Genomic DNA, 115,343 nt, shown 5'->3' on the forward strand with positions numbered 1-115,343 from the left:
AGCTGGCAATTTGTTTTTTACAATAAGCTTTGATGTCATCTTCTATTTGCATATGATCTTTAGCCACAAGCAGCGCTGCAACTGCTTCTCCCCAATATTCATCCTCTATCCCGACAACCACTGCGTCTTTTACCATTGGACTTGCTTTCAGCACTTCTTCTACTTCCTCAGGGTATACGTTCAATCCACCGGTAACGATCATATTTTTCTTGCGGCCGGCAAGGTGCAAAAACCCATCTTCCTCTTGCTGTACTAAATCTCCTGAAGAAATAAATGCTTCAGGATCTGAAGAAACCCGTGGATAATAACCAGCAAACACCATCGGACTTCGCACAAACAATTCTCCAATATTTCCGGGTTCCACATCTTCTCCATTTTCATTTCGGACCGACACTTCTACGTTAGAAAAAGGATATCCTAGCGCATTTTTACTTCTAAAGCGGTCTTTATGGTGCAAAATGCTGACAAAACTGAGCTCTGATGCTCCGTAAAATTCAATCCATTCAGCTTTTGTCCATGTTTTTTCTAAAACTGTCTTTTTGTGCTGCGCCATTTTCGCGCCAGATGCAATACAAGTTCTAAGCGTCTCTGTTTTTGTTTCTCCTTGCTCTAAACGCTGAGCGATTGCTTCAAACATCGTCGGCACTCCGTACATGACAGAAATATGCCCCGCGTTTATTCTTTCGATAACGGCTTCGGCCTGAAAGCTTTCCTCAAGAAAGCATACAGCTCCGCGATGCAGGGCATGAAGAGCAGCAAATAAAAACAGCGAATGAACAAGCGGCCCTGGCACTAAAATATGATCAGACGCTTGTAATTTTAGCTCTTTATCCCCTTCTTGAAAACTTTCTGTCCAGGAACGATGAGTTCTCATGAAACCTTTTGGCAGACCGGTGGTTCCTGAAGTAAATCCCATGTAAAATAACGTGCCGCCCGTCACTTCCGGTAAAACAATGTCATTTGTATTGCTATTTTTAAGCCATTGTTCATACGTTGTAAAGGGAGCTTCCTCTCCTCTGCACACAATCACTTGGATCGACGCAGGAATTTCGTCTTTTATATGTGTAAATTGTTTTTCGATAAAAAGAATCTCTGGCTTCGTCTCTTTTATGATGGCAGCAAGCTCTTTATCCGACCATTTCGGATCAAACGTCACCGCAAGCCAGCCTGCTTTCGCTGCACCTAAAAACACTTCTACAAATTCTATGCTGTTTGAAAGCAGCACAGCGGCTTTAGGCGGTGTATCTTTTTGTTCTTTTACAGGAGTCTGCCGCAGCGCTTTTGCTGCTCGATTTGTTTTTTCATGAAGCTCTCCATACGTTACAGTTCTTTGTGGTGTAAAGACAGCTGTTTTTCCAGGGTTTGATTCTGCGTTGTTCACAAACGAAGCGGCAATCGACATGTTTCGTTCCTTCCTCTCTTAGCCAGCTTTTTTCGCTGATTGTTCCCCTCGATTGTTTCCTTTTAATAAAGAAGGATGGCTTTTGGCAATTTTTACAGCAATGACGGCGGAAATGATCGCTTTTACTGTATCTCCTGGGACAAATCCTAAAGATGAAACAGCAGCGGCCCATAAAGAAATATTCGTAACAAAAGCAAGATAAATAATTCCAAAAACGTGAATGACGAGGATACCGCCGACGATATTAATGATGATCGCTTTCGCTAAATTTAAGGCCGGCTGAGCTTTTTGCATCATAAACCCAATGAGAAATGCTGCAAGCGGCCAAGAAAGAATGTAGCCTCCACTCGGACCAAACAATACTCCAAGACCGCCGCGTCCGCCGGCAAGAATCGGCATACCTGCAGCGATTAATGCCAAAAAGAGAAGTAAGCTCCCTCCCCCAAGCCTTGCGCCAAGTAAGGAACCGGCAAGCATCACACCGAGTGTCTGTGCTGTGATTGGTACGGGTGTAAACGGAAGCGGGATCGGCGGCATTAATCCGAGCACCCCGACTACTGCTGCAAACATAGCCACATACATCATATTTCTTGTTTTCATTCTCAACGTCCTCCTAATATAAGTATATGGAGAATGTAAAACAAGAAGGCTTATATGTCAACTTAAATTTTAAACAAGTTTACATATCATTAACATTATCAGTTGACTTCTTCTCGATTTAGACGAGATACTTATAGTAAAGTATACGTGCTCGATCCTTTTTTGGAAAGGGGCAGCGCATGAAAGATGAAGTAATGGTCATACGCATGACACCTCACATTGGCGGAGATTGATGCGGAGGAATTACTGATGACGGGTTCATCAGCATGCACGATACATTTAAAGACGTTCGTAAGGAAATGGAAGAGATCGGGATCGTTTACCGTGATATTCGCAAAATATACGGGGACGAAATAGAAATCATTTACCTTGACCCGAGAAACACATTTTCTATTCTCGTTTATTTTCTACGCCACTGGAAAGCAGGGTCTATCTGCTTCTTTGAATTATGCAAAGTAATCTGTTTTGGCATACGCCGTTCTTCGTTTTTTTATAATGGCCACTGGCTGAATCCTGACAAAACATGGGAAAAAGATGAGCTGCTGCATAAGCTTGAAGAGATGCGGCAGTGAATTCTTTCTTACCTCTCCCATTCATTTAAGCTTTTTGGCTTCTTTATGGAATGCCTTGACGTAAGTCCCGGAGTCGGAAACCTTAGTCTTTCTTATACTCTTCCTTTCACCCGCCAAAAATAGTGCCCCAGCTGTAACATCTCGCCGGGGCACTTTATCATACCAATTCTTTGACTTTGCTTTGCCGCTCGAACCCTTTCTGTCTGAATGCTTTTCTCTTTTTCTTTGACCATTTATTATACTCTTTCAGAAAAGCTTCATAGTCTCCGAGCACGTCTTCCATTTCTCCGTAAGCTTTCTTCTCGCCAAATTCAAGCCACATGATTTTATTGCAAAACTCTTTCATTTGCGCAATTGAATGACTGACGAAAAACATGGTTTTGCCGCGTTCTTTAAATTCTTTCATCTTTTCGAGGCTTTTTTTCGCAAAAGCTTTATCCCCAACGGACAAGGCCTCATCGACAATTAAAATATCGGGGTCAATGCTGACGTTGATCGCAAAGCCAAGCCGTGATTTCATCCCTTTCGAATAAGACTTCACCGGCTGGTCAATAAATTTATCAAGTTCGGCAAAATCGATAATGTCCTGCTCCATGTTCTTGATTTCTTTTCTATTAAAGCCAAGCATCAAGCATTTTAGTTCAATGTTTTCTCTGCCGGTTAATTTGTTGTTTAAACCGGCGGACACATCAATAATAGCTGTTTCACCGTTAATACTGATTTCGCCGCTCGTTTCCGGAACAATACCTGAAATGATATTGGACAGGGTAGATTTCCCTGAGCCGTTCACCCCGACTAACCCGATGATATCGCCTTTTTCTGCTTCAAAAGAAACATCTCTCAACGCGTAAAATTCTTCTCCAAAACTTTTCGGAAGCAAAAGGTCTTTTAAGCGTTCGGATTGGGTGTTATATAGTTTAAACTTTTTCGTCACATTTTTAGCAACGATCGCTTTTGTCATCTTTATCACATCCGTCTACATTTTCTATATGCTGCTGTAAACGTCCTTTGCAGTCTTTTATAAAAAATCAATAAAATGACGGCGAAAACGCATATGCAGCATCGAACCTATGACAAAAAGAACGACTACAATGCTCCAGAAATACAGCGTATATTGCCAGTGCTCAATAAAATACCATGATTCTCCAAAAAAGGCAGCTCGGTATCCTTCTACTAAATAATAGAGCGGATTAAGCTGCATTAACGATTGAATGTTGTCCGGAAGCACTTCTGTTACCCATAAAAACGGTGTTAAATAAAGCAAAACACGAATCGTCGATTGAATAAACATTTGCGCATCGCGGATAACCGTAGTTACGGTGGAAAAAATCAGTACCACGGCAATAATTAAAATCAGCATGCTGAAAATAAAATAAGGAAACTGTAAATAATACATATTCACCGGATATCCTGAAAACTGCATAAAAATAATAATTATTAATAATAAGACAAAATGCGGATAAAGCTTTGATACGACAACATAAGCAGGGATCACGCTAGTAGGAAAACTCATCTTCGATACCATTCGGATCTTCGTATAGATCGCTTTGGATCCTTGTGTGACAGCAGGCTGAACAAAAAACCAGATGGTAATACCGGCCATCATCCAGCTGAGAAAAGGAACGCCGTCCACTCCTTCATTATCTCGAATACCATACCCAAACACGAACCAATAAATCGCTATAAAAAAGGCCGGTGTAATTAACTCCCAAAGCGGGCCTAGATAATTATTGTTATTTTTTATCTTAATTTCATATAGAGCGAGACGGTTAATAAGATACATGCTCTGCCATAACTCTTTTAAAATCGTACCAACAGATTTCATCGTCATACCTTCTTTTTATATCCTTCACTGCTTATCAAATACGTGCGCGATGACACGATTAGAAGCTTCTCCGTCTTCTAGTGAATGAAACGTACTTTCGAACCATTCCACATGCGGTTTAAATCTGGTTCGTATCGAGTCTGCCTGTTTTACTTCTTCGATGATTTCCTCTGTTGTCGTAACAAGCGGGCCGGGTGCTTCGTTTTCAAAGTCAAAATAAAAGCCTCTCAGCTGGTCGCGGTAGCTTTCAATATCATATACATAAAAGATCATCGGCCTTTTTAAGACACCAAAATCAAACATAACGGAAGAATAGTCCGTAATTAACACATCACCAATAATATAGAGATCGCGGATGTCTGGATAATTAGAGCCGTCGAATGCAAATTCTTCATAGTCTTTCAAATTGAGTTTATCAGAAACTAAATAATGCAGTCTTAATACAATCACATATTCATCACCGAGTTCTTCGCGCATACGATCAAGATCCATCTGTACCGCAAACTTATACTTTCCGATGAAATGATACTCATTATCCCGCCACGTTGGTGCATATAAAATCACTTTTTTATCGTCGGGAATTCCGAGCCTTTCTTTTATTTTTTCCTCATCTTCCTTTGTATAATGAAACAAATAGTCATTTCTAGGATAGCCTGTTTCTAGCAGGTCCTGTTCAAAATGAAAGGCTCTTCTAAAAATCTCAGAAGAGTACGTATTCGGAGAAACGAGATAGTTCCATCTACTAGCTTCTGCCACGAAATTCCGCTTATACATTTCCGTTGTTGTCCCCGGCATGAGCACTTCTTCCATGTCTAACGCCAATTTTTTCAAAGGCGTGCCATGCCAGGTCTGCAAATACACCGTGTCATGCGGCTTTGCGATCCACTTTGGAAGCCTGCTGTTGAACACCCAATATTTCGCCCGCATCATAACGATAAACCACTTTAATGAAAAACGGCTGATCGTGCGAACTCCATGCTCATCAAAGCGTGATTTAAAACGATGGTCAATACTCCAATAATAAATAAAGTTTCTGTCTTGTTCTATAAGTGTTTCATAAATCGCTCTAGGGTTACAGCTGTATTGTTTGCCTAAAAAGCTTTCAAATACGATAATGTTTTTCTTCTTAGGCAGACGTCCGACAAGAAGCGAAACCCCGCGGTAAAAACGGCGTACCTTTTTTGATTTTTTAATTTTGTTCCATCGCTTTGTAAATTTCTTTTTGAATTTTTTCTTAAATTTCTTAAATCGTTTTTTCATTTGATTCAATACCCTTCTGATTCAAAAAGTAATATGGTTACACTGCTCGATCTATTATAAACGTTTTACCATGTGGAGACAAAAAAGAAAAAGAGAGAAAAAATCCTCTCTCTTTCTAATAAGCATTTGCAAGAAGCAGTTCTTTTTTGATTTTTGTAGTAGAAATATTAGCGGTTCTTGGTAAATAAATGACTTCACAATAAGGCTTAAGGTAGTCGAATTTCCCTTTCCAATCATCTCCCATCACAAGAGCATCTACTTTATGATCAAGGATGTCTTCTACCTTCTGCTCCCATTTTTCTTCGGGAATAACTTCATCCACATAACGGACTGCTTCTAAGATCATTTTTCTCTGTTCATATGAATAATATGCTTTCTTATTTTTCAATGCGTTAAATTCATCTGTAGAAATAGCTACAATGAGATAATCTCCTAAGGCCTTTGCGCGTTTTAGTATATTAATATGGCCCCAGTGCAGTAAATCAAATGTTCCATAAGTGATAACTTTCTTCATTTTAAGCCCTCCTAGCTACATTAGAAACTAGAAAATCAAATTCTATGAGATTCTTTACATCTTGTTTACTTTCACTTAATAAATATAATAAAAAAAACATCTTTATTTAGTTGACTTTCAGAATTATATCACACCCATCAACTATTCACTATAAACTATTGATGAAATATCTGCTTATTTATATAAAAAAGTATGTGAAAATCTCAATTATCAAAGAAATTTTTTCCATTTAAACATTCTATGTGCGATTATATCAGGCTTTTAGATTGGCGGCAGTAAAAAGAGGCATCATTGTCATCAAATGGACAAGGATGCCTCTTTGCTTTCCAGTCCGGTTTGTTACGTTTTATTCGTAAACAGCTGTCCTTTATAACCGTCTTGAGCCGTCCCTTCCGTTCTTGCCATTTTTCCTTCTTCAGCAAGCTTTTCCAGCGAGGCTAGGACGTCTTCTAGTGGTTTTTCATTGTCAAACAGCTCTTCATTTATCTCAGCCGGTGAAAATACTTTGCCATCTCTTTGGTCCACATCTACGTTCTGGATAAAATTATAGATTTCTTTGTCCACTCCTATCATCCTTTCCTGCATGGATTGTTAGCAGATATCTATCTTTAACCATATTAATATATTGTTAAACTTTTGTTTATATTAAGTTTTCAATCATCAAATTTTCAAATAAGAAAACATAAGTTGGGCACTCCTAATAAACGGGGTGAATCACATATGCGGAAGAAATATATTCTTTGGACTTTTGGGGTAATTTTTATTATCTTTCTATTTGGAGGCGTTACTGCTTTTTTCACAGGTCATTATCGGTTTGCTTATACTCCCTCTTTCGATAAAGTGCTTAATAATGAAGAAATTTATAAAAACGGCAGGCCGGAAGAATCGTATAACGTCTGGGGAGAAAGCATTTCAGACAAAGAAGCAGACACGCTTCGTGCATCTGTCGAAGGGAAAAAGAAACTATTACCTGGAGAAGGTGCTGTGAAGGTGGACACCGATCTTCTTGATCTCGGACGTGAGGTTTTTTATGAAGAGACATTTGGAAATGAAGTGTTTCTTACAGATGTAATGGGAATACTGGACGGTCCTATATCGCTCTGGAATATGTCGAAAGCGGCACTTGCTTTAAGAGGAAAAGGAACAAACAACTTGCAGGTAGAATTAAGTGAAACAGTGAAGGTGGGAGATCAAACATTTAAAAAAGGAGAAAAAATAGACACAGGGCTTGCTGTGCCAAAAGGATCTATCATGCCGCTTGGTATGCCTGTGACGCTTGACCGCGGGAAACTGAAAGCAGGAGTGACCTGTGCAGCCTGTCATGCCCAAGTTGAAACCACAACCGGGAAAGTGGTAGAAGGAGCGACAAATACAAACTTTAATGTCGGTCTTTTAATGGCGATGGCAAGCAATTCCGCAGCTTATTTTACGCACACAGAGAAAAAAAACCTCGAAGCCTACATAACAGCTTCTAGTCGTTCTATTGAAAATTCAGATGGAAAAACGGAATCGTTACCCGATCCCGATCAGCTTGAAAAAGATGTAGAAAAAACGTTGATGAGCTGGCCACCCGGCTTTTTTGACGCAACGATTGACCAAGAAGCCAATCCTACACAAGTCGGTGATTCTTTTACTTTTGGCGATCATCCGTACAGTTGGAGCGGAATGGGAATGGCTGGTGCTTTTAATGGCTTAACTACCCTTAGCAATAATGTACATGCGCAAGGAGCAGACTCCCTTGCTCAATCTTCTATCAGTAAAGGCATGTTTGATATCGATAAGGAAGTCTATATTGGGACGATTCTTCAGCGCGCCGCAAACAAAAACTTTCGTTACCGTCCTGATTCAGATGAGAAACCAAGTGAATTTTTAGAAAAAGCAGCACCGCATCCTAACACCCCAGGAGTTAATGATCTAGTGAAACTCCCGACTTTCCCAAATGTGACGCTTGCTGCTCCGGATGGCTTAGTCGTTTCAAGTCCAGGTTACCGGGTCAATGAACAAAATAATGCTGTTGCAGCGTACCAAAATACGCTTGTTCCGCCAAAGCCAAACAGAGACCAAGACACGAAAACGATCGAACAAGGAAGAAAAGTATTTGAAAAGGCTGGCTGCATAAAATGCCATGCGGGACGTTATAAAACGAATAACAAAATCATACCCGCCAAAGAAGCAGGAACGAATCCTTCTCGAGCCAAAGCATTAGCTGGAACACAAAAGGTTTGGGACGAGGCGGCGATTTATTCACCAGACACCCCTGTTCCCGTTCCAAATGCAGCGAAGAAATTAAACATACCATCTAACAATTTTTCAAAAAAAGATGTAGAATTAGCCTTTGCTCATAATGATTCGGATGGCGGTTACAAGGTAAAAGGCCTGGCCGGAGTATACTGGCAGGCCCCCTATCTACATGATGGCGGGGTGGCTGTTGGACCAGACAAAAACACGGATCTTGGCATCCCTGGTACATTTCATAATGGTAAAAGACCAGACCCCTATAACAGCATGCAGGCTTTAGTCGATGAGTCACTTCGTAAGCAGGTAGTGGATGCAAATCATTCTTCGAGCGAGTTAAGAAAATTAAATATTGAGGGAAGCGGTCATGCGTTTTGGGCAGATGAAAAGCGCGGATTTTCAAAAGATGAACAGAATGCGCTAATCGAATATGTGCTGCAAATAGACGGAGAAGAGGAATGAGCTCCTCTTCTTTTTTACGGCTCTTTAGACGAATGTAAATGGCTGCATACGGCTGGTAAATTCCGAGATTCGGATAGTATTTTGGAATTTCAAATATAATTGTAAAAATATGGATGTAAAATTCAAAAAAAATAAACGTATGCATGACGTCCGCGGACTTTTAAGTGCCTTCCAAAACTCTATGAAAGACGTCGCTGATGTTTGTGCTGTAATTTGATAAAAAGCACTTTAAAATATAGGGCATCATTCCGTTATTCTTTGCAAAAATGAAAGAAATTCGCAGCGAATAACGGAACCCAGGTTATAATTTAAGTCTGCAAAAATTAGGACACCCTGTTTATTTTCCATGTGATTCATAGGATCTGTTCCTAAAAAAATGAATCGCATTAGCGGCAATTCCAATCCCGCCTGTTACAGCAAAGAGAGCAGGAATAAGCCATGTGTAGGAGTCAAAGGATTCTGTAAGCAGACGATACGCTCCCCAGCCGCATAAAAGAAAAGATCCAAAGAAACCTAAGGCAGGTTTTGTTTTACGGTGTGCCATAATGGCCCCCTTACAACTGGCAATTAAGCATCCAGCCAATTCCGTATCTATCAATTAAGTTGGCATGAAGTGCTCCCCAAAACGTTTCTTGCAGCTCCACCCCTACTTCTGCCCCTTCTTGAATGGATTCATATACTTTTTTTATTTCCTCTTTTTCTTCAAACTCTAGTAATACGTAAACATTGTTTCCCTGGGTTATCTTTCCATAATCTTGGAAGACATCTGAGAAATGAATGATTTGATCGCTCATATGAAGTTCTGCGTGCATGTACTTTCCACCATGCTCTTCCAATGCCTGTACGTTTTTTATTTCACCGCCTAGAACCTCTTCGTAAAATTCCATTGCTTCTTTGCAATTTTCTACCATTATGTAAGGGTGAATACTTTTCATAAATAAGCACCCCTCTCTTTACCCCTCTTAGTATTCTATAAAAGACAGTTCTGTCCTGCTTTTAAAATAATTATTCAACCTTCTTCGTGTTTTCTTTTATGAATAATAAAGGCAGTGAAGAAGGTTGAGAAGCCGTTTCCTTTAGCAAACAGCTCCAAGGAACTCACAAACACTTCGTGGTGTACTTTTTACTTATACATAAAATTTATATATTTGGTAAAAAATACATTAAAAATGCTATTTAAACTAATAGAAAATTGAGGAATTCCTCGTGAACAACTTTCATCCAACTTATAAGGCACGACGAATGAAGGCTCATGTCAGTGCAATTGGCACGACACAGATGCATTTAAGAAATCCATATATCATTGCCTGGTGGTCAGCGGCGTTTCCTGGTTTTGGCCATCTTCTTTTAGCTAAATATCTGAGAGGCTATTCCCTTTTTATCTGGGAGATTCTCATTAATAATATGGCTCACTTAAATCATGCTATTGTATTTTCCTTTACTGGGAATATAGAGATGGCAAAGGAAGTACTCGATCCAAGATGGATACTTTTGTATATTCCAGTCTATCTTTTTGGAATATGGGATAGCTACCGCACTACTGTGGATATGAATAAAGTATTCATACTGGCCGAGCGTGAAAATGCTGACTTTAGTTCATTTACCATAGGTGCCTTGGGAATTAATTATTTAGACAAGCGAAGACCGCTGATGGCCGTAATATGGTCCCTATTCACTCCAGGTCTAGGGCAGCTTTACATCCACCGTGTACTCACCGCCTTTTTTATTTTGTCTTTTGTGATTGTTTTTGTATACTCATCTAAAATTCTTATTGCTGTCCATTACCTTTTTATAGGAGAAATCGGACAAGCGACACAAGTGCTGGATCCACAGTGGTTTTTATTTATCCCTTCGTATATAGGTTTTGGCGTTTATGACTCCTATGTAAATACAGTCGAAAACAATAAATTATTTGAAAGTGAACAAAGAAAATTTTTAAAGAACAATTATCAACAATATCGTGTCAAATTTCCCTGAAAAGCATGAGGTGACAATCCATGCAAGTTTTTTCAACCTTCGAGCATTCATCGTATCTGGAATTAGCCATCACATCTTTAGAGCAAGTTGGAGTGAAAAAAGAGAAAATTCTTGCTGTACCGCTCATTAACCGAGTGGAAGAAAGAAGATTGTTTGATACGCTTCACCGTGCAGATGGGATCAGTTTATTTGATAAAGGGGCAGCGATAGGAACGGGCTTCTCTGTAATTGGCGCAAGTGTAGGCTTCGCATTGGAGTGGGGGCCAATTTATTGGGGGTTAATCGGTGCTGCAAGTGGATTTATCATTGGATTTGTCATTGATTACATCCTCTTTAAAGTAGTACATAAAAGAAAACGGGAAGTAAAAGGAAAAAAATCAGAAGTCGTTTTAGTTATTGAATGTCCTAATGAACTGGTAGAAAAAGTCGAAGAATTACTATGGGAGCACTTGGCATTAGGTGTTGCCAAAGTAGATGGATGACGTTTTTTAAAGGAGGTTGTTTCATGAATAAAAATAATAAGAGAGATGAGCTGTTTTTAGGAGGCCTGCTTGTTTTAGGGCTTGGAATACTGCCTTTTATTTTTAGAAAACCTCCTATAAAAGATTGGCTGCTGGTATATTTGTGGAATGCGGTGACCAATATCATCATTGATCATTGTATCGTTTCTGCCGACATAGTAAGGTATCCTATACGGCTATTACCTAAAACATTCAAGTCAAATGTTCTGTTTGATTTTTTATTATACCCAGCTATGACAATTGCTTATAATCAAAAAACCAAAGACGACAAATTCATCACTAGTCTATTTAAATTGCTTATATACATTGTTCCGATGACTATTATTGAAGAACTCGCAGAGAAAAAAACAAAATTAATAACATTCAAAAAGGGATGGAAATGGTACCATTCTTTCTTCTCGCTTTATATTAAATCATTATTAGACAGGCTATGGATTAAGTGGGTAAGAAGAACAGAAGAAAAACAATAAAAAAGTAGATAAAAGCAAGAGACTCAGCTTTTATCTACCTTTTTACTTTTAGGAAAAATACTACATCCTTCTATTTAATGAAACCTTCTTTCCCGTAAAGGCTGAAAGTTATTTTCCACAAGCCTTTTAAAGCGGTCATCTAGATGCGTTTTTATTTTTTCTCTTTTGTTTTCTGGAATCATGCCAAATTCTACATATTTGTCTACGAGCTCTTTTTTCTTTTCAATAATATCTTTGTGCAATGTAGAAAGCTCCTCTTTTTGTTCCTCCGTCAGGTCAACATTTTTCAGCTCGGCATGAATCCCATACGCCTCTGCCTGCCCGGAGTAACTGAATAACGTTCCGGCAGCAAGCATGATAACGAGAAAATTCGTCCACTTTCTTTTACCCAACAACACTCACTCCTTTTTAAAACATATCTTTACTTTGTCTCACCGATCATTTTTTATGCCGAATTTTGTTTTCATTTTGTTTATTCCATATGAGAAATGTAAAAGGTAAACCATAGCTAGTTAATTTTTTAGGAGGTATAACGATGGAAGACAAACTGATTCCTGTTACTTCGGTCACGAATGGGTTAGGTCAGACAGTGGCCGACCATCTGTTCTATTATACAAACCAGGTGGTAAACCTTTGCTTTTATGAGCTTCCAGGCCGGGAAAATGAATGGGTTTTAATCGATGCAGGTATGCCCAAATCTGCTGATATTATTAAAGAAACAGCTGATGAGCTTTTCGGAAAAAACCATACTCCGCAAGCTATTATTTTGACACACGGCCACTTTGATCATGTGGGAGCAGTGGAAGAATTAGCCGAAGCATGGAAAATTCCTGTTTATGCTCATGAACAGGAAATGCCTTTTCTTACAGGCGTAAAGAATTATCCAGAACCTGATACTAGTGTTGAGGGAGGTCTTGTTGCTAAATTATCACGTATGTTTCCCAATGAAGGGATTGATCTAGGAGACAACGTACAAGTACTGCCCGCCGATGGCACTGTACCTGAAATGGAGGGGTGGCGCTGGGTTCACACGCCGGGTCATACACCTGGGCATATTTCATTATTTCACGAAGAAGACCGCACACTTATTGTTGGCGATGCATTTGTGACCGTCAAACAAGAATATCTGTATAAAGTAATGATGCAAGAAAAAGAAATCAGCGGCCCGCCCCGCTATCTTACCACTGATTGGAAAGCAGCCCGTTCTTCTGTTGAACAATTAAAAAACCTTAACCCAGAAGCTGCTGTCACAGGTCATGGTCTTCCTATGGAAGGCAAAGAATTAAAACATGCGCTAGAAACCTTAGCCAGCAACTTTGACGACATTGCTGTACCAGATCACGGAAAATTTGTATAAGACGTAAGAGCAGGCTTTTGTTACCGCTGTTAACAGAAGCCTGCTTTTTCCAAAAATTTTTTTATATTAATGTTCATTATTTTGAATTATGATACTATAAATTGGTATAGATTTTTTTAGAAAAGGAAGAGGTAAGTGGAAAGCGGTAACTTCACATTAAATGAGTTGTACAAGTCGGCAAATGACATGTGTTTAAAGCATTGGGGAGTGGAGTACAGCGATCAGATTGAGCTTGTACATACCAACTGGAGTGTACAAAATGCCGTGTTTATTTATGACCGCGGCACCGGAGAACGTATTATTCGAATGAGCACCAAGCGTAATGCCATACGTTCTAAAGAAGGTGTATTACAATCTCTATTACATGAGCTCGTCCATTGGCGCCTGCATTTACAGGGATTGCCGTGCCGGGACGAAGACCCTGAATTTATAGAAGAGTGCATAAACGTCGGTGCAAATATAAGCCTTGCTAAAAAAGCACAGCTGGCGTTTGAACAATTTATGCTTGAACGAAAAACGACATAGGAATAGCACAAAGATTCAGCCTTTGCTTCGTATCTTTTTCCCTGCTTTTGCAAAAAGTAAACGTAAGGGGGGAAGAAATATGGCGCAAGATGTGCTATGTGAAGTAAATAACTGTCATTATTGGGCAGATGGAAACCTTTGTTCTGCCGATAGAATTTATGTAGTAAGCCATAGTGGTGAACAAGCTTCTACAGAGCATGAAACCGACTGTAAAACATTTGTAAAAAAGGATCAGCATTAAAGGTTAGAGGCCGCTTCCCTGGCGGCCTCTTCTTTATACTTTAGGAATGTTTAACTTTGTGAAAGGATCAAAGTATAACAAAACTACGACTTCCAACGTATAGGACGTACTAATGCCGCCGTTTCCACAGGACGTACTTCCACAGGATGTGGTGACTTCTACGTTGCACACTCGTCGCCAAAAACGCCACGTCCTGTGGCATTGGCGACATTAGCACATTCTATGCGTCGACGTGTGCGTTTTTAGTAGAAGTTCCTTTAACTTAGGCGGTTTCCTTTACATGGCGGCAAGCCGAGTTTTTCTAATAGCTCTAAGGATAAAGCGCTTATCCGTTTTTCATTTAAATAACGAATAGTAAACAGTACAAGATGCCGGTACTCTATATTACAGCATTTTCCTTTAAAATGCCCAATTTATAATGGCACTAACTACCACTACTAATCCAATAATCATTAAAATCGTTCTAATCATTTGTATCATCCTCTCTCTCTGCATTTGTTGTTACCTTTCCCCATTTGCTTTTTTTAAAACTAAGCTAAATGTTTATTACAGAGAGAGTGTGTGATCGTTAGGACCGATGTACTGTCTTTTGAGCTGACAACAGTTCAGCCACCTCTTTTACTGCATCTTCCGCCCAATTTTCAAGCGTGTCCACGGTTGTGGCTGCGATTGGATGTGGAATGACAGCAAAGGAATAATCAGGTAAACCATGGGCTATTGCCATCGCTTTTCCTGAGCTGATAAAAGGTTCAGTTACGATGACTGCTGCAGGTACTTGTTTTTTCTCCATCACGATTCCATCGAGCAAACTGCCCGAGCTGCAGGAACCTCAATCACCGATCCCAGAAATAACTAAATCACACTGCTTTTTTAGCTGATCTGCTTCCCTATCGGGGATCGCATGAGAAAACGATGACTTTTTTACTGTTATTATTTCTTTTAACTGAAAACGTTCTTTTAGATGTCTGCCAATATATTGTAAAACGGTGTCTGCATTTCTTTTGCCGTTATCAATTAAGCCTAACGTCTTGTTTTCCAGTGACAAAGGCCTCGGAGCTGTTTGTGCTTGTTCTGGTACTGGGCTCTTTGTTGGATTATAGACGGTAATGCTCATCAAATCACTCCTTTTGTTTTTCGATCAAAGCAAGGTATATCATTTGAGCCAATCACCGATTGACTAGCATCAGCATTGTCAGGTGAAACCTGTTTCAGTCAGAATTGATTTTGTGACAGCACGCGAAATATTAGCGCCGAACCAGCCTGGAATACAAGCTGAAAAGCGTCCGGCTTCCCCTCCCGCTGTCAGCAAAAGAATGCTTTCTGGAGAAGGCACGGCATGTACCATTGTTTTTTCATCTTGTTTTTCCATTGGTGCTTCTATATAACCACCTTTTTTCAAATCACTTAGCGGCCGTTTCGCATGTTCATAGAGAAAACGGCGCACAGATGCTTTATTCCATCCTTGTTTGTTTAGATCTCTGTAATGCTCTGGGCAAATCACCACTCCCATTTCGGTTTCTCCGCCCATATTAAAAGTGCCAAGACCGCTCATTCGGTCTGCTAGGGTAAGTAAAATATTTTCTGGCTGCAAGGAAGCATGATTGTTCATTTGATTTGGTCCTTCTGCAGCAAACACGGTTACGGTACTATCTTCTTTGGCAAACCCCTTTTCAACATGCAAAGGTTCCCACTCTGTATCTTCGTTTTCTGCTATGCAGTACGTAAATTTACCTGGGTGCCCTAAAGTGGCCCGGTCAAATTCTTTAGATCCTCCAGCGTTTATCATAAGTAATCGAACCGCTCGGCCTATGGTCGCGTTTGCACGATTTCCTGGTCCGAAAAGATTTTCTCCTGCATTAACCGCAAGCGTTTTAGAAATAGGTCCATTCACAATGATTAATATAGCAGCGCCAGCTGTACTCGCCGTTGGTCCGTGAAGTCCGAAGTCCGGATCACTCATTGCTGAAACAGCAGTCACCACTACCGGAAAATAATCGGGTAAGCATCCCGCCATCACTGCATTGATCGCTGCTGCTTCTGCCGTAAACACGCGTCCGCGTTCAGGAATAGAACCAATGACGGTGTCTTTTTTCATGCCGACAAAATCTAACATCGCTTGAATTCTTTCTTCTGTTGGAGGTACGACTGGTAATCCATCTGTCCAGCCTTTTCGGTAATATAATTCCATTGCAGCCGATTCATTTTCAACTGTAATAGCTTCTGCGTTAATCGATGCCACTTATTCACTCCCTTTCCTGTTATAATGATAAGTTATCATAACAATCAGAATTTTTGAACTGTAAAGGGTTTCTTATTTAACAAGTGTTTTTGGATTATGGCTGTACAGCTGGTTCACTAATTTCCCTGCTTCCGCTGGAAACTCAGCCATAACAGCCTTCCTTTAGAAAATTTAAACTAAAGTACAAAAAAGAGCCTCCCCTGCTAAGGGAAAGCTCATGCTCATTATTCATAAATGCTGTCTGCGTTTTTATAGCGAAGCTGCTCAGCATGATTTTCAACCATTGCCGTACCCGGATGCGGCGTTTCTTCATTAATTTCCCTTACATTAGGCTGCTCGATTTCTGGTTGTCGTTTTATGCGCTCTGGTTGTTCTCTTTTATCAGCCATAGCTTCTCCCTCCTTGCGTTTACTTTTTCCTCTCTTCGTGTCGTTATGAGCGTTATTTTTAGACTCCATAGGTTTTTAATGCAAAATAGTGGGAAAAAAAGTAGTATAAAGAACCAAGGAAGCTGACGAGTAAAGAGGGGAAGGATCCTACATGAAAATCAATCGAATTTTTTCTTTTGGCCGAACGCTGAAAAAGGAAATGATAGATGACAGAGCAACAGGACTAGCAGCAGAACAGGCATTTTATTATATGCTTGCCCTTTTTCCGATGATGATCTTATTTTTATCTATTCTTCCTTATTTGTCTATGGACGGCCAAAGAGTAATGATGGTTGTAGAAACAGCTCTGCCTCGCGACACCACCCGCATGATTGAAGAAAATGTATTAAGTGTGGTCAGCGATTCCAACAGCGGGCTGCTTACTTTCGGGATCATTGGTACGATTTGGTCCGCATCTACAGGAATGAATGCTTTCATCAGAGCTATGAATGAAGCGTTCAACGTAGAAAACCAAAGATCTTTTCTTAACGGAAGATTATTGTCTATTTTATTAACGATCGGTATGATAGTAACCTTTCTTATTATTTTTGCTCTTTTTATTTTTGGTGAAGTAATTTTAAACACCGTTTCTAATTATGTTTTCATGCCAGATGAAACCGAGTCGCTTTTAAAAGTGGTACGCTGGATCCTTACAGTTCTTGTTATGATTACAATTCTGTGCTGTCTTTACTATTTTGCCCCTAATAAAAAAATTACGTTTAAGCATGTACTTCCAGGAGCCATTACAGCAACGATTATATGGCAGGTCGTATCTCTTGGTTTCTCTTTTTATGTAAATAACTTTGGAAATTACTCCGATATGTACGGCAGTCTTGGCGGCGTTATCGTCCTTATGCTTTGGCTCTTTTTGACTGGTCTGGCTCTTGTTATCGGCGGAGAACTAAACGCGATTCTGCATAAAAACCGTTCAGCCGGTTAACTGGTTGATTCGTTTCTCCACCTTTTCCCGCCAGGACTCCGCTAATGCATCGACAGCTGCTATTTTTTGAAGGGCTTCGAGATCTTTTGCGTTGTGAAAATACGTATGAAGAGAATAAGCGACAGTAACCTTGTCAAGATGCTGTTCTACGAGCTGGATGGTATCTGTTTTTCTTATCGTTCCTTCTTTTAATACACGGCATAAAAAGCCTGTATAGCCCGTTTCCACTACTCTTGATAAAAGATTTGGTATATTATTCCGCCTGCTGATCGTGTCACATGGAATGCGCCCCTGTGTAACCTGGATGATGGCATCTCCAATTTTATAGGTATCCCCAATGCATACTTTTTCTTCTGTCATGTTACGAGCTGTTATGTTTTCCCCAAATGCGGCATCAGCAAGCTTTGTGTTACATTCACTTTCCCAGTGCAAATAGTGGTCATACGGATAGATACAAATCACCCGGTCGGTGCCGCCGTGATTTTTTTTATCCGCCACCTCATCATTTTCCAAACCGTCTTCCGCTGCATATATTTCTTCTACGCTTTGTTTTTGAATGCCTGTTTTCATGACTTTGCCGTTTTGGTACATCATAAGCTGTGGACGCCCTGCAGCCAAATGCTGTATGAAATATGAAGATGACATTTTCTTCCTCCTCCTTTTTTAATCTTTTAAAATAATCATACCATTCCGATGTTTAAAAATAAAAAAAGACGGGTAAAAAAACAAGAGTTTATTTTAAAGGGGGATTTTATGTCGGATCCAATTGCGCTTACAAAAATCACAATTGAACAAGACAAACCGCCCCACAGACTGGCGTACATAGACGGTTTTGAAGAACCGTTTCATTACGGGGTTCATGGCGGGGTGAAAGAATTTTACGGAGTTGAACCAGAAACCGAATACCCTTCGACTTTGGACCACATCGTCGCTTCAGCAGGCGGCTGACTTACCGGAACATTATCAGGCGCGCTGTATGCGCGTCAAATCCCGCCTTACCCGGACAAAATCAAAACAACCGTGCAAGGTACCATTGAAGCTCCGGAAGGCGTCCTGAAAATTACGAAAATCCAGTGCCATTATGACCTTAAGATTCCTAAAGGCAAACGAGAAGCAGCCGAACGGGTGTTAAACGTATTTGAAACAAAATGCCCGGTAGCACAGACATTAAAAGGCTGTGTGGAATTTGAACATTCTTGGACGATTGAAGAATATGAAGAGTAATAAAGAATCGGCCGGCTCCTTTTTTGAGCCGGCCGTTTTGTTTGAAATTTGTAACGGACAAACGTTTTTAAATTTTTAATCACTCGCTTTGGTCTTTCAGCATGATCTGGTTTTTCTTTTTCACCAGCGTGCTCCGGTTTTTGCCAATGCCTTTTCTAGGATGTTCACTGTCTTCTTCGTCGTCTTCCTCGTCTGTCTTGTCAAACCGATAAGCAAACACATCCATACCGTTCTCTGTTTCACGGAGGTAGTCAATTTCATCTGTTTCATAAGCTGAAGATTCTGCTTCTGATGGGCTTACAAATATGACATCTCCGTTTGTTTCAATATCAGACAGCTTCCAGTTATCTGTCGGTTCTGGAGAAATTGGACCGTCTTGTTCCATAATATAATCGATAATGATGTGCCTGTTTTCATCGGTTGAAGCAAGTATCGTTTCCTGTTCGGCGTCAGCCAAATGGCCTCCTCCTCCGCCGGCACGGTAGTTATTGGTAACTACCAGGAATTCCTGTTCTTCTGTCACATCTGCACCGTTATACGTCAAATCTTTGAAATAAATCGACTTTATCGGGGTATCGCTTAACAATAAAATTTTCCCTAAAAACCTACTATTTTATTGAATTTTCTTAAAAACAAACACAGCAAGCAGGACTTTTTTTTAGGACTTTTTATTTTTCTTCCTCCTTTCCCTTTTTTTCCATCCATATAGAGAGAAAATCTAAAAGAAGAAGGAGAAGAAGGAAATGAAAAGATCAACCGTTCACTATGAAGCTGCCAAAAAGCACGTTTCTTTTACTACAATTGAAGAAATGAATAACCACGTTATAGAACATATCAAATCCGTTAAGATGAATCACACAGAAAAATACATTCTTACGATTCTAGCCCAACATTCTTTAAAATACCCAGGAGTAAGCTGGATTAAAGTGAAAAACATAGCCGCCCACGTAAAAAAAAGCGAACGCATGACTAATTATGCACTATCCTCTCTTGAAAAGAAAAATGTTATTAAACGCATTCCTGTAATGAGAGACAAAACAGGCGGCAACAGCAGCAATTTGATTGTTATTTTGCAGGCTGCAATGTCAGGCCGTTCTGATTTCAGACCGTCTTTTTCAGAGCGTTCCGCTTCAGAAAATTCTGATATTCCAATGGTTTTAGAACTAGATTTGGATAAGGAATCTTTTTCTTTTAAAAAAAGATTTAAACAAGATAATAAAATATATAAAAGCGAAGACCATTTATATAAATTGTTTCAACACATATGGAAAGATAAACAAGTGTGCTACGGATCTGCTTACATGAACAAAGTGGTGGAAGCATTAATTAAAGAATATGAAAAAATCGAATTTGCGAAACGACAGCTTGAGAAAAGACGACAGTCTAAACGCGTTCAAGTTCCGGATTATGACTGGCTGAATAAAATCGATTATACCAATTTTGAAGAACGCACCTCTTGGCTTGGTTAATCATCTTCTTGTTCCATTCGCTTTCGTACCTTTTCTTTTGGATCCCAGCAGTTGAATTGGTATTTAGGATGGGTTTCATAGCCAAGCCTGATACAGTGGTAAGTTACTTTTTCACCTTTCGTTTTTCTTACTTCGTACCATTTACAGGTTGCACAGCAATGATATCTATTCATCGTCCTCCCCCCTTTTTTTAAGTATGACGGCTAAACATACCGCTTTTAAATAAAATTTTTAGTTGCACTTTAAAACTAATCGCATTTTGTCGAGGGCATATTAATGAATAGTGATGAATTAACTCAAGCCATAAAGAAATTTTAAGAAATGATAGACACGTTCCTGACGATAAACATTCTGTTCATGAATTCAAAATGTTCCTGAAGTATTTTTTAAGAATTGAAACAAAAGATAATCCGCTCCCTGCTTTAGAAACAATGTCGATTTTAAAATTTTACGCCAACAAGGGAAAACAGATGTTATGCTAGAAGTACTCACTAATGCTCCCATTTCTTTAGAAGTAGCAAAAAGCAAGCTGGAGCAATACATAAACCCTAAATGAATGAGTGCTAGTTACGGAGAGGTGATAGAACGTAAGTATCAATAAAGTCCGCCATGTTCTTTATACTTTAGGAATGTTTAACTTTGAAAAAGGATCTTTGGGATTGACAGTAGCCAAGTTTTTCTAATATGGTTTCTCTTATTTTAGGAGACGAGAATGCAGTAAAGCTCGGCACAGCCGGTAAACTATAGCCAGACGAGCAGCAGGAAAACAGGCTGAAAAACTTCTGCGGAAACTATTAAATAAGTTACTCCTTTCTCAACTGAAACGATCAGCTGCTCCTGTTTCAAAACCAGCTTTCATAACCGCTTCACGGATTTTTGGAACAATTTTGTCGTTAAATACTCCTGGAATAATATAGTCTTCGTTCAGTTCTTCTTCATCAATGATAGAAGCTATCGCGGTGGCTGCTGCAAGTTTCATTTCATCGTTAATATCAGTTGCTCTGGCATCAAGAGCTCCTCGAAAAATTCCTGGGAAACATAATACGTTATTTACTTGATTAGGAAAATCCGACCTTCCGGTGGCCATTATTTTCACATAGGGTTTTGCTAATTCAGGTGAAATTTCAGGGTTAGGGTTTGCGAGTGCAAAAACGATCGGTTGATCTGCCATTTTTTTGATATCTTCCACGTGAAGAATATCTGGAGCAGAAACGCCAATAAATACATCTGCATCTTTTATAACCGTAGAAAGCGGCCCTTTTTCATCATTAGGATTGGTATTTTTTGCACACCAATCCCACAATTTATTGTTGTATTTTTTCTCACGAGTTAATGCCCCGTCTTTGTCTATTCCAATAACATTTTCAGTTCCCGCCGTCAACAGCATTTTTGTAATTGAGATTCCCGCTACCCCTAAACCACAAACGATAACCTTGCACTCTGTTAATTCTTTTTTTGTCACTTTTAACGCATTTAAAAGTCCAGCCAAGGCAACAATGGCCGTACCGTGCTGGTCATCATGAAATACGGGAATATCCAGCTCTTCCTTAAGCCTTTCTTCTACTTCAAAACATTGAGGCGAAGCAATATCTTCTAAATTAATTCCTCCAAATGAAGGACTAATTGCTTTAATGGTTTGAATGATTTCTTCTGAGTCTTGGGATTGCAAACAGATTGGGTACGCATTTACGTTGGCAAATTGTTTAAACAACATGGACTTTCCTTCCATCACCGGCATCGCTGCTTCAGGTTTGATTTTGCCTAATCCTAAGACCGCGGTAGCATTTGAAATAATAGCAACGGTATCATTCTTCACCGTTAAATTATATGCAAGGGCAGGGTCTTTTTCTATAGCTATACAGACTCTTGCCACTTCAGGCGTATAAACGTGAGAAAGTTCTTCCCTATTATCGATGGACTTTTTGGCAGTAACTTCAATTTTACCTCCTAAATGGATTAAAAAGGTTCGATCGGAAACGTGCCGAATATGAACTCCCGATAAAGTTTTTATCGATTGAACGATATTGTCTTGATCTTTTTTATGATGAACATGAACACTAATGTCTCGCACTGTCGTTTCCGGACTTTCTTTAATTACATCAATAGCCACCATGTCTCCGCCAGATTCACTAATAGCAGTCGCGATGCGGCCAAAAGAAATGGTTTTCTTATGTATTTCTAAACGCAAAATCAGCGTCATATTAGATTTAACCACCCGAATCAGCCCCTTATGTCGAAGATTACTTATAGTATTCCTTACATTACAGGCAAATATTTGTGGGTATATTACATACATATCAAAAGGCTAAATGCGGGACTTTATTAATATGCAGCCTGATTATAGGAGGTTATATGATGACGCAAAATGATAAAGTAGAAGCAGATATTACGACACATAATAAAAACCCGTTGGAGATTGTAAAAGAACTGTTGAAGAGCTCAGTCGAAGACCTTGGATTTAATGAAAACATTTATCATTTGTTAAAGAAACCGATTAGAGTACTTGAAGTTTCTTTACCTGTTCGTATGGATGATGGGAATATTCGAAATTTTACGGGGTATCGTTCCCAGCACCTTGATATACTCGGCCCTACCAAAGGCGGCATTCGTTTTCACCCAAACGTTCATATTGATGAGGTAAAGGCCTTGTCTATTTGGATGTCATTAAAATCAGCTATTTTGGACCTTCCGCTTGGGGGCGGGAAAGGCGGGGTCATTGTGAACCCATCTGAACTTTCTGAAAGAGAGCTTGAGGAATTAAGCCGTACGTACATTCGAAAAATAACTCCCATTATCGGTCCTCAAAAAGACATTCCAGCACCAGATGTTAATACAAGTCCAACCGTGATGGGCTGGATGGTTGATGAGTATGATCAATTAAGAGGCTACAACATACCAGGGATGCTAACAGGAAAACCCATTATTATTGGCGGGTCGCAAGGAAGACTAGCAGCTACGGGGAGAGGCGTCGTATTAACAATAAGAGAAGCAGCCAAAGTTCTCAAAATGGATTTAAGTGCTTCCACCGCGGCCCTGCAAGGTTTTGGGAATGTCGGCAGTATGACAGCAAAATTTTTATATAAATTAGGCGTAAAAGTGGTTGCTGTAACAAATGCAAAAGGGGGCGTTTATGACAAAAATGGTTTAGACATCCCAGAATTATTATCTTTTGTAAAAGACGGGAGAAGTGTTAGTGAATATACAAAAGCTGATCCGTTAACCAATGAAGATTTATTTGGATTACCGGTTGACATATTTATCCCAGCTGCGATCGAAAATCAAATCACAAAAAATACAGCCCCCGCTATACAAGCAAAAATTGTAGCAGAAGCTGCAAACGGGCCAACTACACCGGCAGGAGATCAAATTCTTGAAGAAAAAAATATATTTGTTATTCCTGATATTTTATGTAACGCTGGCGGGGTAACGGTTTCTTATTTCGAATGGGTTCAAAATGAAATGAATTATTATTGGAAAGAAGAAGAAGTAAACAAAAAGCTGGAAGAACGAATGGTTTTTGGGTTTGAAAATGTATTAAAAATGAGAGAGGAAAAAAATATCCGAATGAGAAATGCTGCCTATATGGTTGGTATTAATCACATTGTCAAAGCATTAAGAGCAAGAAGCTGGATTAAAGAATCAGACTTATAATAAAGAAAAGCGCGGACCTTGAAAGAAAAAGTTTCGCCTATGGCAAAGGAACTTCTGCCTTTAGCAAAGTTGAACTTTTTAAAGTACAAAAAGAAAGCTAATTCTCAGCAAACGCAACTGGAATATGCTCGTTTTACACGGCGGCTTGCGAGCAAACCCTTCACTGCCCTATTTTCCGCAGGAGTCTTTCATATTCCAGTTGCTATATAACCATCACACTTTATACTACCTTTTTGAGACAGACCTTTTTATGTAATATTCATTCATCTCACTTCACTGCTAACGGAAATAAAGTACAATTCTCCTTCCTGATTCACTCCGACAACTGAATTAGAAGCGCCAACCTCCACCGTAAACTCAAATAAGCTTTTCAGTCCTAATTTAAGCGTATTATGACATACACGGCCTTTTGCTACAAGTTCTCTTAATTTTTCTTTTAAATCTATCTCTAGTTCCAATGCAAACATGGCCGCATCGTTTAATCTTACATTCTCTAATTGTAATTAGGATAAAATTAATGATGTACAAACGTAGTCCTCCATTGAAAAATGGCCGCTGGCACCGGAACATATAATGTATACTCTTTCTGTCGATTCACGGTTAAGATAGTCTGCAACAGCATTTACATTTCTTAGATTAGCCAGTATTACCTTCTGTGCATTTTTCGCTTTTTTGATCGCACGGGTTCCATTGGCAGATAAAAAGATAATATCTTTGTCCTTTACTCGATCTGGCATGTAGTCATCTAACAAATGAGAGCAGTCAAATTCGTCTACCGTCTTTCCACCTTGTTCTCCTCCCGTAAGAGTAGATGAAGGATCCAACTGCGATTTCAAATGATGAGCTTCTTCAATACTTTCTACTGGCAGCACACGGCGTGCCCCGCGTTCCATAATCGTGACAAGCGTTGTCGTTGCCAGCAGCACGTCAATCACAACTACTGTTGCTCCTTTTAATCGTTCTGGCTCTATTTCTTCTTTTGTCAACCATAAACTGCATCTTTCCATATCGGCCTCCTTCACTTACTTCTTCGGTCCAGTAAGTAATTTTAAATGATTCATCCTTTTATTAATTCTGTATCTAAATCATTTTTCCTCAATCGATCATCAAAGGACCTGCCCCATAAGTCAGTAAGCGCAACTGGCATATACCCGCTTTTTCACTGAAATCATTTTTTTGGTTGGCGAGTATTTTTTGTTTTTTGGATAGTATTCGGCGGTTTCGGCGAGTATTCGCCAGTAATCGGCGAGTAAATCGACATATTCAGCTAGTATTTGAAATTATTTCCTGTAATCGAACACACCACCTCTGCGTGTAGTTCACAGGTATTAAGCCAGCTTTCCTTACTTTTTTGAGTATCAAGGTTTAGTAGGAATCACTGCAGTGGATTAGAAAAAGACATCCCATTTTTATCTGGATGTCTTCAGGTAAAATTTTTTTGTAGTTGGCAAAGTATTTTCTGGTTTTTGGCTAATATTTAGCGGTTTTTTGGCTAGTATTCGTCCGCAATCGGCAAGTAAATCGACATATTCGGTGAGTATTTGAAATTATTTCCTGTAATCGAACACGCCATCTCTGCCCATAGTTCACTCAACCAATATTAAGCAGCCCTCCTTGAGATCGATATTCATACATTTTCGAGTACCAACTCTGTTTTTCTGCTAACGAACTAATTTTTTGTGCTTGGCGAGTATTTTCTGGTTTTTGGCTAGTATTCGGTGGTTTTCGGTGAGTATTCGCCAGCAAACGGCCAGTAAATCTTCCTAATCAGCTAGTATTTGAAATTATTTCCAGCAATCAGACGCACCATCTCTTCCCGAAGCTCATTCAACCAATAATACGCGGTTTCTACACTCATCCATTTCGTTTTATACCGATAAATTTTATTTCAGTCATATCTTCTATCGCGTATTTAACGCCTTCTTTTCCCATTCCGCTTTGTTTTACACCGCCGTAGGGATGATTATCTTGACGATAAGTGGATATTTCATTAATCCATACTCCGCCCGTTTCTAATTGATCAGCTAAACGCATTGCCCGGTCGATGTCTTTTGTAAAAACACCGGCTTGCAATCCGTATATGGAATCGTTGGCAAATGCAATCACTTCCTCTTCATTATCAAAAGGAATGACGGATACTATCGGGGCGAACACTTCCTCACCGATAATTTTCATATTTTTATCCACGTTTGTCATAATCGTCGGGGTCAGTACCGTCCCATCTCGTATCCCTCCGGTTTCAATGATTGCTCCTTTTTCGACCGCGTCATCAATCCAGCGTTTCGCACGTTTGGACTCTTCTTCATTAATCATCGGCCCAATATCTGTTTCTTCCCTCTTCGGATCTCCAATTTTTAATGCTTTTGTTTGTTTAACATACTCTTTAAGGAAGGTGTCATAGACATTTTTTTGCACATACACTCTTTGTGCTGATATACAGACCTGTCCGGAAAAAGCAAAAGCTCCTTTTACGAGGGCTGTTACCGTTTGATTAATATCAGCATCATCAAATATGATATTTGGTGAATTGGAACCTAATTCTAACGTTACTTTTTTAAATCCGGCATTTTCACGGATACTTCTTCCTACCGGAAGGCTCCCCGTAAATGAAATTTTATGCACTTTATCGTGTGCCACAAGCGGACTTCCAACTTCTTCGCCTGTTCCTATTAGTAAGTTTAAAACACCTTTTGGCAGGCCTGCTTCTTGAAATAAATGAACCAGCTTATACGCTGTTATTGGTGTTTTTTCAGCAGGTTTAAACACGATCGTATTTCCTGCTGCTATAGCCGGAGCGATTTTATGCAGAGACAAGTTTAATGGAAAGTTAAAAGGTGTGATCGCTCCGACTACCCCTAAAGGCTTTCGTTTTACTATTCCGATTCTATTTTCCCCGCCTACAGCAGCATCCATGGGAATAACTTCGCCCATTATATGCTTGGCCAGTTCAGAGGAAAAACGCAAAACCTGGACGGACCGTTTAATTTCAGCACGGCTGAACGTAATTGGTTTACCTGCTTCTAACATGATTGTTTCAGCAAAATTTTCCGCTTGTTTTTCCAGCAGGTCAGCTGCTTTTCTTAAAATATCTGAGCGTTCATGAGCCGGCATCAATTTCATGGTGGAGTGGAACGTTTCAAAGCTATTACTTACAGCTTCTTCTAAATCTTTTTTTTCTGCTAAAGCTAAATCCGCTACTTTTTCTTGATTGTACGGGTTCAGTACAGGAAGCATCTCCCGATTTTCTTCCTTTCGTTCGATCCCATCTATAATAGAACCAATCCGCATGCTTTCCCTCCTATATTTAACAAATAATATCTCCTAATTTCTTCGTTAATTTCATATTTTCGCTATAATCAACTGGACAATCAATCAACACGGGTTTCTTCATTGCTATAGCTTTTTCTAACGTTGGCTTTACATCTTCTGCTTTGTTCACTTGCAGGGCCTCAAAACCATAAGAAGAGGCGAGCTGGATAAAATCTGGATTTCCGAATTTAATATAGGCAGAACGATTAAAATTTCTCATTTGATGCCATTCAATTAATCCGTATCCTTCGTCTCTCCATAATAAAACGATAATAGGAAGGTTTAATCGTTTTGCGGTTTCTAATTCGGCACTTGTCATTTGAAAAGCACCATCGCCGCAAACAGCCACAACTGTACGATTGGGGTGAACCATTTTCGCTGCAATTGCACCAGGAACAGCTATTCCCATCGATGCCAGACCGTTTGAAATCAGACATGTATTGGGCTGATACGTATGGTACATTCTAGCCATCCACATTTTATGAGCACCCACATCGGAAATCACGATGTCTTCTTCTTTTAATACTGAACGTAAATCTGAGATGATTTTTTGCGGTTTTACTGGAAAATGATTATCTTCTTTGAATTCTTCTAATTCATCCAGTGCTTCTTTACGGACATCACTTACCCAGCGGTTATCTCTTTCTGTAGGTGACAAAAATTGATTCAGCTTTTTTAGATTTTCGTTGATATCACCAATGACGTTTAATGTGACAGGATAATGTGCATCCGTTTCTGCTTCTTCTGCGTCGATGTGTAAAATAGAAACGGCTCCTTCGGGGTTCCAATTTCTTGGCGGATATTCAGCCATATCAAACCCAATCGCCACAATCAAATCCGCTTCACTAAAGCCGCAGGTAATGTAGTCTTTACCACCTATACCTGCGGTTAATAAACTTAACTCATCTTCAAATGACAGCGCGCCTTTTCCCATAAAAGAATGAACCACAGGTATGTTTGTTTTTTTCACAAGTGTGCGTAAGCTCTCCGCTGCATCGCTCCGGGTTATTCCATTTCCCGCCAAAATAAGGGGATGCTGCGATTTGTTGATAATAGAAGCAGCTTTTTCGATTACTTGCTCCCCTGCTGTGGAGATAGAATGATCGATAATTTCTAGCGGCTCTGCTTCAAATTCCATCCCTGCAATATCTTCTGGAACATCGATATGAGCAGCACCCGTTTTTTCCTGAGTAGCTACTTGAAATGCTTTACGTACAACTTCAGGTACAATGTCTGCTTTTTTTATTTGAGCGCTCCATTTTGTTACAGGGTCATAAATCGACACTAAATCATAATACTGATGGGAAATTTTATGCTGCCGGTAAAGACCCGCTTGACCGGTTATAGCAATAATCGGATTTAAGTCCATATTGCTGTTTGCTACACCGGTTAAAAGATTGGTAGCGCCTGGACCTAATGTTGCTAAACAAACACCAGGCTTCCCCGTTAATCTGCCATACGTTCCAGCCATAAAAGCTGCTCCGGTTTCGTGTCTTGTTACGATAAATTCAATGTTTGAATCCAGAAGAGCATCCATAATATCTATGTTTTCTTCTCCCGGCACTCCAAACATGTATTCTACGCCTTCATTTTCTAAACATTTAATAAGCAATTCTGCAACTTTCAATGTAATCACCCTTTTCCGTTTAAGGTCCTGTTCGCTATGTATTTTCTGTATAAATTTCATTTTTTACACTCTATTTTAGAAAATAGCCCTTTTGCACAAATTTTCCTGTGATAACAAAGGGCTTGCCTGTTCTTTTTCTCATATCTTTACAAATATAATAGAGCCAAAAAAATCGCACCCAGTCGTAATTGTGGGTACGATCTTTTTTTAATATCCTCTTTTTCTCCGTGTTAATAACCGTTTTCCATAACGAAACAAGTATCCAATGACCGCTGTTTTAATAAATTTTTTTATCATCTTTTTGTTCCTCTCCCTCATCGGTTTGTCTATTTTTTCATATGACTGTAGATTTCGGTTTGGATTTCTTTGTTCTTCTTATAATCTTTTTCTCTTTCTTTTTCCACTTCAATTTTTTTCTCAAGACTTCGTTTATATTCTTCTTGCGTCACTCCATGAGCTTTATGCATACTTTTTTCTAGATTTTCAGTTGTTTCATGTTCATAGTTTGATTTGGATTCGTCTGTCATGCTGTGAAGCCTCCTTCTTTGTTTATTACTATTCCTGATTTTTTCTTACTTTAAACGTAACAGATTTGCTTCTGAATACATGCAGACTTCTGTAGAATATGTAAGCAGGCAAGAAAGGAGACTCCTAAAGTACAAGATACATGTATTCAAGCAGCTATAAATGGAAGCGAGTTTCCTCTTACGCGGGACCAATTGTTTGAGATACTTCATGCCTCAATGGAACATGATGTCCCATAAGGAAAGCTGCCCGGTGTCGGACAGCTTTCTTTTTAATTTTCCGGTACGCCGAGTGCTATTTTCGCGTAACGGGACATCTTGCTTTTATCCCAAGGTGGGTTCCACACAATTTCTACATCGACTTCATTAATTTCTCCAAATTCTTGAAGATCTTTTAGTGCTGATTTTATATCATTTACAATCGTTCCAGCTAACGGGCATCCCATCGCCGTTAATGTCATGGTGATAAATACATTGTTTTTTTCATCAAAGTCTACACCGTACACCAGCCCTAAATTTACAATGTCTACTCCGAGTTCAGGATCTATTACCTTTTCTAGCTCAGCATATATACGATCAATAAGCTCTTGTTTTTCCTCAGACATTCCGATCACCTCCTGCTGTGTCTTTCTTTTCACTGTATCAAATATTCTCATGTTTCAAAATTCATTTGCATTTTTCTATTCTTATCTCTATGCCAAAAGCTTGTCCTTGTAGTATACTATTTCTTGTTATGTGACATGCATTTTGTTTGCTATTTATACCCGGTTCCCTATAAAGTAAAACATGGCTGGAACAAAAATGCAGGCGCTGGAGTATAAAGAACATTTCCAGTAAAAAATTAATGTTCATCAATACATGATGTTAAACATTCGGGAGGGAAACTCATTGACGTGGTCGATCATCGTTCTACTAGGTGCTTTACTGCTCGTCGTTGGATATAAAAGATGGATACCGGTCCCTGGTATAAAATGTGCTCCGCTTCCGGATAAGCCGCTCCCATCTGACATGATAATCCTTGATATCCGCGATTATCAGGAAGCGGACCGCTACCCTGTTAAAGAAGCGTATACTTTGCCGTATCCTTATTTAAAAAGGCACATTAACACCATTCATGCTGATACTGTTTTCCTTGTTGCTCCAGATAAAGTGTCAAAAAACCTGAGCATACGACTTCTGCAAAAACATGGTATGACCGTTCAAAACTTTGCCGTTGTCCATGGAAACCAACACTCCTCCCAGCCAATAAAAGCCCACTGCAGTTAAATTAGCTTCGCACCCTGTATATAAGGTAAGCCGTTTCTGGATTTTTGAGGAACGGCTTTTTACTTTATTAAAATGCAAAAATATTTACATTCTAATTCCCAGTTTTCCTTCGTATACATAGTACGACAAGCCGGAATAAGACCGGTCATTTTTCGGAAGACTGGAGGGCTATCATGAATCAACTCATAAAACACTTTCCGATGTTATTAACCAATTATATGCAGATAGAACCATTCAGCGAGCGGATAAAAATTTATGCTTTACCAAAAGAAGAAAAAATGCCTCTTTTCCTTGATTCATTAAAAAGAGTTGCAAGAACCCAGCATTGTGATAAACTCATTTTTTATGTGACACAAGAAGATAGAACAAGGGAGTCTTTAAAACGATTTCAATTAGAAGGAGCTATTAAAGGGTTTTTCCAAGGCAAAGATGCTTTTATTTATTCTTTATTTTTACATCCTTCCCGCAATCATACTGTGGATCCTCAAAAGGAAAAGTGGGTAATAGAGCAGGCTGCCGCGGTGACAAAAAAAGCAGGCAGATCGATTCTGCCCGCCACGTATACAATGCGCCGTCCTACCGAAAAAGATGCCGATGAGATGTCCCGGTTATATCGCTCTGTGTTTAAAACGTATCCAACCCCAATGCATGACCCAGGCTTTATCCGAGGAGTTATGAAAAACGAAGTATACTTTACTATTATTGAGCATAAAGGCCGGATTATTAGTGCCTGTTCTGCTGATGTACTGCCATCGTTTCAGTCGGCAGAAATGAGTGATTGCGCCACGATGGAAGAACACCGAAACAAAGGGCTGCTTTCTTATCAATTTTCTTTTTTAATTCGTCTCATGCAGCAAAAAAAGATATGGACCCTGTTTTCTTATTCTCGTTCCCTATCACTTGGCATGAACGTAGTAAACGTCTATCACGGCTTTACCTATGGAGGCCGGATGATCCGGAATAGCAACATTTCCGGTCAACTTGAGTCGATGAATATTTGGTACAGACAGCTTCGTACCACTTAACTTTTACAACCATTGAAATTCTTGGCCCCAGCTATTTTTAGCAAGACGTTCTATCTCCTCTAAATTATTCGAATCAACGGCAAACGAATCACCTTGTTCATAAGGATTGTAATGAAAAGCATACAAACGCGAAACAAATTCATGAAATGGAAGAGAAGATTCTCCTTCTATTTCACCGTGTCCTTGTACAGCAGGCTCAATGCCCTGCCCCCAATTTTGGGAACTATCATTATTAGGGTTATAAAAATACACGCGGTAATTACCTTCGGAGTCTTTGGCAATCCGTTGAATCGTTATCGCGTGGAATCCTAAAAAGTTTCCATAAACGGTTGTAATAGCAATCCCTACCGGATTGGGATAAATCATTTCGTGGCCTTCATTGTACTCTGGGTGATGAGTTGCATAAAATAAACGGACAAACCCTTGATAATCAACAATGTTTTGGGTGTTATGCTGAAACACTTTACTGAACCCTTTTGGAATCCAGTCACCGTAAAACGCTGGATTTACCCATTTATGAGGGTCGTCTCCTCTAAATTGTACGCGTCTTACCATTTCTGCATAAATTCGATCTAAATGCGGCACCAGAACAAGGGAAACTGGATCTAGCTCTTCATGCAGCTCTGGAGCAAGTCCTCCTGGTAAATCTTTTGAATGGATAGGCAGCCCTTCAAAACTAACATCGATATCTCCATCTCTGGCTGCTCTTGGTATTAGTTCGAGCAGGTAACCCGGTGCATGAATAGACCACAGACTTAGAGCTCTTGCGCTTTGACAGGTAGGATTTAACCCTTGGCCTATTCCAAGCGGTTGACCGAGTACACTCATAACCCCTGCTGTCAATATATCATTGGCGGTCAGCCCTTCCTTTTTGCTATGCGTCACATCCATAAGCGTATTACGGACATCCTGGTTAATGTCAAGTTCAATTAAACGTCTTAAACCAGGCTTTACAGGGGTTTGGGATAAGACTCCTCTTTCTAAAAGGCGCGACAGTCCATATATCGATTGCCTTGTAGGTATGTGAACCGCAACTTTTATTAATTGCTGCACCATCTCATAATGTTCTTCTAGGTGAGCATAACCGTTATCACTCAGTCCTAAAGCAAATTTCATCATTTCTTTTTTATCATTTCGATTCAAATGCCTTATTAAAACAACATGATAAGGAGAAACAAGTCCGGTATCATGCAAGGAACTGCCAAAAGCTTTCGCTTCTTCTTCTAAATCTTCCTCACTTATTTCTTTTAGCTGCTGTCTGTACTCTCCATAGTCCTCAAATTCTCTACTCAAAGGAGTGAGAGTCGAAATAGCATAATGAAAGCGTTCGATCTCCTTTCTGTCTTGTTCATCAACATCTTCATGCATTAATTGTTCCGCTTTTCGAATCATGACACGAATCCGATTGGTCATAATCGGACGCTGCACGGTTAGCCGTTTAATCTCCGAAATAAGCGTGCTCGAAATCGATTGAAGTGTTAATTCATCAACAACCAATTCGAAAAGACGCTGCGCCCTCTCTGTTTCTTTGCCTTGTTCATCACCGTCTTCGTCTACTTCTTCCGGAAAAATAAAATCTAAATTATTAGCCATCACTTCATTTAAATATTCATGCGCCTCTTCTGCTGTCACGTTTTCGTGAGTATACGTTTCCTTTGCAAGTGCGACCATACGGAGCTCGCTTAGAAGCGCCACAATGGATTCGACACCATCCACCCGTAAGGAGCCGTTTACCAAGGCCGGCTGTAATTTAGATGGGTTTTCCCACGGTCCCCCCTCAAACACACCAGCTTCTTCAAACTTGGGGGCATATTCATATAATTCTCTGATTCCTTCCCGCGTTTCTGCCAATTTTTTGGCCACTTGAAACACATGATTTTGATACATTTCTTTTGCATACGGAGCAGCCTGTTGTAAATTGTTAAAAGCAGTTTCAAATGTGTTGATTTCTCCGCCAGTATTCATTTGTACAGCCATTTTCTTATCCCACCTTTACTTTTTAAAATGTCGTTTTACATGAAGAAATCATATTCTGCGTAATCTTGCAGTGGTTGTTTGACGTGATCGCAATCGTCATGATGGAAGAAAACTACTCCATGAGGATTTCCAAACCCTTCTGACTCTTCTACTTTTCGTTGAACGGGGGTAAACATGGTGTGACGGTCAAATCCCGGGTGCTCTTCTAATTCTTGCGGCACGTGCAATTTCTCAATTTTCTCCACTCGCGGGTAAACCATTAAACTGCCTGCATGCCCTTTGAATTTGTGTTCCTTCGGGAAAAACTTATTCAGTTCATCATCGGTAGTATTTGGATCCGACACAAGAATATGGGCTTGATATGGATTGAAATTATACGTTTTTTGGATTAAATCAAAGATGTTGCCCCCTGGTATACGGTGTGCTACTTCAATAAAACTAATGGATCCATTTTCGTCTATAAAAAATTCTGGATGGATGAGACCATTTTTGATATCAAACGCTTTTATCAGAGCTTGAACGGCACCGCGAATTTTCTTTCGCTGCTTTTCTATTGGAGGAGAAGGCGGGGCCATCATCGAATAACCGAATACGATATATTCCGTGATATTCAAAAATCGGATTTTTCCGTTATGAATAAATACTTCACAAGACACCTCGACACCATCCAGATGACTTTCTAATAGACATGGAAATGTCTCCTCTTCAAGCTGGTCAGCGTCTTGTTCAGAACGAATGACACGATGTCCGACGTCACCTGCCTTATTAAATGCTTTTACGTGTATAGGATCTAATTCTTCTGCTTCTTTCAATAGCGCCTCATTTACTCGTCTTAAAAATTGTTTTACTTCCTCTTTTGTCCGTGCTTCTTCAAATACTCCTACTTTTAAGCCTCCCATTAGCGCCCGCCGTTTCATTTTTGCTTTATCACGGAACAATAAGCTGTGTTTGAAGATTTTCGGGTCATCTTGCAAACGAGCATTAATAGCGGCTGCCCATTCGACTGTATCTTCAAATAATGGAACAGCAAGCTTTACATTTTCATTTTCTAACGCATGAAACAGCTCTTCACAGTGATCACAAACTTCTTCCATTGACACACGTTTTTTATAATCTTCAAAGTCCCACGAAATATAAGGAAGATCATATTTTTTAGCGTAATCTTCCATCCCCGGCGGCCCTACGATCACAAATGGCCGTTTCATCTGGTCAATCGCCTCGATTGAAGGCAGACTCCAGCCAATTAATGCCGTTTTATAGTCAATATCCCGCTTTGTTTTGGTCATAATTTCCGCATCCCCTTTTCTTGCTATTAGTTTGACTGATTACACAATGATATTTTGACCTGTCTAGCAGCAGATTATGACTCCATTTCAAAAGAAAAAAAACTGAACTGTTATGAACAGTTCAGGCCTTTTTTATTTGGCAGGAAATTTAAAAGCTTGCCTATTCAAATGTCTATTTCCAGAATTTTTCTTCCTTTTCTTCGTTTTTATTGTTTGTATCCATTTAATGTGCTTGTCCCTTTCATGGTTACCACATTTTCTTCAGAGGCCGAGTCGAAGGTTTTGATATCTACTAAGCCATTCATCGTCCCTTTGTTTGTTTCAAACGTTAGATGTTCTTTACGGCTGTCTCGTAGACCTTTCATTAGAAAAACTCGACTTGCCGCCATGTAAAGGAAACCGCCTAAAAACGCCACGTCCTGTGGCAACGGCGGCATTAGTATGTCCTGTACGTTGGAAGACGTAGTTTTTCTTATACTTTGTTCCTTTAACAAAGTTAAACTTTCCTAAAGTATAAAAAAGCGCTGGTTTTCGACTCCATATATTTTTACTTCCCAATTTTCAGGATCATCATTTTTCACCTTAATTTCACCGGTATCAAATTGAATCTCTTCGTTTTGTTCATTAAATAGTTGGTCTACTTTCATTTTAGCACGCCTCCTATCTATTCTCTGTTGTCCTGTGTGCTTGTTCTTTTCCCTGGTGTTATGTCTCTTAAACGTGGAAGAGAAACGTTTTTATAATCATTGCTCACCCATATATTTGCAGCGTATTATGTACGATTGTCTTTTCGATGATATGTTTGTTTCTATTTTTTTCTTTGGCTAAAAAAGACACTATATTTGAAAGAAACAAAGGTGTTGTTTGTTTTTCTTTAAAAGGTCCATCAAATGGCCATGGCCCATCTGTTTCTATTAATAATTGTTCGTTTGGAATCATGGAAGCTAAAATTTGATCTCTATGGCGGTAGCAAACTTCTGGGGTAAGAGAAATGTAATAACCGGAGGCGGTTATCTGCCGGACAACTTCCGGCTGTGCTTTCAGCCAGTGAAAATGAGCGGACAGATTCGGGGTTTCTTGCTGCAAAAGCTGATATACGATTTCTGCCTTATCATGAACCGCATGCAATGCAGCCGGAAGCATGTAATCTTTTGCTGTATGCAAACATCTTTTTAAAAAATCAATATGTTGTTCAAGCGAAGTCGGAAGCTGCTCGAGTTCATAATGCGGCAGACCAATCTCTCCTATGCATGCTATTTTATCTCGCTCCTGGCATACAAGACGCTGCCATTCTTGAAAATCGGCTTCTTTGGGCAGACCTTTCTCTGGATGAAAACCAACACCAGCCAAAATGAAGTCTGAAAATTTCTCTTTTAGCTCCAGTGTTTTGTACGAAGAAGCAAGATTATTGGAAACAGCGACGACTTTTTGGATACCGGCTTCTTTCCATTTTTCTATGCTGGATTCGATGTTTTCGTATTGTTCTAAATGGATATGAGCATCTATCATGAAATACTCCTTTTTATACCCATCATAATGCAAGGAAGACAAGTTGGGAAGAGGATTTTAAGAGGAAATGTGGGTTCATTTTAAACCTAATGAATTTTTTATGCGGTATATATCTTTTTTATTTGTTCAGGTTCATCTTTTAATACGTCGTGGCTTGCTTCAAGGTTCTCTAATCAATCTTTTATGTCGCTGAATTCTTTGGCATTCTGTATTTTCATGCCGTCTATTTCTGCTTTTAATTCTTCCTGACCCGTTTTTAAGGCTGAAAGCATCTGCCCATGTTCTCGAAGGATGGTTCCATGATCTCTTAAAGTCTCCTGAATGTTGTGAAGTGCCCCTAAAATCTGCTTTTCCATTTCCATTATTTTCTCCTCCTTTCTCGACGAATGTAAAGCTATTATACCACGGGCATTCTTATTTTAGAAAACCTTAGCTTACCGCCAGATCCTGATGGCGGAAGCCTTAGTTTTTCTTATACTTTGATCCTTTAACAAAGTTAAATGTTCCTAAAGTGTAAAAAGAAATCTGACAGCGGCTGATGGAAAATGTCTACTGTTGTTAAAGAACATTCGTTCCCATATAATAGAACTATATAGAGTCTTTTTAATGGAGCGATGATGATGGAGCGGATCGTCTTTTTAGTGGATATGCAATCGTTTTATGCTAGTTTTGAAAAGGTCTGCCGCACCGATCTTGAAAATAAACCCGTTGTGGTGGCAGGAGACCCAAAAATCCGAAGCGGTGTCATCCTGGCTGCCTGCCCGACCGCTAAACAATGGGGAGTAAAAACCGCTGAAGCTCTTTGGGAAGCAGAAAATAAATGCCCGGATCTCGTTGTCATTAAACCGCGTATGCAGGCCTATTTAAATGCATCGGTTGAAATTGCCTCCGTGCTTGAAATGTTCAGCGATGAAGTCGAACCGTACAGTGTTGATGAAATTTTTGTGGAAATGACCTATTCTCTTGAACCGTTCGGGGGCAATCCCGTGAAAGCAGCAGCGCGTATGAAACGGCAGATTAAACGAATGCTCGGCGTAAACGCCCGTGTTGGCATTGGTCCGACAAAAGTACTTGCCAAGATGGCTTGTGACCATTTCGCAAAAAAAACACCAGAAGGCATTTTCACATTATCTCAAGATAATTTACAGCAGAAACTGTGGCCGCGTTCGATTGGGGATTTATTTGGTGTAGGAAAACGGATGGAGTACCACCTTCGCAATATGGGCATTCGCACGATCGGCCAGCTTGCCCGCTTTCCGCTCGAACAGATGAAAAAGCGCTGGGGCATAAATGGAGAGCTGCTTTGGCGGACGGCGTATGGATGGGACCCCTCTCCGGTAACAGTCGACACCCATATCCGCCGCAAAGGAATCGGTCATCATATGACGCTCCCCCGCGATTATTATACATGGGACGAAGTGAAAGTCGTTTTGAGGGAACTAAGTGAAGAAGTGGCGCGCCGTGCTAGGCAGAACGGCTACATGGGCACCACTGTGTCAGCCGGAGCGGGAGGCCATGATTTTGACTTCCCGGCTGGCTTTCATCGGCAGAAAAAACTGGAGGATTACACCAATGACGGAAGAGTGATCTATGATGCGGCTGCTGAGCTTTTTCATGAGCATTGGGACAAATACCCCTTACGAAGCGTAGGTATTACGCTCGACCAGCTCGCAGATGATACTTTTCGCCAGCTCAACCTGTTTCACCCCCTTCAAGACCGCGAAACTTTGAATCAAACAGTAGATAAATTAAAAGAACGTTTCGGCAGCGGCACACTCCTTTATGCTTCTTCTCTTACCGATGCAGGCCAGGCTCAGCTGCGCGCACAAAAAATCGGCGGCCATTATAAATAGTGCTTGCCCCCAGTGGTGGAAAAAACTTGGCTTCTCGCCAAATGTCCGGCGGAAGCCATTGTATTCATTACGTGAACTTTTAATCTAATTCAAACGTCTAAAAAGATTTCAAAATTTTATTTATTTTAGTATAATGAAATGAGAACATAGTCTTTTCAGATTTAACGGGAGGGGATTTTTTGAACAGAGAAGATTTAATTGCTCCAGAAAAGTACAATGTAACAAATGAATTGGAAGCGTTTACAAATGATGAGAACCGGATTGCAGTACGCTGGTTAAGTGAAGACGGCAAGAGACTGGAAGTGTCTTACGCTGAGTTAATCCGGCGAACCAATCAATACGCTAACGCACTGGCTGCAGCCGGATTTGAAAAAGGCGATCGGATTCTTATTATTCTGCCGCGCCTTCCAGAAGCCTATATGACCTACCTCGCTTGTCTAAAAGCAGGCATTGCAGCCATACCCAGTTCAGAAATGCTCCGGGCAAAAGACTTAAGTTACCGGATCAACCATTCTGGAGCAAAAGGTGTCATCGCTTATCACAACGCTACAGCGGAGACCGACAAAATAGAAGAAAGCACACCTTCTTTGCAAAAGAAATTTGTTATCGGCGGAAACCAAAGCGGCTGGGAGCCATTTGAAGAAACTGTTATGCTTCAAAGCGACCAATGCAGCGGTGAAAATACTTCCTGCGATGATATTGCTTTTCTTTCTTATACATCAGGAACGACCGGAAATCCAAAAGGGGTGGTACATACCCACGGCTGGGCTTATGCTCACGTGCGGACAGCTGCGAAAGAATGGCTCGGTGTAAGAGAAAATGATATCGTCTGGGCGACAGCAGCACCTGGCTGGCAAAAATGGATATGGAGTCCGTTTTTATCGACAATCACCCTTGGAGCTACGGCCTTTGTTTACCACGGCAAATTCGATCCGCATACGTATCTCGGCCTGCTTGAAAAAGAAAAAATACAAGTGCTCTGCTGTACTCCGACAGAATACCGGCTGATGTCAAAAGTCGATAACTTGTCTGCTTATGAGTTACCAGAACTGCGCAGCACTGTTTCTGCTGGGGAGCCGCTTAACCGTCCTGTCATAGAAGCTTTTAAAGAAGCCTTTAATGTCGATGTCCGTGACGGCTATGGCCAAACAGAAAATACGCTGCTAGTCGGTACTCTGCTCGATATGACTATAAAGCCAGGCTCAATGGGTAAACCGACGCCAGGAAATACAGTGGAAGTAGTTAATGATGAAGGACAGCCGGCAGCACCGGGAGAAGTCGGTGACATTGCTCTTCACAAAGATAGTCCGGCTCTTTTTAAAGAATACTATAAAGATCCGGAACGAACAGCCGCTGCATTTCGAGGAGACTGGTATTTGACCGGTGACCAGGCGTCTAAAGATGAGGATGGCTACCTTTGGTTCGAAGGACGCAGTGATGACATTATTATCAGTTCCGGTTATACGATTGGTCCATTTGAAGTCGAGGATGCACTCACCAAACATGATACTGTGAAAGAATGTGCCGTTGTAGCTTGTCCAGATGAAGTTCGCGGAAGTATTGTAAAAGCGTATATCGTTTTAAAAGATCCAGATAACGTTAAAAATGAGCAATCGTTAATACAAGAGCTGCAGGATCATACAAAAGCGCTCACGGCTCCTTATAAATACCCGCGCAGTATTGAATTTATCGAGGTGCTCCCAAAGACAACTTCCGGAAAAATCCGCCGCGTCGAACTTCGTCAAAAGGAATTACAACGGTGATAAAATATCTGAGTGCTAACCTCACATACGTAAAGGGAAACAAAATCTAGCTATTTCATTTTCAAATAAGGAGCTTAGGATCCTAATTCCAAGCTCCTTTTACTGTGGGGATATAGTTGTCCAGCAATGACTTAATTCCATATATCCATATATTTTTTCTTGTATTTCTTCATCAACCGTTTCAATCAACTCCATGACTGTTTGTTACATTTCTTCACCCTCTAGAAGTCATATGTTTTGAATGAATCATTCAGCACTCTTTTTCCAGGATCACTTTTAGCTAAATCAGCCAGGCCATTAACGCTCTTGTTTATCCTTTTAGAGTTTTCAAATTCCTTTTTCATCTCCCAATTCACTTTTTTACCACCTCCGTACACAATGAATGCGGCATAGGTTCTTTTGAGACCTCTCAGAAAGATTGCTGCAATTTCTTCTATTCCAGTAACGTCCTTCAACAGACCAATAAATAGCTGGCTGGAGAACATACCCATGTATGGCTGTTCATTCTCGTATAAATTACTCACGCACCTCAGTTACGGAATTTGGAGATAAGCCTCTCCCATATCCCTTTAGGTTTATGTACCGCTTCTTCTAAACGTTTATTAAAATCATTTTGTGAACGCCATTCTATTTGCTGTTCGTCCCGCATATTTTGTATTTCTTTTAGCAAGAATTCACTTTTTTGTTTTTCTTGCTTCAACAAGGTTTCGTAATGCTTATTTTGTTGTTCCGTTATTTTATCCATTTTAGCTTGAGCTTTTTGAGCTGCATTTCCAACGCCAGAGCTTATAACATGATGATCTTGCTGGAGCTTAGAAACTGTTGTTTTAAGCTGGGACATATCGTTTTTCAGTTGAACATTCATTTCCCGTGTGGCTGCTAGTTCATTGGCTAAGACCTTTAATAAATCTTTAACTTGATTGGGATCCTGAGAGGACATATCATATGTATCAGATATCGCAAGGTCTGTTTCATTGAATCCTTCTAATCTTTTTTTCTGTTGATAGGCAAGGTCTTTAGCTGTTATATCTATGGGCTTTTCCGTATCACGTATGACAATAATAGCTTCGATGTCGGATCGAACAAAGATACGCCTATCACCGTCTTTAAAAAACTCATATCCATTCCGCTCTAAGGCTTGACCGTATTTTCGAACAGTTGTTGTTGCAATTCCTACTTCTTCTGCAACTTCCTTTGTGGAGAAAGCTCGTTCATTTGGTTGTATATCGTATCTCATACCGAACCCCCTTTTCTGTCAAATATGAAGGTTCTTGTATGAATTTTCAAGGTAAATTCGCCCAGTGATACGAAACATAAAAAAGAGCCAAACAGCCCATTGCGTAAGGAATTCAATTAAGTATAACGCTTGTTTTTGAGGCTCAATTCCCATTTCTGCAAACGAAGGATTTTGGCTCTATATATTAGAAAAACTTGACTTGCCTCCAAGTCAAATGGCGGAAGTCTTAGTTTTGCTCCAAAGTTAAACATTCCTAAAGTACAAGCAAAGTCACAGTTCATCACTTTTGGCTTAAGTATTCATTTTTTGGATCCAATGAATAAACGTATCCATTGATTGACCAAGCGCTTTTCTTGTTTTTTCATCTGTAAGGTTTCCGGCTTTGTCTAGTTTGTTTTGAATGCCGCCAATATACAGCTCGGGCTGCTGCAGCACAAGCGCTCCAGCCGCTGTTAAGGTTTGCTTCACTTGTGCTTGAGCAAAAGCCGTACCTAGCGGAGAAGGAGAAGCACCTAAAACGAAGGCTGGCTTATTGTCCAGCACATTTTGGTTTGTTACACTCGCTGCCCAGTCAAGAGCATTTTTTAATACACCTGGAACCCCGTGGCTGTATTCAGGCGTCACAATCACCAATCCATCTGCTTTTTCGACTGCTTCTTTAAAATTCATGACTGTTTCGGGATCACCGTTCACTTCAAGATCTCCGTTAAATAGCGGTATATGTTTCAAATCATATATCGAAAAATCGACTGCATCCGGACGTTGTTCAGCCATGTGCCTTAATATTATTTTATTAAAAGAATCTTTTCGCAAGCTGCCAGCTATCCCTATCATTTTCAATTGCTGCATTTTGTTATCACCTCGTTTTTATTAATTGCTGCTCATTCTCTAAATACCCCTGACCTTTTTTATCCAAACAAAAAAGAAACACAAGCACTGTCAGTTGCGTTGGGGACGATCTTGTTTATGTTATTGTGCCTAATGCAAAAAGAGATAACCTTTCCATATCTCCACTTTTGGACTTTAAAAAAGTTTTTCTTTGTTTGGCAAGCCAAGTTTTGAGATTTTTTTGTTCACATCGTTATTAGTCTGATATACTGAAAATATCTTCCATATTATCAGAATACTACTAATATTAGTGCTATTCCTCCCCGATTCTTAAAAAATAAAAGGGGATGTAATAGAAAAAACAAACATAGGAGGGATTTTTATTGAATGTAAATGAGATTTTAGACATGATAAGCGGTTTTGTATGGGGGCCTCCTTTTCTTATTTTATTAGTTGGTACTGGGGTCTATTTAACATTTCGCTTAACTTTTTTACAGTTTAAAACGCTGCCTTATGCTTTAAAACTGGTTTTCACTAAAAATCAAGATAAGAAGTCTGAAGGAGATATTTCCCACTTTCAATCACTAATGACAGCGCTCGCGGCCACAGTCGGAACTGGTAACATTGCCGGGGTTGCCACCGCCGTTGTAGTCGGTGGACCTGGGGCTGTATTTTGGATGTGGATTTCAGCAATATTTGGGATGGCGACCAAATATGCCGAAGCGATTCTCGCTGTTAAGTATCGTACTAAAGATGAACGCGGCGAGATGGCGGGCGGTCCAATGTACTACATTGAAAGAGGACTTGGCTGGAAATGGCTGGCCGTATTATTTGCCATTTTTGCGGCTGTTGCTTCTTTTGGTATTGGTAACACGGTACAATCCAATTCTGTGGCAGATGTGCTACAGGAAAACTGGAGTTTCCCGTATTGGGCAACTGGTATCATACTTATGATTTTAACCGGAATTGTTATTATTGGCGGAATCAAATCCATCGGACGAGTCGTAGCATTCATCGTCCCGATTATGGCCGTTTTCTATGTTATAGGAGGCCTTATTCTTATTCTTTTTAATTTCGATCTTGTTCCATCTGCTGTGAGCTTAATTTTCACCGATGCCTTTACTGGGCAGGCCGTAGCTGGCGGTGCTATTGGTGCTGTCATTCAAATGGGTGTGGCTCGCGGTGTATTTTCAAACGAAGCAGGGCTTGGTTCGGCTCCGATTGCTGCAGCGTCCGCCCGTACCGATTATCCAGGCCGGCAAGCATTAGTATCGATGACCCAGGTGTTTATCGATACGATTATTATCTGTTCCATCACTGGGATAGCGCTTGTGATGGGAGAACTTTATTTGGACGCAAATTCTGATGTAGACGGGGCTGCCTTGACATCGGCAACCTTTGAAATGTTTTTAGGGCCTGTTGGTGCCTTTATCGTTTCGATCGGCCTTGTTTTCTTTGCCTACTCTACCATGCTTGGCTGGTCTTACTACGGAGAGCGCTGTATTTATTATTTGACGAAGAAACCTTCTTCTATTATGGTTTATCGGATAATCTTTGTTGCTGCAATTTTCTTTGGCGCCATATTAGAGCTTGATACGGTATGGGCAGTAGCTGACATAATGAACGGCTTGATGGCTGCACCAAACCTAATTGGACTGCTCGGCCTATCCGGCATTGTTGCTGCTGAAACCGCGTTTTTCTTACAGAAAAAAAGAGAAGAAGAACGCAAATTATAACACAGGCTTTGCTCATGGGCTGCCCCAAACGAGGGGCAGCTCTTTTTTCATGTAGCAGCGGATACTTGTACCGTTATATCCCTAATTATCCGTTTATTTTAACAACCTTTGTCCGTAACCCTTCATAACTTTTTCGGAGGTCTTCTGAACGAGTTTAAGAAGAACAAGAGCGGGATATAACAGACACTAGATAAGAAACAGCAAAAGGAGGATGCGCACGTGAAAACATTTCTATTTTCCATCATAGTAAGTTTTGCCCTTTTCCTTGGAGCTTGCGGCACAGTGGAAGAGGAGCAAACAGCAGAAGAGAACGACAACGGAGCAGATGTTACCGAGGAAGAGCCCGAAACAGAAGATAATCATGAAGAAGAAGATACAGAAAAAGATGCAGAAAAAGATGAAGAAAGCAAGGAAGAAGAAGGCTCAGAAACGGATTTAGCAAGTGGTATAGAAGAAGTTCAATCAAACCTTGATAGTTTAAATAAAACAGTAGAAAACGCTTCTGATAATCTAGAAAACATTCACGCTGAAGGAGAAGAGTTAGAGGAAAACTGGGATGTTATTGAAGATCAAGTAGGTGAAAAATACCCAGATGATTATACTAATATCGAAAAAAGTCTTTATCCGTTAATAGATGAAGCAAAAGGAGAAGAGCCGGGTACAGACACTATCCAAGAACTGATAAAAGAAACACAAGACAAATTAGAAGAATTTCTTACTAAAGTAGAAAAAGAATAATCTAAAATCTCTGTAAGGATCAGCCTTTTTTCCTTACAGAGATTTTTCTGTTTGTTTGAACGGTGTAGAAAGACTCGGCTTGCCGCCATGTAAAGGAAACCGCCTAGTTAAAGGAACTTCTACTAAAAACGCACACGTCGACGCATAGGATGTGCTAATGTCGTGGTGTTTTTGGCGACGAGTGTGCAACGTAGAAGTCACCACATCCAGTGGAAGTACGTCCTGTACGTTGGAAGACATCGTTTTTCTTATACTTTGATCCTTTAACAAAATTAAACATTCCTAAAGTACAAAGAAACTCTAATCCCTTAAAAGTTCACCAGAGCTTTTACAAGCTAACTAAATGATCGGGTTTTTCTCCTCGCAGCCCTTGAAGAATGTGATTGGCTGTCATTTCAGCCATTTTCCATCTAGTATTCTCACTGGCGCTGCCAATATGCGGAAGAGCTGTCACATTTGGAAGCGACAACAATCGATGATCGGCTGAAATCGGTTCGTTTTCAAATACGTCAAGCCCTGCTCCGCGAATATCACCATTTTTTAATGCTTCAAACAATGCCTCTTCATCCACTGTACCGCCGCGGGAGGAATTAATGAAAATTGCCGTATTTTTCATTTTTTGAAAAGCTTCCCGGTTCATCATATGGTGTGTCTCGTTGGTATATGGCGTCATCACACAGACAAAATCAGATGTTTCTAGCAATTCATCCAATTCTACGTAACGTGCGCCGATTTCTTTTTCTGTTTCTGGTTTTCTAGAACGATTATGATAAACGATATCCATGTCAAAACCAGTTCCTCGCTTTGCTACAGCTTCTCCTATTCTGCCCATTCCGATAATTCCAAGCCTGGCTTGGTGAATATCTTGTCCAGTTAAAAAGAAAGGAGCCCACGCCCCCCATTCATTGTTTTTAATCACTTCTATTCCTTCTGGAATCCTTCTCGCTGCTGCCATTAAGAGAGCAAATGTCAGGTCGGCAGTCGTTTCCGATAACACTCCTGGAGTATGAGCTATTTGGATGTTTCTTGCAGCAGCAGCTTCTACGTCAATATTATTAAACCCTACGGCCATAGTGGCTATAATTTTTAAGTTTTCTGCTTGATTTATATTTTCTTTATTAACTGGATCTGAAATCGTGCAAAACAGAGCATCAGCTGTTTGCAACTCTTTTTCTAGTACTTCTTCTGGAACTGGTTCTTCTTCTTTTTCCCACATCCCAACATCGCATTCTGCTTCTAATTTTTCAACGATAGATGCTGGCATTTTTCGTGTCATGTACACATAGGGTTTTGTCATGCTTATTCCCTCTCTTTCTAAGCGGTTTCCACTCCATTATAGCATAGCAAACATACCATCCCTGTAATGGAATGCCATGCATCACATTTATATTTTAAATTTATTTACTTCTTCTTGAAGTTCTTGTGCCATACGACTTAATTCCTCAGATGAGCTTGACACCTCTTCCATAGCGGCAAGCTGCTCCTCAGCACCTGCAGCAACATTTCGGGCATTTCCTGCAGTAGATTCGGCTACATGGTTCATATCTTCCACGGCATGAAACACTTTCGCTGAGTTAGCTGACATTTGACTGGACACTCCGGAGACGTTCTCTATATGCTGGGCGATTTCTTGAACCGACATAAGAATAGTTTCAAAAGCGCTTCCGGCTCGTTCAATAACGGTCACCCCTTCTTTTGCTTCTGACTGTCCTCGGCTCATTTTTTCTACGGCTTTTTCCGTTTCTTCTTGAATCGTCTCAATTAAACCAGTGATCTTATCTGCTGACTGTTTTGATTCTTCGGCAAGTTTTCGTACTTCATCAGCAACCACCGCAAATCCTTTACCGTGTTCTCCTGCTCGGGCTGCTTCAATAGCTGCATTCAAAGCGAGCAGATTTGTTTGTTCCGAAATATTTGTGATGGTTTCGATGATAGAACCAATTTCTGTAGACCGGTCTCCAAGCTGTTTAACAATTTCTGCTGTTTCCTGTACTTCTGAATTAATGACACCCATTTGCTCTGACGAACGCTTAATCTCATTGTTTCCGCTTTCAGCAGCTTCTTCTGTTTCCTTTGACTTTTTTGTAACCTCATTTATAGACCCTGAAACTTTTTCGATGTCTCCTGAAAGCTGCTCCATAGCCTTCATGCTTTGTTTGGAGTTAGACATTGCTGTTTCTGAAGAATTCGCTACTTCTTGAATCGTACTTGAAATTTCATTCGTGGAAGCAGACGTTTCTTCTGAACTTGCTGACAACTGTTCAGACGTAGATGCGACCTGCTCTGCCGCTTCTCGGGTAGATCCTATCAGACTTCTTAAGTTATCTGCCATGTGATTAAAATTAGCGGAGAGCTGACCAATTTCATCCTTGGATTTTACTTTAATGTGATCTGCTGTTAAATCTCCATTCGATAAATGATTTGCTTTCTCAGAAACTTCTTTAATCGGACGAGACATTCTGTTTGCGATTACAACAGCAACCACTACTCCTAATAACGTGACACCAACTCCTATAATAACACTGAGCGAAGATATAAAACCTGCTTGATTATTCAGCGCGGCTGCATTGTTATCGACACTTGCCTGCTCTTCTTCGATCAATTCTTGCAGGTCATTTTTGATATAAGTGCCAAGCGGAGTTAATTGCGTACTCATGATAGACTCGGCAGCTTTCATTTTACCCTCATCATAACTTTGAAAAGCATCTTCTTCGGTACGCTGTTCAAAAACTTGGCTCCTTTGTAAAATATTATCTAATCTTTCATCATTAACCATGTTCTGCAATTGTTCCTCAATTGCTCTAGCTTCCTCTGAGTACTCATCAAAACTTTCCCGGTATTCCAATTTTCCAGTTAAAATGTAAGACAAGGCTAAAGAATTTCGCTCCGTAAGGTTATAAGCCAGCTCCTTATAAGCGGAAATTTTAGAAAAGTCCTCTTCTACCACTTGATTAATTTGATTATTGGTATCGTTTACAAAATAAAAAACAATACCGGTAAATACTAGCAAGAGTGCCAGTATAATTGAAAAACCTCCAATTAATTTTGCACGAATAGACTTCATGAACACCAACCTTCCTATTTTGTTAATTAAAAGGGACTTTAGAACTATATTTTCATCATGATATTACGTTTTCATTTACTTATATCGGCATTTTATTAAAAATGTTAAGAAAAATGTTTTAAAAAACTTGGCTAATCGCCAAGTTACTATGTCTAAAGACTCAGTTCCCCTTATACTTTGTTCCTTTAACAACCTTAAACTTTCTTAAAGAAAAAAATTAAGTCTTTTTACTCAAGCTCATCATTGGGGTTTTCTTTTTGTCATTTTTTTTCTACTCTATAAAGAGGGAATTCGACATTCCTCCCGAAAACGTTACTTGGGCATTAATTTAGAAACAGCTAAAACAAAACCAGGAGGCATTCAACATGGACTACAGAATTGAAAAAGATACGCTTGGAGAAATGAAAGTACCGGCAGATAAACATTGGGCAGCTCAAACCCAGCGAAGCCTGGAAAACTTCAAAATAGGTAAAGAAGTTATGCCAATTGAAGTTGTTCATGCGTTTGCGATTCTAAAAAGGTCAGCAGCTCTTGCTAACAAACGTCTTGGCAAAATTGAAGCAGAAAAAGCTGATGCGATTGCAGCAGCAGCAGATGAAGTATTAAGCGGCAATTTAGATGAGCATTTTCCTCTTGTTGTCTGGCAGACAGGAAGCGGTACGCAGTCCAACATGAATATGAATGAAGTTTTAGCTCGCCGGGCAACCGAAATTTTAAAAGAAAAAGGAGAAGACCTCACCATTCACCCAAATGATGATGTCAACCGCTCCCAAAGCTCAAACGATACGTTCCCTACCGCTATGCATATTGCAGCCGTCGAAAAAGTAGAAAATGATGTGCTGCCGGCTATTGACATACTTAAAAACACGTTAAAAGAAAAGCAAGAAGCATTTGATGATGTCATTAAAATCGGGCGTACTCACCTTCAAGATGCGACACCTCTCACGCTCGGACAAGAGATCAGCGGATGGCACCGCATGCTTGAAAAAAGCAGTGACATAATTAAACAAAGCATTGATCATGTCAAAGACCTGGCCATTGGCGGAACTGCTGTTGGTACTGGTATTAATGCTCATCCTAAATTTGGTGAATACGTAGCAGAAGAAATCAGCACCGTAACGGAAAAAACGTTCCGTTCTGCGCCGAACAAATTTCACTCTTTAACAAGCCATGATGAGATTAATTATGCTCATGGTGCTCTAAAAGGACTGGCTGCTGACTTGATGAAGATTGCCAATGACGTACGCTGGCTTTCAAGCGGTCCTCGCTCCGGACTTAGTGAAATTACGATTCCTGCTAATGAGCCAGGCAGCTCCATCATGCCGGGAAAAGTCAACCCTACTCAGTCAGAAGCTTTGACGATGGTTGCTTCTCAAGTCATGGGAAATGATGCAACCATTGGTTTTGCAGCCAGCCAGGGGAATTTTGAATTAAACGTGTTCAAGCCAGTAATTATTTATAACTTCCTGCAGTCTTCTTATTTACTGGCTGATGCGATGATTTCCTTTAACGATAAGTGCGCTGTCGGCATTGAGCCAAATCATGAAAAAATTGAAGAGCATTTGCGCAATTCATTAATGCTCGTAACTGCTCTTAACCCTCATATTGGATATGAAAATGCAGCAAAGATCGCCAAAACGGCTCATGAAAAAGGCCAAACCCTAAAAGAAGCAGCGCTTGAAAGCGGATTGTTAACCGAGGAACAATTTGAAGAAGTTGTGGATCCATCTAAAATGGTTTCCCCCAAAGAATAAACAAATAGCTTAACCGCCGATGTACTTACATTTCTTATTATAAACAAAAGCTGACCGGGCTTTCTCTTCCCGTGTCAGCTTTTTTTATACTAAAGGTAAGTTTATATTTGTTAAAGGAGCAAAGTATACCAACGTACAGGACGTACTAATGCCGCCGTTGCCACAGGATGTGGTGACTCCTACGCTGCACACTCGTCGCCAAAAACGCCACGTCCTGTGGCATTGGCGACATTAGCACATCATATCTGACGACGTGTGCGTTTTTAGCAGAAGTTCCTTTAACTTAGGCGGTTTCCTTTACACGGCGGCAAGCCGAGTGTTTCTCGAAAGGTAAGAAAGTATAAAAAGTTTGGCGTTTTCCATGTCTAGCTTCAGCGCCCAGCCGCTCGAGGTTCAATAACCTCCAGTCATAAAAGTCAAAAAACGACTTTTTTGCCTGAAGAACATTGACTTGTCGCGGGCTCCCAGGATGGGAGTCAGTTCGGCGTTGTCACAGGACGTACTTCCACAGGACGTGTGCGTTTTTAGTAGAAGTTCCTTAGCCTTAGTCGAACTTCCTTTTTTCAGGGCGCTTCCCGCTTTTCTTATATTAAGAAGATGCGCTAAGCTTCATCGTATGTATAGCGCACCACATATTTATTCGTTTTTAACTTACGGATTTCTACAAATGGACCAATTTCATAGCCATTATGCCAGTTTTCCTCCAGCTTTGCTTTCAAGCATCCAGCCTGAAATTTGGAGCGAAATGTTTGTTTCCAATAGATCCAGCGTGGTTTATATGCCATCACACTATCTCCTACTCCTTTTTATTTGTTTCCTTACTATTTTATCCCATTTCTATAAAAAAATCACGGCTTGTGCGTATTTTTTATAAGAAGAACTCGACTTATCACCGAGTAAGTGAAACCTCCTAAGTTAAAGGAACTTCTGCTACAGTCGCGAACATCCTGTTCCGGACATAGACGTCACATTGCGGTTTGTGGGAACAGCGGGCGGCATTAGTACATCCTGTACGTTGAATCCCGTCGTTTACTTATACTGTCCATAACACATGTAAAAAGAGGCCTCGTTTCCGATTCAGTAATGGGAGAGAAAATGTAACATGTTTTGTTGAAACAAGCGATATGGAAAAAAATGGTTGTTTACATTCTTGATGATAGGCATTTTCATCAATTCTTAATTCTCAGGCTAGTCTCTTATTTGATTGGCTTACTGAAGTATTCTGCTCAATAGTTGAAGAAGCGACAGTTGTTCAGCTATTGCTCCCCGTTACTTTAAGTACATTTCTTCACAAACAAATAACATCATAGCCATTTTATCTCTAGCCATGATGTTTGGTTTATATCTTTAAAATTCCTAGCATTATGAATTTTTATACCAACTTTCTAACTTTACAATTCTCCCACTATTTACATAATTAAATTAATCAAAAATCTGATTTGATGGACATGGAAGCCCCCCTCTATTTAACTGTCCGATTGTAGAATAGTGTGATACTATTTAACCAGGCTTTTTGCTGTTAAATAAGAAAAGTACTCATCCTTTAATCTACTTGATGAGTACTTATCCATTTTTTGATAGATTTTACAATATTCACCTCGTGTGTTCCAAGATTGAATTTATTGTAACATGACTTTTTTAACTTTTTTAGCCCTACCTATTGACTGATATTGCTTAACACTATTCAAAGGATCGTTTATCTTCGTTAGACTAATTTTGTATAAAAACTTTAGAAGCTTAAGGTAATAAATGATTGCTCTTTAAAACTGAATCTAAATGGTCAACTAATATTCTGCTTTCCTAACTTCGCCTGCTTACAAATTTCTAGGTGATCCAATTTATTTCCTTCCCTCCAGATTCTGGCACAATAAATAAGGACGCTTTCTATTATGAACTGCACTCCAATTGTTAGACACTAACAACTGGAGGTGCAGTTCAATTACGGAAAAGCGCCTATTGTTGAAGATCGGTTATTAGACAAGCTTTATTGCAGAAAAGATGGAATAACGAGAAAATTCCAATTGACCAGTACAAGATGCTTATTTATTTCTGTTGATCATAGATCTTGTTAATTCTATAAATGCAGCAACTGCTGGAGAAACATCATTAAGGTTCGGCAGGGCCAATCCTATCGTTCGAAAGGACTCCTCCTTTAACTCAATCGAGTTCAGATTATTATTTCCGTGCATCACTATTTCTGGAACGATGCTTATACCTAGGTTTTTTTGTACCATAGCGATAATCGTTTGATTATCTGCAATTTCACAATAAACGTTAGGCTTAAGATTAGCTTTTTTAAAAAGTTCCTTTATCAATTCATCACATCCCGCTTTTGGCATGATAATGGGATGAGATGCTATTTCCTGAATACTTATCTTTTTTTTGTTTGTAAAGGGATGAGCACTGGGCAAAATAACATGAAGATGATCGTCAAATAATGGAATAAAATCCAGGTTCTCGGCATCATTATTAGTCAGAAAACTAACATCAATGATATTGGATGATACCATTTGTTTGAGTTCATTGTATCCACCCTCGTAAAATTCAACTTGTATTTTAGGATACTCAGACTGAAATTTTTCTAAAATGGAAGGTAATAAGTATGCCGCGACACTTGGAAATGTACCAATTCTAATTACACCAACTTCCAAACCATTTAATAGGCCCGCCTCTTGTTTCATTTTTTCTGAAAGATTCAGTGTTTGTCTTATAAATTCAATGATTCTCTCCCCTTCCGAAGTTAGCGAAACTCCTGATCGCCCCCTCTTCAAAAGTGTAAGTTCAAGCTCAGATTCTAGCCCCCTGACCGCATGGCTGATAGCTGATTGGGTTAATCCAAGCTTTTCTCCAGCTTTCGTAAAGCTTCCCGAATCGATAACCGTCTTAAAAATCTCATATTGAAGTAATGTCATTAAAACCAACCCCAAACATTAATTTAATTCATACTTATTATTATAAACATTCATTTGATTAATGTAAAACGGTAACATATGATGAGAGAGAAAGGAGGTAATTACATGAAACGAAATGGATTTATTCTCTTTTTAGTCATTCTAACTCTTACAGGATATTTTACTATCACCGCAGGCAGTAAAATGGAGTTAGAAAATAACAATAATAAAACACCGATTCATGTAAGTCCTTTAGCCCCATAAAAAAACACAAATTGAGGAGGATATATATGAAAACATTAAAGTATTCATTAGTCGATGTATTCACTACAAAACCTTTTGGAGGAAATCAATTAGCTGTGTTTGAGGAAGGTGCAAACCTAACCCCTGATCTCATGCAGCAGATTGCCAGAGAATTAAATTTATCTGAAACGGTATTTATCCAACCGCCGAGTGATCCTACAAAAGAAAAAAGTTTAAGAATATTCACTCCACAAGTTGAACTACCGATGGCTGGCCACCCGACAATCGGCGCTGCATATATAATGGCTGAGAAAGGCATGATTGAAACTAAAACAGGTAAAAGTGAGTGGGTATTTGAAGAAGGTGTTGGTGATGTTCCTGTAACAGTGCATAAAGATCATGATCTTATATCAAAAGTAGAGATGGAACAACCATTACCCGTTTTTGGAGATCGATATAGAGAAACGGAGATTGTAGCAAAACTGTTGTCTCTATCCATTAATGACATAGATCCTATCTTGCCGATTCAAACTGTTTCATCAGGCGTACCTTTTTTGTATGTCCCCATACGATCTCTAGCCTCGATGAAAAAGATTAACTTTCGCACTGATGTATGGGAGAAGCATTTTAGTGTTAATCAACATACGAAACATATATTTGCATTTACAACAGAAACAGAAGAACCAACTTCTACCGTTCATAGCAGAATGTTCGCACCTGCAATGGGGATATCAGAAGATCCTGCAACTGGAGCAGCAAGCGGTCCCTTAGGAGCTTATTTAGTAAAGCATGGGGTGATCCCTCCTTCTGATAACGAGACTTATATAATTAGAAATGAACAAGGAATTGAAATGGGCAGACCTAGTTATATAGATATAACCCTAATGAAAGAAGGAAGTGAAATTAAGGAGGTGAAAATCGGCGGGAAATCTATAATCATCGGTTCTGGACAGATTTTCTTATAGTTCACACTATAGAAGTAATCAAATTCAGCAGTATCTCGTGGCAAGACGCATTAACCTTGGGTTATATATACCTTAAGAACAAAAAAATCATAACAACTAACATAAAAAAGGGTAGCGCCAATATTCTAAATATGTTGGGACTACCCGCTTTTATCTTTTATTTCATTAACAAACTCAATTAAAAATCATTTCTATTAAGAGGATTTCTTTAAATCTTTATTCCATTAAATGGCCCTTTCGTATTATAAGGTCAGCCATTTCATTTATATTTTCTGGTTGACCTATTTTTTATAGGTTTTATTCTGTAGGTAGCCGGGGTAGGACGTTCGCGCCCGTGGGACATTGATCCCGTCCGTAATACTGTCCACCCCCTACTTGTAGAAACATGTTTGAGGCTGGTTGGGACGAAGAAAAAGATTCAAGTGATCTTGGGATTAACTTTTATTTTTAAATGGAAACAGCCTCCCCAGATACTCGATGACCTTCAACTACTCATTTCGTTCTTTAATAAAACGAATAAACGAATCATGATTTGCTGTTTTCATTTGAATAATTAAAAACGCTGTATAAGGCAGCCCTAATTTCATTTCATCGATTATTAGGGAGTAGGCTTTAATTACACCACTTTCCTCAAGTTTTTTAATACGATTCCCTACTGCTTGCCCTGTCATATGAATTTGTGCTCCTAAGTCTTTCCATTGAATACGTGAGTTTTTTCTGTTAGCAACCGGAGGATCTGAAAATCAATGTTATCAAGTTCCATAATAAAACCCTATCACCGTGAAATTATTTATATAAAAGTGTTTCATCAAGCTATCGATAAAAATCAAGATATTATTTACCATTTTATTATAATAAAATTTCTTAATGAGGTGAAAAGAATGAGCACAGCTTTAATCATTGTAGATATTCAAAATGACTATTTTCCAAACGGAAAGATGGAATTAAGCAATCCTGTAAAAGCAGCCGATAATGCAGGTGAAATTCTCGAATGGTTTAGACAGAATAACGAAGATAATATTTTTCATGTCCAGCATATTTCGAATGATGAAGGGATAGGCTTCTTTCTTCCAAATACTGAGGGAGTAAAAATAAATCAGGCTGTATTACCAATAGAACAAGAAAGTATTATCATAAAACATACACCTAACAGCTTCTTCAAGACTGAATTAGAAAGCAAATTAAAAGACAAAGGAGTAACCAAGCTAGTGATTGTAGGTATGATGACACATATCTGTATTGATGCAACAGTCAGAGCTGCAGTGGAGCTAGGCTTTGAAACTACACTTATTGAAGATGCATGTGCGACAAGGGACTTATCTTATCAAGATAAGGTCGTTCCAGCAGAACAGGTTCATTATGCGTTTGTCAGCGCACTTAAAAGTATGTATGCCAATGTAATTTCTACCGAGGATTTCCTGCAACAAAAAGCTAACACAATTTTGTAGAATCAACAATTAATTACAAGTTGGAGTTTGGTTTAAAAAACAAGCTCCCTTTTTTACTGTCTGTTTAAACTAATAAATATCCATATTTTACTAATCTGCTCGTTAATCGAATAAGAACTTATTGCTTTTCAACGTCTAGGGTTTTATAGAAGTCATCAACATGATAGCCAGTGGTTATTTTACTTGAAGCCCTAGCCCCGTAATCGTTCCACCAGTTGCTATTATTTTAATTGTTAACTTCCTTTTTATTGCAATCTCTCCTGCACCTTTCATCCCATCCAGCTGCTGTCTTAGGCCAGGATCATGGATTAGTATATTAGCCAGCTTCCAGCTCCCATCGCCATGTTTATCATTCTCAAAAACATAGGAAAGCAGTTATTTTGATTTAATTCCTGCGCCACAAAGAGGTACGATTATTTTTTCCTCTGGTTCTTTCTTATATTTTAAGTAGCCAGCATAGTTTACCGCTGATGTCACTTCCACATAAAATCCTTTCTCACTAAGTTTAGCTCGCGCACTCAGGATTTCATCTTCCTCAATGTCAATAAACTCACCATTGGTATTGCGTACAGCTTCTAAAATTTGCGGGGAACGCGCTGGTGCTGCAATGGCTATCCCTTCTGCTAAAGTACCTTTATTCTTAACTGGTTCAGCTGATAGCTCCCCATTGTTGAAAGCATCCACAAGAGGGGCACAGTTTGCCGCTTGGATGGCAATAATTTTCGGCATTTTTTCAATTAATCCATTTGCAAATAACTCTTTAAATCCATAGTATGCACCGAGTAAAAGCGTACCGTTACCAACAGGAATAATTAAAGTATCCGGTGCCCCATTTAATTCCTCGTAAATTTCGTAGGCATATGTTTTCGTTCCTTCATAAAAATAAGGATTATATACATGACTTGCGTAAAAAACTTCTTCCTCTTTTACCGCATGTTGGGCAGCTGCTGCAATATCTTCTCGCGTCCCGTGAATTTGTTTAATATTGGCACCATGAGCTTTTACTTGAGCAATTTTTTTGGGAGACGTTTCATCACTTAGATAAATATCGCAAGCAATATTACAACGCGCAGCGTAGGCGGCAATTGCAGTTCCAGCATTTCCGCTGCTATCTGCAATGACTTTTGAGATTCCTATTTCTTTTGCCTTTGTTATTAAAACCGCTGCCCCGCGGTCTTTAAATGATAACGTAGGCATCATATAATCAACTTTTACATACGTATTTGACTCAAGAGGGTCTGGAACAATTAAAGGTGTTTGACCTTCCCCCATTGTTACCTGTTCCCATGTTTTTGATTCTTTTTGGAATGGCATGGTTTCTAAGTAACGCCATAATGAATTCGGATAGTGATTCCAGGATGCTACATCTATTTTAGGAATATCTTTTACTACATTTAATACACCACCACACGTACATATCCATATAGTGGGCGTAATATCATGCTTTTTTCCACAACTGTTGCAAATATATTGTTCCATCCTTTTTCAACCCCTTAAATATTTTTATATAAACGATGCAAAAAAACATAGCTAAATACACGCAATTGCATCAATTTCAATTTTAAATCCAAAATGTAATTCATTTGTCGGCACGACCGTGCGAGCCGGTTTATGCTCTCCAAAAAATGCTTTATAAACAGCATCTACTTTTTCCCATAATTTCACATTTGGAATATATATGGTCATACGTAATATTTGCTCTTTTTTGCTTCCAGCTGCTTCTACAATCATTTCCACATTTTTAAGTGCTTGCAATGTTTCGTCTTCAATGGCACCAAATTTTCTTTCGCGAGTTTCTCGATCAATTGCAAATTGCCCTGAAACATAGACTGTGTCATTATGAATGGTTGCTAGTGCATAATGGCCATTTGATTTTAAGTTCCCTACTTCAAAAATGCTTTTCATTTTCTTCTCCTTAACTTGATTTATTTTTGATTTCATCTAAATAACTATAAACGGTGACCTTGGAAATTCCTAATAAAGCTGCGACCTTGTCAATAGAGCTTTTCATTGAAAAAATACCTTTTTCATCCATAAATCGGATCAATTCAATCTTTTCATGGCGTTTCATAGCTAGATGAACACTATTTTGAATAATTTGATGGATCAGTCCATCAACTATTTCTTCCACATTTTCAATCTCAGGACCTGATTGTTCTTCATTCTCTTCCACTACAACTGATGTTGTAAGGAATGTATTCATAAACTGCTGCATTTGATGGAATGGTTCAACATCAAAATTGATACAGAAAGCACCAATCACTTTCTGATTGGAATCACGAATTAACGTTGTGGAAGAACGAATGGTACGCTTATCTTCTGTAACAAATGTATATCCTGCAAGATAATCTTCTTTAAAGTCTTTCGATCGTAATACCGTATTCACGAGATGATCAAAGGGATGGCCAACTTTTCTGCCCGTTACATGATTATTTACTGTAAAAATGACAGATGCTTGTGGATTTGTTAAATCGTGAATAACAATTTCACAATGATGCCCAAACATTTTAGCAGTAGATTTTGCTAAAGGAATGTACCTCTCCAATATTTGCTTACTTTCTTCCATGTCTCTCTACCTCAAATCTTAATTTATATAATTTTTTATACAAAAATTACGATCTACCTTTTTTGATAGTGATAAGAATTACTTCAACTAACCTGGATTGTTGGTGATAGAATATATAAATTTTTATTGATTTTTCATCATTTCATATATAATTTTCTACAAAAACACCTTAAAAATGGATTATATAGATTTTTTTATATACATTCAAGTTTATTAAGGTCAATGCTTCTCCTTTCATTCATTTATAGGAGGAATAGAATAAAATGAATATGTACGCCCTTGAAACTCCAGCCCTGTTAATTGATAAAAAAATAATGTTAGATAACCTTCGATTTCTGCAAGAGTATGCCAATAAACATAACGTGAATTTAAGACCACACACAAAAACTTATAAAATGCCTAAATTAACTAAGTTACAAGAAGAGATAGGCGCAGTTGGAATTACTATAGCCAAGGTGGGAGAAGATGAAGTTGGCTAAAAGGGGATTACAGGATATTTTTATTGCGAATGAAATCGTTGGAAAATCAAAAATTAATCGAATTAAATCATTATCTAAGACGATTAAACCTAAAATCGTAGGTTTGCAGGCAAAAAAAGAAGACCAAACCTAATTTAGATTTGGCCTGAAGATAATAATGTTATTTATTTTCTCTCCTTAAACTAAACCTTAATTTCCAAGAGCCCTCTTTTTTCGTTATCATCTATAATATTTTTATCAGCCAATTAATTCTTCGTCTTCTCGTTTTTTAATTTGATCCTTTCTTCTATTCTCTTCTTTGTCTCTCATTCTATGCGCTAATCTAGCAGATGCGCTTGAAGCAATACTAGCTACGAGATCATCCATAAACGTGTGCACTTCCTCTTTTTTTTCATCCAGCCGTTTTATAACTCCATGTTTTTCTTTATCTAAATATCCAAATGTCGTCACCGCAATGCTGCCAAACCCGAATACAGACCCAAGCGCAATCGTTTCATCTACGCCAAAAAGACCTTCATCGGTATCCACTAAAGATTGCAAAGGTTCTGACAACATATTTTTTTCTGCTAACTTATCTAATTCGACTCCCACAAGGATGGCGTGCTGGATTTCTCTTTTGCAAAGAACAGCATCTGCACTCTCATAGCAATCTTCTTTTGTTAAATTAGGGGCGTATTTTACTTGCATTTCATAAACGATATCAGCGATATCTTTAATCTCAACGCCTCTTTCTTTTAATGCTTTACGAGCAGCATCTTCAACTACATCACAAGGTACAGGTTTTTTCATAGTAAAAGCCTCCTCTTATTCCCATTCTATCATATGCGTGGAATATTTGTTTCATTTCTCCATGTGATACAATAATGATTAGTTTGATATTTATTACTATATGTGAAGATCTACGTATTCGATATTACCGTGCGGAAAGGAAGATAAACATCGTGAACGGTAAAGTGACATCCCTGCAATTTAAAAGTGACCATTTACGCCATACTTTTGAGCTTCCAGTATACCTGCCGCCCAATTATAGTCCTTTATATACATATCATTTGGCCATTGCCCAAGATGGCAGAGATTATTTCCAGCTCGGCCGGATCGGACGAAAAATGGAAGCGGCTATGGAAGAAGGAGCAAGAGACACTATAGTCGTCGGCGTTCCATATCCTTCTGTAGAAATCCGAAGAAAATGGTATCATCCAGGTAATGAAGCACACCATACTTATCTGCAGTTTATGGTAAAAGAACTACTGCCCTTTTTGGAAGAGACATACTCTACCTGGCGGCTCGCTCACGGACGAATGTTAATGGGTGATTCATTAGGAGCTTCTATCTCTTTAGTTGCTGCTCTTTCCTACCCTAACTCGTTTTCAAGAGTAATGATGCATTCCCCTTACGTCGATGAGAATGTTTTACATTTAGTGGAAGAAAATAAAGAATGGAATTGTTTTGATATTTATCATACGATTGGCACCGAAGAAACGGAAGTAAAAACAACGAATGACAGCATAGAAGATTTTCTTACTCCAAACCGCCGCTTGCATGAAATCTTTAAAAAAGGAACAGCCCGTTATTTTTATAACGAATTTGAAGGAGGCCACTTCTGGAAATACTGGGAAAAAGATATCCCTCAAGCTCTTCGATTTATGTTTGATATTTAAATAAAACGGGAATAAACATAAAGTATTTTATTTAAAATCGAGGTTGTCCCATAAATCGGGGCGGCTAAATTTTTTAATTAACTTCAGCTGAAATACACGTAAACTCCAGCGGGAAAAGCAAAGATAAAGGAACTTCTGCTAAAACCGCACACGTCCTGTGTGCAACGAGAAGCCGCCACTTCCTGTGGAAGTAAGATCCCGCAGTGAGCGGTCTTTGCTCACGAGGAAGCTGAAGCGTTGCCCACGGCAAAGAAGACACTACGAGAACGATCAAAGAGAGTTTGAGTAGAATCGCACTTGTGCCCTGAGGGTGAAAACGAAGTGTATTTCAGCTGAAAAAAACCTTTTTTATGGCAAATGCTTAGAAAAACTCGGCTTGCTATGGCGGAAGTCGTAGTTTTGCTTATACTTTGGTCCTTTAACAAAGTTAAACATTCCTAAAGTATAAAAAATGCTCAACATGGAGGGTGAAAGATGAAATATGGTATAGCATTTTTTCCTTCAAAACAATTACAGGACATGGCAAACAATTATCGAAAACGCTATGATTCCCATTATTTATGGATACCGCCGCATATCACGTTGAAACCTCCTTATGAACTAAAGGAAGATCAACTCGAGCAGGAAATGCAAAGAATACACACCATTTCATCGAAAACACCTCCTTTTCCGCTAACAATATATAAAGCAGATACGTTTTATCCGAAGGAAAATAAAATATTTCTTAAAATAAAGTCAAATGATATCCTCCTTTCGTTATACGAGGCTTTAAATGAACAACAAAACAGCAAAGAAAACGAAGAATTTACTCCTCATTTAACTATTGGCCAAGATTTAACGAACGATGAACATTTTGATGTGGTCGATCAACTGAAAATGAAAGATATCCATCATGAAGAAATAATAGACCAGATACAGTTTTTGTATCAGTTAGACGATAAGTATTGGACCGTTTATGAAACATTTCATTTAGGAAAGGAAGAATAACTGTGAATGTGACAGTGAAAGAAATCTCTCCTGAACAGCAGCTCGAATTAAACGACGCATTTAAAGTGAGATTTGAAGTGTTTGTGCAAGAACAAAATGTATCAGAAGAAGAAGAAGTAGATGAATATGAAGAAACAGCGTTACACTTTGTCGCTTATGAAGACAGCCGCCCTGTTGGAGCAGGACGGCTCCGTTTTGCAGATGGTTATGGTAAGGTCGAACGCATATGTGTGCTTGCATCGCACCGTCACACAGGAGCGGGACGTCTGATCATGGAAGCAGTCGAACAAAAAGCTAAAACAGAAGGGTTTCATTCTATGAAATTAAATGCTCAGATTAGTGCTTCAGGTTTTTATAAAAAGCTTGGCTATCACGTCACATCTGGAGAATTTATGGATGCTGGTATTCCTCACCTTGAAATGAAAAAAACACTCTCAGCCGAATCTTAATCTGTCTAACTTTATGTCTGTATTGGCTGAATAATAAACTGATAATCTTTCATCCTAAATTCAGCCTTTCCTTGTTCTTTCAAGGCTTTCAAATAAGCTAATACGGCTGTTCGAAATAAAACCCAGGCCCCGATATTTGGGACTGGTATATTTTTTTTGCGTAGAAAATGGCTCGTCAGCGATTCTACCGGCATGTCGTTTTGCTCGTGTAACTCCTGTTCAAGTTCATTTAATAAAAATGTATGCCAGTCTATATTTTGTTTGACAGTATCCTTATAATTCGTTTCATACATTCCGTGCCCTGGTACTGCGCCCTCAGCTTCCAAAGAAAGCAAAAACTGAAGGGAGGCTTGCGCTTTCTCTATATCAACCATAAATGGTATCGTATGCTTTTCTAAATATGCTTTTGCAAAATAGCTGTCCGCCGCAAAAAGTATGCCTTCTATATAAAAAGCTATTTGATCATAGCTGTGGCCAGGTAAAGCGTACAGCGTCCCTTTTATACCTGCAAGGACAGAGGGGCCTTCTTTTACATAGTGATCTACCTTAACAGGCGGGCCTTCTAAAAATTTATTTCTTAATTCAGACAGCGGCTCAGCACCTTGAAATAAGTAAATTGGTTCGAGCCTTGGGTTCTCTAAAACCGCTCCCTCAAACTGAGTCGCATGTACTGTAACATTCCCGTTTTCTTTTAACCAGGAAGCCCCTCCAAAGTGATCAGCATGGGCATGCGTAATGAGCAGGTCTGTAACAGGGAGGTCGGCTTCCTTTAAAAGCTTCCAGACTTTTTTTCCGGTTCCTTTATCAATCCCGGAATCAATAAGAAGTCCTTTGCCGCCATTTTGGATATATCCCATATTCACTGCGTGATCAATGTAAAAAATATTTTCTTTTATACGTACAAGCTCCATATTAAACTCCTTTATATGCACTTTTTTGAAACCGCCACGTTAAAATGGCGGACACCTTAGTATAAACACATTATAAAAGAAAATATTTCCAAATGAAAATAAGAGCCCTCCTAGGAAAGCTCCTTTGATTGTGTAACGGGTTCTATTCGTTCTATCAAGGGTTGTTGAAGATTTTTGACAGGTAATGTGTTCGCCTTAATATTGATTCTGGTTTGGTTATGCATTGGCGTCAAACCGCCGGCCTTTCCCATATAATTTTTGTTCGATCTCTCTTCGTTTGTTCATACGCTTCATTTCTTCTTCAAACTGATAGGCACTGTTAGTATCCTGAGAACTCACTCTCTGCCACGTGGCTGGTTGAATTGGCTGAATTTTTCGAATAGATGGTTCATTCTCCACCAAACGACTTCCATAATTGACTGCTTGCTCGTTTTTAGTCGGCGCTACATAACCCATTCTTTACACCTCTTTTATATAAAGGCTTAAATGCTCATTTACCTAAAGGATAACCAGCCAAACGATGTTTCCTTTATTCTATGTATACCCATTCCTCTTCGTTTTAATCTCCTTTAAGACATTCGCCCAATTCTTCATCTTTAGCGGATTATTTAACACCTTTTTAGTCATTCGTATATATGATAGTAAAGAAAAGAAGCTAAAGGAGTGAAAGACATGGGTTGTAGAAAACACGACAGCGATGCTGGAAGCTGCGTTTGCGATGCCGTTGTAGCCATCAAAGAAGCTCAGGATGCAGTAGATGATAGATCTGATTGCAGAAACAGCTGTTTTAACAATTTATTAAGTCCTACAGGCAACAACAACGGTTTGGATACTGTTCCGTTTGTTCTTCAAAACAAAAAAGGTAATTACTTCTTCGCTACAGGTGCCCTTGGAAGAGATGACTGCTTCCAAACTGTTTTCTTCCGTGTAGAAAAGGTAGATGAAAAGAACTGCTGTGCCACACTATCTTTGCTGCGTCCGGATAACGACTTAGAATTTACAGACTGCTGTGTCGACCCTGAATCACTGTGTGATATTGATGAGCTTGAACGCACAAGATTCTGTATTGAAGTAGATCTTGATTGCTTCTGCGCTATTCAATGCCTTGATCCAAACTTAGTAGGCGACATCGATAAACACAAATGCAAATAATCACAAATATATAAAAGGTGAGGGAATGGCCCCCCTGTTCCCTCTGCCTTTTCTTTTTCATTTAATGCCTGGTTTATCGTGAAGCCTGGATTGTCTTTTCATTTTATAAACTCACAATGTACATATCTGTAATGTCTTTGTCTTGAATAGTAATTCTAGAAAAGTTCCTTCTATCCTGCATCACCACTTCCCCATCTTCCGCATATAAAAGTTTTCCTTGTATATGTTTTTCTTTCGTTTCACATGCAACAACAGGCTGAATAAAATGAGGGAGTTTTGCTATATAATCAAGCATCTCTTGCACACTTTTATTTGTTTTTTGATTGGATTCTTCACGTTGCTCATGCTCGATTTCTTCTATCTCATTTTTTACTTCTTCTTGATGTTCTTCGTTTGTTTCCATAGGATCTTGTTGTCCCTTTTTTTGTTTTGCTTTTTGTTTCATTTTTTTTTCTTTTTTATCTGATTTTTGCTCGGTTTTACTGCCTATTTTTTTGCGAACCGATAATGTCTGTGAATTCCCACCGATATTTGAAAAAGCAGGTTGTTCAATGTAATACAACGGCTCGGCCTGTTTTTCCTTTTTTTTCTCCATCAATTCTCCTACCTCCCCGCAAGCACTGTTTAGCTCCTGCTTCATTATATGCTTGTGTTTAATGATCATTCTTATGGATTTCATAAGCAACCTTTAATTCGTTGATGCATAAACATATGGATAAGCTGTTGCTCAAAAGTATATGAAGGATAATAGGAGGGTTAAAATGCTTTGGTTTCTTTTTGGGGGAAATATTTTACTAATTATTTCGCTTTATATGTATTTGGCTGAGCGCAAAGAAAAATGGCGCCCCTCCTCGTTTATTATGAATGCAATTATGACCCCAGTAACATTATTTGCTCTTTGCACAGGCTTTTTGTTTACTTATATACATCCTGGCTTTCTGATTGAAACAAGTATCGCAGCAGGTGTGCTTGGCTTAAGCTGCGGCCTTTTGTTTGGTAGTTTATTTAACTTTGATTCCGCGATGACGGGAGCTTGCAATGGTTTAATGGCAGGTATAATGACACCAATGCTTGGAGAAATGGCCGGCCGCTCTCCTATATTTCTTGTTTTTACCCAGCTGCTGTTTTACTTGTTATTATATTATTTTCGTTTTGGTGCTCGTCTGCCTTAATGCAAAAAGGTTCTGGCCGTTTTCTACCAGGCCAGAACTTTTTCCACCATTAAAAATGGCTTGTTATTAGCAAACGTACGCAGAGCCTACAATAATGAGCAAAATAAACAGTACAACGATGAGAGTGAAACTGTTGTAATAACCGTGGGACATTTGCCTTTCCTCCCTTTCAAGGAAGATTGAGAAATCCTTCTCACCATAGATATATGCGTATTACCTAGAATGGTGCGTTAGATTTTTTAAGTCGTATACCTACCCCTTCGATTAGCTTTCTAGATATATGCACAGATTTATTATTCCTCCATATGCTGTTACAGGGTATAATCCTTTTTATAAATACTCAGGATGGTGGTAATCGTGCATTTTTATCATGGTGAAAGCTTTCCGGAGCCAAATCGCCAGCAGCAGCCTTCTGTTCAATATATTCCTCCAGTTGTGATAGAAGGATATGTTAATCAATGGATACAAACATTTATTCCTGGATACGGAAATGTTATTGCTTATGTGCTTGACTATAATCGTCGCACGGGCATGGTAGCGATGTTTATTTATCAGCCGCCATTTTATCGGCGAAGATATATACAAGTCTATCATGGAGATTTAGTAGGGATTAGTCCTTATTTCGGTCCGACTCCTCCTCGTCCAGGCGGTGGCCGACCTCCTCGCCCGCCGTATGGTGGCCCAGGCGGCGGACCAGGGCAAGGCGGCGGTTTTTGGCCATGGCTGATCGGCCAGTTTTTCTAGGAAAAGCAAACGTATCCTATTAGAAAAACTTGGCTAATCGCATAGTCCAAATGGTGGACGATTAATTTCCTTTATTTTTCCAATACTATCTGAATGTGCTGATTTACTCGTCGTTTCTTGCCAATTACTAGCCACTATCGTCTTTTTACTCGCCGGCGATCACGATTTACTCGCCAATCCCGCAAGATGACGTACAGCAAAAACCCAGATACAGGAAAAACCTCGTATCTGGGTTTACTAATTATTGAATCTCTACTACGTTTTTATCGTCTTTAGTGACTGTTTGATTTTTCTTCACGTTCACGGATTGCTCTTCGGTTAAATTAGTAAACACTACCGGAGTTATCGTAGATTTAGCTTTTTCTTCAACCAGCGAAAGATCTGCTTTCACTAAAAGTTGTCCTTTTTGTACGCTGGCTCCTTCTTCTACAAATACTTCAAAGCCTTCTCCTTGCATATTAACGGTATCAATACCAATATGAAGCAGAATTTCCAGGCCATCGCCAGTTTTAATTCCTACTGCGTGTTTGGTTGGAAATACATTATTAATGACCCCGTTTACCGGCGAAACAAATTCACCGTCTGAAGGTTTGATGGCAAAACCATCCCCCATCATTTTGCCAGCGAAAACGTCGTCTGGTACTTCTTCAATGGAAAGAATCTCACCGTTTGCCGGACTCCCAATAGATACAGGGCCGCTCGTTTCTGGTTTAACAGCAGGCTCTGCTTCTTTTTTCGGGTCAAATTCTGGTTCTTTATTTAATGGCTCAGAAGGTACTCCTCCTTCGATAATTTCTTGCATTTGAGATTTTAAGCTATCCGATTTCGGTCCAAAAATAGCCTGTACATTATTACCGATTTCCATCACTCCGGAAGCACCAAGCTGTTTTAAGCGGTCTTTGTTTACTTCGCTTTTATCATTAACGGTAATACGAAGTCTTGTAATACAAGCATCCAGATTTTTCAAATTATCTTTTCCTCCGAAAGCTTCTAAAACGTTATACGGCAAGTCGCTGCTTCCGCCCTCAGACGTTGTTTGCTTCTGTTCTTCAGCTGTATCTTCGCGTCCAGGTGTCATTAAGTTAAATTTCGTAATAGCAAAGCGGAAGCCGAAATAGTAGATAACTGAGAAACAAAGACCTACAGGGATGACGAGCCACCATGCTGTAGCGTTTGGAATAATACCAAACAAGAAGTAGTCAATGACACCGCCAGAGAAAGTCATTCCAATTTTAACATTGAGCAGATGCATTACCATAAACGACAACCCGGCAAAGATCGTATGAACCGCAAACAAAAGCGGTGCAACAAACAAAAAGCTGAATTCAAGCGGTTCAGTGATACCAGTCAGAAACGATGTTAGGGCGGCTGATCCCATAATACCAGCCACATATTTTTTGTTTTCTGGTTTAGCGCAATGATAAATAGCAAGTGCTGCGACAGGCAGACCAAACATCATAAAAGGAAATTTTCCTGTCATAAAGGTCCCTGCTGTAAATTCCTCGACGCCGTCCCGGTATTGAGCAAAGAAAATTTGCTGGTCGCCAGTGATCGTCTGTCCTGCAGCATTGACATAAGAGCCAAATTCATACCAAAACGGATTATAAAATACATGATGCAAGCCGAATGGAATAAGTGCTCTTTCAATAACACCAAATACAAAGGCAGATATTGTCGTGTTTGCTTCGGTTACTAGATATGACATTCCGTTCAATAATTCTTGAACAGGAGGCCAAACGACAGTAAGAATGGCACCAATAATTAATCCGCCAAACGCTGTTGCAATCGGGACAAAACGTTTGCCTGCAAAAAACCCTAAATATTGCGGCAGCTCAATGTTATAATAACGGTTAAACATAAACGCACCGAGAGCCCCGGCTATAATACCTCCAAAAACCCCGGTTTGTAAGGTGGGCACTCCCAGCATTTCCGCATACGCCGGGCTCTCCCCTACCATGTCAGCATCCACACCAACTACAACGCCCATCGTTACATTTATAATAAAATAGCCAATGAGCGCTGCCAGACCTGCAACCCCGTCACCATTAGCAAGACCTAAAGCTACACCAATCGCAAAGATAACAGGCAGATTATCAAACACTACACCGCCAGCCTCAGACATAAGGTTTGAAATCAATTGTGCTGGAGCCGAATCTAAAAACGGCAGAATGTTGATCATGTTGTCTTCTTGCATCGCTGTTCCGATCGCTAGCAGTAAACCTGCTGCCGGAAGCAGGGCTACAGGAAGCATTAGAGCTCTCCCGATGCGCTGAAGCACACCAAACGCATTTTTAAACATTTTTCATTTCCTCCTTTAATTCTTAATGCAGCACTCGTCGTTTCATAACTCTCCAATCGCTAATTAATACTATTTCCAAATAATACAGAAAATAATTAGGAAAACTTGGCTTGCCGCCCTATTGAAAGAAACCCTTAAATACGACAAACAAAAAAGGCATGAGAGAAATGGGTTCGCTGAAAGAAAGACATAAAGTGTATGTATATACACTAATCCTGTCTATCAGTGAACCAATCTATTTCTCTCATGCCTGCATAACCAGTAACACGGAATAGTAATTGGATAAGTTCATTTATAAGTTTGTCTTGAAAGCCTTTGCAAGTGGAGTGTTAAATATACCGCTTCACTTTCTGGAACCGGCTTTCGAAGTGCTTGCTGCATCATTTTAATTAATTTCCATGACAAATTATAGCACAACGGATATTCCTTTTTCAACACATTTTTTAAAGATTCCGGTTCATCAGTATAATCATCATTTTGAATTCTTTCTAAAGCCTGATACAGATGGCGCAGCAGACGCTGATGGTCTAATTCTTTTGGATTTATCGAAATATCAAACGTCTCTTCAATAAGCTTTACCAAATCTGCCACTAGCTTTGAATGTTTATTTACTTCTTTTAAAGAGCGCCTCGTCAAGGCACTATGAATATGGAGAGCGACAAAGCCGACCTCTCCTTCTGGCATCGGAGTACCCGTACATTCTTCTACGTGTAAAAGCAGCTCACGTGCCGCTTGAAATTCCTCCGGATAGGCAATCTCCGTTTCAGCTAGAAACGGATTTCTCACCTCAAGATCTTGTTTCTGGCGGTGAACAGCATAATATAAATGATCAGTCAATGCAACGTGAATGTGTTCATGAAGCGTTACGTTAAACCGGTTCTCTACCATAGCCATGCACTCATTCATGCAGCCGATAAACGCTTCATCTATTTCTATTAGCAGCTGCTTATATTGTTCTTGCTCACTTTGGTCTTTTAATACAAAAAATTTCTCTGCCCCGCTGTCGTCTACGGTATCACCGGGTTTTTTACCAAATCCCAATCCCTTGCCGGTAAGGACGACTTCTTCATAGTCTGGATGTTCAGCAATGATGACGTTGTTATTTAAAACTTTTTTGACATTCATACCCCAACCCCATCTTCTTATTAGCTTCAGTCTATAATCATACCGAACCTTTCGTCCTATCGTCAATAAGAAAAGCGCAAGCGCCCTTGTTTTAAATGACGTCGGCTAAGTTCCTCACGTCCTGTGACAACGTCGAACTGGCTTGCTTTGGATGGGCTGACTTGCGTTGTGAACTCGTCGCCAAAAACGCCACGTCTGTGACAACATTGAAAGGGCTTGCACAGGAGGTGATGAAAGACATTTGATAAAAGCGAGAGTAGAATTGCGGTACAATCTAGAAAATATGATCCCCATTGGAGAAGAAATGCAACATCTTCAAAAGAGGAGTAGACTTACGATCCAGAAAGAAGGTTTTTGATCTTAGCGAGAGCAGAAATGCGTTCCGATACAGGATATATGATCTCCATGAAGAGGAAATGCACCACCTTCAAGAGAGGAGCCAAAATACGATCCAGAAAGAAAGTTTTTGATCTTAGCGAGAACAGAAATGCGTTCCGATCCAGAAAATATGATCTCCATGAAGAGGAAATGCACCATCCTCAAGAGAGGGGCCAAAATACGATCCAGAAAGAAAGTTTTTGATCTTAGCGAGAACAGAAATGCGTTCCGATCCAGAACAATATGATCTCCATGAAGAGGAAATGCACCATCTTCAATAGAGAAGCCGAAATACGATCCAGAAAGAAAGTTTTTGTTCAAAGCGCTACCTTTTACGTTGACTTACAAAAGACGTGTTGACTTCTGCGTTGCGAATTCGTCGCCAAAAACGCCACATCCTATGGCATTGGCGACATTAGTACTTCCTCTACGCCGACGTTCGTGATCTTAACAGAAGATCCTTTATTTCGCGGTTCTAGCAAAAGTTCCTTCAACCATCTCGAGCACCGAGAGGCTGGGCGCTGAAGCTAGACATCAAAGCGCAACATTTTATACTTTCTTATCTTATAAGAAAAGCCATGCATCCTTAAATGAATCGCACGGCTTTGTTTTAGAGCTTAATTAAACATTCCAATTTTGTTGTATCCGCCATCGACATGGATAAGTTCACCTGTAATCCCTCGAGATAAATCACTCATTAAAAAGAGAGCAGTATCTCCTACCTCCTCTTGAGATGTAGGCCGGCGGAGCGGAGCTTTTTCTTCCATTTCTTTTAGCACATCATTAAATCCGCCAATCCCTTTTGCTGCAAGTGTTCGTATCGGGCCTGCTGAAATGGCATTCACCCTTATATTCTCTTTCCCAAGGTCATTGGCAAGATAGCGGACACTTGCATCGAGTGAAGCTTTTGCGACTCCCATAACATTGTAGTTTTTCACTACTTTTTCTCCGCCAAGATATGTCATTGTTACAATTGAACCGCCTTCACTCATAAGATCAAGCTCCCGAACAGCTTTTGCCACTCCTGTAAGAGAATACGCACTAATGTTATGAGCAAGTAAGAATCCTTCGCGGGTAGTATTCAAATAGTCGCCATCCAACTCATCCTTATTGGCGAATGCAATACAGTGAGCGAGTCCATGGATAACGCCAACCTCATCTTTAATTTGCTGAAATGCTTTTTTAATTTCATCATCATCAGAGATGTCACACGGCAAGATAACTGAATCATCTCTATCCAGTGTATCTGCAAGTTGTCTAACGTTTTTTTCCAGACGCTCGCCTGCATATGTAAACACTAATCTTGCTCCTGCTTTTGCGAGGCTTTGTGCAATTCCCCATGCAATACTCCTTTTATTGGCAACACCCATAACGACGTAAGTACGTCCTTCTAATGACAGGTTCATAACGATCGCTCCTTTATTATAGATTTTGTTAACTTCAACAGTTGCTCTTATCACCTGGTAACAATCACATTATATCATTCTTTTCTGCTGTATCCCAACCTGGAAACGAAACATCATGTTTAAATCTTCCATGTAGAGAGAAAGTAGGAAGACAGGACTACTCAATTTATATTAGGATGTTTTTATAACTTTTGTAATTATTCATGCTATAATACAATAAGTCAAATATTGGAAGGAGTACAGGTATGACCGCCTACGATTTTATAGGAGATATACACGGCTGTTTTGATGAATTAATTACTTTGTTAAAAAAGACCGGTTATCAAAACAAAGATTCTATTTATACACACCCTGCCGGTCGTCTGCCTGTTTTTATAGGGGATTTAACCGACAGAGGTCCAAATTCCGTCGCTGTGATTCAATTAATTACTGACATGGTATATCAGGGATCAGCTTACTACGTTCCTGGTAACCATTGCGATAAGCTGTACCGTTATTTTCTCGGAAGAAACGTCATGATTAAACATGGTTTGGAAACAACAACAGCTGAGCTTGAAGCACTTCCCAAGAGAGAGTACAAATTTATTCGAAAAGCTTTTATGGATTTATATGAAAATGCTCCGCTTTACCAACGGCTTGATGATGATCAAGTCGTAGCTGCTCATGCCGGTATTCGTGAAGATATGATTGGAAAAGAAAATAAATCTGTGAAAACGTTTGTATTATATGGAGATATCACTGGGGAAAAAAATTCAGACGGTACTCCTGTGAGACGAGACTGGTCTGCTGCTTACAAAGGGGAACGGCTGATTGTTTACGGGCATACGCCGGTTAAAGAACCTCGAATAGTGGGTAAAACAATTAATATTGATACTGGATGCGTATTTGGCGGGAAGTTAACTGCATTGCATTATCCAGAAATGACATTTAGTCATACACCTTCTACTATGCCGTTTGTGCCAGAAAAATTTCGAACATTTGAAGATATACCTAATCAAAAAGCGGGGGAATAATATGAGGCGCACTGCACCTATTCTATACATCATTATAGGCTGTACCTTATTTTTGATGGGATGCCAAGGAGAACCCTCCATTCATCTTGATAAAGAAGAAAGTTATATTTTGACGGATAACGATCGCAGTACGCTGACTGTTTACGCCATGCTTAAAAATGAAGGGGATCGATCATCCAATGAACTATATGCAGATTTTACCATTAAAGATGAGCAGCTTGCCGATCAATTGGGATCTGAAAAAATTCTTTTCAATACAAATGAGCAAGGGATACCTGAACGGTTCTCCATAGAAGCAGGAGGAGGCTATTTCATCAGCGAAAGCTTTTCAGTTGAAGAAGAATTAGAGAAAACAACGATAGAAGATACCTTTTTCATCAATGTGTATGATGAAGAGGAAGAAAAAATACTTGAAGAAACCATTGAAAATATAAGAGAAAACAAATAACGAGGAAGGCGCTTCATATTATTAAAGAGCCCTTCCTCGTTATTGTTTTTCCATAATCAACTGCTCTATATCGTCTGGAAGCTTGGCATAGACAGTATGCCAGCTTTCAAAAACAGGGTGACAAAAATGAAGCATTTCTGCATGTAAAGCATGTCTATTTATATGGAAGCTGGTTTCTCCGTACAAGCTATCTCCTATTAAAGGGTGCCCTGCATATGCTGCGTGGACTCGGATTTGATGGGTTCTGCCGGTGTATAAAGTAAATGATGTGACATCGCTGCCATGTATGTTTTTAATTACTTGATACCCCGTTTTGGCTCGTTTTCCTGCTGGATGTACCTGGTGTTCAATTATGCTATTGGGACTTCTTGCAATAGGTGCATCTATTATCCCTTCCGGCTGCTTCCATCTGCCCTTCACCACTCCGATGTACTGTTTATCCCCTTTTCCCGCTTGAAAAAAGGACGCTAAGCGTTGATGAGCATACGCATGCTTTGCTACAGCGACGACGCCGCTCGTTTGTCTGTCTAATCTTGATACAGCATGAAAGGAGGAAGAAATGTTCTGCTGCCGGTAATAATTCAAAACGGCTCCGGCAAGGGTGACTTTTTCTTGCTCTCTTCCCGGTAATGTAGAAATTCCCGGCGGTTTATTTACAATTAAAAGATGAGCATCTTCAAAAAGAATGTCTAACGGCTCAGAACATAGCGTTATAGCTGAAGGAAAAGGCGCAGCTGGAAGGAATACTTTCAGAGTTTCTCCTCCTTGCAGCATATGACGCACTGTAACATGGCGGCCGTCGCATAAAATGCTGCCATGCATTTTTGCTGCTTTTAATGTGGTCAGTGACATGCCTTTTTGATCCCTTAAAAATTCTTTGACAGATATGGTGTTTTTTACCAGTGGAACATTCCATTCAAGCATATGCCTCTCTTGCATCTTATTACTCACCGACAAAAGATTCTTTGACTCTTTTCCAGAAAGTAAAAGGTCTAAATCTCGCAAATCTGATTTTTTCTTCCGCTACCCTGCACTGTATCGATTTTACGGATTGATCAACCATCGATTTATGGTCAATCGTTATTTGCATTTCCACGTCATTCAGCGGTTTAAGAAGACATGTATGGTGTTGAGGCATGATAAGCGGTGAACCAACTGTACGGTAGACGCGGTTGTTAATAGAAGCCATTTCAGAAAGCTGCATGGAAGCGAGCGAAGGATGGAGAATAGCTCCTCCTAACGCTTTATTATACGCTGTACTGCCAGAAGGGGTGGAAATACACAGACCATCCCCGCGAAACGTTTCAAATTTTTCCCCTTTAATGTCAATATTGCACACTAAAGACCCTTCCATCGTTTTTACTGTGCATTCATTCAGTGCCAAGTAACGATCGGCATGCGGGCCGTTATGATGACGGACAACAACTTCTAGGAGAGGATATTCGACTACTTGAAAAGGCGTTTTTGCAATGTGAATCACTAGTTTTTCCACCTCTTCTGGTTTCCAGTCCGCATAAAAACCTAAATGGCCGGTATGAATACCGACAAAACAAGTTTCTTCTAGGAATTCATGATAATGATGAAATGCTTGTAAGAGGGTGCCATCTCCGCCTACAGTTATGACAATATCGGGTTTCTCGTCATTGTGTCTCAAACCAAATTCTTGTAAATAATCGATGATTTTTTTTTGTAATGCGTTCGATGTATCGTCTCCCCTTGAGGTAACAGCGAAATGCAAGAGAAACGCCTCCTTTCCTTTCTGTCATTATTTTGAGTGATTTTCTTCGCGATTTTTAATAAGAATTTGCTGCGCTTCTCGCACTTCCCCTTTTATCTTGGACATCTCCTCATCAAGTTTGAAAGCTGCTTCTGCTGCGCTTTGCAGTCGTTCTTTAATATCGGAAGGGATTTCACCGCTGTATTTATAATTTAAAGAGTGTTCTATGGTTGCCCAAAAATTCATCGCCATCGTACGTACTTGCACTTCGACAAGCACTTCTTTTTTTCCATCGATGGTATGTACTGGATATTCAATCACCATATGATACGAACGATAGCCGCTTTCTTTTTTCTTTTTTATATAATCTCTTTCCTCCATGACATTAAAATCGGTTCGTGAACGTATGAGATCAACAATCGTATCTATATCATTCACAAACTGGCAAACAAGTCTTACCCCTGCAATATCCTGCATATCTCTTGAAAGCCGATCCAAAGGAATACTTTTTCGTTGTGCTTTTTCTAATATACTGGTGACAGGTTTTACTCTTCCGGTCACAAATTCAATCGGCGTATGCTTTGAAGACCGTTGATATTGCTCCCGTAATCCCTTTAGTTTTACTTTAAGCTCTTCTACCGCTTGTTTATAAGGTGACAAAAACGTATCCCAATTACTCATTACAAGCCACCACCTGTGATTAGTGTATATAGCAATGCTGTCTTATAGATTTCATTCCTTTATTTGAACAATAAGGGACATAAAGTCTTACGCTTTTACCTCGAATGCTTCTTCGACAGCTTCTACCATAGCAGAGCCATAGTTTCCATTTCCAGGGATGTTATCGAGCAAATATTCCATTTCTGAGTGAAATTGTTCGAGCTTTATTAGTGACGGGCCGTCTGCACTTACGTCCCATCCTTTTTCGTAAGCTTTTTTCAGCTCGGGCCATATTTGTTTAGGCAGGCGCAGCTGGACAAATGCTTCTTCTGAATCCAGGACGTATACAAACGTCAAAGCGTCAGAATCAGCCAGCATGCGCATTCCATCCTTTAATGTATTCCATTCCTTTTCCGGCCATTCTTCAATCGGAAGTAATAATAAATGGTTATCTTTTATCTTTGTTTCCGTTACCGTTAATACATGTTCCATTATTACACCTCATTTTCTGCTTGCTCCACATTTCATTTTACCATATCTTGTTATGAACATCGGTGCAGCCTAAACTAATTCCAAACGATATGGTATCATACAACCACAACCCGCGTCTTTGATTTTGAATAAACATAAAGGAAAGGAAGATACAAATGGCACAGGAAAACGAAATAGAGAAAAAGAATCTGCTAACAGAATCTGAATTTCAGACACTTTGTAAGGCATTCAACGTGACAGACGAAGACTTTTTCTGGCAGGCTAATACATATTTTGATACAAATAATTATGAACTGAAAAATAAAGGAGCTGCACTTCGAATTCGTGAAAAAAACAGCCAGTTCGAGCTCACTTTAAAGCAACCTGCTGAGGAAGGATTATTAGAAACAAACCAGCCGTTAACCAAAAAAGAAGCAGAGGAAGCTTTCACTTTTGGCCGTCTGCCTGCAGGGGAAGTAAAATCCCAGCTAGAGACAACATTGTTGATCTCATTAGATGATGTAAAACCGCTTGGCACGTTAAAAACTAGACGTACTCACGTTCGTTATCAAGCAGGTATGTTGTTTTTAGATCATAGTGTCTACTTGGATACAGAAGATTTTGAAGTAGAAATCGAAGGAACTTCCTTAAAAGAAGTAGGCAACTGGCTGGAGGAAGTGTTAACGACATATAACATTCCTTATCGAACAACCCCAAATAAAATCAAACGCTTTTTTACTAAAAAACAAGAAATAAAGAAAAAAAAGCGCACCATCTAGATTGCCGGGACAATCATTTTTTAGTATATTTTAACTACAATACAAGTAGATTCCCGATAAACTGAACATCTAAAATTCGATATTATAATACTTTTTGAGGTGACAAGGTTGACCATTTCTCCTTTGCTGCAGTTGATGAGTCCTATGACAAATCGTTCGATGTCATCCAGTATCCATTCTTCTTCCTTTGTTTCTGCTTTTCAGAACTTTTTAGACGAAGAGTTAACAACAAACCATGCCGATTCATACGATTCAAAACCGCCAGAATCTTTGTTTTTACACCCGGAAGCAGCTTCTCAATATTTTCAAACCAGCAGTGGGACAAATCAAGCAGATATGCATACTGATCAGCAATTTTCTGTTGATGAAAATGAATTTGCTTCCTTGATTGAATCCACAGGGCATAAATACGGAGTAGATCCTCGTTTGATTCATGCTGTTATTAAGCAAGAATCCGGATTTGATCCAAACGCAAAGAGTCATGCCGGAGCAATGGGGCTTATGCAGCTTATGCCAGGCACAGCTCGTTATTTAAACGTGGAGGACCCCTATAATCCTTCGCAAAATATTGAAGGCGGCACTCGTTATCTCAAAGATATGCTTGAGCGTTTCAATAGAGATACTTCTCTAGCGCTTGCGGCTTACAATGCCGGACCTGGCAGCGTGGAACGCTTTAACGGCATCCCTCCTTTCAAAGAAACGCAAAACTATGTCCCTGCAGTAATGAATACATATCAGGCTCTCATATAATTTTTTAAAAAGGGTATCCCTAATAGTACTTAACTATAAGAGGTACTCTTTTTCTTTTATCAGAAAAACGTTTTAATTATTTCTAAATGGAAAAATTTTCATATAATATAAACGCCATTTACAAAACCAAATCATTTGCTGTTCTAAAACAGCATTGCTACAATAAAAGGAAAGAAGACCGCCGCCAAAAGCCATATAATGAGGTTTTGTTTACCTTATCCTCATTACATGCTGCTTTATGAACAATCCTTTTTCCTTGCATTCTTCTCCTTTTCCCGTTATTTTATATCAAGTGTTTCCTCATGGGTAAAAAGGAAGAAAGTGCAAAGAAAGGAGCACTGACAATGAATAAAGATCAAATACCGTTTGAAGAAATCGGTGGACACGAAACGCTGGACCGCCTGGTGGATGTTTTTTATACAAATGTGAAAAATCATCCGGACTTATATCCTATTTTCCCGGATGACTTAACCGAAACAGCTCGAAAACAAAAACAATTTCTCACCCAGTTTTTAGGCGGTCCTCCCCTTTACACAGAAGAACACGGCCATCCTAAACTAAGAGCCAGACACCTGCCCTTTCCGATAACTCCAACGAGAGCAAAAGCTTGGCTTTTGTGCATGGAGCAAGCAATGGATGAAATAGGGTTAGAAGGCCAGCTGCGCGAGGATCTTTTTCAGCGTTTAACCTTTACAGCGCAACATATGATTAACACACCAGAAGAATAATACAGAAAGGAGTCTGGACCATAAATGAAGGAAGATAAACAGCTACATTGCGATAAACAGCTGGGAATTTGCGGCCTTTCTCCTGAGGAAGAATTTACGAATATAAAGCAAAAAAAGAAACTCGAATTATATATATTTACAGATCCGCTCTGCCCGGAGTGCTGGGCGTTTGAACCAACTTTAAAAAAACTCGTACTGGAATACGGCCATTATTTTTCTATGCGCTTTTTCGTTGCAGCTGACCTTGATTCATGGAACAAAACCGAAGCACGGCAAGTGAAAGAACAAAAAAACTTAGCTGATTTATATGAAGCAACAGCAAACAGAACAGGAATGTCTTGTGACGGGGATATTTGGTTAGAAAACCCTATCAAATCGGCGTATGCTCCATCTATAGCAATGAAAGCGGCAGAAATGCAAGGTCGGCAGCTTGCTTCCGTATTTTTCCGCCGGCTCCGTGAAATGCTGTTTCTTCACAAACGAAACATTGCGGATGAAAAAATACTAATAGAATGTGCTCGTAAAGTTGGTCTTGATATGGAAGAGTTTCAAAAAGACATTCATTCTCATTGTGCTGTGAAAGCTTTGCAATGTGATATGAAAACGACCAAAGAAATGGAAGTTGAGCGCGCTCCTACTTTTGTTTTTTTTAATGACCGTGTTGAAGACGGCGGACTTAAAGTTTCCGGCCTCTATCCATATGAAGTGTATGTTGACATTTTGAAAGAAATGCTTGGAGAAATTCCTATGCCTTCAAGGAAAATGACGCTAGAAGAATTTTTAAAGCGGTATGAATTTGTTGCTACAAAGGAAGTTGCTGTGGTTTTTGATTGGAATGAGCGTGACGCCAACGCTCAATTAAAAAAATTAGTTCTCCAGCGCAAAATTGAACGCGTCCCCGTAAAATATGGAACGTTTTGGCGGTATATCGGCGAATAAGAACGTATACACTTGTCCCTCCTCTCATACGCTGGTATGTAAAGTAACCAGTTTTAAGGGAGGGCTGTTTTATGAAAAAAGTTTTAATCGGTATCGTCTGCATTATTATTAGCTTTATTCTTTTTGTATTAGGACTGATGAAATTTCTTCCCGTTATCATAGGCAGCGTTCTACTGTTTTTATCCATCTTTTTCACTGTCTTGTTTTTCAGTGAAAGAAGAAGATTTAAAGGCATTAATTTATGAGAGTACAGGACGTTCGTGGGTTTTAGCAAAAGGTCCTCTATATAGTTACGCCCGATCGCTGGGCATTGAATTTAGATCAAAAACGCCAAAATGTCTACTAAAAAAGCCCTCCCGAATCAACTATTCGGCGGGCTTTTTTGATTCATTATCCTTCGAGTAATTTTTCCATCTCATCTAATGTTTGCTCAAAAAGTGTCATCGCTTCTTGAATCGGCTTAGGAGATGTCATATCGACTCCAGCTTTTTTTAATACTTCTATTGGATAGTCCGAGCTTCCAGACTTTAAAAACTCCAAATAGCGTTTCACAGCCGGCTCTCCTTCATCGAGTATCTGCCTAGATAACGCAGCAGCTGCACTATAGCCGGTAGCATATTGATAAACATAAAAGTTCATATAAAAATGCGGAATACGCGACCATTCTAACGCAATGTCATCATCTACTGTCATATCTTTTCCAAAGTATTTTTCATTTAACGCATAATATTCTTTTTCTAAGAGATCGGGCGTCAATGCTTCTCCTGCGGCAGCTTTTTCATGAATAAGCTGTTCAAATTCGGCAAACATTGTTTGACGGAATACAGTTCCTCGGAATCCTTCGAGAAAATGATTCAATAAATACATTTTCTTTTTCTTGTCTTCGGTTGTTTTTAATAAATGATCATTTAACAATGCTTCATTAACAGTCGAAGCTACTTCTGCCACAAATATAGTATAGTCCGAATAATGAAACGGCTGATGTTTTCTGCTGAAGTAACTGTGCATCGAATGCCCCAGCTCATGAGCAAGTGTAAACATGTTGTTTACGTTATCCTGCCAATTCATTAAAATATACGGCATGGTTCCATAAGCACCTGATGAGTATGCCCCACTTCGTTTTCCTTTATTTTCGTACACATCGATCCAGCGATTCTTGTATCCTTCTTCTACGATTTTCACATAATCTTCTCCGAGCGGCTCTACCCCTTTTAATACAAGCTGTTTCGCTTCATCATAAGTCACGGTCATATCAACGTCTTTTACAAGCGGCGTGTACAAATCGTAATTGTATATTTCGTCTAGTTTTAATACACGTTTTCTTAAACGCACATATCTGTGTAAAAGATGCAAGTTCTTATTTACTGTTTCGACTAGCCGGTCATAAACGATTTCTGGTATATGATTTTTACTAAGAGCTGCTTTTCGCGCTGTTTCATATTTCCTTACATTGGCGCTGAACAAGTTCTTTTTCACCTGGCCGTTCAAGGTGCTCGCCAAAGTATTTCTGTACTTTTTATAGGTTCCATACACGGCTTCAAAAGCATCACGCCGCACACGCCGATTATCACTTTCAAAGAAGTTCAAAATCCTGCCGTGGGTTACTGGCACTTCTTCTCCGTCTTCGTCCTTAATGCTTGGAAATGTTATATCCGCATTGTTTAACATTCCAAATGTTTTTCCTGGATTAGCAGTTACTTCTGCGACCTGCGCTAAAATGGATTCTTCTGATTCATTTAAAACGTGCGGCCGCTGCTCGTTTATTTCATTTAACGCATGCTCATATCGTCTTAATTTTTCATGTTCCTTTAAAAACTGGCTTAATTTATCCTCTGGAATCGATAAGATTTCTGGAACGAGAAAAGCCATTGATTGACCTAGTTTGGATGCTAATCCTGATGCTCGGTCATTCAAACCTTGATAATATGAATTTCCTGTATCTTGATCATAGCGCATATGAGCATAAGTAAACAGCCGGCCGAACCGTTCAGCAATCTCGTCTTGCTTTGTTAACGCTTGATAAAGCGTGTCTGCTGATTCACCAAGTTTCCCTTTAAAAGAAGTAAGGTCAGGCATCATTTCTTGCACTTGTTTAAATTCTTTTTCCCATGCTTCATCTGTAACAAAAATGTCTTCTAAATTCCACGTGTATTCTTTTGATACTTCATCTCTTTTTGGCAATTGTTTTGTTGCCTGTTCACTCATGGAAACACCTCCAATAGTTACTGCCAATTTTACCGAACTTATCCAATAAACACCAACGGTTAATTCATTATTCCTTTGTAAAATATGATGTTGCTCCACTTTTTATCCATCATGAATGCATCCTCTAGAGATATAGGCAAGTACATATTTTTTACCTTTTTCCACCCTGCTCCAGTATTTTTTAATATTCCAATGCGCTCTAATAGTTCTAAATAAGAAAAGACTGCTTTTTCGATAGGAGAAGAAATAGAAGGGAGCTCACGAATAATAAAAATATGGTTCAAAATTAGCGAATCGATTTCATTACAAATGGTTCGGAAAGAAAAACACTGATAAAGAGGAATGTTGGGGAGAAAACAAAGCATAATCCAGCTTTGCCAAATATAGGATGAAGTCTGAAAAGCTTCCATGCTTAATGATGGCCAGCCTGCTTCAGGAGGGAAAAACGGAAGATCAGAACGATGCTTCGCAAATATCTGCCGCATATATGTTTTATCTGGCTTTCCCCTCCATTGATTGGTTTGAAAGCGCCAGTTTTTCTTTTGTTTTATCCAGTTTGCCGCCCATGTGAGCGGACCGTTTAATGTATTTGGCAGATAGATAAGATGCTCTATAGGAGTATGAGTAATTGGCATCGTATAGAGATCCCCAAAGACAGCAGAATCAACAGGTAATGCTCTTGGAAACAAGTAATAAAAAGAAGAGCTTTCTGGTGACAAATAAATAAAAGCGCTGCGCAAATCCTTTCGCCTTTCACGCAGTCCTGTCCATTCAAAAGAATGAATGGCATAACGAGAGCCTTCCATTTTTCGCAGCCGGCAAGCAGAAAATATCCAAATAGGGGTTATTCCTGCAGAGTAATAATCCCTTGTACGCTGGAGCGTCTCTTCTGAAGAAATAGAGGAACATTGAAATTCGAGGGCATATGTATTATTTTTCCATGTAAATAATACATCAGCTGTCCGCCGGATCGAAGAGATACATGCTTCAACAGAAGGCGATAGACCTTTTTCCTCGAGCCACTGATATAGTATTGATTTACCAGCAAGATGCTCTTCTGTTTCGGGTTCGGCTTGATGGGAACAAAAAGAGCTTCTTTGATGAGCAAAATGCCATCTGCGTTTGGTCCCCTTTTTTAGAATAACGTTTTGAGAACAGGCCGGACAATAATAGGGGGGAGGATAATGAGAGGGAAAGCATGCACGAGAGGTGGTCAACAAAGATATTGTTTGACCGTTTTTCGTTAGAGCTGTAAACATGTCAGCCTCCTTTCTTTTATACTTCTTCTTCACCCTTACACCATTTCCTTTTTTAAAATCTTAAAAGTTGTGCTTCAATAGTTCCAGCAAATATGCTGAAAAAGCAGGTACATGAAGTGCAGTTTGAGCCGCCACAGACTAAAAATTGGGAAAACTTGGCTTGCAGCCGAGCCCTTATGGCGGAAGTCATAGTTTTACTTATATTTTGATCCCTTTAATAAAGTTAAACAAAAGTATAAAAAAACCAGCCCCTGATGGGAGCCGGCAGTTGCTTTTTTATTAGGAGAAATTTTCACGCAGCGTTTCCAATCCTTTGGAGGCCGCAACGGTTTTACCGTACTCACGGATACGGAAAATGGATACATCTGACTCTTCTCCATATTCTAATACATGACTAACCATGTCATCTTGTTCATCTTCTGTGTAGTGGTTATCAAACATCAAGTAAAGGTAATAATTTCCTTCAAAATGATAAATTTCATTTTGGACATTTTCAGCCAGAAACGCATTACTTAGCGACAGTAAATCTTCTAAGTCTGAAAAGGAAATGACAATTTCGAGTTCTTCGGTGTCCTGGTTACCATTTGCCTGCCTTGATTTTTGAGAAGAACGGAATTGTTCATCTAGCATATCTACAATGTTATCATCTACAGGCATGTCTTCTCCTTTATTTTGGGAGACAGGAATTTCAAGCTTCACATTGCCATCTGAAATCTGGCCGCGGGTAACTACAATTTCCATGCCGTTATCCATGGCTTGCACTTGAATCCACAAAGGTCCTTCAATTTCGAAGTTCTCACGATCATGCGCTTCATTAATCATTTCAAAAAACAATTCTTCTCCGCGTTCACGATTGTACCAAATCTCATCCCGATCAAATCCTCTATCTTCGATATCTTTATACGTGATATAAAATTTGACCGTCGACTCATTAATTCTCTCGATTTCCACGATTTTCTCCCTCCTTTGAAGGTAAGGTGGATACCGCTTCCAAGTTCTCTCTCTTTATTAAGAACATACCCTTAGACGGGCAACTATAATCTTATCGTCGGTATTACTATCATTGTATACGATAAGAATAAGGTTGTTAAGGACTAATGCTCATCCCGCCGATGATTTTATGAGGGAGCGGAGCGTCTGAAAGAGAAAACGCGGTCAATCCTGCTATTAAAAACTAATTGTCAAGGAAAGAAAACAAGTTGTCAAGGAAAAACACAACTTACTACCCCTTACCTTAAACAAAAAATGAATGTTTTATCCTATCTTATGATACCAATAGAAGAATAACAAGCATTAAACGTTAAAAAAACAGAAAAACTTCTACTGGATGGAAAAAAGTAGAAGTTTTAATTTTCATCTAAGTGTAAATTTTAATTTACTCGTATCTTTTACGGATTAGTTAACTAATTTTTGGGCTTCCATTAAATTAAATGAGCGAACTTTCCGAGGCAGAAAACGGCGGATTTCCGCTTCGTTGTACCCAACTTGTAAACGCTTCTCATCAAAAATAATAGGACGGCGAAGCAACCCTGGATGCTCGCTGATCAGCTCAAACAAACGCTGCAGCGGAAGGTTTTCAAGTTCAACATTTAATTCTTGGAACACTTTCGAGCGTTTTGATACGATCTCATCAGTGCCATCTTCTGTCAGTCTAATAATTTCTTTTACTTCATCGACACTTAATGGTTCCGCAAAAATATTACGCTCTTCAAAAGGAATCTCATGTTCTTCAAGCCACGCTTTAGCTTTTCGGCATGAGGTGCAGCTCGGAGATGTTAGCAAAGTAACCATATGGATCAATCTCTCCCTTCCTATTCATACAAACACAAAGATAAAACGATCTATATTTATTAATGTGAATACTCTCAGCTTGTTACACCTGTAATTATACAATAATTATTCTAATTTGAAAAGAGTTTTCAAAAATCGTTTTTGTTTAACCTATACCTTTTCAATCCCGATTTATCCCTATGTAAAGAGGATAGTTATGTTATACAAGTCCCTTTCACCTATTCCATTCTTTCTTTTGTTTTCTCATTCCTTCTTTTTTTAATGATAAAACCTTTTTTTCATTCAAAATGTGAAAAGTTTGTGACATTTTATGGCGCACCCCAGCAGCTAGACGCAGATCAAATAATATGGAGATCGTTATTCACATAAAAAATATAATTTCTAGAAAATGAAAATATCAGACCCAGTTTCATTTTAAGAAACTAGGTCTGATTGATGAAAACACAGGGTCAGGCAGATGTTTTTGAAGAAGTGGCTGAACCATTATTTGGGCTCGGAAGTTTATTCCAGTCTTTTAAATTCTTCCGGAGTAATTCTTTTAAAACTTCGCGCTTTTTCTTACGCTTGTGCTTTTCTTTGTTTTTCATGATTTACCCTCCTTCAGGTAAGGTCTCATTACTGGGAAAAACAAGTACATTTAAGCTTCTTCCTGTTCGTTGTACGATAATACCTCATCTACTTTTTGATAAGATTGGCCGTATAGTTCTTTATCTTTATACGTATGAATATTTTTATACGTGTGCTTCATTTTTTCATAAATACTTTCTTCGGATTCATTTTCCGGTGACCAATATAATATTTCTAATGTGTTTTCTTCATTTGTAGCAAGAGATTTTCGGGTATAACCAATCGATGATGCATGTTTAAAACCGCTCCGCTGATAAAATCTCAATCGTTTCTCTGTGTCTGAATCTTCATAATCAAGCGGCTCCACTTCTAGAATGATTGGTTTCTTTTTTGTTTTAAGCTGGTCAATAATTTTTTGGCCGAGACCTTGCCCACGCGATTCTTTTGAGACAAACAGATAGTCAATAAAGATAAAATCTTCTGTTTCCACATACATTACCACGTGGTGAGGCCCTTCATCTTTGTAGTAAACGTCTCCTTTTTCTTCAAGCAAAAGCTCCATGTGTTCTTTTGATTTCATCTCTTCTACCGGAAAATATTGACTCAATTTTTCGTACCAGTTTGTTCTAGTCATTGGAACCTCCGTTATTGTCTTTCTTCCATTATAAAACGAATACTACCTGATTGTAACTCTTATTCTTTTTTGTTCAAATTTGATCTCGGTCGATTATTTACAATTAGCTTTACCTGCGCAGCGTATTTGCATGCACAAGTCATGACAAAAGTGCAAGCGCTAGTTATCCACTTTTCGTAAAAATATAATTTCGTAAACATTAAGAAAAGCTGCTCCTGCAAGTCAGAAACAGCTCTTCTAATTGATTTACGGGGTGTAATCAACGCCCTCCGTATAATTGTTATTAGCATTCCACAAAAGGAATTCATCGATATTTTGTTCATTTAAAGCTTTGATTTGGTCCTCGACTTCTTTCACGCCATATGGTTTATAATTCCCGGATCCCAGCCAGCTTGCGGTAAAATCTTGAATCCACGGCCTTGACTCAGGCGGATTTTCGAGACCGTCCAACACTTCATTTTCTACCTTTGCATATTCTTTCGTTAATTCATACGGATGGAGATCAGGTTTATCAATACCAAAATATGGTGTCCAGTGACTCGGATAAATCATGGATGAAATGATATCTACATTATCAGAAATTTTGGAGAAATTCTGTCCGATTCCAGGCGCTTCATCCAGCGTAGCCGAATAACCGAATATATCAACGGATACATCAATATCAAATTCTTTTTGCAGCTCTTCACGAGCGTATTCTACAAATTTGGTTACCGCTGTCACTCGCTGCTGTATATTATTTCCTTCTTTCCCAAAGTCGCCTCTAGAATAATCAAGGACTTCATCACGCTTTTCAAACCCTTCTGGAAAGCGGACATAGTCAAATTGGATTTCTTTAAAACCGAGTTTTGCCGCTTCCTTTGCGATTTTTACATTGTACTCCCATACATCCTTCACGTAAGGATTGACAAATGCTTCTCCATTTCCATTTTTCCATATGTTTCCGTTTTCTTTAAACGACCATTCTGGTTTGTCTTCTGCCAAAACAGTGTCTTTAAAAACGACAATACGGGCAATGGGATAAATCTCATTTTCTTCTAAATCATTCATTAATTGAACCGGATCGCTGATCATATTTTTTCCTATGTTGGGCAGGTCTACTTCATCTTGTGGATCAAATGTTAGATTACCGTAATCATCTTTTATATCGATAACCATTGCATTAAGATCGGTGGAATCTATGAGATCAACTAATCTTTGAAAACGCTCTCCCCCTGCAGAATGACCCGTTACATATATACCTCGCACCCCATCTTCAGGATAGGTGAAATCGTATCCGCTATCATAATAAAATCGTGACATATTTTCTTCTATTTCTTTATTCATTTCCATTGTCTTTTTGTGGGAATGATATGTAATTGTTTTATGTCCTTCTCCCTGTGTATCATTCGTTAGAAAAAAACCGCCAGCTACTACACATGCAGCACCGCATGCCATGAAAAATTTTTTCATTTCCCCCAGCTCTCTTTCAAATAATTTCCATTTATAAATTTTTACACGAAAAATACATATTTTTTCATACTTTTTTAAATCTATGTATTGAATTTGTAATCTTTCTATCTCAAATTATACATAGAATAACAATTTTCACCAATAGTTCCAGAGTAAAAAATGGAAAGTTTTTTTACTTCCTGCTTTATTCCTGCTTTCTTCACACCTTATTCATATACTTTGAATTTCAAATTCTTTATACTTTACTTATGTCATCTTGAGTTGAATCGGAGGGAATGCTGGTGCATCATAACTTACGTTCATTCATAAAACAGTTAAAAAAAGAAAAAGAAATTGTTGAAATAAAAACGGAAACCGATCCCTATCTAGAAATCCCGGAAATACATAGAAGGGTGATTGACGAACAAGGTCCTGCCCTTTTGTTTACAAATGTAAAAGGTTCAAAAACTCCAGTTGTCACAAATTTATTTGGAACTCCGCGCCGAGTAGATATGGCGTTTGGACCAAAACCAGAAGCGTTTGTTAAACAAGCAGTAAGCGCCATGGATACACTTGTTCCTCCAACTCCTAAAGCGATGTGGCAAGAAAAAAGTCTTTTTAAACAGCTTATGCGGATGGGAATGAAAAATCTCCCGAAAAGCAAATCTCCTGTTCGTCAAATAGAAACAGAATCTTTCAGTATGCAAGACCTTCCAGCTCTTACTACGTGGCATCATGACAGCAATCCATTTGTCACACTGCCGCTCGTTTATACGGAGCACCCAGATGAAAACGAACATAACCTTGGCATGTATCGTATTGAGATTAAAGAGCCTAAAAAGACAGGAATGCACTGGCAGATTCATAAAGGCGGCGGATTCCACCACCATGTTGCCGAACAAAAAAATGAACCACTTCCTGTAACTCTATTTGTAGGAGGACCGCCGGCATTAATTGTATCTGCGATAGCTCCTCTTCCAGAAGCTGTTCCAGAGCTCTTATTTGGATCATTGCTGCTTGATGACAAGCTTCCAATGACAGAGGTGCCAGACCACCCTCACCGCTTGCTAGCTGAAGCTGAATTTGCATTTGGAGGAGAAGTACCGCCGCACATTCGCGAACCGGAAGGGCCATTTGGCGATCATTATGGATATTATTCGCTTGCCCATGATTTTCCTGTTTTTCAAGTGCGAAAAATGTGGAGGAGAAAAGATGCAATTTATCCGGCAACCATTGTAGGAAAACCTCGTCAGGAAGATTATTTTATTGGTGAGTATTTGCAGCGCTTGATGAGTCCGATTTTCCCTGTCGTGATGAATGGAGTAAAAGACCTGTGGACTTACGGAGAGACAGGCTTTCATTCTCTGGCAGGAGCAGTCGTTCGTGAATCTTATTACAAAGAAGGACTCGCTCATGCTCTGCGGATTATGGGTGAAGGCCAGCTGACGTTAACGAAATTTTTAATGGTTACCGATAAAACCGTGGAGCTTGCTCATTTTAAAGAATTAATGGAAGCGGTACTCGAACGGTTTCAGCCGGAACGCGATCTACTTATCTTAAATGATACGTCAATGGACACACTCGATTATACCGGCCGCAAATTTAATGTTGGATCAAAAGCTATTATGACGGGTTTAGGAGAACCAAAGAGAGAATTAAGCCGTGAATACACAGGAGGCGGCATTCCAGGGATAACGAAAGTCAATGCTTTTTGCGGCGGCTGCCTTGTTCTTTCCGGCACCACGTATGAAGAAGATGAACATTTCGCTTCCCATCTGCTCGAAACCGCAAAAGAACAATTGTCTGATTGGCAAATGGTATTTCTGACCGATGATGCCGATATTGCTCAATCACAAAGCACTTTCTTATGGACGGCCTTTACCCGTTTTGATCCCTCCTATGATCTATATGCAGAAGCAGATATTTTAAGAAACAACATTCGTTATAAAGGTCCAATCATTATTGATGCGAGAATGAAACCTTTTTATCCTGATGAAGTAAAACCGCACCCAGATATCGTTAAAAAAGTGGACGATAAATGGAAAAAATACCGGATTAAAATATAAACTTAAACCATTATCCCTCTTGTTTTTCATCGGTTGAATCGTTATAATAGTAGGAATAAATTCAGATTCATAAAGAGAAAGTGCAGGAGGGATGATAATGCGAAGCGTAACGCTAGAACAACTATTTGAGCATCCAATTACTCAAAAATATGTGAAAAGAGCAGGACTTGCTCATGCTATATCTGCCTCTTATCATGCTTTCCGGCTTGCAAAGCAAAAAGGAGTAAATCCAGATCTTGCTGTCAAGGCTGCTTTTTTGCATGATATGGGTCATTACACCTGGTATCGTAACGGTGAATGGGATTTTGAACTGTACAAAGAAAATGACATTCATGCTATTAAAGGTGCTGAACGAGCGCACAAGTTATTGATTCGTCTTGGAGAAGACCGGAAAATTGCAAAAGAAATCGCTCTTGCTGTTTTGCTGCATACGGATTCCTATTTGCCAGAAGGACAGCTCTACCGGAGCCAATTGCAGCAAATTGTAGCCCTCGCAGACGAAATGGATGAAGAACCATCTGGCAACCACCACTACCGGAAGATTTCTGATAGCAAAGCAAGAAAGAAAATTGCACAATTAGATGAAATGATAGACCAAGCATTAGTTTCAGAAGCATATGAGCAAACGAGTGAAGTACAGTAAAAAAGCCTAACCATCTATATCCGGATGACGGGTTCCCCCGCTCCGGAAGAGATGATGGTACATACGAAAGAATGATATATATAACGAGCGGGGAGCCTAAAAAAGGTTTTCCGCTTTTTTACTTTCTATTCTTTTCGCCTAGCGGGGGGACTTCTCTTAATCAAAAAGGAACCTCTTTACATTTTAGAGAGGTTCCTTTCCAATCATACAAAACTTTACAGAAACGATTATTGCTCTTGTTGTTTCACATACTGATAAAGAGCACTCATATCTTTTTCTCCGAGGCCTTTTTCGTTTGCCTGTTCAAACATTTGCAGTACATTTGGACCAGCCGTCAGCGAAACATTGGATTCGCCTGCCATTTCTTTTGCTAGTCCAAGATCTTTTAATAGAAGCTGCAGCGCAAAGCCTGGTTCATCTTTATTTTGGGAAATGAACTGGCTGTAATGGCGGTCAAATATTTTGCTCTGACCAAAACCATTGCTTAATACGTTATACACAAGATCATGGTCAAGGCCGGATTTCTCAGCTAAATACAACGTTTCGCCAACTGCAGCTGTATGCAACCCTACCATGTACTGATTAAGCAGCTTTACTTTGGTTCCCTGTCCAATCGGCCCGCAATGTGTAACATTAGCGCCTACCACATCAAAATATTCTTTCGCTTCTTCAAAAGCGGAATTTTTTCCGCCTACCATAATCGCCAGTGTACCTGCTTCAGCTCCGGTTGTTCCGCCGCTTATAGGAGCATCAAGATAGCGGACACCGTTTTTTTCGGCAGCTTGTTCAATACGTGTATGTAGGGATGGAGAAACGGTACTAAAGTCAATAATCAGCGTGCCCTCATCAGCGTGTTCGAGAACACCATTTTCGCCAAGAATGATACGTTCTACATCATCTGGCATTGGCAGACACGTCATGACAACATCTACTGATTCGACTAGCTCGGTCATTTCTAATCCTGCCTTGCCGCCAAATTCTTCGAACGTCTTTTCTTTCCCTTTTGAACGGTTAAATCCGTTTACTTCATAACCAGCTTTTATAAGGTTGTGAGCCATCGGCATTCCCATGTTGCCAAGCCCAATAAAACCCAATTTTTTCATTATAATGCCTCCTTACGACCAATTATCGGAAATCATATTCCATTCATGGATATCGTAGCCACGCGCTCCTTCCACAACATATGGATCTTTTTTTACTAATTCCTCTGCTTGTTTATACGTTTCTGTACGGTAAATGACGAGACCGCCTGCCCCGTCTTCCAACCGGCCGTATGCAGCAACATTTCCTTCTTTATGCTGTTTTTGCAAAAACTCCAGATGAGCTGGACGATGTGTTTGGCTAAGTTCTTGATCTTTCATCGTTAAAAAAACGGCAAATAGTTTCATATGCAGTTGTCCCCTTTATATTTTAAAAATTGATGTGCCACTCTAATCACTTTGATGAATTACCTGCGAATTCCTGCTCCATTACAAAATTTCATATAAAATTTGGTACCAAATGCTAAACAATAACGAGGATGAAAAAGTTATTACGGAGTGGAGACAAAGGAATAATTACAAATGTAATGACCTTCTGCCAAGGATATTACTTTAGTAAATCTATTGGCCGGCACCCTGTTTTCCCCATACAAACGAATACACGGCCGTTATTTCCCGCTTGACCAATGTTCCTTCCCGTGATAAAATTCTTATGAACGAAAAGGGGAGTAGCGTCCAATAGGATAAACGAATCGTCATGACAGCGTTAAAAACGCTCGGTTCGTTTGGCTTTATGATATATAAAGCACGCAAGACCTTTTTATGAGAACCTTGCTATATCTTTTTAGCAGGATTTTCATAAAAAGGTCTTTTTTTTGTGCTAATACGGGGTCGGCCTGCCCATATACAAAAGGAGAGATGGTTTTGCTATTTTTATATTTTTTTCTTGCAGCGGCAATAACGGTTGCTGCTGCGGTCAAGTTGTCTACTTATGCTGATGTTATTAGCATGAAATCAAAATGGGGCGGGATGATGGTCGGAACGATTCTGCTTGCAGGTGCAACTTCATTACCAGAAGTGACGACCAGTTTAACGGCCGTTGCTTTGAACAATCCCGACATTGCTGTAGGTAATGTCCTTGGCAGTAATATGTTTAATTTGCTCATCATTGCTACATTTGACATGTGTTACCGAAAAGAAAAACTATTTTCTAGAACTGCTATGTCACATACTTACACAGCATCTCTAGGAATCTTTCTTTCTCTGATGGTTTTGGCTGCATTATTTATCCGAACGGATCTTTCGATTTTTGGAATCGGTTTGGATGCTTTATTGATTTTGGCCGCTTATGTGCTAGGTATGTATGTTATCAATCGTTATAGTGAAGTAGATATCCCTGAAGAAGAAAAAGATGAAGAACTAAGCCCGTCCTATGCTCTATCCCTTCGCCATGCAAAAATAGGTTTTTTCATAGCTGCTGTTGTTATTTTAATGGCAGGGTCCTTGCTCACCATAACAGGGGACCAAATTGCAGCGGTCACTGGTCTTGGTTCCAGCTTTGTCGGCAGTTTTCTTATTGCTGCGTCTACATCGCTTCCTGAAGCGATTGCTGTATTGATTGCCCTGCAGCTGCAAAATCACAATCTGGCGCTTGGTTCTATCCTTGGGAGCAACCTTTTCAACATGATTTTACTTGCCGTAAGTGATATTGCTTATTTTTCAGGGCCGATTATTGCTGCATCCAGCACATCTCATCAAATTACAGCTTCAGCCGTTACAATTTTAGCTGCAATCGTGTTATTCTCTATCCTTCGCGGCCGAAAACGTTTTTTCCGTCTATACACATGGCCTTCTGCTTTACTAATCGTTATTTATTTTATTTCTAGTTATTTGATTTTTGTTTACTGAAATGAGAAAACAGGCAAGGGCTGCTGAACAGAACAGCTCCTGCCTGTTTTTGTTATTTTTCTTTATTAAGGGATTGCTTCAGATTTTCCATTGTTTCTTTTCTATGCTCGTTCTTTTCTTCAATCTGCTGCATTTCTTCTTCATTAAGAGCCGCTCCATGCTCTTTTGCAAATTCAGTGGTTCGGTTTAAATTTTCCTCTGTGTCTTCTATGATATTTTTAATTTCTTCTTCCCGGTTCTGACGAGGACGGCCATGTTTATTCGTCATCATTTATTCCTCCTTTACACTTTGAGAGTAGTATCTCTTCTTGTGTAAAGAATTATGCAGGAAAATGACAGCGTACAGCAGTTGAAATCCACCCATACCGTTATACGGGATACCTGCTTTACTTCACTTACATTCCTAACGCTTCCTCAAGCTTGCTTTGATCGATCGGTCCATAAAACGTGTCCATGACAATTCCGTTTTCATCCAAAAGAAAAGAAACGGGTACACCAGTTACGCTGAAGGCTTCAATCCCTTCCCCTTCCTCATCTAATAACACGGGAATAGAAAGCTTTGCTTGCTGTACAAACTGTTTTACATCTTCTTTATTGTATTCCTGTGTTGTGGCGTTAATAGCGACAATGTTTAGGGTATCTTTTTTTTCCTCATAGTAGCGGGACAACTTAGGAAGCTCTTCTTGGCAAATGCCGCACCAGCTTGAAAAAAAAGTAAACAGCACTGGCTTCCCGCTAAACGTTTCCATACTGTACGTTTGGCCATCTAACCCAATAAGGTCAACCGATGGTGCCCGGTGGCCGGTTTGAACAACAGGATAACCTGCAGCTACTTGGACAGCTTCTTTTGATGGATTTTGAGAAGCTTGATAAAATAAACCAGTAAGTAATATAAGACCACATAAAGACAGAAACATCAGTCTTTTTTGAACATAGTTCATAAGGTATCTCCTTTCTTCAAAAAGTAAATGTTGGAGGTGAGAGGGTGTTTGTATTTTTCCGGACCGTTTTATTTATTTTAACGGGGGCCATCGCTCTTATTGTACTTTTGTCCTATCGCTTTAATAATCTAGCACAATGGCCGCTGGCCGTGCTGTTGTTCGTGGCTGTCCCGGTATTTGCCATGTATTTGGGATGGAAGCACCGCTTATGAATCATGGTATTTTGCTATTGATATAAAAATTTCCGCTGTTTTTTTCCTTAATATGCCGAAGCCGTGGTTTAGCCCGCTCTTTTTCCAAAGGATGAAGCAGCAGTTCTTCTATCTTCTGTTTCATTTCAAAAGGTGTTTTTGCCCAAAATGCTGCTTGTCTATTTGTTAAACATCATGCCTTGTATTCTTCAATCCCTGGGAACGGAGAATATAACACTATCGAGACTTCACATAATACTGCTTCTTCCATAGCCATTCCGCCTGCCTTACTAATTAAATGATCTGCAGCATGTAAATATTGTTTAAAATAGTCGGTAAACGGCAGAACGTGCATATCATGCTGACGAGAAGTCGTGTTAAATTTCCTGCGGCTTGTACCGCTTAGCATTACAACAGTAGAAGGAATTTTTAACTTCTTTAGCTCTTCTCCAACTTTTCGGTACGGAAAGATACCATCTCCTCCGCCGCACACTAATAACAAAGGTTTTTTAGGGCAGCATTCTTTCTTCGTTATATGCTTCTCCTCTATTTCGACTGGATACCTGCTGGAAAAACATCTTGGCCATCCTGTGTCCATTTTGTATCTCCTGCTTCTGAGACAAACAATCCATTAACTAAAGGATGACTTGTCAAAGGGGATGTCCAATAATCCGTCGCTACACTGTAAAGCGGTACAGATAAGGGTGTACGTTTTTCACTTCACCTGCCAAAACTGTTAATAAAGGATGATCAGATAAGACTAAATCTGCTTGCAGCGTTTTTTCTATTCTTTTTTGATAAAGACGAGACAGAGCAGTAATAACAGCAGAGATGGATAATGGATTTTTAGCAAGCACAAGTCCTCCACGGCTCAGGAAATAAAAACACAAATCCGCCATACACTTTTTTACTCAATTTATAGAAAGAAGGAATGCCTGTTTCGAGCGGATGTAATATAGCAGCGGTATCTTTGTGAGTAATAATAGTCTTTTTCAATAGATAAGCAGCTTGATTATGGCCATACCGTAAGAAGCTGTAAAAATATTATGCATGCCCTCGTCTCCTCTGCTTGTTTGCCATAGTATATGCGCGCCCTTTTAGAGACATGCATATGGAGGTTTAAGCGGTTTACTCCGAACTCTACTTTCGATATGATGTATAAGAGAAAAAGGCAGAGAAATTATGAAAGCTTTAGGATACATAGAAAGGAATGGAGCAGAAATGAAGAGAGTTTTTTCAGGCATTCAACCTAGCGGAACTTTAACGCTTGGAAATTACTTAGGAGCGCTTAAACATTTTGTAGGCATGCAGGAGGACCATGAATGCTTTTTTTGCATTGTAGACCAGCATGCGATTACGGTCCCACAGGATAAAATAAAATTGCGGCAGAATATTCGAAGCCTTGCTGCTCTTTATTTAGCGACCGGCATTGACCCTAAGAAATCTACTTTGTTCATTCAATCAGAAGTCCCGGCTCATTCTCAGCTTGCCTGGATGATGCAGTGTGTTTCTTATATTGGTGAGCTCGAACGCATGACCCAGTTTAAAGATAAGTCTGAAGGAAAAGAAGCCGTGTCTTCTGCTTTACTTACCTATCCTCCTTTAATGGCAGCGGACATTTTATTGTATAACACAGATATCGTTCCCGTCGGTGAAGATCAAAAGCAGCACTTGGAACTAACGAGAAATCTTGCGGAAAGGTTTAACCACAAATATAACGATATTTTCACTGTTCCAGAAGTGCAGATACCGAAAGTCGGAGCACGGATTATGTCTCTTCAGAATCCGGTGAAAAAAATGAGCAAATCAGATGAAAACCAAAAAGGGTTTATTTCTATGCTCGATGATGAAAAAACTATTATCAAAAAGATTAAAAGTGCTGTTACAGACTCTGAAAATGAGATTCGCTTTGACCGGGAAAATAAACCGGGCGTTTCGAATTTAATGTCGATCTTGTCGCTTTCTACCGGTAAAACATTGGAAGAGATTGAAAAGGATTATAACGGCAAAGGATATGGGGACTTTAAGCAGGAAGTCGCTGAAGCTGCGGCTGAACTGCTCCGTCCTATTCGCGAACGTCATGAAGAATTGATTCACTCCGATGAATTAGATGATATTTTAGATGAAGGAGCAGAACGTGCTAATCGCGCGGCCTTTAAAACGTTGAAAAAAGCAGAACGAGCAATGGGACTTGGCCGAAAAAGAAAATAAATTCGTATTAAAAACGGAGGCAATTACACCTCCGTTTTTATACATTAGGAACACAAATTTGTTTAATAATGTCATGGTTTAAGACAAAAAAAGAGCCATCCCTGTGGGACAGCCTCATCTTCTTGCATCTAAACATCAACTATGTCATTGTTCTTTTTTTCGATGTATTTTTTAAATAAGCTATTTCTGTCAGCTGTTCTTTAGTAACCTTTTTGCTTCCTCCAGATTTTACCGACAATCACACTAAATACGATGGTGCCGACCGCGTACAAAATCGTCAAAGCCTGCATCGAAAAATAAGCTAGTCCGTCCACAACTTTCCCTCCTGTCTCACCTTCTTTTCCTTTTTATTATATGGAAAGACAGTCATTCTGTAAAGACGGCCGGCAGCTTTTTAAACTACCTTACGCATTCAAAGATAGTTTACGTTCAACTACTCCTCTACCTTCATCTTCAACCTGCCAATCATTATTTTACTTCTTCCTCATGATGCAAGTTCCAAATTTTTTCAAAAAACGGCTGTCCTTTTATCATTTTTTGGCAAAGTTCATAATGCGCATCGGACCAATCGTCTTTCACTTCCTGATACAATGTCTGCCATGCTGTTTCTTTATCGATGTGCTGTATTTCTTCATACCTGGCAGGATTCCATTCTGTGTACCAATAACGAATTTCTGCAGATTCTCCTGATGTGTAGAGCTGATCAAGTGCCATAAATAATAATTGTTTAAGCTGCCGTTCTTTTCTTGTCAATCCAGCCATATATTTGGGGTGCGGAGATAAAATGTGATATTCTTTTGGCGGAGGCGGCTCTGTTAAATCAAAGCACTCTGCCTTTGTTTCATCCATTATCTCTTTGGTCATTCTTTCATGCTTTGGCGTAAGACGACTTTTTCTGATTGGTGTTTTGTACCCAAGCGTATCGACAGCTAAGACACGACTGCCATCATACATAATGAAACAATAGTCGAGCGTGATTCTTGTCATGTTTTTTCGGAGCGTGCTTTTTTGAAATACTTCATTCAACAGCTCATCTGGTACATCTTCCATGCGATTTTCAATGTAGTCAAATAATCTTTCTGTTACTTTTACGATTTCCCCTTGATCAAGCACTTCTATTCTATCTTCAGAGTGCCATTCATGGAAAGGACAAACATTGTACCCGTTTTCTTCACCTTCAAACCAATTAATCCAGACATCACGGATCCGGGCCATGGTTAAACCCTCCTTGCTATCCATTAGTATCCACAGTATAGTCAGAGTGAAAATGTTTTATTCTTTCTGCCCTTTCTTTTCTTGCTAATTTTTTTCCGGCCAGTAAATACTTCCGGCAATCATAAAAAGTCCTGCAGCGAATACAGCGCCTTCGGTACGCTGAAAAATAAACGTCAGATAATCCAGTAAAGTGAGTCCAGCCGGAATATAGTTCATATATGCAATTAAGCTGATACCGCCTCCTGCTGCAAGCCCGAAGCCGACAGTCATCATAAACAGCCTGGCGATCATAGTTTTTCGCTCCCTTTTCAAACAGCTCTAAGAGACAACAAAACAACAGATGATTTATAATTAGAAAAGTGCAAGTGAACAATCTAAATGCACGAAATACATAGCATTTCTCCCGCTAAATAGGAGAAATTTCTTGATTACAGATTAGAAACCCTTTTTTCTTCATGAATTTCCCTGTAACGATTGTTCGACACTGACTTTTTTTACCTTAAAAAGGCATTTGCACTTTTCATTATTAATTTATGCAGGAGAGGTGATTATGTCTACTCATAGAGAAAATCTTCAAAAAGAATTTTACGAAAAAATGGCCTATTATGATGATCTCGTTCGTGAGATTAATAATAAAGCTAAACACTTAGGAAACGAGACGTATTTTACTCATCTGCGTTTATATAAGGAACAAAAAGACCAAATAGAAGATATTATGCGATATTTTGATGAAGCAGGCGTAGACGCTTCAAAAAACACGACAGAATCTATTTTGACCTTTGCTTTAAATGAATTTCATCACTATATTATGAGTATACAAAACGGGTAATACTGTAAGGTGGAGGAATGAACCGATGGAAATCATTTTAACGCATGACCAAGTGGACTTTGATGCACTTGCTTCCATGGTCGCAGCTTCTAAGCTCTATCCGCAGGCAGCCATGGTTCTGCCTAAGCAGCAATCCGAACAAGTTCGTCACTATTTAGCGTTATATCGGGACAACTTTAATTTTTCAGCTGAAAATGATATCGATTGGGAGAAAGTCAGCCATGTCATCCTAACTGATGTGGCCCACCTTTCCCGTACAGAAGCACGCTCTACATTGCCTTCTGGTATCCCAATAACGGTTTATGATCACCATCCGCTTTTAGAAGAGGATAAACAGGAGCATGTTACATATGTGGTAGAAAAAACAGGAGCAGCTGTTACGATATTAATCGAAGAAATAATCAAACAACAAATGGAAATTAGTTCATATGAAGCCACCCTTTTTGCGCTTGGTCTTTATACGGATACAGGTTCTTTCGTTTATCCAGACACAACCGTACGTGATCTTAAAGCAGCTGTATTTTTAAAGGAAAAAGGGATGCAGCTTGATCTTGTCCAGCAATTTTCAGAAGAAACATTAACCTCTATTGAGCAAGAAACATTTCAAGCGTATTTATCTTCAGCTGAAAACGTGGAGGCAGAAGGGCTCCATATGGTAATTGCAAGCCTTACAGCTGACCGTTTTATCGGAAACTTAAATGTTATTACATCCAGGGTTCTCGAAACAACCGGGGCAGATACAGTGATTACGGTTACTAGCATGAAAAATAAAATCTTTATTATTGGCCGGTCTTCATCAGACCGAATGAATTTACTGCCAGTCATAAAACATTTTCACGGAGGCGGGCACGAAAAAGCTGCTTCAGCGTCTGTTAAGGAACGATCCATTTCTTCGGTTATAAAAGAGATAAAGGAACTGCTGTCTTCATCCATTTCCTCTGCCGTACGTGCGGATTTTCTAATGTCTGCTCCTGTGAAAACCGTATTACAAAATACAACGATAAATGAAGCTAAAAATCAAATGCTTTATTACGGACATAACGGCTTTCCTGTTGTAGATGAAAATGGGAAATTAATTGGAATCATTTCTCGGCGCGATGTGGATAAGGCCAACCAGCATAACCTTGGACATGCTCCGGTCAAAGGATATATGAGTACGAGCCCAGTAACGATCACCAAACATACATCGTTTGAACAAATTCAGCAGCTCATGATTCAATACAACATTGGCCGTCTGCCTGTCATAGAAAATGAAAAAATTATCGGGATCGTCTCTCGCACAGATGTAATTGAATATATGCACAATCGATCTTCAAAAGATAATCAGGCACCTGCAAATATTAAAGAACAAATAGAAACGCTGCTGCCAAAAGACGCCATTGTCTTGCTTAAAAAAGCAGGTTCCCTTGCAGAAACGAAGAATATGAAAGCTTATATTATTGGCGGTATTGTTCGTGATTTAATATTAGGAAGCCCTAGCGAAGATATTGACATCGTCATTGAAGGAGATGGTATTTCTTTTGCAGAAGCGTTTGCCAACGATATAAATGGAACCGTCACGCCTCATGAAACGTTTGGAACAGCAACCGTTGAAACAGAAAATGGCTCCAAACTTGATTTTACTACATCAAGAACCGAGTATTATGAAAAACCAGCAGCTCTTCCAACCGTTGTCCGTTCAAATATCAAAGAGGATTTGTTCCGGCGTGATTTTACGATGAATGCTATGGCAGCTTCCTTAGAGCCAGATTCGTTTGGAGAATTAATTGATTATTTTAATGGATTAGAAGATATAAAAAAGAAAAATCTTCGTGTTCTTCATAACCTCAGCTTTGTTGAAGACCCCACCCGCATTTTGCGAGGTATCCGGTTTGAAGCCCGTTTCTCTTTTCGAATGGATGAAGAAACAGAAGCATTTTTACGCCATTCAGCAGCTTCGATTTTTGCCTTGTCTCATACACGTGTAATCACAGAATTAAAACATATTTTTCAAGAAACCAATCCTGCCGAAAGCTTGTCACGTTTGCATGAACTTGGAGTACTAAACAAATTTCTGCCCGGTTCCATTTGGAGTACAAAAACATCCGCAGTCCTTTCCCTTCTTCTTAAAGAATGGGAACAACAAGAAACAAGACCAAGTATAAAAGAAGAGTGGTTTTTCATTACTGCTTGTTTATATACCGAAAACGCGGAGACAGCAAAACTTCTTGAAGCTATCGCTGCTACGAAACCACAGAAAAAAACAGCACGGGATTTCGCCGTGTTAATGAATGATGTGACAGACGACGTGTTTGCTTCTGAAGGAGCTTTACATGAATTTGCTTTTCATCTAGACGAAGACGCCTTATTTCTTGTATTTCTGGCTTTGCTATGCTCTGGGGAACAAAGTAAAGCACGTATCGTCCACGCCTATCGTACGAAACGAAAAAAGCTGCCGCGCTGGGTAAGCGGGGACGACTTAAAAGCTGCCGGGCTTACACCTGGTCCTGCTTTTAAAGATTATTTGTTTCAATTAGAAAAAGCCTTTTTAAATGGTGAAATTACCAATCGGAAGGAAGCACTAGCCTATATTAAGTCTAGAATGTAAAATACTGTAGAAAAAACTCGGATTTTCATGCTATATTACAAATTTATATTCAAATAAGGTAAAAATTTCTGTTATAATCAAGGTTGAATGTCCGAGGGGGGTTAATACGGTGAAAAAGAAAAAGAAATTACAATCATCGTCTATAAAGAAAAAAATATTCGTATTAACGCTGTTAATTATTATAGCAGGTGCAGCGGCGGTATCAACATTTTCAAAAGGCGGACAGCCTTTTGCTGATGAAAACGAAAAAAATGAGTTTAACAATGATATTTCTTCAGAAGATTCTGCCTCCGAATCTGGCACTTTTGCTTCAGAGAACGATAGTCAGGATGTGGAGCAGGAAGCTACTTCAGAAAGTCTTAATTTTCTCTTAGTAGGTGTAGACAATGAAGAATCTGGCTCGGCTCGGACCGATACCATTATGTTAGCCAATGTAAATCCAAAAGAAGGGGATGTCAAACTGGCATCTATCATGAGAGATTCTTATGTGGAAATACCTGGGCACCAAAATAATAAAATTAATGCATCTTTTGCTTATGGCGGAGTTGATTTACTAAGAGAAACGATAGAAGAAAATTTCGACATTACTATTGATTATCATGCAACAGTAAATTTTGATGGTTTCGTGGATGTTGTAGATACTGTTGCTCCTGAAGGGTTAGAAGTTGATATTGAAAAACGTATGTATTATCAAGATAACTCTGGGGAGGTAAGCATTGACTTTCAACCAGGCACCCAATTCTTAGATGGGGACAAAACCTTAGAATATGTGCGTTACCGAGGTGATGGTGATAATGATTTCGGGCGCGTAGCACGCCAGCAGGAGATCCTTGGTGTATTAAAAGATGAGTTACTATCTTTTGCCAGTGTAACAAAAGTCCCACAAATCATCGGAGCAATTCGTCCAAACCTTGAGACTGACGTATCTACCAGCAAAATGCTTTCACTCGGAAAAGATGTGCTTTTAAATCCAGTTGAGGATATTAATACTCTTCGTATTCCAGTAGAAGATACATACACTGATCAAAGGTACAGCCATGCCGGCTCTGTACTGGAGCTAGATATGGAAGAAAACAGCCAGCAGCTGCACAACTTTTTTGATGGAAAGACATCAGAAAATATACAGACAGCATCAGGAGAAAGTGAAAAAGAAGACGATGAGGAAGAATACTAAGCGGATAAGAAATTTTCAGGCTGTTTCTGCTAGTCATGACCGACTGCAGGAACAGTCTTTTTTATGCAGCTAAATATATACATTTTCTTAAATTTCGACTGTATTTCCTGCCCTGTTCCGCAGGCATCTTTTAGTAAGAATTATATTTTTTCTCATAATATTTTTCTAAAAAGAACACCTTAATCATAAGGGGTTATTATGTGAAGGATAAAACACTATTGAATATAATGACTGGAGTCGGGATAAGCGGATGGGCATTTTTTTCCGGCAAAAGAGGCGTTGAAAGATTGGTTTCTCATTTATTTGTTTAAAACGTTAATTTCTACATTACTTGATGGACCAGTAGTAAAGACTAAATATATACAATATCCATATCGCTATTTGCCTCGTTTATTTGACTCTAATATTGTATTTTTATATTTACTATTTCCTATGTCATGTGTCATTTACAATCAACTTACCTATAAAATGAAACCCTTGAAAACAATAGTGTGTGTTTTTCTTTTCACCATACCTATGACACTTTATGAACATTGGCTTGAAAAGAATACCAACTTAGTAAGATTTGGTAAAGGCTGGAATAGTTTTTATACTTTTTCTGTTCTTTCCTTTACATTTTGGATTGTTCGGATCTTTATTGGATGTATTCGTTTATTAGATAAAAACAGAGCCTCTAAAATTTTTGAACCTCAAATTAATAAGGGGTACTGCTGAAAACCCTATAAATATTCACAACATGCTATTTCACTTGTAGGAAATACAAGCAGTCTTCCTGCCGCCTAAAGTTTGTTTGATTTACTCCGAAAATCACGCCCCATATTTAAGCAAAAACGCCCCTTCCAAACCTGGAAAGAGCGCCTCCTGCTTTTCTTGTTACTCTTCGAATGTTTTGAAGGCTAAGGTTGCGTTGTGACCGCCAAATCCTAAGGAGTTGCTTAATGCACCGGTAACAGGAGCTTTGCGATGCTCGTTAGGTACATAATCCAAATCGCAATCAGGATCGGCTTCTTCGTAATTGATAGTTGGCGGAACAGTGCCTTCTTGCATTGCTTTAATCGTAAATATCGCTTCTACTGCACCAGCTGCTCCTAGAAGATGACCTGTCATTGATTTAGTGGAGCTCATCATCAATTCATTCGCATGATCACCAAACACTTTTTTAACTGCCATGGTTTCGAACTTATCATTGTAAGGAGTACTTGTCCCATGAGCATTTACATATTGAAAATCTTCAGGCTGTAAACCAGAGTCTTCAATAGCTTGATTCATCGCACGCACCGCGCCTTCTCCTTCAGGAGCAGGAGCAGTTAGATGATAAGCATCCCCAGTTGCACCATAGCCTACTATTTCGGCGTAAATGTTTGCCCCTCGATTTTGTGCAGATTCCAATGATTCAATCACCAGGATACCTGCCCCTTCTCCCATAACGAAACCGCTGCGATTTTTATCGAATGGACGAGAAGCTTTTTCTGGATCTTCGGTAGTTGTGATTGCTTTTGCAGAACAAAAACCAGCTACAGCCATATTTGTAATAGGCGCCTCTGCTCCTCCTGTGATCATCGCATCGGCATCTCCGCGCTGGATAACTTTAAAAGCATCACCGATAGAATTCGCACCCGAAGCACATGCCGTCACGGTACAAGAGTTAAACCCTTTTGCTCCTGTCACAATGGAAACCTGACCAGAAGCCATATCTGGAATCATCATTGGCACGAAGAACGGGCTTACTCTTTTGTAGCCTTTTTCTTGGAATTTATTAAATTGCTGCTCATATGTTTCCATGCCGCCTATCCCAGAACCAATCCAAACTCCGATACGATGGGCATTATCATCTGTAATGGTATATTGTGCGTCCTCTAAAGCCATGAGCGATGAAGCTACTGCAAATTGAGTAAACCGGTCCATTTTTCTAGCATCTTTTTTATCTACAAAGGATGAAGCATCAAAATCTTTTATTTCAGCTGACACTTTCATCGGAAAATCTTCTTTATTCACACGTGTCAATTCTCCGACACCCGAAACCCCTGCTTTTATATTTTTCCATGAATTGTTTACATCCAGTCCGACTGGATTTACAGATCCCATTCCAGTAATAACCACTCGGTTTTTTTTACTCATGTCCTTTCTCTCCTTTGCCTGAATTTCCACTATCATAGGGTGAGGTTACCGTCCCCAGCGAATAGCTGCTCCTCCCCAAACAAGCCCCGAACCAAAACCTACCATTACTACAAGATCTCCATCTTTTATTTTACCATTTTTTAATTCTTCTACCACAGCAATTGGAATAGAAGAAGAAGAGGTATTGCCATATTTATTTACCGTAACAGCCATTTTTTCTTTAGGAAGGTCAAGCCTTTCACGAGCTGCCTCCATAATACGTATATTGGCCTGATGCGGGACAAGGAAATCAACGTCATCTTTTGTTAACCCTGCTTTTTCTACAACATTTAAGGAAGACTCTCCCATTTGACGAACCGCAAATTTAAAGACTTCCCGTCCATTCATAATAAGCTTTGGATCTTGACGAATGTGCATTGCACCAGAACCATCTGAACCGAGCTCAAATGCTAGCATTCCTTTTCCTTCGGCTACAGGTCCCATCACAGCTGCTCCTGCCCCATCTCCAAATAACACAGCAGTGTTGCGGTCATTCATGTCCACTACTTTTGATAGTTTTTCCGCTCCAATAACAAGCACGTGCTCATAGGTTCCGCTTTTAATAAACTGATCCGCTGTAGCCAGCCCGTAAATAAAACCAGCGCAGGCTGCACTAATGTCCATAGCTGCTGCGTTTTCAGCTCCTAATCTGTCTTGCAGTAAGGAAGACACAGACGGAAATGGATAATCAGGTGTAACAGTAGCAACCAATATTAAATCTAATTCTGATGCATCTAGTTCTGCATCTTTTAATGCTTCTACCGCCGCATAGTATGACATATCAGAGGTGTTTACTTCCTCTTCAGCAAACACTCTTCGTTCGATTCCGGTTCTTGATCTTATCCACTCATCACTTGTATCAAGCGTCTTTTCGAATTCCGTATTTGCAATTTCTCGTCCCTCAATAAAACTGCCAATACCCCAGATTCCAGCATTTCGCATGTACTACGCTCCTCCTCTAAACGGGTAATTCTTATATAACTTTTCCTATTATCACTGCATTAATATAAAAATCCTTATTCATATCACAGAGACCCGGTAATCCTCATAAGACCAATGAAAAATTTTTATTTTTATACTTCATATTATGACCTGGTTTTAATTTTAAACCAAAAATATTGCTTTGTCTAGATACGCCTAGGTGTTCGAAAAGCCTTATGAGAAATATCGGTTTTCCTCTTATTAAAAGGAAACGCCGCACCACGTCCTGTACGTTGAGAGCAAAAAAGAAAAACTAACCTGCTGGATAAACTTGCAGGTTAGTCATTATTAACAGCAGCTTTTTACTTGCTAATAGTCTTCGGTATATGGCGGCGGGCCATAACTGGTGTAATTGCCATACGAAGGACCGATACTCGGGCCGAAGCTCGAACCAAACGTCGGACCATAATGAGGACCATAGGTTGGACCATAATACGGCCCTCCATAGCCGCCATAGTTAAAAAGTAAAGGACCCACAGCAAGCCCTGCCAGAAATGGGATAAACGGATAGTATGGATTTCTGGGAGGCTGGTGGTGCCCATTATTTCGATATGGGCCATAATGATACAGATATGGGTACATAAGGTGACAACCTTTCTTTTTCTCTTAGATATTTTCACTATATGACAAAAAAAGAAAGGTGTTACCTGCCGCTCTTTCTATTATTCCTTCTTTGCATCATCATAGCCCATATTATAGGCCTCATTCATCACACTCATCAGCATTTCAAGAGCAGGCTGCAGATCATGCATATCTAGTTCAATGCCCTTTTCGTTTAAAAAAGCTCGTCCTTCCTGCACATGCTTCATCGCAATTTCCATAAACCTCATGTTTAATTCTTGATCCATGATTACACCTCATTTAACGTTTTTGCTAGTATGTTCACATATTATTCAAGCATTTTTCTACCTGAAGCGTCAAGGAGCATGCCGGTCTATTCGGTAGGCAGCTCTCCCGTTTGTTTGTATTCCTCAATCTCTTCATCTAATTGCTTCTGGACATTTTCTGGGACGCGAGGGCTGTATTCTCCCATCGTTATAGCTCCTTCTTGAAAATCAACCGTAATATTTCCACTGTCTAATTCATTGTTTTGATACTGTTCTGCTGCCATCCTATACATTTCATCCACATGCTGTACGGTACTCGTCAACACTGTAGATTCTCCTAAATCTGATTGATCGCCGACATAGCCAATAGCATATAGTCCTTCTTCTTTTAATTTATTAATTACTTCGATATGAAACCCGTCCCCTGCCGGATAAATAATATCAGCATCTTCGGCTAACATATCATTTAACGTTTGAAGTGCTTTTTCCTTATCATCCCAGCTTTCAATATTATTGTTGATAACTTCGACAGAAGCATCTTTGGTTTGGACCCCTTCAACAAATCCTTCTGCCTCCGGCTGCCACTTCTGAGCAGATATCACCCCTACTGTGTTTGTATCACTCATTGCCCCAGACAACCTGCCGGCAAAATAACCCATAGCATATCCATCAAAATGAATGGAAGTTACATTTTCGTTTGAAACTTCACCGTTAAAACTGACAAAATGCATGTCAGCATAATCTTCGCTCAATTCGTCAAACATCTCCGCAAATATTTTCCCATGGCCAAATACAAGGTCTACCCCTTCTTCTTTTAGCGTATCTAAAGAAGTTTTTACTGCACCGAGACTCGAAACATTCTCTTCATACATGACTTCCATATCTAATTCTGACTGAATATTTAACAAGCCGTGATATCCTTTGCTGTTCCATCCCTCATCGTCGATTGTACTTTCTAAAAGTAATGCAGCTTTGTTATCTGACGACGCGGTGGACATATCTGTACTGCAGGCACTAAGCAGCAGCAAAACGGTATATCCAACGATGAATAACCCTATGTATTTTCGGTTTAAAAACATAACTCGCAACGCTCCTTTTTAGCATAAGCAATAATCAGCAGTGTCAAGTTAATATAACACGCATCGTTTATCATTACGGCTGGCTTAACATGCTTTTACATTCGTTTTTTTCCTTAAAATTCCTGCTTACTAAATATCATAATAAGGAAATGCATATGTAAAGCGTTGTTTTTCTATGACTTACTTTTATAAAACCATTCCCCTAAAAATGCAGCAGCAAGCGAAAGAAGAACAGAAGCCCCTTCTCCTATTTTAAAGATATAGTGCAATACGGCAAAGGCTAAAATGAGAATAACACAAAATAGCAGGGTTCTCATATAAACGGTTCTTAAATTCATAGTATATTCTCCCTATTCAGTAGTATGACTTTTATTTCTCTTATATTTTAGGGAATTTCGCAAAAATGTCTTGCAGAGTCTATTGACATGATACATAAACTGCGAAGAACAAAAGTGTAAAGGACTTCTATTAAGATTGTGCACGTCGACGCATAAGACGGGCTAATGTCGCAGAAAGCGGCGTTTTTGGCGACAGATCTAATCACGTTTTTAGAAAAAACTCCTCATTACGTGTGCGCCCGAGAGGCTAGGCTAGACGCAGATCATCCACAATAGAAAAAATAGTATCTTGAATAGAAAAAAGCTGCTCTAACAGCAATGCGTGCGGCTAGAGCAGCTTCATACTATTCGATAACTGATGCTAGAATCGCTTTTTGTACATGCAGTCTATTTTCCGCTTCATCGTAGATCACAGAGTGAGCCCCGTCAATAACTTCAGCAGCTACTTCTTCGCCGCGATGCGCTGGAAGGCAGTGCAAAAAGATATAATCTTCCTTTGCATTGGCACAAAGCTCTTCGTCTATTTGAAAACCTTCAAATGCCTTTTCTCTTTTTGTCTGTTCTTCTTCATATCCCATACTCGCCCATACGTCAGTATATATCACATCGGCATCTTTTGCTGCTTCTTCTGGGTTGTTAGTCAATTCAAGCTCTGTTCCGTTTTCTTCTGCGGTTTGCTGAATTTCTTTCCATACTTTATCGTCCGGTTCATACCCTTTTGGAACAGCAATAGCTGCATCCATTCCTACTTTAGCACAAGCAATGAGCAGGGAATGAGCCACATTGTTTCCATCGCCGATAAAAGCCGTTTTCAAACCTTCAAGCTTGCCTTTATGTTCTTTTATAGTCAGTAAATCAGCAAGTGCCTGGCATGGATGGTACAAATCGGTCAGTGCGTTAATAACCGGCACATCAGAATGAACCGCTAATTCTTCGACGCTTTCATGAGAGTTTGTACGAATCATAATCGCATCTAGATAGCGGGAAAGCACGTTTGCCGTGTCTTTAATCGGCTCGCCACGGCCAATTTGCAAGTCTCTTGGACTTAAAAATAAAGAGTGGCCTCCGAGCTGTGTCATTCCTACTTCAAAAGAAACCCGTGTTCTCGTTGAAGCATTTTCAAAAATCATTCCGAGAGATTTCCCTGGGAGCAGCAAGGTTTGTCCGTTTTGTTTTTGGTTTTCCTTTAATTGCTCGGAAAAATTCAAAAGGTCGTTGATTTCTCCACTCATAAAATCGAGCAGGGTTAAAACATCCCTCCCGATAAGATTTGCGGGAGGCTGTATGACCGTTTGTTCACTCATAGTTTTACACTCCTTTTTGGGCCGTTACCGTCTTTTTCAGCCATTCTTCCATTGCCTGTGGTTCTTTTCTCTCACCTGTCATCGCTTCAATCATTATTTTTAATGTATCGGTATTGGTAACAACAGTCTTGCGCTGTTTTAATGCTTCCTGACGGCGTTCTTTTCCATTAGAATAGCCCGTTTTCGGAAGACTTATATATGCTGCCGCCTCTTTGTCGCTGATCCATTCTGAAAAAGACATTTTGTTTTCCACTGCATAATCTTTTTTATCTGCAGCAAGTGTGTAACCCAGCTTGACTAGTTGCTGTAAGGCCGTGGCACAGTCTTTGGCATGACTTTCATGAATATCACAGAAAATGACCCCTGTCTTCTTAAATAGAAGCGGAACTTGGCTTTCAGACCAGGCAAACGCTTTTTGGAATGCTTCTTCTTTATCTTTTGCAATGCTGATTAACTCTCCCGTTGATTTCATTTCCGCTTCTAAAAGAGGATCAATGCCAGCTAATTTGTCATTGGAAAACACAGGCGCTTTCACGGTGTAATACGGCGTTTCCTCTTTTAAACCGGTTTTTCCATTCGCCCATTCTTTTACTGAACGACCTAGAAGCATATGAACGGCTCCTTCGACTAACGGAGTGCCGGTGACTTTCGATAAAATCGGGACCGTTCGCGAAGCGCGCGGATTGATTTCAATTACATATAACGTATTATTTTCGTAAACAAATTGAATATTAAAGATTCCTTTAAAGTTCATTCCTCTGGCTATATTTTGCGCATATTGGACCAAAAGCGCTTTGGTCGTGCCGCTCACACTAAACGGAGGTGTAACTGCCATTGAGTCTCCAGAATGGACCCCAGCAGGCTCCACATGTTCAAAAATCCCCGGGATGAAAATATCATAACCGTCTGTCAGCACGTCTACTTCAAGTTCTTTCCCCGGTAGAAATGAATCGATCAATATAGGATATTCTACGCTTTTATTACTGTCTGATAAATACGCTTCAAGCTCCGCTTTGCTCGTATGAATCGCCATTCCCTGTCCGCCGATAACATAGGAGGGACGCAGCAATACTGGATACCCAATCTGATTGGCCTTCTCTATTACGTCAGCTTTATTGTAGCCAGTAACCCCAGGAATATGAGGGACGTCTACTTTTTTCATCAATTCATAAAAGCGGCCCCGGTCCTCAAGCTGGTCAATCGTATCATAAGAGGTGCCAAGAACATGCAGTCCAGCTTCTTCAAGCTCTTGAGTCAGGGAAATCCCCGTCTGGCCTCCTAGCTGAACAATAACAGATTCGACGTTTTCCGCTTCTGCTACATGCAGAACGTCTTCACTTGTTAATGGTTCAAAATAGAGATGATCAGCCATTTCAAAGTCGGTACTGACCGTTTCAGGATTATTGTTCATAATAACCGCTTCATAGCCAGCTTTTTGCACTTCCATAGCGCCATGGACTGAACAATAATCAAATTCAATTCCTTGCCCGATACGAATAGGGCCTGATCCAAGAATTAAGATTTTTGGTTTCCCGCTTTCTTCTTTTCCATCACTGTTTTTATACCAGCTTGAATAATAATACGGTGTGTCTGCGGTGAATTCTGCCGCACACGTATCTACCATATGGTAAGAAGGGAGAATGTCCCAGACCTTTCTCTGTTTATATATATCTGAAGCTTCGATGTTCCACTGCTGGGCCATCCATTTATCCGTAAAGCCTGCTTTTTTCCAAGTTAATAGCTTTTTAGCATTTATCTCGTCCCAGCTGTTATTTTGAATCTCCATCTCAAGCTGCGCCAGCTTTTGAAAAGATTGAAGGAAAAATAAATCTATTTTTGTCTTCTCATGAAGTGAAACAGCTGTTTCTCCTTTTCTTAATAGCTCCATCAGTACAAAGAATCGCTGGTCATCTTGATTGTCAAGAAGGTTATAAAGTTCATCTGTCGTTTTTTCAGACAATCCCGGCAGAGCTAAACCGTTCGTTTTTATTTCGAGAGAACGGACTGCTTTTTGAAGGGCAGCTTCTAAATTACGCTCAATTGCCATTACTTCTCCGGTTGCTTTCATTTGTGTGCCCAGTTTTCTGTCGGCAGTATCAAATTTATCAAACGGCCAGCGCGGAAACTTCACGACAACATAATCAAGCGCTGGTTCAAAACTTGCATAAGTATGGCCGGTAACAGGGTTGAGCAATTCATGTAAATGATAGCCTACGCTTAGCTTAGCTGCCATTCTTGCAATCGGATAACCAGTTGCCTTAGAGGCAAGAGCTGACGAACGGCTGACACGAGGATTCACCTCGATCAGGTAGTATTTTTTACTATACGGGTCGAGTGCAAATTGAATATTGCAGCCGCCGACAATGCCGAGCGCTCGAATGACTTTAAGAGACGCCGATCTTAGCATTTGATATTCTACATCGGTTAATGTCTGTGACGGCGCAACTACTATCGAATCACCCGTGTGAATACCGACCGGATCAATGTTTTCCATATTACACACAGTAATACAAGTGTCGTTTTCATCCCGCATCACTTCATACTCTACTTCTTTGTAGCCTGCAATACTTTTTTCTACTAAACATTGATTAATGGGGCTTGCTTCGAGGCCGCCTGTTATAATGTAGCGAAGTTCTTTTTCATCATGGGCGATACCGCCTCCTCCTCCGCCTAACGTATAAGCAGGACGGATAATGATCGGATAGCCGGTTTTCGCTGCAAACGCCAGCGCTTCTTCTTCTTTTTCTACTATTTCACTTTCAGGCACTGGTTCACCGATTTCATGCATGAGAGACCGGAACAATTCGCGGTCTTCTCCTTGTTTTATCGAATCGATCGGCGTTCCGAGCAGAGTTACCCCATATTTGTTCAAAATATCTTGTTCATCTAACGCAAAAGCCAGGTTTAAGCCGGTTTGACCGCCAAGTGTAGCAAGGAGGCCGTCCGGCTGTTCTTTTTGGATCACTTTTTCAACTGATTCTACGGTGAGCGGTTCAAAATATACTTTATCGGCACATGCTTCATCGGTCATGACTGTAGCCGGGTTATTATTGATTAGTATAACTTCCATACCTTCTTCACGAAGGGCAAGACACGCTTGCGTTCCGGAATAATCAAATTCGGCAGCTTGCCCGATAATAATTGGTCCTGAACCAATTACAAGCACTTTCTTTATCTCTGTCTGCTTAGGCATAGGTTTTCTCTCTCCCTTTTTTCTTAAGATGTTCAAGGAATTGATCAAAAATTTCCTCACTGTCTGCCGGGCCGGGATGTGCTTCTGGATGAAACTGCACGGTGATAATATCATGCTTTAGATGGGAGAGGCCCTCTACCGATCCATCATTAATGTTTTTGAATTGGACAGCAAATTCTCCTTTAGGCAGACTGTTTTCTTTCACCACATAGCTGTGATTCTGTGACGTCATAAACACTCTGTTTGTATGCGTATCCTGTACTGGCTGATTTGCTCCGCGGTGGCCGAAGCGAAGTTTTTCCGTGTCTCCGCCAAAAGCAAGCGCCATAAGCTGATGGCCAAGGCAGATGCCAAGGGAAGGAAAGGTTTCCGCAAGCTTTCGATATCGCGGCAGCAATCCGTTTAACTGCTTAGGATTTCCCGGTCCGTTGGAAAACAGCAATCCGTCCGGTTCCAGGTCTGCCAATTCTTTTTCTGATATATCATAAGGAACAACCGTTACTTTGCAGTCTTTTTTCACTAAGCTTTCAACCATTGATTGTTTGTACCCAAAATCAAGCAGAACAATGTGATGATCTCCTTCACCTTTGGTAACCGGTTCTCTGACTGTTACTTCATCGATAAGCATTTGTTCACCAATCGGCTGATAAGAACTCACTTCCGTTTTTTCAGGAGAGGTGGTCATAACTGCTCCCATATCCCCTTTTTCCCGGATACTTTTTACAAGAGCGCGTGTATCGACTCCCTTTATTAAAGGAACTCCTGCTTTATAAGCAGCTTCTTCAATGGTTTGTTTTGCTTGATAATGAAATGCTTCAGGGGATGCTTCACTGATCACCAGGCCTGCTGGCTGTGGTTTGATGCTTTCATAGTCTTTTTCGTTCCATCCATAATTTCCAATGAGGGGATACGTAAACACGACGATCTGGCCGTGAAACGAAGGGTCGGTCATCACTTCCTGATAACCGGTCATCCCGGTAAAAAAGACTATTTCACCATATACTTCTTCCTGGGTGTCAGCGGCGATCGATCCTTCAAATATTTCTCCACTTTCTAGTTTGATATATCCCTTCATATCCTTGTTCCTCCTCATTCTTATAACAAGTCTGTATAGGCTCCCAATAGGGGAGAGTAAGTTCGACGCTGCCACAAGCGGTACTCCCAGCGATGCAACGTAGTCGAAACGTGTTCTATTTGTTTTTCAGCGTTTCTTCTATTGCATGGACGCCTTTCATAAGTGTTTCCCATTCGATGGTCAAAGGCGGGAGAAGCCGTAAAACATTCGGTCCGGCCGCGATGGCCAAAACTCCTTTTTCCTGCAGTTTTATTATCGTCTCTGCTGCCGGTTCCGTTAATTCAATACCAATCATCATGCCTTTTCCACGAATATCTTTTACTTTGTTAAGAGAAGAAAGTTTCTCTTTTAATTCCTTCAGTAAGGCTTCCCCTTTATCTGCTGCTTTGCTGCTCCAATCCTCCTCAATTAGAGTACGCAGTGTGGCCTGTGCAGCAGCCATGGCAAGAGGATTTCCGCCAAATGTCGTTCCGTGGCTTCCGGGCCCAAAAGCTTCTTTTAAATGAGCTTTTCCGATAACAGCTCCCGTTGGAATTCCATTTCCCAGGGCTTTTGCGGCAGTGATTATATCTGGATTTAAACCACTGTGTTCATGTGCGAAAAAAGCTCCTGTTCGGCCAAGACCGGTTTGTATTTCATCACAAATCAGCAATGCTCCAGCTTTTTTTGCGGCTTCTTCTACCGCTTGTAAAAAAGTGTGCTCTCCCGGTATCACTCCGCCCTCTCCTTGGACCGGTTCTACTATTACAGCAGCGGTTTCTTCATCTACGGCGTTCTCCAGTGCCTTCACGTCGTTATATGGTACATACTCAAATCCTTCAAGCATCGGTCCGAATCCCTTATGAATGCTGTCCTGTCCGGTAGCTGCCATACTTCCAAATGTTCGGCCGTGAAAGGACTGGAGAAAGCTGATGATCTTCTTTCGCCCTGTATGTTTTCTCGCCAGTTTAATGGCGCCTTCATTAGCCTCTGCTCCACTGTTAGCAAAAAATACAAGATCGCCGCATGAATGAGCGGTTAGCAGTTCTGCTGTTTGCTGCTGCCCTTCGTAATGAAAAAAATTAGAGGCATGCCAGCCTTCATGCAGCTGTTGTTCTACTGCTTTAAGTACAGCCGGATGACCATGACCTAGATTTACGACACTAATTCCAGCCATTAAATCTATGTATGTTTTCCCCGATTGATCGGTTATGGTTGAACCGGAAGCACTTTTAAACGTTATATTCCATCTTTTATATGTCGGGAAAAGCTGTTCTTCGTGTTTTGATTGGTTATTGGATTCCATTTCCGGTTCCTCCTGATTTAAGATGTTATTGCTTTCTTCTTTATAATTGTTGTTCCTTTTAATGTCCCGTCTTCGTGTGTATTTTTACCGTTCCCATTAGCAATCGTCACTTTTTCAAGCTTGCCTGTTAAACTATCAGCTGCTGCTCGAACTTTTGGAATCATGCCGCCGTATATCGTTCCATTTTCTACTAGAGCGTTGACTTCTGTGACAGCTAACGTTTCCGCTAATTGTCCTTTGACTAACACACCATCTACATCTGTCACAAAAATTAATTCTTCCGCATCTATTGCTCGAGCTACAGCTGCTGCTGCTACGTCTGCATTTATATTTAACTTGCCTTCGTTTATATCCGCCGCAATCGGTGCTATAACAGGAATAAATTCATTTTGAATCAATTGCTGCAGAAAACGCACATTAATTTCTTCTACTTTTCCAACATAACCTAATGTTTCTAGGTTAATAGGGGACGCCTTAATCAAATCCCCATCAATTCCTGATATGCCGATTGCTGTTGCTTGTGTTGGCTGAAAAGCAGAAACAATTTTCTTGTTCACTTTTCCGCTTAAAACAAGTTCGGCTGCTTCAAGTACGTCTGCCGTTGTTTTTCTTAATCCGTCGACAAACTCAGGCTTGATTTGCATTTGTACTAACATATTGTTGATCGCAGGGCCGCCTCCATGTACGATGATTGGATGCTTCCCTTTTTTTTTCATCGCGGCGATGCTGTGAAAAAAGTCTGGTGACAGCTCATCCACCGTGGAACCCCCGCATTTAATAACTACAATGCCTTCCATTGTTCATCGTTCCCCTCCCCTGTTTTAATTACGTGCGGTATCCTGCGTTGATTCTTACATATTCATAGGTAAGGTCGCATCCCCATGCTTTTCCTGAACCTTCGCCGATATTTAAGTCCACCGTAATCGTAATGTTTTCTTGTTCTAAATATGCTTTTGCCTCTTCTTCTGAAAAGGAAACAGGCGTACTATTTTTTAATGTCTGAATGGAGCCTAGCGATATATCGATTTTCTCGGGGTCTAGTTCTACTTCACTGTATCCAAGCGCTACGATAATGCGGCCCCAGTTCGCATCTGTTCCGTAAATTGCTGTTTTCACAAGGTCCGATCCTACAATTTGTTTGGCTGCTTTTCCTGCTTCTTCGTCTGTTTTGGCTCCTAAGACATTCACTTCCACGAGCTTTGTTGCACCTTCGCCGTCTCTTGCAATCTTTTTAGCCAAATCCTCGCATGTGAGCTGCAGCGCTTTTTTAAACTTCTCCCACTCTGGATGAGAGGGATGCAGCGTTTCATTACCGGCATGGCCGCTTGCCATTACTACTACCATATCGTTTGTAGACGTATCGCCATCCACGGTAATGCGATTAAACGTTTTATCGGTCACTTCATTTAAAGCTTGCTGAAGATCATCTGGTTCAATGTCCGCGTCAGTTGTAACAAAGCTGAGCATGGTGGCCATATTCGGGTTAATCATGCCGGAGCCTTTCGCTGTACCGCCAAATGTTACCCGTTTCCCATTAATCATTGTTTGAAAGCAAGCATGTTTTTTAACCTTATCAGTTGTCATGATTGCCTCATTAAATAGATCAGCATCTTTAAAGGTAGGCATCGGTTTGAGATCTTTTATTCCCGGAATAATTTTGTCCATTTTTAAGCGCTCGCCTATTACGCCGGTTGATGTTACTGCTACTTGATGTTCTGGCATATCAAATGCATTTGCTGCTGATCCTCTCATCGTGTATGCATCAAGCAGTCCTTGTTCTCCTGTACAAGAATTGGCATTGCCGCTGTTTACTACAATCGCACGCAGTTTTCCTTCTTTTGCGATGCTTTCTTTGGTAACCTGCAGGGGAGCTGCTTGTATTTTGTTTAACGTATACACAGCTGCACTCGAAGCAGGCACATCACATAGAATTGCGCCGAGATCCTTACGTTTACGCTTCACCTTGGTGTGAACGCCGGCTGCTGTAAAACCATAAGGTGTAATAATACTTCCTCCGTTCACTTCTACGATTTCTTCTGTATTTTGTAAAGTGCTCATGCTTCTCTCTCCCCTGAATTTGTATATTATGGATAGATCGGGACAGAATAAAGACCGGTTTCTTCCGGAAGCCCGAACATGACGTTCATGTTTTGAACAGCTTGCCCTGAAGCTCCTTTTACTAAGTTATCAATTACAGAAACGACTGTTATTCTGCCCGTTCTCTCATCGACGGTTACACCGATATCACAATAATTTGTTCCGTAGACTTCTTTTGTAAATGGATATGTTCCGCTTTTCCTTACGCGAACAAATGTTTTATCACTATAAGCTTTATCATAGATTTCTTTCACGTTTTGTTCTGTCCACCCTTTATGCAAAGGAGCATACATTGTTGCCATAATCCCGCGTGTCATAGGAACAAGATGCGGTGTAAATGTGACGGTTGCATTTTCTTGCATCCATCCGCTTAATTCCTGCTCTATTTCTGGTGTATGTTTATGTTCATTTACCTTGTATACTTTGAAATTATCATTCATCTCACTAAAATGTGTGATGGCATTAAGAGAACGTCCTGCTCCTGTTGTACCTGATTTTGCATCAATAATCACTTGATTGGCGTCTATTGCTCCTTCTTTTACGAGCGGAGCCAAACCAAGCAGTACTGCTGTTGGGTAGCAGCCCGGGTTCG

125 protein-coding genes and 1 pseudogene (2 of these 126 running past the window's edge) are annotated in these 115,343 nt (G+C 39.8%); 46 read left to right on the forward strand and 80 right to left on the reverse strand.

All coding sequences use genetic code 11. The annotated features are described in order from the left end of the window. Positions 1-1,402, reverse strand: partial view of an AMP-binding protein gene (locus CEF16_RS08125; RefSeq protein ID WP_091585112.1) — the 5' portion only. It extends 125 nt beyond the left edge of the window; 1,402 of the gene's 1,527 nt are visible here — the first part of the coding sequence; the start codon lies at positions 1,400-1,402; its stop codon lies off the left edge, out of view. Positions 1,403-1,420: 18 nt separating this feature from the next. Then, entirely contained in the window at positions 1,421-2,002 is a 582-nt protein-coding gene (locus tag CEF16_RS08130; protein ID WP_091585110.1) for a biotin transporter BioY, read from the reverse strand. 266 nt (positions 2,003-2,268) lie between these two features. Here CEF16_RS08130 and CEF16_RS08135 point away from each other — a divergent pair, with 266 nt between their 5' ends. Beyond that, the gene (locus CEF16_RS08135; protein WP_091585108.1) at positions 2,269-2,574 is read left to right on the forward strand and encodes a hypothetical protein; all 306 of its coding nucleotides are present in this window, start codon (positions 2,269-2,271) and stop codon (positions 2,572-2,574) included. Between the two features lie 157 nt (positions 2,575-2,731). Here the strand turns inward: CEF16_RS08135 and tagH are convergent, their stop codons facing one another. The 5 genes from tagH to CEF16_RS08160 form a co-directional block, all read right to left on the reverse strand. Further along, the gene (tagH, locus tag CEF16_RS08140) at positions 2,732-3,535 is read right to left on the reverse strand and encodes a teichoic acids export ABC transporter ATP-binding subunit TagH (protein ID WP_091585106.1); all 804 of its coding nucleotides are present in this window, start codon (positions 3,533-3,535) and stop codon (positions 2,732-2,734) included. A gap of 57 nt (positions 3,536-3,592) precedes the next feature. Further along, entirely contained in the window at positions 3,593-4,399 is an 807-nt protein-coding gene (locus tag CEF16_RS08145; protein ID WP_091585104.1) for an ABC transporter permease, read from the reverse strand. Between the two features lie 24 nt (positions 4,400-4,423). Beyond that, complete coding sequence (locus tag CEF16_RS08150) at positions 4,424-5,659, reverse strand: CDP-glycerol glycerophosphotransferase family protein (protein ID WP_091585102.1); 1,236 nt, start codon at positions 5,657-5,659, stop codon at positions 4,424-4,426. Between the two features lie 115 nt (positions 5,660-5,774). Beyond that, on the reverse strand, positions 5,775-6,173 hold the full coding sequence (gene tagD, locus CEF16_RS08155; protein WP_091585100.1) for a glycerol-3-phosphate cytidylyltransferase: 399 nt from the start codon (positions 6,171-6,173) through the stop codon (positions 5,775-5,777). A 339-nt stretch (positions 6,174-6,512) separates the two neighbouring features. Further along, the gene (locus CEF16_RS08160) at positions 6,513-6,737 is read right to left on the reverse strand and encodes a hypothetical protein (protein ID WP_091585098.1); all 225 of its coding nucleotides are present in this window, start codon (positions 6,735-6,737) and stop codon (positions 6,513-6,515) included. A 156-nt stretch (positions 6,738-6,893) separates the two neighbouring features. Here CEF16_RS08160 and CEF16_RS08165 point away from each other — a divergent pair, with 156 nt between their 5' ends. Then, a complete protein-coding gene (locus CEF16_RS08165) occupies positions 6,894-8,870 on the forward strand; it encodes an electron transport protein (RefSeq protein WP_091585096.1) in 1,977 nt (658 codons plus the stop codon). Positions 8,871-9,207: 337 nt separating this feature from the next. Here CEF16_RS08165 and CEF16_RS08170 read toward each other — a convergent pair whose 3' ends face one another. Then, positions 9,208-9,414 carry a hypothetical protein gene (locus CEF16_RS08170; protein ID WP_091585094.1) on the reverse strand — a complete coding sequence of 69 codons (207 nt, stop codon included), beginning with the start codon at positions 9,412-9,414 and terminating at the stop codon, positions 9,208-9,210. A gap of 10 nt (positions 9,415-9,424) precedes the next feature. Continuing rightward, complete coding sequence (locus tag CEF16_RS08175; protein WP_091585091.1) at positions 9,425-9,805, reverse strand: VOC family protein; 381 nt, start codon at positions 9,803-9,805, stop codon at positions 9,425-9,427. 271 nt (positions 9,806-10,076) lie between these two features. Between CEF16_RS08175 and CEF16_RS08180 the strand changes: the two genes are divergently transcribed. From CEF16_RS08180 to CEF16_RS08190, 3 genes are read left to right on the forward strand one after another with little or no spacing between them, the layout of a single operon-like run. Further along, positions 10,077-10,847 carry a hypothetical protein gene (locus tag CEF16_RS08180; protein WP_425427970.1) on the forward strand — a complete coding sequence of 257 codons (771 nt, stop codon included), beginning with the start codon at positions 10,077-10,079 and terminating at the stop codon, positions 10,845-10,847. A 20-nt stretch (positions 10,848-10,867) separates the two neighbouring features. Beyond that, entirely contained in the window at positions 10,868-11,329 is a 462-nt protein-coding gene (locus CEF16_RS08185) for an inorganic phosphate transporter (protein WP_091585087.1), read from the forward strand. Positions 11,330-11,352: 23 nt separating this feature from the next. Continuing rightward, positions 11,353-11,838 (forward strand): CBO0543 family protein, encoded by a 486-nt coding sequence (locus CEF16_RS08190; RefSeq protein WP_091585085.1) that lies wholly within the window; start codon positions 11,353-11,355, stop codon positions 11,836-11,838. A 74-nt stretch (positions 11,839-11,912) separates the two neighbouring features. Here CEF16_RS08190 and CEF16_RS08195 read toward each other — a convergent pair whose 3' ends face one another. Beyond that, on the reverse strand, positions 11,913-12,230 hold the full coding sequence (locus tag CEF16_RS08195; RefSeq protein WP_091585083.1) for a YckD family protein: 318 nt from the start codon (positions 12,228-12,230) through the stop codon (positions 11,913-11,915). A gap of 143 nt (positions 12,231-12,373) precedes the next feature. Here CEF16_RS08195 and CEF16_RS08200 point away from each other — a divergent pair, with 143 nt between their 5' ends. The 3 genes from CEF16_RS08200 (at position 12,374) to CEF16_RS08210 (ending at position 13,961) form a co-directional block, all read left to right on the forward strand. Beyond that, positions 12,374-13,195, forward strand: a complete 822-nt coding sequence (locus CEF16_RS08200; RefSeq protein ID WP_091585081.1) for an MBL fold metallo-hydrolase — start codon at positions 12,374-12,376, stop codon at positions 13,193-13,195. Positions 13,196-13,330: 135 nt separating this feature from the next. Then, positions 13,331-13,720, forward strand: coding sequence for a hypothetical protein (locus CEF16_RS08205; RefSeq protein ID WP_245917803.1), 390 nt, complete (start codon positions 13,331-13,333; stop codon positions 13,718-13,720). Positions 13,721-13,799: 79 nt separating this feature from the next. Then, a complete protein-coding gene (locus tag CEF16_RS08210) occupies positions 13,800-13,961 on the forward strand; it encodes a DUF1540 domain-containing protein (protein WP_091585079.1) in 162 nt (53 codons plus the stop codon). 568 nt (positions 13,962-14,529) lie between these two features. Here the strand turns inward: CEF16_RS08210 and CEF16_RS24825 are convergent. From CEF16_RS24825 to CEF16_RS23660, 3 genes are all read right to left on the reverse strand, one after another. Next, the gene (locus tag CEF16_RS24825; RefSeq protein WP_273701399.1) at positions 14,530-15,075 is read right to left on the reverse strand and encodes a UGSC family (seleno)protein; all 546 of its coding nucleotides are present in this window, start codon (positions 15,073-15,075) and stop codon (positions 14,530-14,532) included. Positions 15,076-15,153: 78 nt separating this feature from the next. Next, positions 15,154-16,200 carry a hypothetical protein gene (locus tag CEF16_RS08225; RefSeq protein WP_091585073.1) on the reverse strand — a complete coding sequence of 349 codons (1,047 nt, stop codon included), beginning with the start codon at positions 16,198-16,200 and terminating at the stop codon, positions 15,154-15,156. A gap of 224 nt (positions 16,201-16,424) precedes the next feature. After that, a complete protein-coding gene (locus CEF16_RS23660; protein WP_170031712.1) occupies positions 16,425-16,589 on the reverse strand; it encodes a hypothetical protein in 165 nt (54 codons plus the stop codon). Between the two features lie 151 nt (positions 16,590-16,740). Between CEF16_RS23660 and CEF16_RS08230 the strand changes: the two genes are divergently transcribed. Then, positions 16,741-17,568: a YihY/virulence factor BrkB family protein gene (locus CEF16_RS08230; protein ID WP_245917804.1), complete on the forward strand. Its 828-nt coding sequence runs from the start codon at positions 16,741-16,743 to the stop codon at positions 17,566-17,568. Here CEF16_RS08230 and CEF16_RS08235 read toward each other — a convergent pair. After that, positions 17,557-18,213: an MOSC domain-containing protein gene (locus CEF16_RS08235; RefSeq protein ID WP_091585071.1), complete on the reverse strand. Its 657-nt coding sequence runs from the start codon at positions 18,211-18,213 to the stop codon at positions 17,557-17,559. The genes CEF16_RS08230 and CEF16_RS08235 overlap by 12 nt on opposite strands. A gap of 108 nt (positions 18,214-18,321) precedes the next feature. Between CEF16_RS08235 and CEF16_RS08240 the strand changes: the two genes are divergently transcribed. Together CEF16_RS08240 and CEF16_RS08245 are read left to right on the forward strand one after the other, a co-directional pair. After that, a complete protein-coding gene (locus CEF16_RS08240) occupies positions 18,322-18,516 on the forward strand; it encodes a hypothetical protein (protein ID WP_091585069.1) in 195 nt (64 codons plus the stop codon). Between the two features lie 60 nt (positions 18,517-18,576). Then, positions 18,577-18,792, forward strand: a complete 216-nt coding sequence (locus tag CEF16_RS08245) for an OsmC family protein (RefSeq protein WP_281259208.1) — start codon at positions 18,577-18,579, stop codon at positions 18,790-18,792. Between the two features lie 79 nt (positions 18,793-18,871). On the opposite strand, the gene CEF16_RS08250 is transcribed toward CEF16_RS08245, so the two are convergent. Further along, positions 18,872-19,378 carry a hypothetical protein gene (locus tag CEF16_RS08250; RefSeq protein ID WP_091585065.1) on the reverse strand — a complete coding sequence of 169 codons (507 nt, stop codon included), beginning with the start codon at positions 19,376-19,378 and terminating at the stop codon, positions 18,872-18,874. A gap of 157 nt (positions 19,379-19,535) precedes the next feature. Here CEF16_RS08250 and CEF16_RS08255 point away from each other — a divergent pair, with 157 nt between their 5' ends. Continuing rightward, complete coding sequence (locus tag CEF16_RS08255) at positions 19,536-20,261, forward strand: hypothetical protein (protein ID WP_091585063.1); 726 nt, start codon at positions 19,536-19,538, stop codon at positions 20,259-20,261. Here CEF16_RS08255 and CEF16_RS23665 read toward each other — a convergent pair. After that, positions 20,258-20,434, reverse strand: a complete 177-nt coding sequence (locus tag CEF16_RS23665) for a hypothetical protein (RefSeq protein ID WP_170031715.1) — start codon at positions 20,432-20,434, stop codon at positions 20,258-20,260. The two genes, CEF16_RS08255 and CEF16_RS23665, sit on opposite strands and share 4 nt — an antisense overlap. Positions 20,435-21,075: 641 nt before the next feature. Further along, a complete protein-coding gene (locus CEF16_RS08260; RefSeq protein WP_091585061.1) occupies positions 21,076-22,461 on the reverse strand; it encodes an NAD-dependent malic enzyme in 1,386 nt (461 codons plus the stop codon). Between the two features lie 152 nt (positions 22,462-22,613). Here CEF16_RS08260 and CEF16_RS08265 point away from each other — a divergent pair, with 152 nt between their 5' ends. Beyond that, on the forward strand, positions 22,614-23,912 hold the full coding sequence (locus CEF16_RS08265) for a Glu/Leu/Phe/Val family dehydrogenase (RefSeq protein WP_211295846.1): 1,299 nt from the start codon (positions 22,614-22,616) through the stop codon (positions 23,910-23,912). Between the two features lie 263 nt (positions 23,913-24,175). Here CEF16_RS08265 and CEF16_RS08270 read toward each other — a convergent pair whose 3' ends face one another. From CEF16_RS08270 to CEF16_RS08295, 6 genes are all read right to left on the reverse strand, one after another. Beyond that, positions 24,176-24,379, reverse strand: a complete 204-nt coding sequence (locus CEF16_RS08270; protein WP_091585059.1) for a hypothetical protein — start codon at positions 24,377-24,379, stop codon at positions 24,176-24,178. A gap of 36 nt (positions 24,380-24,415) precedes the next feature. Beyond that, positions 24,416-24,919 carry a 2-phosphosulfolactate phosphatase gene (locus CEF16_RS08275; RefSeq protein WP_091585057.1) on the reverse strand — a complete coding sequence of 168 codons (504 nt, stop codon included), beginning with the start codon at positions 24,917-24,919 and terminating at the stop codon, positions 24,416-24,418. An 847-nt stretch (positions 24,920-25,766) separates the two neighbouring features. Then, on the reverse strand, positions 25,767-27,200 hold the full coding sequence (locus tag CEF16_RS08280) for an aldehyde dehydrogenase family protein (RefSeq protein ID WP_091585055.1): 1,434 nt from the start codon (positions 27,198-27,200) through the stop codon (positions 25,767-25,769). A 16-nt stretch (positions 27,201-27,216) separates the two neighbouring features. After that, the gene (locus tag CEF16_RS08285) at positions 27,217-28,848 is read right to left on the reverse strand and encodes an acetolactate synthase large subunit (RefSeq protein WP_091585053.1); all 1,632 of its coding nucleotides are present in this window, start codon (positions 28,846-28,848) and stop codon (positions 27,217-27,219) included. Positions 28,849-29,174: 326 nt separating this feature from the next. Then, positions 29,175-29,375 carry a YuzK family famiily protein gene (locus CEF16_RS08290; protein ID WP_091585052.1) on the reverse strand — a complete coding sequence of 67 codons (201 nt, stop codon included), beginning with the start codon at positions 29,373-29,375 and terminating at the stop codon, positions 29,175-29,177. A gap of 269 nt (positions 29,376-29,644) precedes the next feature. Next, entirely contained in the window at positions 29,645-29,977 is a 333-nt protein-coding gene (locus tag CEF16_RS08295) for a metal-sulfur cluster assembly factor (RefSeq protein WP_091585050.1), read from the reverse strand. Positions 29,978-30,260: 283 nt separating this feature from the next. Between CEF16_RS08295 and CEF16_RS08300 the strand changes: the two genes are divergently transcribed. Both CEF16_RS08300 and ablB read left to right on the forward strand, forming a co-directional pair. After that, entirely contained in the window at positions 30,261-30,638 is a 378-nt protein-coding gene (locus CEF16_RS08300; protein WP_091585048.1) for a hypothetical protein, read from the forward strand. Between the two features lie 173 nt (positions 30,639-30,811). Further along, positions 30,812-31,663, forward strand: a complete 852-nt coding sequence (gene ablB, locus CEF16_RS08305) for a putative beta-lysine N-acetyltransferase (protein ID WP_091585046.1) — start codon at positions 30,812-30,814, stop codon at positions 31,661-31,663. A 3-nt stretch (positions 31,664-31,666) separates the two neighbouring features. Here the strand turns inward: ablB and CEF16_RS08310 are convergent, their stop codons facing one another. The 6 genes from CEF16_RS08310 to CEF16_RS08330 form a co-directional block, all read right to left on the reverse strand. Next, positions 31,667-33,640: a hypothetical protein gene (locus tag CEF16_RS08310; protein ID WP_091585044.1), complete on the reverse strand. Its 1,974-nt coding sequence runs from the start codon at positions 33,638-33,640 to the stop codon at positions 31,667-31,669. A 35-nt stretch (positions 33,641-33,675) separates the two neighbouring features. Beyond that, positions 33,676-34,926: an ATP-grasp domain-containing protein gene (locus tag CEF16_RS08315; protein ID WP_091585042.1), complete on the reverse strand. Its 1,251-nt coding sequence runs from the start codon at positions 34,924-34,926 to the stop codon at positions 33,676-33,678. A gap of 206 nt (positions 34,927-35,132) precedes the next feature. Then, positions 35,133-35,315: a hypothetical protein gene (locus CEF16_RS23235; RefSeq protein WP_139185950.1), complete on the reverse strand. Its 183-nt coding sequence runs from the start codon at positions 35,313-35,315 to the stop codon at positions 35,133-35,135. 117 nt (positions 35,316-35,432) lie between these two features. Next, positions 35,433-35,573 carry a hypothetical protein gene (locus tag CEF16_RS23670; RefSeq protein WP_170031721.1) on the reverse strand — a complete coding sequence of 47 codons (141 nt, stop codon included), beginning with the start codon at positions 35,571-35,573 and terminating at the stop codon, positions 35,433-35,435. A gap of 103 nt (positions 35,574-35,676) precedes the next feature. After that, positions 35,677-36,435, reverse strand: coding sequence for a TatD family hydrolase (locus tag CEF16_RS08325; RefSeq protein WP_091585038.1), 759 nt, complete (start codon positions 36,433-36,435; stop codon positions 35,677-35,679). Between the two features lie 173 nt (positions 36,436-36,608). Then, complete coding sequence (locus tag CEF16_RS08330; RefSeq protein WP_091585036.1) at positions 36,609-36,797, reverse strand: hypothetical protein; 189 nt, start codon at positions 36,795-36,797, stop codon at positions 36,609-36,611. 255 nt (positions 36,798-37,052) lie between these two features. Here CEF16_RS08330 and CEF16_RS08335 point away from each other — a divergent pair, with 255 nt between their 5' ends. Further along, entirely contained in the window at positions 37,053-38,288 is a 1,236-nt protein-coding gene (locus CEF16_RS08335) for a DNA polymerase IV (protein ID WP_091585034.1), read from the forward strand. 179 nt (positions 38,289-38,467) lie between these two features. Beyond that, positions 38,468-40,051 carry an acyl-CoA synthetase MbcS gene (gene mbcS, locus CEF16_RS08340; protein ID WP_091585032.1) on the forward strand — a complete coding sequence of 528 codons (1,584 nt, stop codon included), beginning with the start codon at positions 38,468-38,470 and terminating at the stop codon, positions 40,049-40,051. A 221-nt stretch (positions 40,052-40,272) separates the two neighbouring features. Here mbcS and CEF16_RS08345 read toward each other — a convergent pair whose 3' ends face one another. The 3 genes from CEF16_RS08345 to CEF16_RS08355 form a co-directional block, all read right to left on the reverse strand. Next, positions 40,273-40,575 (reverse strand): hypothetical protein, encoded by a 303-nt coding sequence (locus CEF16_RS08345; protein ID WP_091585030.1) that lies wholly within the window; start codon positions 40,573-40,575, stop codon positions 40,273-40,275. Between the two features lie 5 nt (positions 40,576-40,580). Continuing rightward, on the reverse strand, positions 40,581-41,288 hold the full coding sequence (locus CEF16_RS08350; RefSeq protein ID WP_091585029.1) for a helix-turn-helix transcriptional regulator: 708 nt from the start codon (positions 41,286-41,288) through the stop codon (positions 40,581-40,583). A gap of 291 nt (positions 41,289-41,579) precedes the next feature. Then, entirely contained in the window at positions 41,580-42,137 is a 558-nt protein-coding gene (locus CEF16_RS08355; RefSeq protein ID WP_091585026.1) for an NADPH-dependent FMN reductase, read from the reverse strand. A gap of 386 nt (positions 42,138-42,523) precedes the next feature. On the opposite strand from CEF16_RS08355, the gene CEF16_RS08360 reads away from it, so the two are divergent. Together CEF16_RS08360 and CEF16_RS08365 are read left to right on the forward strand one after the other, a co-directional pair. Continuing rightward, positions 42,524-43,852, forward strand: a complete 1,329-nt coding sequence (locus CEF16_RS08360) for an alanine/glycine:cation symporter family protein (protein WP_091585328.1) — start codon at positions 42,524-42,526, stop codon at positions 43,850-43,852. 219 nt (positions 43,853-44,071) lie between these two features. Continuing rightward, positions 44,072-44,590: a hypothetical protein gene (locus CEF16_RS08365; RefSeq protein WP_091585024.1), complete on the forward strand. Its 519-nt coding sequence runs from the start codon at positions 44,072-44,074 to the stop codon at positions 44,588-44,590. Positions 44,591-44,918: 328 nt separating this feature from the next. Here the strand turns inward: CEF16_RS08365 and CEF16_RS08370 are convergent, their stop codons facing one another. Then, complete coding sequence (locus tag CEF16_RS08370) at positions 44,919-45,887, reverse strand: 2-hydroxyacid dehydrogenase (RefSeq protein ID WP_091585022.1); 969 nt, start codon at positions 45,885-45,887, stop codon at positions 44,919-44,921. An 87-nt stretch (positions 45,888-45,974) separates the two neighbouring features. Continuing rightward, complete coding sequence (locus CEF16_RS08375; RefSeq protein ID WP_091585020.1) at positions 45,975-47,654, reverse strand: methyl-accepting chemotaxis protein; 1,680 nt, start codon at positions 47,652-47,654, stop codon at positions 45,975-45,977. 365 nt (positions 47,655-48,019) lie between these two features. On the opposite strand from CEF16_RS08375, the gene fumC reads away from it, so the two are divergent. Beyond that, positions 48,020-49,408, forward strand: a complete 1,389-nt coding sequence (fumC, locus tag CEF16_RS08380; RefSeq protein ID WP_091585018.1) for a class II fumarate hydratase — start codon at positions 48,020-48,022, stop codon at positions 49,406-49,408. A 602-nt stretch (positions 49,409-50,010) separates the two neighbouring features. Here the strand turns inward: fumC and CEF16_RS08385 are convergent. Then, positions 50,011-50,193 carry a hypothetical protein gene (locus tag CEF16_RS08385; protein WP_091273397.1) on the reverse strand — a complete coding sequence of 61 codons (183 nt, stop codon included), beginning with the start codon at positions 50,191-50,193 and terminating at the stop codon, positions 50,011-50,013. A 1,254-nt stretch (positions 50,194-51,447) separates the two neighbouring features. Further along, on the reverse strand, positions 51,448-52,320 hold the full coding sequence (locus tag CEF16_RS08390) for a LysR substrate-binding domain-containing protein (RefSeq protein WP_091585015.1): 873 nt from the start codon (positions 52,318-52,320) through the stop codon (positions 51,448-51,450). 105 nt (positions 52,321-52,425) lie between these two features. Between CEF16_RS08390 and CEF16_RS23675 the strand changes: the two genes are divergently transcribed. Next, positions 52,426-52,563 (forward strand): hypothetical protein, encoded by a 138-nt coding sequence (locus CEF16_RS23675; RefSeq protein ID WP_170031724.1) that lies wholly within the window; start codon positions 52,426-52,428, stop codon positions 52,561-52,563. Between the two features lie 26 nt (positions 52,564-52,589). Beyond that, complete coding sequence (locus CEF16_RS08395) at positions 52,590-53,507, forward strand: PhzF family phenazine biosynthesis protein (protein ID WP_091585013.1); 918 nt, start codon at positions 52,590-52,592, stop codon at positions 53,505-53,507. 488 nt (positions 53,508-53,995) lie between these two features. Here CEF16_RS08395 and CEF16_RS24830 read toward each other — a convergent pair whose 3' ends face one another. Beyond that, positions 53,996-54,211 carry an Lrp/AsnC family transcriptional regulator gene (locus CEF16_RS24830; protein WP_483860546.1) on the reverse strand — a complete coding sequence of 72 codons (216 nt, stop codon included), beginning with the start codon at positions 54,209-54,211 and terminating at the stop codon, positions 53,996-53,998. Between the two features lie 177 nt (positions 54,212-54,388). Between CEF16_RS24830 and CEF16_RS08405 the strand changes: the two genes are divergently transcribed. Further along, positions 54,389-54,955 (forward strand): cysteine hydrolase family protein, encoded by a 567-nt coding sequence (locus CEF16_RS08405; RefSeq protein ID WP_091585011.1) that lies wholly within the window; start codon positions 54,389-54,391, stop codon positions 54,953-54,955. A 375-nt stretch (positions 54,956-55,330) separates the two neighbouring features. Here the strand turns inward: CEF16_RS08405 and CEF16_RS08410 are convergent, their stop codons facing one another. From CEF16_RS08410 to CEF16_RS08420, 3 genes are read right to left on the reverse strand one after another with little or no spacing between them, the layout of a single operon-like run. Next, entirely contained in the window at positions 55,331-56,434 is a 1,104-nt protein-coding gene (locus tag CEF16_RS08410) for a threonine synthase (protein WP_091585009.1), read from the reverse strand. 51 nt (positions 56,435-56,485) lie between these two features. Continuing rightward, entirely contained in the window at positions 56,486-56,860 is a 375-nt protein-coding gene (locus CEF16_RS08415; protein ID WP_091585007.1) for a RidA family protein, read from the reverse strand. Between the two features lie 10 nt (positions 56,861-56,870). Continuing rightward, positions 56,871-57,521 carry a helix-turn-helix transcriptional regulator gene (locus CEF16_RS08420; protein WP_091585006.1) on the reverse strand — a complete coding sequence of 217 codons (651 nt, stop codon included), beginning with the start codon at positions 57,519-57,521 and terminating at the stop codon, positions 56,871-56,873. A gap of 263 nt (positions 57,522-57,784) precedes the next feature. Here CEF16_RS08420 and CEF16_RS08425 point away from each other — a divergent pair. Continuing rightward, positions 57,785-58,085: pseudogene (locus tag CEF16_RS08425) on the forward strand (D-TA family PLP-dependent enzyme); the annotation flags it as partial. A gap of 152 nt (positions 58,086-58,237) precedes the next feature. Here CEF16_RS08425 and CEF16_RS08430 read toward each other — a convergent pair. Then, on the reverse strand, positions 58,238-58,789 hold the full coding sequence (locus tag CEF16_RS08430) for a phosphatidylglycerophosphatase A family protein (RefSeq protein ID WP_091585004.1): 552 nt from the start codon (positions 58,787-58,789) through the stop codon (positions 58,238-58,240). Between the two features lie 152 nt (positions 58,790-58,941). Here CEF16_RS08430 and CEF16_RS08435 point away from each other — a divergent pair, with 152 nt between their 5' ends. The 3 genes from CEF16_RS08435 to CEF16_RS08445 all read left to right on the forward strand — a co-directional run bounded on the left by CEF16_RS08435 (position 58,942) and on the right by CEF16_RS08445 (position 61,094). Next, on the forward strand, positions 58,942-59,658 hold the full coding sequence (locus tag CEF16_RS08435) for an alpha/beta hydrolase (RefSeq protein ID WP_245917805.1): 717 nt from the start codon (positions 58,942-58,944) through the stop codon (positions 59,656-59,658). A gap of 474 nt (positions 59,659-60,132) precedes the next feature. Then, complete coding sequence (locus CEF16_RS08440) at positions 60,133-60,645, forward strand: 2'-5' RNA ligase family protein (RefSeq protein WP_091585000.1); 513 nt, start codon at positions 60,133-60,135, stop codon at positions 60,643-60,645. Between the two features lie 8 nt (positions 60,646-60,653). After that, the gene (locus CEF16_RS08445) at positions 60,654-61,094 is read left to right on the forward strand and encodes a GNAT family N-acetyltransferase (protein WP_091585326.1); all 441 of its coding nucleotides are present in this window, start codon (positions 60,654-60,656) and stop codon (positions 61,092-61,094) included. An 11-nt stretch (positions 61,095-61,105) separates the two neighbouring features. On the opposite strand, the gene CEF16_RS08450 is transcribed toward CEF16_RS08445, so the two are convergent. Both CEF16_RS08450 and CEF16_RS08455 read right to left on the reverse strand, forming a co-directional pair. Then, entirely contained in the window at positions 61,106-62,005 is a 900-nt protein-coding gene (locus CEF16_RS08450) for an MBL fold metallo-hydrolase (RefSeq protein WP_091584997.1), read from the reverse strand. 216 nt (positions 62,006-62,221) lie between these two features. After that, entirely contained in the window at positions 62,222-62,461 is a 240-nt protein-coding gene (locus tag CEF16_RS08455) for a hypothetical protein (protein ID WP_091584995.1), read from the reverse strand. Positions 62,462-62,677: 216 nt separating this feature from the next. On the opposite strand from CEF16_RS08455, the gene CEF16_RS08460 reads away from it, so the two are divergent. Next, a complete protein-coding gene (locus CEF16_RS08460) occupies positions 62,678-63,157 on the forward strand; it encodes a CotY/CotZ family spore coat protein (RefSeq protein WP_091584993.1) in 480 nt (159 codons plus the stop codon). 103 nt (positions 63,158-63,260) lie between these two features. Here CEF16_RS08460 and CEF16_RS23680 read toward each other — a convergent pair whose 3' ends face one another. Then, positions 63,261-63,752 (reverse strand): hypothetical protein, encoded by a 492-nt coding sequence (locus tag CEF16_RS23680; protein ID WP_091584991.1) that lies wholly within the window; start codon positions 63,750-63,752, stop codon positions 63,261-63,263. A gap of 166 nt (positions 63,753-63,918) precedes the next feature. On the opposite strand from CEF16_RS23680, the gene CEF16_RS08470 reads away from it, so the two are divergent. After that, the gene (locus CEF16_RS08470) at positions 63,919-64,329 is read left to right on the forward strand and encodes a hypothetical protein (RefSeq protein ID WP_091584989.1); all 411 of its coding nucleotides are present in this window, start codon (positions 63,919-63,921) and stop codon (positions 64,327-64,329) included. 66 nt (positions 64,330-64,395) lie between these two features. Here the strand turns inward: CEF16_RS08470 and CEF16_RS08475 are convergent, their stop codons facing one another. Continuing rightward, entirely contained in the window at positions 64,396-64,482 is an 87-nt protein-coding gene (locus CEF16_RS08475; protein ID WP_091584987.1) for a YjcZ family sporulation protein, read from the reverse strand. A 204-nt stretch (positions 64,483-64,686) separates the two neighbouring features. On the opposite strand from CEF16_RS08475, the gene CEF16_RS08480 reads away from it, so the two are divergent. Beyond that, entirely contained in the window at positions 64,687-65,073 is a 387-nt protein-coding gene (locus CEF16_RS08480) for a hypothetical protein (RefSeq protein WP_091584985.1), read from the forward strand. A 241-nt stretch (positions 65,074-65,314) separates the two neighbouring features. Here CEF16_RS08480 and ptsG read toward each other — a convergent pair whose 3' ends face one another. The 3 genes from ptsG to fabI all read right to left on the reverse strand — a co-directional run bounded on the left by ptsG (position 65,315) and on the right by fabI (position 70,281). Beyond that, positions 65,315-67,372, reverse strand: a complete 2,058-nt coding sequence (ptsG, locus tag CEF16_RS08485) for a glucose-specific PTS transporter subunit IIBC (protein ID WP_091584983.1) — start codon at positions 67,370-67,372, stop codon at positions 65,315-65,317. Positions 67,373-67,660: 288 nt separating this feature from the next. Next, a complete protein-coding gene (glcT, locus tag CEF16_RS08490) occupies positions 67,661-68,497 on the reverse strand; it encodes a glucose PTS transporter transcription antiterminator GlcT (protein ID WP_091584981.1) in 837 nt (278 codons plus the stop codon). Between the two features lie 995 nt (positions 68,498-69,492). Beyond that, the gene (gene fabI, locus CEF16_RS08500) at positions 69,493-70,281 is read right to left on the reverse strand and encodes an enoyl-ACP reductase FabI (RefSeq protein WP_091584978.1); all 789 of its coding nucleotides are present in this window, start codon (positions 70,279-70,281) and stop codon (positions 69,493-69,495) included. A gap of 245 nt (positions 70,282-70,526) precedes the next feature. On the opposite strand from fabI, the gene prpE reads away from it, so the two are divergent. After that, positions 70,527-71,294 carry a bis(5'-nucleosyl)-tetraphosphatase PrpE gene (prpE, locus tag CEF16_RS08505; RefSeq protein WP_091584976.1) on the forward strand — a complete coding sequence of 256 codons (768 nt, stop codon included), beginning with the start codon at positions 70,527-70,529 and terminating at the stop codon, positions 71,292-71,294. Between the two features lies 1 nt (position 71,295). After that, positions 71,296-71,742 carry a hypothetical protein gene (locus tag CEF16_RS08510; RefSeq protein ID WP_091584974.1) on the forward strand — a complete coding sequence of 149 codons (447 nt, stop codon included), beginning with the start codon at positions 71,296-71,298 and terminating at the stop codon, positions 71,740-71,742. Between the two features lie 39 nt (positions 71,743-71,781). On the opposite strand, the gene CEF16_RS08515 is transcribed toward CEF16_RS08510, so the two are convergent. The 4 genes from CEF16_RS08515 to CEF16_RS08530 all read right to left on the reverse strand — a co-directional run bounded on the left by CEF16_RS08515 (position 71,782) and on the right by CEF16_RS08530 (position 74,611). Then, positions 71,782-72,666 carry an RluA family pseudouridine synthase gene (locus CEF16_RS08515; RefSeq protein WP_211295847.1) on the reverse strand — a complete coding sequence of 295 codons (885 nt, stop codon included), beginning with the start codon at positions 72,664-72,666 and terminating at the stop codon, positions 71,782-71,784. Positions 72,667-72,685: 19 nt separating this feature from the next. Then, positions 72,686-73,480: an NAD kinase gene (locus CEF16_RS08520; protein ID WP_091584970.1), complete on the reverse strand. Its 795-nt coding sequence runs from the start codon at positions 73,478-73,480 to the stop codon at positions 72,686-72,688. A gap of 27 nt (positions 73,481-73,507) precedes the next feature. Continuing rightward, positions 73,508-74,140 (reverse strand): GTP diphosphokinase, encoded by a 633-nt coding sequence (gene yjbM / locus CEF16_RS08525; RefSeq protein WP_091584968.1) that lies wholly within the window; start codon positions 74,138-74,140, stop codon positions 73,508-73,510. An 87-nt stretch (positions 74,141-74,227) separates the two neighbouring features. Then, positions 74,228-74,611: a UPF0738 family protein gene (locus CEF16_RS08530; RefSeq protein ID WP_091584966.1), complete on the reverse strand. Its 384-nt coding sequence runs from the start codon at positions 74,609-74,611 to the stop codon at positions 74,228-74,230. A 155-nt stretch (positions 74,612-74,766) separates the two neighbouring features. Between CEF16_RS08530 and CEF16_RS08535 the strand changes: the two genes are divergently transcribed. From CEF16_RS08535 to CEF16_RS23685, 5 genes are all read left to right on the forward strand, one after another. Further along, the gene (locus CEF16_RS08535; RefSeq protein ID WP_091584964.1) at positions 74,767-75,369 is read left to right on the forward strand and encodes a CYTH domain-containing protein; all 603 of its coding nucleotides are present in this window, start codon (positions 74,767-74,769) and stop codon (positions 75,367-75,369) included. 108 nt (positions 75,370-75,477) lie between these two features. Next, the gene (locus CEF16_RS24835; protein ID WP_281259160.1) at positions 75,478-76,119 is read left to right on the forward strand and encodes a lytic transglycosylase domain-containing protein; all 642 of its coding nucleotides are present in this window, start codon (positions 75,478-75,480) and stop codon (positions 76,117-76,119) included. Positions 76,120-76,463: 344 nt separating this feature from the next. Beyond that, a complete protein-coding gene (locus CEF16_RS08545; protein WP_091585316.1) occupies positions 76,464-76,847 on the forward strand; it encodes a globin domain-containing protein in 384 nt (127 codons plus the stop codon). Between the two features lie 24 nt (positions 76,848-76,871). Continuing rightward, positions 76,872-77,786 carry a ClpXP adapter SpxH family protein gene (locus tag CEF16_RS08550; protein WP_091584962.1) on the forward strand — a complete coding sequence of 305 codons (915 nt, stop codon included), beginning with the start codon at positions 76,872-76,874 and terminating at the stop codon, positions 77,784-77,786. 71 nt (positions 77,787-77,857) lie between these two features. Continuing rightward, entirely contained in the window at positions 77,858-78,031 is a 174-nt protein-coding gene (locus CEF16_RS23685; protein ID WP_170031727.1) for a hypothetical protein, read from the forward strand. A 145-nt stretch (positions 78,032-78,176) separates the two neighbouring features. Here CEF16_RS23685 and pepF read toward each other — a convergent pair whose 3' ends face one another. The 7 genes from pepF to CEF16_RS08580 form a co-directional block, all read right to left on the reverse strand. After that, positions 78,177-79,991 (reverse strand): oligoendopeptidase F, encoded by a 1,815-nt coding sequence (gene pepF / locus CEF16_RS08555; protein WP_091584960.1) that lies wholly within the window; start codon positions 79,989-79,991, stop codon positions 78,177-78,179. A gap of 59 nt (positions 79,992-80,050) precedes the next feature. Beyond that, positions 80,051-81,250 carry a competence protein CoiA gene (locus CEF16_RS08560; RefSeq protein WP_091584958.1) on the reverse strand — a complete coding sequence of 400 codons (1,200 nt, stop codon included), beginning with the start codon at positions 81,248-81,250 and terminating at the stop codon, positions 80,051-80,053. A gap of 279 nt (positions 81,251-81,529) precedes the next feature. Further along, positions 81,530-82,201 carry an adaptor protein MecA gene (gene mecA, locus CEF16_RS08565; RefSeq protein WP_091584956.1) on the reverse strand — a complete coding sequence of 224 codons (672 nt, stop codon included), beginning with the start codon at positions 82,199-82,201 and terminating at the stop codon, positions 81,530-81,532. Between the two features lie 444 nt (positions 82,202-82,645). Beyond that, positions 82,646-83,041, reverse strand: a complete 396-nt coding sequence (gene spxA, locus CEF16_RS08570) for a transcriptional regulator SpxA (RefSeq protein WP_091585314.1) — start codon at positions 83,039-83,041, stop codon at positions 82,646-82,648. A gap of 449 nt (positions 83,042-83,490) precedes the next feature. Beyond that, positions 83,491-83,628 (reverse strand): hypothetical protein, encoded by a 138-nt coding sequence (locus tag CEF16_RS23690; RefSeq protein ID WP_170031730.1) that lies wholly within the window; start codon positions 83,626-83,628, stop codon positions 83,491-83,493. 50 nt (positions 83,629-83,678) lie between these two features. Next, complete coding sequence (locus CEF16_RS08575; RefSeq protein ID WP_091584954.1) at positions 83,679-84,242, reverse strand: GNAT family N-acetyltransferase; 564 nt, start codon at positions 84,240-84,242, stop codon at positions 83,679-83,681. Between the two features lie 246 nt (positions 84,243-84,488). Continuing rightward, positions 84,489-85,691: a putative glycoside hydrolase gene (locus CEF16_RS08580; protein WP_425427974.1), complete on the reverse strand. Its 1,203-nt coding sequence runs from the start codon at positions 85,689-85,691 to the stop codon at positions 84,489-84,491. Between the two features lie 275 nt (positions 85,692-85,966). Here CEF16_RS08580 and CEF16_RS08585 point away from each other — a divergent pair, with 275 nt between their 5' ends. Further along, entirely contained in the window at positions 85,967-87,736 is a 1,770-nt protein-coding gene (locus CEF16_RS08585) for a UbiD family decarboxylase (RefSeq protein ID WP_211295848.1), read from the forward strand. A 97-nt stretch (positions 87,737-87,833) separates the two neighbouring features. Further along, on the forward strand, positions 87,834-88,379 hold the full coding sequence (locus tag CEF16_RS08590; RefSeq protein WP_091584950.1) for an HD domain-containing protein: 546 nt from the start codon (positions 87,834-87,836) through the stop codon (positions 88,377-88,379). A gap of 227 nt (positions 88,380-88,606) precedes the next feature. Here the strand turns inward: CEF16_RS08590 and CEF16_RS08595 are convergent, their stop codons facing one another. Together CEF16_RS08595 and CEF16_RS08600 are read right to left on the reverse strand one after the other, a co-directional pair. Continuing rightward, complete coding sequence (locus CEF16_RS08595; RefSeq protein ID WP_170031733.1) at positions 88,607-89,482, reverse strand: NAD(P)-dependent oxidoreductase; 876 nt, start codon at positions 89,480-89,482, stop codon at positions 88,607-88,609. 12 nt (positions 89,483-89,494) lie between these two features. Continuing rightward, the gene (locus tag CEF16_RS08600) at positions 89,495-89,767 is read right to left on the reverse strand and encodes a YciI family protein (RefSeq protein WP_091584946.1); all 273 of its coding nucleotides are present in this window, start codon (positions 89,765-89,767) and stop codon (positions 89,495-89,497) included. Positions 89,768-90,277: 510 nt separating this feature from the next. On the opposite strand from CEF16_RS08600, the gene CEF16_RS08605 reads away from it, so the two are divergent. Then, on the forward strand, positions 90,278-91,267 hold the full coding sequence (locus CEF16_RS08605; protein WP_342750469.1) for a sodium:calcium antiporter: 990 nt from the start codon (positions 90,278-90,280) through the stop codon (positions 91,265-91,267). Positions 91,268-91,319: 52 nt separating this feature from the next. Here the strand turns inward: CEF16_RS08605 and CEF16_RS08610 are convergent, their stop codons facing one another. Beyond that, positions 91,320-91,538, reverse strand: a complete 219-nt coding sequence (locus CEF16_RS08610) for a hypothetical protein (RefSeq protein ID WP_141395264.1) — start codon at positions 91,536-91,538, stop codon at positions 91,320-91,322. A 124-nt stretch (positions 91,539-91,662) separates the two neighbouring features. Next, positions 91,663-92,208 (reverse strand): TlpA family protein disulfide reductase, encoded by a 546-nt coding sequence (locus CEF16_RS08615; protein WP_091584940.1) that lies wholly within the window; start codon positions 92,206-92,208, stop codon positions 91,663-91,665. A 44-nt stretch (positions 92,209-92,252) separates the two neighbouring features. Between CEF16_RS08615 and CEF16_RS23695 the strand changes: the two genes are divergently transcribed. Then, the gene (locus CEF16_RS23695) at positions 92,253-92,420 is read left to right on the forward strand and encodes a hypothetical protein (protein WP_170031736.1); all 168 of its coding nucleotides are present in this window, start codon (positions 92,253-92,255) and stop codon (positions 92,418-92,420) included. A 172-nt stretch (positions 92,421-92,592) separates the two neighbouring features. Here CEF16_RS23695 and CEF16_RS08620 read toward each other — a convergent pair whose 3' ends face one another. Continuing rightward, positions 92,593-92,997, reverse strand: coding sequence for a glycosyltransferase (locus CEF16_RS08620; RefSeq protein WP_091584938.1), 405 nt, complete (start codon positions 92,995-92,997; stop codon positions 92,593-92,595). A 79-nt stretch (positions 92,998-93,076) separates the two neighbouring features. Then, positions 93,077-93,256, reverse strand: a complete 180-nt coding sequence (locus CEF16_RS08625; RefSeq protein WP_091584936.1) for a hypothetical protein — start codon at positions 93,254-93,256, stop codon at positions 93,077-93,079. Between the two features lie 364 nt (positions 93,257-93,620). Here CEF16_RS08625 and trpS point away from each other — a divergent pair, with 364 nt between their 5' ends. Beyond that, a complete protein-coding gene (trpS, locus tag CEF16_RS08630; RefSeq protein WP_091585312.1) occupies positions 93,621-94,610 on the forward strand; it encodes a tryptophan--tRNA ligase in 990 nt (329 codons plus the stop codon). Between the two features lie 468 nt (positions 94,611-95,078). Here trpS and CEF16_RS08635 read toward each other — a convergent pair whose 3' ends face one another. Together CEF16_RS08635 and CEF16_RS08640 are read right to left on the reverse strand one after the other, a co-directional pair. Beyond that, positions 95,079-95,825, reverse strand: a complete 747-nt coding sequence (locus CEF16_RS08635) for a DUF3603 family protein (RefSeq protein WP_091584934.1) — start codon at positions 95,823-95,825, stop codon at positions 95,079-95,081. Between the two features lie 84 nt (positions 95,826-95,909). Further along, the gene (locus tag CEF16_RS08640; protein ID WP_245917806.1) at positions 95,910-96,116 is read right to left on the reverse strand and encodes a YuzI family membrane protein; all 207 of its coding nucleotides are present in this window, start codon (positions 96,114-96,116) and stop codon (positions 95,910-95,912) included. A 259-nt stretch (positions 96,117-96,375) separates the two neighbouring features. Here CEF16_RS08640 and CEF16_RS08645 point away from each other — a divergent pair, with 259 nt between their 5' ends. The 4 genes from CEF16_RS08645 to CEF16_RS24840 all read left to right on the forward strand — a co-directional run bounded on the left by CEF16_RS08645 (position 96,376) and on the right by CEF16_RS24840 (position 101,129). Next, entirely contained in the window at positions 96,376-96,654 is a 279-nt protein-coding gene (locus CEF16_RS08645) for a hypothetical protein (RefSeq protein ID WP_091584932.1), read from the forward strand. Positions 96,655-96,679: 25 nt separating this feature from the next. Beyond that, positions 96,680-99,241 carry a CBS domain-containing protein gene (locus CEF16_RS08650; protein WP_091584930.1) on the forward strand — a complete coding sequence of 854 codons (2,562 nt, stop codon included), beginning with the start codon at positions 96,680-96,682 and terminating at the stop codon, positions 99,239-99,241. Between the two features lie 109 nt (positions 99,242-99,350). Continuing rightward, entirely contained in the window at positions 99,351-100,415 is a 1,065-nt protein-coding gene (locus CEF16_RS08655; RefSeq protein WP_091584928.1) for an LCP family protein, read from the forward strand. A gap of 303 nt (positions 100,416-100,718) precedes the next feature. Continuing rightward, entirely contained in the window at positions 100,719-101,129 is a 411-nt protein-coding gene (locus tag CEF16_RS24840) for a CBO0543 family protein (protein ID WP_281259209.1), read from the forward strand. Between the two features lie 159 nt (positions 101,130-101,288). On the opposite strand, the gene fabF is transcribed toward CEF16_RS24840, so the two are convergent. The 13 genes from fabF to argC all read right to left on the reverse strand — a co-directional run. After that, entirely contained in the window at positions 101,289-102,533 is a 1,245-nt protein-coding gene (gene fabF / locus CEF16_RS08665; RefSeq protein WP_091584926.1) for a beta-ketoacyl-ACP synthase II, read from the reverse strand. A 45-nt stretch (positions 102,534-102,578) separates the two neighbouring features. Continuing rightward, complete coding sequence (locus tag CEF16_RS08670) at positions 102,579-103,514, reverse strand: beta-ketoacyl-ACP synthase III (RefSeq protein ID WP_091584924.1); 936 nt, start codon at positions 103,512-103,514, stop codon at positions 102,579-102,581. Positions 103,515-103,862: 348 nt separating this feature from the next. Beyond that, positions 103,863-104,030, reverse strand: a complete 168-nt coding sequence (locus tag CEF16_RS24350; RefSeq protein ID WP_245917807.1) for a hypothetical protein — start codon at positions 104,028-104,030, stop codon at positions 103,863-103,865. Between the two features lie 185 nt (positions 104,031-104,215). Continuing rightward, entirely contained in the window at positions 104,216-104,401 is a 186-nt protein-coding gene (locus CEF16_RS08680; RefSeq protein WP_091584922.1) for a ComZ family protein, read from the reverse strand. Positions 104,402-104,487: 86 nt separating this feature from the next. After that, positions 104,488-105,459, reverse strand: a complete 972-nt coding sequence (locus tag CEF16_RS08685) for a BMP family ABC transporter substrate-binding protein (RefSeq protein ID WP_091584920.1) — start codon at positions 105,457-105,459, stop codon at positions 104,488-104,490. A gap of 173 nt (positions 105,460-105,632) precedes the next feature. Beyond that, positions 105,633-105,797 (reverse strand): hypothetical protein, encoded by a 165-nt coding sequence (locus CEF16_RS23700; RefSeq protein WP_170031739.1) that lies wholly within the window; start codon positions 105,795-105,797, stop codon positions 105,633-105,635. A 344-nt stretch (positions 105,798-106,141) separates the two neighbouring features. Beyond that, entirely contained in the window at positions 106,142-107,101 is a 960-nt protein-coding gene (gene argF, locus CEF16_RS08690) for an ornithine carbamoyltransferase (protein WP_091584918.1), read from the reverse strand. A 4-nt stretch (positions 107,102-107,105) separates the two neighbouring features. Continuing rightward, positions 107,106-110,294 (reverse strand): carbamoyl-phosphate synthase (glutamine-hydrolyzing) large subunit, encoded by a 3,189-nt coding sequence (locus CEF16_RS08695; protein WP_091584916.1) that lies wholly within the window; start codon positions 110,292-110,294, stop codon positions 107,106-107,108. Then, a complete protein-coding gene (locus CEF16_RS08700; RefSeq protein WP_091584914.1) occupies positions 110,287-111,369 on the reverse strand; it encodes a carbamoyl phosphate synthase small subunit in 1,083 nt (360 codons plus the stop codon). Before CEF16_RS08700 ends, CEF16_RS08695 begins: the two co-directional genes overlap by 8 nt. A gap of 115 nt (positions 111,370-111,484) precedes the next feature. Continuing rightward, entirely contained in the window at positions 111,485-112,654 is a 1,170-nt protein-coding gene (locus CEF16_RS08705; protein ID WP_091584912.1) for an acetylornithine transaminase, read from the reverse strand. Between the two features lie 17 nt (positions 112,655-112,671). Continuing rightward, a complete protein-coding gene (gene argB, locus CEF16_RS08710; protein ID WP_091584910.1) occupies positions 112,672-113,451 on the reverse strand; it encodes an acetylglutamate kinase in 780 nt (259 codons plus the stop codon). A gap of 28 nt (positions 113,452-113,479) precedes the next feature. Then, positions 113,480-114,712 carry a bifunctional glutamate N-acetyltransferase/amino-acid acetyltransferase ArgJ gene (argJ, locus tag CEF16_RS08715; RefSeq protein WP_091584908.1) on the reverse strand — a complete coding sequence of 411 codons (1,233 nt, stop codon included), beginning with the start codon at positions 114,710-114,712 and terminating at the stop codon, positions 113,480-113,482. A gap of 26 nt (positions 114,713-114,738) precedes the next feature. Next, on the reverse strand, positions 114,739-115,343 hold the 3' portion of the coding sequence (gene argC, locus CEF16_RS08720) for an N-acetyl-gamma-glutamyl-phosphate reductase (RefSeq protein WP_091584906.1). The gene runs 427 nt beyond the window's last position; the window shows 605 of its 1,032 coding nt (coding positions 428-1,032); the start codon falls outside the window, past its right edge; it ends in the stop codon at positions 114,739-114,741.

It is taken from the genome of Alteribacillus bidgolensis, assembly GCF_002886255.1.
GTDB lineage: Bacteria > Bacillota > Bacilli > Bacillales > Marinococcaceae > Alteribacillus > Alteribacillus bidgolensis.

Bases quoted from the DNA above. Each gene is read 5' to 3' on its own strand.
- CEF16_RS08130 (WP_091585110.1), bottom strand. From the start codon at position 2,002: ATGAAAACAAGAAATATGATGTATGTGGCTATGTTTGCAGCAGTAGTC.
- CEF16_RS08135 (WP_091585108.1), top strand. From the start codon at position 2,269: ATGCACGATACATTTAAAGACGTTCGTAAGGAAATGGAAGAGATCGGG.
- tagH (WP_091585106.1), bottom strand. From the start codon at position 3,535: ATGACAAAAGCGATCGTTGCTAAAAATGTGACGAAAAAGTTTAAACTA.
- CEF16_RS08145 (WP_091585104.1), bottom strand. From the start codon at position 4,399: ATGAAATCTGTTGGTACGATTTTAAAAGAGTTATGGCAGAGCATGTAT.
- CEF16_RS08150 (WP_091585102.1), bottom strand. From the start codon at position 5,659: ATGAAAAAACGATTTAAGAAATTTAAGAAAAAATTCAAAAAGAAATTT.
- tagD (WP_091585100.1), bottom strand. From the start codon at position 6,173: ATGAAGAAAGTTATCACTTATGGAACATTTGATTTACTGCACTGGGGC.
- CEF16_RS08165 (WP_091585096.1), top strand. From the start codon at position 6,894: ATGCGGAAGAAATATATTCTTTGGACTTTTGGGGTAATTTTTATTATC.
- CEF16_RS08170 (WP_091585094.1), bottom strand. From the start codon at position 9,414: ATGGCACACCGTAAAACAAAACCTGCCTTAGGTTTCTTTGGATCTTTT.
- CEF16_RS08175 (WP_091585091.1), bottom strand. From the start codon at position 9,805: ATGAAAAGTATTCACCCTTACATAATGGTAGAAAATTGCAAAGAAGCA.
- CEF16_RS08185 (WP_091585087.1), top strand. From the start codon at position 10,868: ATGCAAGTTTTTTCAACCTTCGAGCATTCATCGTATCTGGAATTAGCC.
- CEF16_RS08190 (WP_091585085.1), top strand. From the start codon at position 11,353: ATGAATAAAAATAATAAGAGAGATGAGCTGTTTTTAGGAGGCCTGCTT.
- CEF16_RS08200 (WP_091585081.1), top strand. From the start codon at position 12,374: ATGGAAGACAAACTGATTCCTGTTACTTCGGTCACGAATGGGTTAGGT.
- CEF16_RS08210 (WP_091585079.1), top strand. From the start codon at position 13,800: ATGGCGCAAGATGTGCTATGTGAAGTAAATAACTGTCATTATTGGGCA.
- CEF16_RS23660 (WP_170031712.1), bottom strand. From the start codon at position 16,589: ATGGCTGATAAAAGAGAACAACCAGAGCGCATAAAACGACAACCAGAA.
- CEF16_RS08230 (WP_245917804.1), top strand. From the start codon at position 16,741: ATGAAAATCAATCGAATTTTTTCTTTTGGCCGAACGCTGAAAAAGGAA.
- CEF16_RS08235 (WP_091585071.1), bottom strand. From the start codon at position 18,213: ATGTCATCTTCATATTTCATACAGCATTTGGCTGCAGGGCGTCCACAG.
- CEF16_RS08240 (WP_091585069.1), top strand. From the start codon at position 18,322: ATGTCGGATCCAATTGCGCTTACAAAAATCACAATTGAACAAGACAAA.
- CEF16_RS08255 (WP_091585063.1), top strand. From the start codon at position 19,536: ATGAAAAGATCAACCGTTCACTATGAAGCTGCCAAAAAGCACGTTTCT.
- CEF16_RS23665 (WP_170031715.1), bottom strand. From the start codon at position 20,434: ATGAATAGATATCATTGCTGTGCAACCTGTAAATGGTACGAAGTAAGA.
- CEF16_RS08260 (WP_091585061.1), bottom strand. From the start codon at position 22,461: ATGACGCTGATTTTGCGTTTAGAAATACATAAGAAAACCATTTCTTTT.
- CEF16_RS08265 (WP_211295846.1), top strand. From the start codon at position 22,614: ATGATGACGCAAAATGATAAAGTAGAAGCAGATATTACGACACATAAT.
- CEF16_RS08270 (WP_091585059.1), bottom strand. From the start codon at position 24,379: ATGTTTGCATTGGAACTAGAGATAGATTTAAAAGAAAAATTAAGAGAA.
- CEF16_RS08275 (WP_091585057.1), bottom strand. From the start codon at position 24,919: ATGGAAAGATGCAGTTTATGGTTGACAAAAGAAGAAATAGAGCCAGAA.
- CEF16_RS08280 (WP_091585055.1), bottom strand. From the start codon at position 27,200: ATGCGGATTGGTTCTATTATAGATGGGATCGAACGAAAGGAAGAAAAT.
- CEF16_RS08290 (WP_091585052.1), bottom strand. From the start codon at position 29,375: ATGACAGACGAATCCAAATCAAACTATGAACATGAAACAACTGAAAAT.
- CEF16_RS08295 (WP_091585050.1), bottom strand. From the start codon at position 29,977: ATGTCTGAGGAAAAACAAGAGCTTATTGATCGTATATATGCTGAGCTA.
- ablB (WP_091585046.1), top strand. From the start codon at position 30,812: ATGAATCAACTCATAAAACACTTTCCGATGTTATTAACCAATTATATG.
- CEF16_RS08310 (WP_091585044.1), bottom strand. From the start codon at position 33,640: ATGGCTGTACAAATGAATACTGGCGGAGAAATCAACACATTTGAAACT.
- CEF16_RS08315 (WP_091585042.1), bottom strand. From the start codon at position 34,926: ATGACCAAAACAAAGCGGGATATTGACTATAAAACGGCATTAATTGGC.
- CEF16_RS23235 (WP_139185950.1), bottom strand. From the start codon at position 35,315: ATGGCGGCAAGTCGAGTTTTTCTAATGAAAGGTCTACGAGACAGCCGT.
- CEF16_RS23670 (WP_170031721.1), bottom strand. From the start codon at position 35,573: ATGAAAGTAGACCAACTATTTAATGAACAAAACGAAGAGATTCAATTT.
- CEF16_RS08325 (WP_091585038.1), bottom strand. From the start codon at position 36,435: ATGATAGATGCTCATATCCATTTAGAACAATACGAAAACATCGAATCC.
- CEF16_RS08330 (WP_091585036.1), bottom strand. From the start codon at position 36,797: ATGGAAATGGAAAAGCAGATTTTAGGGGCACTTCACAACATTCAGGAG.
- CEF16_RS08335 (WP_091585034.1), top strand. From the start codon at position 37,053: ATGATGGAGCGGATCGTCTTTTTAGTGGATATGCAATCGTTTTATGCT.
- CEF16_RS08350 (WP_091585029.1), bottom strand. From the start codon at position 41,288: ATGAGATACGATATACAACCAAATGAACGAGCTTTCTCCACAAAGGAA.
- CEF16_RS08355 (WP_091585026.1), bottom strand. From the start codon at position 42,137: ATGCAGCAATTGAAAATGATAGGGATAGCTGGCAGCTTGCGAAAAGAT.
- CEF16_RS08360 (WP_091585328.1), top strand. From the start codon at position 42,524: ATGATAAGCGGTTTTGTATGGGGGCCTCCTTTTCTTATTTTATTAGTT.
- CEF16_RS08370 (WP_091585022.1), bottom strand. From the start codon at position 45,887: ATGACAAAACCCTATGTGTACATGACACGAAAAATGCCAGCATCTATC.
- CEF16_RS08375 (WP_091585020.1), bottom strand. From the start codon at position 47,654: ATGAAGTCTATTCGTGCAAAATTAATTGGAGGTTTTTCAATTATACTG.
- fumC (WP_091585018.1), top strand. From the start codon at position 48,020: ATGGACTACAGAATTGAAAAAGATACGCTTGGAGAAATGAAAGTACCG.
- CEF16_RS08385 (WP_091273397.1), bottom strand. From the start codon at position 50,193: ATGGCATATAAACCACGCTGGATCTATTGGAAACAAACATTTCGCTCC.
- CEF16_RS08390 (WP_091585015.1), bottom strand. From the start codon at position 52,320: ATGACATTACTTCAATATGAGATTTTTAAGACGGTTATCGATTCGGGA.
- CEF16_RS23675 (WP_170031724.1), top strand. From the start codon at position 52,426: ATGAAACGAAATGGATTTATTCTCTTTTTAGTCATTCTAACTCTTACA.
- CEF16_RS08395 (WP_091585013.1), top strand. From the start codon at position 52,590: ATGAAAACATTAAAGTATTCATTAGTCGATGTATTCACTACAAAACCT.
- CEF16_RS08405 (WP_091585011.1), top strand. From the start codon at position 54,389: ATGAGCACAGCTTTAATCATTGTAGATATTCAAAATGACTATTTTCCA.
- CEF16_RS08410 (WP_091585009.1), bottom strand. From the start codon at position 56,434: ATGGAACAATATATTTGCAACAGTTGTGGAAAAAAGCATGATATTACG.
- CEF16_RS08415 (WP_091585007.1), bottom strand. From the start codon at position 56,860: ATGAAAAGCATTTTTGAAGTAGGGAACTTAAAATCAAATGGCCATTAT.
- CEF16_RS08420 (WP_091585006.1), bottom strand. From the start codon at position 57,521: ATGGAAGAAAGTAAGCAAATATTGGAGAGGTACATTCCTTTAGCAAAA.
- CEF16_RS08430 (WP_091585004.1), bottom strand. From the start codon at position 58,789: ATGAAAAAACCTGTACCTTGTGATGTAGTTGAAGATGCTGCTCGTAAA.
- CEF16_RS08440 (WP_091585000.1), top strand. From the start codon at position 60,133: ATGAAATATGGTATAGCATTTTTTCCTTCAAAACAATTACAGGACATG.
- CEF16_RS08450 (WP_091584997.1), bottom strand. From the start codon at position 62,005: ATGGAGCTTGTACGTATAAAAGAAAATATTTTTTACATTGATCACGCA.
- CEF16_RS08455 (WP_091584995.1), bottom strand. From the start codon at position 62,461: ATGGGTTATGTAGCGCCGACTAAAAACGAGCAAGCAGTCAATTATGGA.
- CEF16_RS08460 (WP_091584993.1), top strand. From the start codon at position 62,678: ATGGGTTGTAGAAAACACGACAGCGATGCTGGAAGCTGCGTTTGCGAT.
- CEF16_RS23680 (WP_091584991.1), bottom strand. From the start codon at position 63,752: ATGGAGAAAAAAAAGGAAAAACAGGCCGAGCCGTTGTATTACATTGAA.
- CEF16_RS08470 (WP_091584989.1), top strand. From the start codon at position 63,919: ATGCTTTGGTTTCTTTTTGGGGGAAATATTTTACTAATTATTTCGCTT.
- CEF16_RS08475 (WP_091584987.1), bottom strand. From the start codon at position 64,482: ATGTCCCACGGTTATTACAACAGTTTCACTCTCATCGTTGTACTGTTT.
- ptsG (WP_091584983.1), bottom strand. From the start codon at position 67,372: ATGTTTAAAAATGCGTTTGGTGTGCTTCAGCGCATCGGGAGAGCTCTA.
- glcT (WP_091584981.1), bottom strand. From the start codon at position 68,497: ATGAATGTCAAAAAAGTTTTAAATAACAACGTCATCATTGCTGAACAT.
- fabI (WP_091584978.1), bottom strand. From the start codon at position 70,281: ATGAACCTGTCATTAGAAGGACGTACTTACGTCGTTATGGGTGTTGCC.
- prpE (WP_091584976.1), top strand. From the start codon at position 70,527: ATGACCGCCTACGATTTTATAGGAGATATACACGGCTGTTTTGATGAA.
- CEF16_RS08510 (WP_091584974.1), top strand. From the start codon at position 71,296: ATGAGGCGCACTGCACCTATTCTATACATCATTATAGGCTGTACCTTA.
- CEF16_RS08515 (WP_211295847.1), bottom strand. From the start codon at position 72,666: ATGCTTGAATGGAATGTTCCACTGGTAAAAAACACCATATCTGTCAAA.
- yjbM (WP_091584968.1), bottom strand. From the start codon at position 74,140: ATGAGTAATTGGGATACGTTTTTGTCACCTTATAAACAAGCGGTAGAA.
- CEF16_RS08530 (WP_091584966.1), bottom strand. From the start codon at position 74,611: ATGGAACATGTATTAACGGTAACGGAAACAAAGATAAAAGATAACCAT.
- CEF16_RS08535 (WP_091584964.1), top strand. From the start codon at position 74,767: ATGGCACAGGAAAACGAAATAGAGAAAAAGAATCTGCTAACAGAATCT.
- CEF16_RS08545 (WP_091585316.1), top strand. From the start codon at position 76,464: ATGAATAAAGATCAAATACCGTTTGAAGAAATCGGTGGACACGAAACG.
- CEF16_RS08550 (WP_091584962.1), top strand. From the start codon at position 76,872: ATGAAGGAAGATAAACAGCTACATTGCGATAAACAGCTGGGAATTTGC.
- CEF16_RS23685 (WP_170031727.1), top strand. From the start codon at position 77,858: ATGAAAAAAGTTTTAATCGGTATCGTCTGCATTATTATTAGCTTTATT.
- pepF (WP_091584960.1), bottom strand. From the start codon at position 79,991: ATGAGTGAACAGGCAACAAAACAATTGCCAAAAAGAGATGAAGTATCA.
- CEF16_RS08560 (WP_091584958.1), bottom strand. From the start codon at position 81,250: ATGTTTACAGCTCTAACGAAAAACGGTCAAACAATATCTTTGTTGACC.
- spxA (WP_091585314.1), bottom strand. From the start codon at position 83,041: ATGGTTACTTTGCTAACATCTCCGAGCTGCACCTCATGCCGAAAAGCT.
- CEF16_RS23690 (WP_170031730.1), bottom strand. From the start codon at position 83,628: ATGAAAAACAAAGAAAAGCACAAGCGTAAGAAAAAGCGCGAAGTTTTA.
- CEF16_RS08575 (WP_091584954.1), bottom strand. From the start codon at position 84,242: ATGACTAGAACAAACTGGTACGAAAAATTGAGTCAATATTTTCCGGTA.
- CEF16_RS08580 (WP_425427974.1), bottom strand. From the start codon at position 85,691: ATGAAAAAATTTTTCATGGCATGCGGTGCTGCATGTGTAGTAGCTGGC.
- CEF16_RS08585 (WP_211295848.1), top strand. From the start codon at position 85,967: ATGCTGGTGCATCATAACTTACGTTCATTCATAAAACAGTTAAAAAAA.
- CEF16_RS08590 (WP_091584950.1), top strand. From the start codon at position 87,834: ATGCGAAGCGTAACGCTAGAACAACTATTTGAGCATCCAATTACTCAA.
- CEF16_RS08595 (WP_170031733.1), bottom strand. From the start codon at position 89,482: ATGAAAAAATTGGGTTTTATTGGGCTTGGCAACATGGGAATGCCGATG.
- CEF16_RS08600 (WP_091584946.1), bottom strand. From the start codon at position 89,767: ATGAAACTATTTGCCGTTTTTTTAACGATGAAAGATCAAGAACTTAGC.
- CEF16_RS08605 (WP_342750469.1), top strand. From the start codon at position 90,278: ATGGTTTTGCTATTTTTATATTTTTTTCTTGCAGCGGCAATAACGGTT.
- CEF16_RS08610 (WP_141395264.1), bottom strand. From the start codon at position 91,538: ATGATGACGAATAAACATGGCCGTCCTCGTCAGAACCGGGAAGAAGAA.
- CEF16_RS08615 (WP_091584940.1), bottom strand. From the start codon at position 92,208: ATGAACTATGTTCAAAAAAGACTGATGTTTCTGTCTTTATGTGGTCTT.
- CEF16_RS08620 (WP_091584938.1), bottom strand. From the start codon at position 92,997: ATGGACACAGGATGGCCAAGATGTTTTTCCAGCAGGTATCCAGTCGAA.
- trpS (WP_091585312.1), top strand. From the start codon at position 93,621: ATGAAGAGAGTTTTTTCAGGCATTCAACCTAGCGGAACTTTAACGCTT.
- CEF16_RS08635 (WP_091584934.1), bottom strand. From the start codon at position 95,825: ATGGCCCGGATCCGTGATGTCTGGATTAATTGGTTTGAAGGTGAAGAA.
- CEF16_RS08640 (WP_245917806.1), bottom strand. From the start codon at position 96,116: ATGATCGCCAGGCTGTTTATGATGACTGTCGGCTTCGGGCTTGCAGCA.
- CEF16_RS08645 (WP_091584932.1), top strand. From the start codon at position 96,376: ATGTCTACTCATAGAGAAAATCTTCAAAAAGAATTTTACGAAAAAATG.
- CEF16_RS08650 (WP_091584930.1), top strand. From the start codon at position 96,680: ATGGAAATCATTTTAACGCATGACCAAGTGGACTTTGATGCACTTGCT.
- fabF (WP_091584926.1), bottom strand. From the start codon at position 102,533: ATGAGTAAAAAAAACCGAGTGGTTATTACTGGAATGGGATCTGTAAAT.
- CEF16_RS08670 (WP_091584924.1), bottom strand. From the start codon at position 103,514: ATGCGAAATGCTGGAATCTGGGGTATTGGCAGTTTTATTGAGGGACGA.
- CEF16_RS08680 (WP_091584922.1), bottom strand. From the start codon at position 104,401: ATGGATCAAGAATTAAACATGAGGTTTATGGAAATTGCGATGAAGCAT.
- CEF16_RS08685 (WP_091584920.1), bottom strand. From the start codon at position 105,459: ATGTTTTTAAACCGAAAATACATAGGGTTATTCATCGTTGGATATACC.
- CEF16_RS23700 (WP_170031739.1), bottom strand. From the start codon at position 105,797: ATGAATTTAAGAACCGTTTATATGAGAACCCTGCTATTTTGTGTTATT.
- argF (WP_091584918.1), bottom strand. From the start codon at position 107,101: ATGAGTGAACAAACGGTCATACAGCCTCCCGCAAATCTTATCGGGAGG.
- CEF16_RS08695 (WP_091584916.1), bottom strand. From the start codon at position 110,294: ATGCCTAAGCAGACAGAGATAAAGAAAGTGCTTGTAATTGGTTCAGGA.
- CEF16_RS08700 (WP_091584914.1), bottom strand. From the start codon at position 111,369: ATGAAGGGATATATCAAACTAGAAAGTGGAGAAATATTTGAAGGATCG.
- CEF16_RS08705 (WP_091584912.1), bottom strand. From the start codon at position 112,654: ATGGAATCCAATAACCAATCAAAACACGAAGAACAGCTTTTCCCGACA.
- argB (WP_091584910.1), bottom strand. From the start codon at position 113,451: ATGGAAGGCATTGTAGTTATTAAATGCGGGGGTTCCACGGTGGATGAG.
- argJ (WP_091584908.1), bottom strand. From the start codon at position 114,712: ATGAGCACTTTACAAAATACAGAAGAAATCGTAGAAGTGAACGGAGGA.